At 62.4% G+C, this 93055-nt stretch carries 84 protein-coding genes, 1 tRNA gene, 1 pseudogene and 2 riboswitches; of the genes and pseudogenes, 54 read left to right on the top strand and 32 right to left on the bottom strand.

All coding sequences use genetic code 11. From position 1 onward, the window contains the following. A riboswitch (glycine riboswitch) is annotated at window positions 1-95 on the top strand. This riboswitch is flagged as partial in the annotation. Then, a riboswitch (glycine riboswitch) is annotated at window positions 96-200 on the top strand. A 55-nt stretch (window positions 201-255) separates the two neighbouring features. From gcvT to V6M50_RS04730, 10 genes are all read left to right on the top strand, one after another. Beyond that, on the top strand, window positions 256-1392 hold the full coding sequence (gene gcvT / locus V6M50_RS04685) for a glycine cleavage system aminomethyltransferase GcvT (protein WP_332817389.1): 1137 nt from the start codon (window positions 256-258) through the stop codon (window positions 1390-1392). 3 nt (window positions 1393-1395) lie between these two features. Next, window positions 1396-1767, top strand: coding sequence for a glycine cleavage system protein GcvH (gene gcvH / locus V6M50_RS04690; protein WP_332817390.1), 372 nt, complete (start codon window positions 1396-1398; stop codon window positions 1765-1767). A 208-nt stretch (window positions 1768-1975) separates the two neighbouring features. After that, complete coding sequence (locus V6M50_RS04695) at window positions 1976-2797, top strand: hypothetical protein (protein ID WP_332817391.1); 822 nt, start codon at window positions 1976-1978, stop codon at window positions 2795-2797. Between the two features lie 3 nt (window positions 2798-2800). Beyond that, window positions 2801-4159, top strand: a complete 1359-nt coding sequence (gene gcvPA / locus V6M50_RS04700; protein ID WP_332817392.1) for an aminomethyl-transferring glycine dehydrogenase subunit GcvPA — start codon at window positions 2801-2803, stop codon at window positions 4157-4159. 32 nt (window positions 4160-4191) lie between these two features. After that, window positions 4192-5700, top strand: coding sequence for an aminomethyl-transferring glycine dehydrogenase subunit GcvPB (gene gcvPB, locus V6M50_RS04705; RefSeq protein WP_332817470.1), 1509 nt, complete (start codon window positions 4192-4194; stop codon window positions 5698-5700). Beyond that, window positions 5700-6050 carry a hypothetical protein gene (locus V6M50_RS04710; RefSeq protein WP_332817393.1) on the top strand — a complete coding sequence of 117 codons (351 nt, stop codon included), beginning with the start codon at window positions 5700-5702 and terminating at the stop codon, window positions 6048-6050. Before gcvPB ends, V6M50_RS04710 begins: the two co-directional genes overlap by 1 nt. A gap of 21 nt (window positions 6051-6071) precedes the next feature. After that, window positions 6072-6521: an ABA4-like family protein gene (locus V6M50_RS04715; RefSeq protein ID WP_332817394.1), complete on the top strand. Its 450-nt coding sequence runs from the start codon at window positions 6072-6074 to the stop codon at window positions 6519-6521. Then, window positions 6521-7150 carry a DUF938 domain-containing protein gene (locus V6M50_RS04720; protein WP_332817395.1) on the top strand — a complete coding sequence of 210 codons (630 nt, stop codon included), beginning with the start codon at window positions 6521-6523 and terminating at the stop codon, window positions 7148-7150. The genes V6M50_RS04715 and V6M50_RS04720 overlap by 1 nt, the downstream gene beginning before the upstream one ends. A 101-nt stretch (window positions 7151-7251) precedes the next feature. Continuing rightward, a complete protein-coding gene (locus V6M50_RS04725; protein WP_332817396.1) occupies window positions 7252-8811 on the top strand; it encodes a fatty acid--CoA ligase in 1560 nt (519 codons plus the stop codon). An 87-nt stretch (window positions 8812-8898) separates the two neighbouring features. Continuing rightward, window positions 8899-11004, top strand: a complete 2106-nt coding sequence (locus V6M50_RS04730) for a putative bifunctional diguanylate cyclase/phosphodiesterase (protein WP_332817397.1) — start codon at window positions 8899-8901, stop codon at window positions 11002-11004. Between the two features lie 18 nt (window positions 11005-11022). On the opposite strand, the gene V6M50_RS04735 is transcribed toward V6M50_RS04730, so the two are convergent. The 3 genes from V6M50_RS04735 to V6M50_RS04745 all read right to left on the bottom strand — a co-directional run bounded on the left by V6M50_RS04735 (window position 11023) and on the right by V6M50_RS04745 (window position 12999). Then, window positions 11023-11298, bottom strand: a complete 276-nt coding sequence (locus V6M50_RS04735) for a hypothetical protein (RefSeq protein WP_332817398.1) — start codon at window positions 11296-11298, stop codon at window positions 11023-11025. Between the two features lie 121 nt (window positions 11299-11419). Beyond that, entirely contained in the window at window positions 11420-12058 is a 639-nt protein-coding gene (locus tag V6M50_RS04740; protein WP_332817399.1) for a glutathione S-transferase family protein, read from the bottom strand. Then, complete coding sequence (locus V6M50_RS04745; protein ID WP_332817400.1) at window positions 12055-12999, bottom strand: DMT family transporter; 945 nt, start codon at window positions 12997-12999, stop codon at window positions 12055-12057. The genes V6M50_RS04740 and V6M50_RS04745 overlap by 4 nt, the downstream gene beginning before the upstream one ends. Before the next feature lie 92 nt (window positions 13000-13091). Between V6M50_RS04745 and V6M50_RS04750 the strand changes: the two genes are divergently transcribed. Together V6M50_RS04750 and V6M50_RS04755 are read left to right on the top strand one after the other, a co-directional pair. Next, window positions 13092-13167: transfer RNA gene (locus V6M50_RS04750), tRNA-Trp, on the top strand. 219 nt (window positions 13168-13386) lie between these two features. Further along, window positions 13387-14682 carry a tyrosine-type recombinase/integrase gene (locus V6M50_RS04755; RefSeq protein ID WP_332817401.1) on the top strand — a complete coding sequence of 432 codons (1296 nt, stop codon included), beginning with the start codon at window positions 13387-13389 and terminating at the stop codon, window positions 14680-14682. A gap of 40 nt (window positions 14683-14722) precedes the next feature. Here V6M50_RS04755 and V6M50_RS04760 read toward each other — a convergent pair whose 3' ends face one another. After that, on the bottom strand, window positions 14723-15319 hold the full coding sequence (locus V6M50_RS04760; protein WP_332817402.1) for a TetR/AcrR family transcriptional regulator: 597 nt from the start codon (window positions 15317-15319) through the stop codon (window positions 14723-14725). Window positions 15320-15573: 254 nt separating this feature from the next. Between V6M50_RS04760 and V6M50_RS04765 the strand changes: the two genes are divergently transcribed. The 3 genes from V6M50_RS04765 (at window position 15574) to V6M50_RS04775 (ending at window position 17865) form a co-directional block, all read left to right on the top strand. After that, window positions 15574-16710: an alpha/beta fold hydrolase gene (locus V6M50_RS04765; RefSeq protein WP_332817403.1), complete on the top strand. Its 1137-nt coding sequence runs from the start codon at window positions 15574-15576 to the stop codon at window positions 16708-16710. Between the two features lie 120 nt (window positions 16711-16830). After that, on the top strand, window positions 16831-17037 hold the full coding sequence (locus V6M50_RS04770; RefSeq protein WP_332817404.1) for a hypothetical protein: 207 nt from the start codon (window positions 16831-16833) through the stop codon (window positions 17035-17037). Window positions 17038-17052: 15 nt separating this feature from the next. Further along, on the top strand, window positions 17053-17865 hold the full coding sequence (locus V6M50_RS04775) for an SDR family NAD(P)-dependent oxidoreductase (RefSeq protein ID WP_332817405.1): 813 nt from the start codon (window positions 17053-17055) through the stop codon (window positions 17863-17865). Between the two features lie 285 nt (window positions 17866-18150). Here V6M50_RS04775 and V6M50_RS04780 read toward each other — a convergent pair whose 3' ends face one another. Next, a complete protein-coding gene (locus tag V6M50_RS04780) occupies window positions 18151-19269 on the bottom strand; it encodes a PAS domain S-box protein (protein WP_332817406.1) in 1119 nt (372 codons plus the stop codon). A 934-nt stretch (window positions 19270-20203) separates the two neighbouring features. Then, complete coding sequence (locus V6M50_RS04785) at window positions 20204-20428, bottom strand: hypothetical protein (protein ID WP_332817407.1); 225 nt, start codon at window positions 20426-20428, stop codon at window positions 20204-20206. Between the two features lie 8 nt (window positions 20429-20436). Between V6M50_RS04785 and V6M50_RS04790 the strand changes: the two genes are divergently transcribed. Continuing rightward, complete coding sequence (locus tag V6M50_RS04790) at window positions 20437-20640, top strand: hypothetical protein (protein WP_332817408.1); 204 nt, start codon at window positions 20437-20439, stop codon at window positions 20638-20640. Between the two features lie 198 nt (window positions 20641-20838). On the opposite strand, the gene V6M50_RS04795 is transcribed toward V6M50_RS04790, so the two are convergent. Both V6M50_RS04795 and V6M50_RS04800 read right to left on the bottom strand, forming a co-directional pair. Then, window positions 20839-21471 (bottom strand): TetR/AcrR family transcriptional regulator, encoded by a 633-nt coding sequence (locus V6M50_RS04795; protein WP_332817409.1) that lies wholly within the window; start codon window positions 21469-21471, stop codon window positions 20839-20841. Beyond that, the gene (locus V6M50_RS04800; RefSeq protein ID WP_332817410.1) at window positions 21468-21983 is read right to left on the bottom strand and encodes an Rrf2 family transcriptional regulator; all 516 of its coding nucleotides are present in this window, start codon (window positions 21981-21983) and stop codon (window positions 21468-21470) included. The genes V6M50_RS04795 and V6M50_RS04800 overlap by 4 nt, the downstream gene beginning before the upstream one ends. A 20-nt stretch (window positions 21984-22003) precedes the next feature. On the opposite strand from V6M50_RS04800, the gene V6M50_RS04805 reads away from it, so the two are divergent. The 3 genes from V6M50_RS04805 (at window position 22004) to hmpA (ending at window position 24089) form a co-directional block, all read left to right on the top strand. Then, on the top strand, window positions 22004-22498 hold the full coding sequence (locus V6M50_RS04805) for a group III truncated hemoglobin (protein ID WP_332817411.1): 495 nt from the start codon (window positions 22004-22006) through the stop codon (window positions 22496-22498). Window positions 22499-22571: 73 nt separating this feature from the next. After that, window positions 22572-22853, top strand: coding sequence for a DUF1971 domain-containing protein (locus V6M50_RS04810; RefSeq protein ID WP_332817412.1), 282 nt, complete (start codon window positions 22572-22574; stop codon window positions 22851-22853). 21 nt (window positions 22854-22874) lie between these two features. Further along, the gene (hmpA, locus tag V6M50_RS04815; RefSeq protein WP_332817413.1) at window positions 22875-24089 is read left to right on the top strand and encodes an NO-inducible flavohemoprotein; all 1215 of its coding nucleotides are present in this window, start codon (window positions 22875-22877) and stop codon (window positions 24087-24089) included. Window positions 24090-24464: 375 nt separating this feature from the next. On the opposite strand, the gene V6M50_RS04820 is transcribed toward hmpA, so the two are convergent. Both V6M50_RS04820 and V6M50_RS04825 read right to left on the bottom strand, forming a co-directional pair. Further along, window positions 24465-25667 (bottom strand): MFS transporter, encoded by a 1203-nt coding sequence (locus V6M50_RS04820; RefSeq protein WP_332817414.1) that lies wholly within the window; start codon window positions 25665-25667, stop codon window positions 24465-24467. 72 nt (window positions 25668-25739) lie between these two features. Further along, window positions 25740-26846, bottom strand: a complete 1107-nt coding sequence (locus tag V6M50_RS04825; protein WP_332817415.1) for an epoxide hydrolase family protein — start codon at window positions 26844-26846, stop codon at window positions 25740-25742. A gap of 154 nt (window positions 26847-27000) precedes the next feature. Between V6M50_RS04825 and V6M50_RS04830 the strand changes: the two genes are divergently transcribed. Then, a complete protein-coding gene (locus tag V6M50_RS04830) occupies window positions 27001-27504 on the top strand; it encodes a CGNR zinc finger domain-containing protein (RefSeq protein WP_332817416.1) in 504 nt (167 codons plus the stop codon). Window positions 27505-27852: 348 nt separating this feature from the next. Continuing rightward, a complete protein-coding gene (locus V6M50_RS04835; RefSeq protein ID WP_332817417.1) occupies window positions 27853-29838 on the top strand; it encodes a serine hydrolase domain-containing protein in 1986 nt (661 codons plus the stop codon). Window positions 29839-30122: 284 nt separating this feature from the next. Here V6M50_RS04835 and V6M50_RS04840 read toward each other — a convergent pair whose 3' ends face one another. The 4 genes from V6M50_RS04840 to V6M50_RS04855 all read right to left on the bottom strand — a co-directional run bounded on the left by V6M50_RS04840 (window position 30123) and on the right by V6M50_RS04855 (window position 36489). Beyond that, the gene (locus tag V6M50_RS04840; protein WP_332817418.1) at window positions 30123-31832 is read right to left on the bottom strand and encodes an N-acyl-D-amino-acid deacylase family protein; all 1710 of its coding nucleotides are present in this window, start codon (window positions 31830-31832) and stop codon (window positions 30123-30125) included. Window positions 31833-32142: 310 nt separating this feature from the next. Further along, window positions 32143-34374: a TonB-dependent receptor gene (locus V6M50_RS04845; protein ID WP_332817419.1), complete on the bottom strand. Its 2232-nt coding sequence runs from the start codon at window positions 34372-34374 to the stop codon at window positions 32143-32145. Window positions 34375-34727: 353 nt separating this feature from the next. Beyond that, entirely contained in the window at window positions 34728-35702 is a 975-nt protein-coding gene (locus tag V6M50_RS04850; RefSeq protein WP_332817420.1) for a 2-hydroxyacid dehydrogenase, read from the bottom strand. A gap of 4 nt (window positions 35703-35706) precedes the next feature. Continuing rightward, on the bottom strand, window positions 35707-36489 hold the full coding sequence (locus V6M50_RS04855; protein WP_332817421.1) for a class II aldolase/adducin family protein: 783 nt from the start codon (window positions 36487-36489) through the stop codon (window positions 35707-35709). A 527-nt stretch (window positions 36490-37016) separates the two neighbouring features. Between V6M50_RS04855 and V6M50_RS04860 the strand changes: the two genes are divergently transcribed. Continuing rightward, window positions 37017-37859, top strand: coding sequence for an aspartate/glutamate racemase family protein (locus V6M50_RS04860; RefSeq protein ID WP_332817422.1), 843 nt, complete (start codon window positions 37017-37019; stop codon window positions 37857-37859). A 295-nt stretch (window positions 37860-38154) separates the two neighbouring features. Continuing rightward, window positions 38155-40419 carry a TonB-dependent receptor gene (locus V6M50_RS04865; RefSeq protein ID WP_332817423.1) on the top strand — a complete coding sequence of 755 codons (2265 nt, stop codon included), beginning with the start codon at window positions 38155-38157 and terminating at the stop codon, window positions 40417-40419. Between the two features lie 126 nt (window positions 40420-40545). On the opposite strand, the gene V6M50_RS04870 is transcribed toward V6M50_RS04865, so the two are convergent. The 3 genes from V6M50_RS04870 to V6M50_RS04880 form a co-directional block, all read right to left on the bottom strand. Beyond that, window positions 40546-42645 (bottom strand): molybdopterin-dependent oxidoreductase, encoded by a 2100-nt coding sequence (locus tag V6M50_RS04870; protein ID WP_332817424.1) that lies wholly within the window; start codon window positions 42643-42645, stop codon window positions 40546-40548. Between the two features lie 4 nt (window positions 42646-42649). Then, the gene (locus V6M50_RS04875; protein ID WP_332817425.1) at window positions 42650-43618 is read right to left on the bottom strand and encodes an NmrA family NAD(P)-binding protein; all 969 of its coding nucleotides are present in this window, start codon (window positions 43616-43618) and stop codon (window positions 42650-42652) included. Between the two features lie 227 nt (window positions 43619-43845). Then, on the bottom strand, window positions 43846-44475 hold the full coding sequence (locus tag V6M50_RS04880) for a V4R domain-containing protein (RefSeq protein WP_332817426.1): 630 nt from the start codon (window positions 44473-44475) through the stop codon (window positions 43846-43848). Between V6M50_RS04880 and V6M50_RS04885 the strand changes: the two genes are divergently transcribed. The 5 genes from V6M50_RS04885 (at window position 44475) to V6M50_RS04905 (ending at window position 49881) form a co-directional block, all read left to right on the top strand. Beyond that, on the top strand, window positions 44475-45707 hold the full coding sequence (locus V6M50_RS04885) for a thiolase family protein (protein WP_332817427.1): 1233 nt from the start codon (window positions 44475-44477) through the stop codon (window positions 45705-45707). The two genes, V6M50_RS04880 and V6M50_RS04885, sit on opposite strands and share 1 nt — an antisense overlap. Continuing rightward, window positions 45704-46318, top strand: coding sequence for a Zn-ribbon domain-containing OB-fold protein (locus V6M50_RS04890; RefSeq protein ID WP_332817428.1), 615 nt, complete (start codon window positions 45704-45706; stop codon window positions 46316-46318). The genes V6M50_RS04885 and V6M50_RS04890 overlap by 4 nt, the downstream gene beginning before the upstream one ends. Then, window positions 46315-47913, top strand: coding sequence for an ATP-dependent acyl-CoA ligase (locus tag V6M50_RS04895; RefSeq protein ID WP_332817429.1), 1599 nt, complete (start codon window positions 46315-46317; stop codon window positions 47911-47913). Before V6M50_RS04890 ends, V6M50_RS04895 begins: the two co-directional genes overlap by 4 nt. Before the next feature lie 49 nt (window positions 47914-47962). Further along, entirely contained in the window at window positions 47963-48916 is a 954-nt protein-coding gene (locus tag V6M50_RS04900) for a zinc-dependent alcohol dehydrogenase family protein (RefSeq protein WP_332817430.1), read from the top strand. A gap of 125 nt (window positions 48917-49041) precedes the next feature. Next, window positions 49042-49881, top strand: coding sequence for an alpha/beta fold hydrolase (locus tag V6M50_RS04905; protein WP_332817431.1), 840 nt, complete (start codon window positions 49042-49044; stop codon window positions 49879-49881). An 18-nt stretch (window positions 49882-49899) separates the two neighbouring features. Here the strand turns inward: V6M50_RS04905 and V6M50_RS04910 are convergent, their stop codons facing one another. Further along, window positions 49900-51030: a flavin-dependent monooxygenase gene (locus tag V6M50_RS04910; RefSeq protein WP_332817432.1), complete on the bottom strand. Its 1131-nt coding sequence runs from the start codon at window positions 51028-51030 to the stop codon at window positions 49900-49902. A 241-nt stretch (window positions 51031-51271) separates the two neighbouring features. Between V6M50_RS04910 and V6M50_RS04915 the strand changes: the two genes are divergently transcribed. The 7 genes from V6M50_RS04915 (at window position 51272) to V6M50_RS04945 (ending at window position 59397) form a co-directional block, all read left to right on the top strand. Continuing rightward, window positions 51272-52531: an aromatic ring-hydroxylating oxygenase subunit alpha gene (locus V6M50_RS04915; RefSeq protein ID WP_332817433.1), complete on the top strand. Its 1260-nt coding sequence runs from the start codon at window positions 51272-51274 to the stop codon at window positions 52529-52531. A gap of 2 nt (window positions 52532-52533) precedes the next feature. Then, on the top strand, window positions 52534-53016 hold the full coding sequence (locus V6M50_RS04920; RefSeq protein WP_332817434.1) for an aromatic-ring-hydroxylating dioxygenase subunit beta: 483 nt from the start codon (window positions 52534-52536) through the stop codon (window positions 53014-53016). A 56-nt stretch (window positions 53017-53072) separates the two neighbouring features. Continuing rightward, entirely contained in the window at window positions 53073-54299 is a 1227-nt protein-coding gene (locus tag V6M50_RS04925) for an amidohydrolase family protein (protein WP_332817435.1), read from the top strand. A gap of 97 nt (window positions 54300-54396) precedes the next feature. Then, on the top strand, window positions 54397-55992 hold the full coding sequence (locus tag V6M50_RS04930; RefSeq protein WP_332817436.1) for a fatty acyl-CoA synthetase: 1596 nt from the start codon (window positions 54397-54399) through the stop codon (window positions 55990-55992). Window positions 55993-56045: 53 nt separating this feature from the next. Further along, window positions 56046-57134: an NAD/NADP octopine/nopaline dehydrogenase family protein gene (locus V6M50_RS04935; RefSeq protein WP_332817437.1), complete on the top strand. Its 1089-nt coding sequence runs from the start codon at window positions 56046-56048 to the stop codon at window positions 57132-57134. Continuing rightward, window positions 57131-58126: a 3-hydroxyacyl-CoA dehydrogenase NAD-binding domain-containing protein gene (locus tag V6M50_RS04940; protein ID WP_332817438.1), complete on the top strand. Its 996-nt coding sequence runs from the start codon at window positions 57131-57133 to the stop codon at window positions 58124-58126. The genes V6M50_RS04935 and V6M50_RS04940 overlap by 4 nt, the downstream gene beginning before the upstream one ends. Continuing rightward, a complete protein-coding gene (locus V6M50_RS04945) occupies window positions 58123-59397 on the top strand; it encodes an MFS transporter (RefSeq protein WP_332817439.1) in 1275 nt (424 codons plus the stop codon). Before V6M50_RS04940 ends, V6M50_RS04945 begins: the two co-directional genes overlap by 4 nt. On the opposite strand, the gene V6M50_RS04950 is transcribed toward V6M50_RS04945, so the two are convergent. Together V6M50_RS04950 and V6M50_RS04955 are read right to left on the bottom strand one after the other, a co-directional pair. Next, window positions 59378-60313, bottom strand: coding sequence for an AraC family transcriptional regulator (locus V6M50_RS04950; protein WP_332817440.1), 936 nt, complete (start codon window positions 60311-60313; stop codon window positions 59378-59380). The genes V6M50_RS04945 and V6M50_RS04950 overlap by 20 nt on opposite strands. A gap of 128 nt (window positions 60314-60441) precedes the next feature. Further along, the gene (locus V6M50_RS04955; RefSeq protein WP_332817441.1) at window positions 60442-61704 is read right to left on the bottom strand and encodes an AraC family transcriptional regulator; all 1263 of its coding nucleotides are present in this window, start codon (window positions 61702-61704) and stop codon (window positions 60442-60444) included. A gap of 158 nt (window positions 61705-61862) precedes the next feature. Between V6M50_RS04955 and V6M50_RS04960 the strand changes: the two genes are divergently transcribed. From V6M50_RS04960 to V6M50_RS05025, 14 genes are all read left to right on the top strand, one after another. Beyond that, a complete protein-coding gene (locus V6M50_RS04960; RefSeq protein ID WP_332817442.1) occupies window positions 61863-62969 on the top strand; it encodes an acyl-CoA dehydrogenase family protein in 1107 nt (368 codons plus the stop codon). A gap of 33 nt (window positions 62970-63002) precedes the next feature. Then, window positions 63003-63377, top strand: a complete 375-nt coding sequence (locus tag V6M50_RS04965; protein ID WP_332817443.1) for a hypothetical protein — start codon at window positions 63003-63005, stop codon at window positions 63375-63377. Continuing rightward, window positions 63370-63885, top strand: coding sequence for a nuclear transport factor 2 family protein (locus tag V6M50_RS04970; RefSeq protein ID WP_332817444.1), 516 nt, complete (start codon window positions 63370-63372; stop codon window positions 63883-63885). Before V6M50_RS04965 ends, V6M50_RS04970 begins: the two co-directional genes overlap by 8 nt. Further along, window positions 63882-65021: an amidase gene (locus V6M50_RS04975; protein ID WP_332817445.1), complete on the top strand. Its 1140-nt coding sequence runs from the start codon at window positions 63882-63884 to the stop codon at window positions 65019-65021. The genes V6M50_RS04970 and V6M50_RS04975 overlap by 4 nt, the downstream gene beginning before the upstream one ends. Beyond that, a complete protein-coding gene (locus tag V6M50_RS04980) occupies window positions 65014-66306 on the top strand; it encodes an aromatic ring-hydroxylating oxygenase subunit alpha (protein ID WP_332817446.1) in 1293 nt (430 codons plus the stop codon). Before V6M50_RS04975 ends, V6M50_RS04980 begins: the two co-directional genes overlap by 8 nt. Beyond that, window positions 66303-66803 (top strand): aromatic-ring-hydroxylating dioxygenase subunit beta, encoded by a 501-nt coding sequence (locus V6M50_RS04985; RefSeq protein WP_332817447.1) that lies wholly within the window; start codon window positions 66303-66305, stop codon window positions 66801-66803. Before V6M50_RS04980 ends, V6M50_RS04985 begins: the two co-directional genes overlap by 4 nt. Beyond that, window positions 66800-67552, top strand: coding sequence for an SDR family oxidoreductase (locus V6M50_RS04990; RefSeq protein WP_332817448.1), 753 nt, complete (start codon window positions 66800-66802; stop codon window positions 67550-67552). Before V6M50_RS04985 ends, V6M50_RS04990 begins: the two co-directional genes overlap by 4 nt. 92 nt (window positions 67553-67644) lie before the next feature. Beyond that, window positions 67645-68442, top strand: a complete 798-nt coding sequence (locus V6M50_RS04995) for an SDR family oxidoreductase (RefSeq protein ID WP_332817471.1) — start codon at window positions 67645-67647, stop codon at window positions 68440-68442. A 14-nt stretch (window positions 68443-68456) separates the two neighbouring features. Continuing rightward, window positions 68457-69503, top strand: coding sequence for a nitrilase-related carbon-nitrogen hydrolase (locus tag V6M50_RS05000; protein WP_332817449.1), 1047 nt, complete (start codon window positions 68457-68459; stop codon window positions 69501-69503). Between the two features lie 79 nt (window positions 69504-69582). Continuing rightward, window positions 69583-70386: a 2-keto-4-pentenoate hydratase gene (locus tag V6M50_RS05005; RefSeq protein WP_332817450.1), complete on the top strand. Its 804-nt coding sequence runs from the start codon at window positions 69583-69585 to the stop codon at window positions 70384-70386. Continuing rightward, the gene (locus V6M50_RS05010; RefSeq protein WP_332817451.1) at window positions 70383-71321 is read left to right on the top strand and encodes an acetaldehyde dehydrogenase (acetylating); all 939 of its coding nucleotides are present in this window, start codon (window positions 70383-70385) and stop codon (window positions 71319-71321) included. Before V6M50_RS05005 ends, V6M50_RS05010 begins: the two co-directional genes overlap by 4 nt. After that, window positions 71318-72352, top strand: coding sequence for a 4-hydroxy-2-oxovalerate aldolase (gene dmpG, locus V6M50_RS05015; RefSeq protein ID WP_332817452.1), 1035 nt, complete (start codon window positions 71318-71320; stop codon window positions 72350-72352). Before V6M50_RS05010 ends, dmpG begins: the two co-directional genes overlap by 4 nt. Beyond that, entirely contained in the window at window positions 72349-73074 is a 726-nt protein-coding gene (locus V6M50_RS05020; protein ID WP_332817453.1) for an SDR family oxidoreductase, read from the top strand. The genes dmpG and V6M50_RS05020 overlap by 4 nt, the downstream gene beginning before the upstream one ends. Before the next feature lie 15 nt (window positions 73075-73089). After that, window positions 73090-73605 carry a flavin reductase family protein gene (locus V6M50_RS05025; RefSeq protein WP_332817454.1) on the top strand — a complete coding sequence of 172 codons (516 nt, stop codon included), beginning with the start codon at window positions 73090-73092 and terminating at the stop codon, window positions 73603-73605. Between the two features lie 21 nt (window positions 73606-73626). Here the strand turns inward: V6M50_RS05025 and V6M50_RS05030 are convergent, their stop codons facing one another. The 4 genes from V6M50_RS05030 to V6M50_RS05045 all read right to left on the bottom strand — a co-directional run bounded on the left by V6M50_RS05030 (window position 73627) and on the right by V6M50_RS05045 (window position 79079). Further along, on the bottom strand, window positions 73627-74901 hold the full coding sequence (locus tag V6M50_RS05030; protein ID WP_332817455.1) for a styrene monooxygenase/indole monooxygenase family protein: 1275 nt from the start codon (window positions 74899-74901) through the stop codon (window positions 73627-73629). 111 nt (window positions 74902-75012) lie between these two features. Continuing rightward, entirely contained in the window at window positions 75013-75990 is a 978-nt protein-coding gene (locus tag V6M50_RS05035) for an NAD(P)-dependent oxidoreductase (RefSeq protein ID WP_332817456.1), read from the bottom strand. 9 nt (window positions 75991-75999) lie between these two features. Next, window positions 76000-76767, bottom strand: a complete 768-nt coding sequence (locus tag V6M50_RS05040) for a class II aldolase/adducin family protein (RefSeq protein ID WP_332817457.1) — start codon at window positions 76765-76767, stop codon at window positions 76000-76002. A 17-nt stretch (window positions 76768-76784) separates the two neighbouring features. Next, window positions 76785-79079, bottom strand: a complete 2295-nt coding sequence (locus V6M50_RS05045) for a TonB-dependent receptor (RefSeq protein ID WP_332817458.1) — start codon at window positions 79077-79079, stop codon at window positions 76785-76787. A gap of 301 nt (window positions 79080-79380) precedes the next feature. Between V6M50_RS05045 and V6M50_RS05050 the strand changes: the two genes are divergently transcribed. The 3 genes from V6M50_RS05050 (at window position 79381) to V6M50_RS05060 (ending at window position 84024) form a co-directional block, all read left to right on the top strand. Then, a complete protein-coding gene (locus V6M50_RS05050) occupies window positions 79381-80232 on the top strand; it encodes a VOC family protein (RefSeq protein WP_332817459.1) in 852 nt (283 codons plus the stop codon). 13 nt (window positions 80233-80245) lie between these two features. Further along, complete coding sequence (locus tag V6M50_RS05055; protein WP_332817460.1) at window positions 80246-81478, top strand: dienelactone hydrolase family protein; 1233 nt, start codon at window positions 80246-80248, stop codon at window positions 81476-81478. Window positions 81479-81900: 422 nt separating this feature from the next. Beyond that, window positions 81901-84024, top strand: a complete 2124-nt coding sequence (locus V6M50_RS05060) for a TonB-dependent receptor (RefSeq protein WP_332817461.1) — start codon at window positions 81901-81903, stop codon at window positions 84022-84024. A gap of 92 nt (window positions 84025-84116) precedes the next feature. Here the strand turns inward: V6M50_RS05060 and V6M50_RS05065 are convergent, their stop codons facing one another. After that, on the bottom strand, window positions 84117-85322 hold the full coding sequence (locus V6M50_RS05065) for an aromatic amino acid transaminase (RefSeq protein WP_332817462.1): 1206 nt from the start codon (window positions 85320-85322) through the stop codon (window positions 84117-84119). A gap of 182 nt (window positions 85323-85504) precedes the next feature. Further along, a complete protein-coding gene (locus V6M50_RS05070; RefSeq protein ID WP_332817463.1) occupies window positions 85505-86503 on the bottom strand; it encodes an AraC family transcriptional regulator in 999 nt (332 codons plus the stop codon). Between the two features lie 331 nt (window positions 86504-86834). Here V6M50_RS05070 and V6M50_RS05075 point away from each other — a divergent pair, with 331 nt between their 5' ends. Further along, window positions 86835-89150, top strand: coding sequence for a TonB-dependent receptor (locus V6M50_RS05075; RefSeq protein WP_332817464.1), 2316 nt, complete (start codon window positions 86835-86837; stop codon window positions 89148-89150). Between the two features lie 38 nt (window positions 89151-89188). Next, complete coding sequence (locus V6M50_RS05080) at window positions 89189-90478, top strand: MFS transporter (protein ID WP_332817465.1); 1290 nt, start codon at window positions 89189-89191, stop codon at window positions 90476-90478. Here the strand turns inward: V6M50_RS05080 and V6M50_RS20325 are convergent. The 6 genes and pseudogenes from V6M50_RS20325 to V6M50_RS05100 all read right to left on the bottom strand — a co-directional run bounded on the left by V6M50_RS20325 (window position 90396) and on the right by V6M50_RS05100 (window position 92896). Beyond that, on the bottom strand, window positions 90396-90737 hold the full coding sequence (locus V6M50_RS20325) for an SbtR family transcriptional regulator (RefSeq protein WP_443030485.1): 342 nt from the start codon (window positions 90735-90737) through the stop codon (window positions 90396-90398). The genes V6M50_RS05080 and V6M50_RS20325 overlap by 83 nt on opposite strands. Further along, a pseudogene (locus tag V6M50_RS20330) lies at window positions 90733-90865 on the bottom strand (transaldolase); the annotation flags it as partial. The pseudogene V6M50_RS20330 and the gene V6M50_RS20325, both read right to left, overlap by 5 nt. 182 nt (window positions 90866-91047) lie before the next feature. Next, entirely contained in the window at window positions 91048-91680 is a 633-nt protein-coding gene (locus tag V6M50_RS05085; RefSeq protein WP_332817466.1) for a methyltransferase, read from the bottom strand. 96 nt (window positions 91681-91776) lie between these two features. Continuing rightward, a complete protein-coding gene (locus V6M50_RS05090; protein ID WP_332817467.1) occupies window positions 91777-91974 on the bottom strand; it encodes a nuclear transport factor 2 family protein in 198 nt (65 codons plus the stop codon). 121 nt (window positions 91975-92095) lie between these two features. After that, window positions 92096-92221 carry a nuclear transport factor 2 family protein gene (locus tag V6M50_RS05095; protein WP_332817468.1) on the bottom strand — a complete coding sequence of 42 codons (126 nt, stop codon included), beginning with the start codon at window positions 92219-92221 and terminating at the stop codon, window positions 92096-92098. Window positions 92222-92296: 75 nt separating this feature from the next. Further along, a complete protein-coding gene (locus V6M50_RS05100) occupies window positions 92297-92896 on the bottom strand; it encodes an NADPH-dependent F420 reductase (RefSeq protein ID WP_332817469.1) in 600 nt (199 codons plus the stop codon). Window positions 92897-93055: the final 159 nt, after the last annotated feature.

The raw sequence follows: 93055 nt of genomic DNA on the forward strand, positions 1-93055 counted from the left end.
GCGCGGGAGAGCGTGAGGGCAGGGCAACCGGCGCCTCACCACCGAAGGAGCAACCGCCCCGGAAACTCTCAGGTCAGCAGGACCGCGCAGGCTGGAACGGACACTCTGGAAAGCGTTCCGGCCAACACCGGAACCACCGAAGGGGTAACTCCATCATAGATGGAGGAAAACTCTCAGGTTCCCGTGACAGAGGGGGCATGGCGACAAGGCGCGGCGATGGGCCGCGCAAACGCTATGCAACCGCGGGAGACTGGCATGACCGACACGGAATTTACAGGCGACGAAGCGGCCATCGAGACCGCGACGCTGCCGCTCGACGCCTGGCACCGCGCGCGCGGCGGCCGGATGGTCGAGTTCGCGGGCTATTGGATGCCGATCCAGTATGAAGGCATCATGGCCGAACATCTGTGGGTCCGCGAAAACGCCGGCCTGTTCGACGTCAGCCATATGGGGCAGTTGGCTCTGTCGGGCGACAAGGTCGCCGAAGCGCTCGAAACGCTCGTTCCCGGCGATATTTCGGCGCTGAAACCCGGGCGGATGCGCTATTCGCTGCTGCTTGACGAAGATGGCGGCATCCTCGACGACCTGATGATCACCAACGAAGGCGACCAGTTCGGCATCGTCGTCAACGGCGCGGTGAAGTGGGAAGATATTGGCCATTTGCGCGAGAATCTCCCCGACGACATCACGCTCAACCATAATGAAGATTATGGCCTGCTCGCGCTGCAGGGGCCGAAGGCGGTCGACGCGTTGGCGCGGCTGGTGCCCGAAGCCGTGGGCCTTGTCTTCATGCAGGCGACCGCGGCGACTTGGCAGGGCCACGCCATCGGTCTCAGCCGCTCGGGCTATACCGGCGAGGACGGGTTCGAGATTTCGCTGCCGAACGAAGCGCTGACCGCCTTTGCCGATGCGCTCTGCGCCATGGACGAAGTGAAGCCGATCGGCCTTGGTGCGCGCGATTCGCTGCGGCTCGAGGCAGGCCTGCCGCTCTACGGCCACGACCTGACCCCCGCGATCGATCCCGCCGAAGCCGACCTTGGCTTTGCCGTCAGCAAGCGCCGCCGCGAGGAGGAGAATTTCCCCGGCGCGGCGCGCATCCTCGGCCATCTTGAGGACGGTCCGCCACGCAAGCGCGTGGGCCTGCTTGTCGACGGCAAGTTGCCTGTCCGCGAAGGCGCCAAGCTGTTTGACGGCGAGGACGAGATCGGCGTCGTGACCTCGGGCGGTTTCGCCCCCAGCGTCGGCGCGCCGATCGCGATGGGCTATGTCCCGACGGGCCTGTCGGCGCCCGGTACCGCGATTGCCGCCGAGGTGCGCGGCAAGCTGGTGCATTGCACCGTCGCCGCGATGCCCTTTGTTCCGCATAATTATGTCAGAAAAGCAGGAGGTTGACTGATGCCGCGTTACTACACCGAAGAGCATGAGTGGATCGATGTCGACGGCGACGTCGCGACGGTCGGCATCACCGATTTCGCGCAGGGCCAGCTCGGCGACATCGTCTTCGTCGAGGTTCCCGATACCGGCGCCGAACTCAGCCAGGGCGGCGACGCTGCGGTGGTCGAATCGGTGAAGGCGGCGAGCGACGTCTATGCCCCCGTCGACGGCATTGTGACCGAGGGCAATGGGCAGCTCGAAGAAGATCCGGCGCTCGTCAATTCGGACCCCGAAGGCGAAGGCTGGTTCTTCCGCATGACGCTGGGCGACAAAAGCCAGCTCGAAGGCCTGATGGATGCGAAGGCATATAAAGCTTTCTGCGACGCGCTTTGACCCATTTCCCCCTCTCCTTCAGGGGAGGGGTAGCGAGACTTGCGAGCTTGCTCGCTAGTCGCAGCGGGGTGGGACCATCGGCCCAGCTGTATGCCGCGAAACCCCACCCCAACCCAGTGGCAGGGTCGATCATGCCCCCGGCATGATCTAAACTGTCCGGGGGACAGTTTACCCGCCACTCCTGAAGGGGAGGGGTTTTGGAGATAAAGTGACGACCGTCGACGCCGCCCTTGCCAACTGCCGCCTGATGGTGGCGACGCCCATCTATGAAGGGGCGCAGGGCACCTATGTCCGTGCGGCGCTCGACCTGGCGCTGCGCGCGCAGGCGATCGGCATGCCGGTGCGTTTCGAATTCATCCTTTACCAGCCGTCGATCACGCGCGCGCGCAACATGCTCACCGCCATGTTCCTCGCGAGCGACTGCACCCACCTGTTGTTCGTCGATGCCGACATCGACTTCTCGCCCGGCGATGTTTTTTCGCTGGTCGAGGTCATGGAGGCGCATCCCGAATGCGCGGTCCTCGGCGGTGCCTATCCGCGGCGGATGATCAACTGGCGCAATGTCGCGCGCGCGGTCGAGATGGGGCTGGCGAAGGATAATCCGGCCGATCTCGCGCGTTTCTCGGGCGATTTTGCGCTGCATTTCCTCCACGCCGACCAAAGCTTCAAGATGACCGACCTTGTCGAGCTGACGCGCCTCGGCACCGCGATGATGCTGATCCGCCGCGACGTGCTCGAAGGCATGCGAACCGCGATGCCCGACCTTGTTTTCCGCCCCGATCCGGCCGAGCGGCAGGCGCATGGCGTCGGTGATCTCGAACCCGCTTTCTTCTGTCCGCTGATCGATCCCGAAACGCAGGCGCTGCTGTCGGACGACTATGCCTTCTGCCAGCGCGTCCGCGACGCAGGTTACCGCATCTGGCTCGCGCCCTGGATCCGCACGACGCACGCCGGCCCTGCGGTCTTCGCCGGCGCCTTGGCCGACACCGCACAGCTTTTTTCCGCAAAACCAGATTCTTCTCCGGAGTAGTTCATGCGTTATCTCCCCCTTACGTCCGATGATCGCGCCGCGATGCTCGCCACGATCGGTGCATCGTCGATCGACGATCTGTTCGTCGACGTGCCTGCCGAGGCACAGCTCGACGGCCCGATTGCCGGCCTGCCGATGCACGCCAGCGAGCTGGCCGTCGAACGCCATATGGCAGCCCTGTCACGCCAGAATCGCGCCGCGGGCGACGGTCCTTTCTTCCTCGGCGCGGGCGCCTATCGCCATCATGTGCCGGCGAGTGTCGATCATCTGATCCAGCGTGGCGAATTTCTGACCGCCTACACGCCGTACCAGCCCGAGATCGCGCAAGGCACGCTGCAGATGCTGTTCGAATTCCAGTCGCAGGTTGCGCGGCTGCTCGGCACCGACGTCGCCAATGCGTCGATGTACGACGGTTCGACCGCATGCTGGGAAGCGATCGTGATGGCGCGGCGTATCACCAAGCGCGCGAAGGCGCTGCTCTCGACCGGGCTTCATCCGCATTACCGCAGCGTCGCACGCACGATGGCGAAATATACCGGCGACCTGCTCGTTGACGGCGATCCCAGCCTCGAAGCCGGGACCGACTGGGCGGCGCTCGCGTCGGCGATCGACAAGGATACAAGCTGCGTCGTCGTGCAGTATCCCGACATTCTCGGCCGCATCGACGATATGGCCGCGCTGGCGGCGGCATGCCAGGCGGCGGGCGCGCTACTGATCGCGGTGGTCACCGAGCCGGTGGCGCTGGGCCTGATCAAGGCGCCCGGCGAGATGGGCGCCGACATCGTGGTGGGCGAGGGCCAATCGATCGGCGTTGGGCTGCAGTTTGGCGGGCCGTACGTCGGCCTCTTCGCCTGCAAGACCAAATATGTCCGCCAGATGCCGGGGCGCCTGTGCGGCGAAACGGTCGATGCCAACGGCAAGCGCGGCTTCGTTCTGACCCTGTCGACGCGCGAACAGCATATTCGCCGCGAAAAGGCGACGAGCAATATTTGCACCAATTCAGGTCTTTGTGCGCTGGCTTTCAGTATTCATATGACTTTGCTGGGAGAGGCTGGCCTGCGCCAGCTTGCGGCGATCAACCATGCCCGCGCCAAGGCAGCGGCTGCCGAATTGGCGAAGATCCCCGGCGTTTCGGTGCTCAACAATAGCTATTTCAACGAATTCACCTTGCTGCTGCCGACCGAGGCGCGGCCGGTAATTCACAAGCTCGCCGAACGCGACATATTGGGCGGGGTCTCGCTCGGCCGCCTTTATCCGGACAACGCGGGGCTTGCGAACGGCCTCGTTGTCGCCGTCACCGAAACCGTCACCGAAGCGGATATTTCCGCCTTCGCTGCTGCCCTGAAGGAGGTGCTGGCATGACCGCGCTCAACCCCGCCGGCTGGCGCCCCGAAATGAACGTTGCGGGCGGCGTCGATGACACCACCACTTTCACCGGAAATCGTGCGCTGATGCTCGAGGAGGCGCTGATCTTCGAGATCGGCTCGACCGAAACCACGGGTGTCGATTTCGACGAAGCGGTGCCCGCCGGCGACTTCGGCGCGCTCGCGCGCTCGGCGCCGATTGGCTTGCCGGGCCTCAGCGAATCCGAAACGGTGCGCCACTACACGCGCCTCTCGCGCCAGAATTACGCGATCGATCTCGGCCTCTTCCCGCTCGGCAGTTGCACGATGAAGCACAACCCGCGCCTCAACGAAAAGGTCGCGCGGATGCCCGGCTTCGCCGACGCACACCCGTTGCAGCCGCAGGAAACGGTGCAGGGCGCCTATGCGGTGATCCACGAGCTCGCCGAATGGCTCATCACGCTGACCGGCATGCACAGCGTCGCAATGTCGCCCAAGGCGGGCGCGCACGGCGAGCTTTGCGGCATCCTGTGCATCAAGGCGGCGCTTGAGGCGCGCGGCGAGGACCGCCGCGTAATTCTTGTCCCCGAAAGCGCGCACGGCACCAACCCCGCGACCGCGGCGTTCGCGGGCTTCACCGTCGAGGATATTCCCGCAACCGAGGCGGGCCGCGTCAACCTTGCGGCGCTCAAGGCGCGGCTCGGCCCCGACGTCGCCGGGGTGATGATCACCAATCCCAACACCTGCGGCCTGTTCGAGCGCGAGATGAAGGCGATTTCGGACGCGGTCCACGCGGTGGGTGGTTATGTCTATTGCGACGGCGCCAATTTCAACGCGATCGTCGGCCGCGTGCGCCCCGGCGATCTTGGCGTCGACGCGATGCACATCAACCTCCACAAGACCTTCTCGACCCCGCACGGCGGCGGCGGCCCCGGCTCGGGCCCGGTTGTGTTGTCGGCGGCGCTCGCGCCCTTCGCTCCCTTGCCCTTCGTCACCAAGCAGGCCGACGGCTTCCGTCTGATCGAGGAAGAAAACGCGGGCGAGGATCATCCGCAGACCTTTGGCCGCATGACCGCTTTCCACGGCCAGATGGGCATGTTCACCCGCGCGCTGACCTATATCCTCAGCCACGGCGCCGACGGGCTGAAGCAGGTCGCCGAGGACGCGGTGCTCAACGCGAACTATGTGCTGCGCAGCCTGGAGGGCGTGCTCGATGCGCCCTTCGCCGCGTCGGGCCCGTGCATGCACGAAGCGCTGTTCAGCGACAAGGGCCTCGCCGAGGGCTTCTCGACGCTCGACATCGCCAAGGGGCTGATCGACGAAGGCTATCACCCGATGACGGTCTATTTTCCGCTCGTTGTCCACGGCGCGATGCTCGTCGAGCCGACCGAGACCGAGAGCAAGGCGGCGCTCGACCAGTTCATCGGGGCGCTGCGCAGCATCGCGCTTCGCGCGAAGAACGGCGATCCGGCGCTCAAGTCGGCGCCGCATTTCGCGCCGCGTGCGCGGCTCGACGAGACGCTCGCGGCGCGCAAACCCGTGCTCGCCTGGGAGGGGTGATGGTCGAACCGGCGCCCGGCCCCGAGACGCCTGCCGCGCGCCCGCGCGGGCCGGGGTGCTTGGTGGTCGGCGCGGCCTTTGCCGTCACGCTGATCATCGGCTGGCTCCTTGCCATCACGGCGTACGGTCTTGTCGTCGAGCAATGGGAATGGATCCGCGTCCGGCGCGAGTTCAGCTATGACTGGGCCTTTCTTTACGCGCCGCTCTTTGCCATCGGCTGCGGCATGGCCGTCGCCTTCTGGGCATCGCGGCGCGCCTCGGCCGCACGCCTGACGCTGCTGATCGTCGTTGCCGGCGTGATCGCGCTTGTCGGTGGGGTGGCGCTGCTGGGGCTGGGCGGATTGATTTGATGCGATCGGGGAGGGGATGACATGAGCTGGAACAATTTGTTTCTGCTGGCCAATTACTGGGCGCTCGCAGGGTGGATCGCGCTCGCCTTCCTGCCGCGGAATCCTAAAATCCTTGCGTTCATCCTTTATGCGGGCGTAGCGCTGCTCTGCCTCGCCTACACAATCATGATTATCGGTTTCCTGACCGGCAGCATCGATGCGGGTGGTCCCGGTGGCGGCGATTTCACGACGCTCGCGGGGGTGATGAAGCTGTTCGATACGCCGGGCGGGGCGACGCTTGGCTGGACGCATTATCTTGCCTTCGACCTGTTCGTCGGCCTGTGGATCGCGCGCGACGCCGACAACAAAGGGTTCGGCCGCTTCGTGCAAGTCCCCTTCCTGTTCCTGACGCTGATGGTCGGGCCGGTCGGCCTGCTCGCCTGGCTGATCGTCCGCGAACGCCGTGCGCGGGCGCAGGCCAAGGGCAAGTGATGCCGCAGCCGTGGATGCCGGGCGACGGTGCCGCCGCCGCCAAGCGCCACGCCCCAGCGACGCTGCGCAATCGCGACGCGATCGCCGCGGTTCTTGCCGACTGGCTGCCCGGTTCCGGAGCGGTGCTGGAGGTCGCGAGCGGATCGGGTGAGCATGTCGTCCACTTTGCCGCCGCCTTTCCGCAGCTTCACTGGCTGCCCAGCGATCCCGACCCCGCCGGCCTGACCTCGGTCGCAGCATATCGCGCCGAAGCCGGGTTGCCCAATATCGCCCCGCCGCGCGCGCTCGACGCGGCAGGCGAATGGCCGGTTGAGCGCGTCGACGCGATCCTCTGCATCAACATGGTCCATATCAGCCCGTGGGAGGCGGCGCTGGGCCTGTTCGCGGGCGCGGCGCGGTTGCTCGCCCCCGGCGCGCCGCTGATCCTTTATGGCCCCTATATCGAACCCGATGTGCCCACGGCCGACAGCAATCTCGCGTTCGACGCCAGCCTGCGCGCGCGCAATCCCGCGTGGGGCCTGCGCGACACCGATGCGGTCAAGGAGGCGGCCGTCGGTGCCGGATTGGCCTTTGCCGAACGCCGCGCGATGCCGGCGAACAATCTGATGCTGCTGTTCCGCCGCACCTGACGGACCTGACAGGGTCGTCGATCGGCGCTTTACGTCGCGCCGGCAGCCGCTAGCCTCGCCGCAATTGCACGAAATAGATGCGATTCGAGGAGAGAGAGCCGATGGGCCGCGATGTTTCGGAGCTTTTCACATTCGACGAATTCCTGACCCACTGGGCGGCCGAGCGTCCCGACCGGGTCGCGATGCGCGAGGAAGATCGCGTTTACACCTATGCAAGTCTCGACGACCATACGGCGCGGGCGGCTTCGGCCTTGCTCGCGGCGGGGCTGACGAAGGGCGACCGCATCGCGTGGATCGGCAAGAACAGCGACCTTTATTTCACCCTCTTTTATGGCGCGGCGCGCGCGGGGATCGTGATGGCGCCGATAGGCTGGCGTTTGTCGCCTGCCGAATGGGCCTTCGTCGTCAACGACACGCAGGCGAAAATGGTGTTTGCCGGGCCGGGTTTCGAAACGCTGGCCGACCAGCTTTCCGGAAAATTGCAGCACGATCCGGCGATCGTCACCGCGGCCGAAGCATGCGCGGTGATCGATGCGGCGACGCGCACGCCGTTTGAGCCGTCGGGCGCCAATGACGCGGTGCTCCAGCTCTATACCTCGGGCACGACGGGCAATCCCAAGGGCGCGGTGCTCTCGAACCACAATCTGTTCGCGCTGCGCAAACATTCGAGCAGCCTCGATCTGCCCTATACCAAATGGGAGGACGACGAAGCGGTGCTGGTCGCGATGCCCTGCGCGCATATCGGCGGTACCGGGCTCGGCATCATGGCGCTTGCCGCGGGGCTCCCGGGCGTCGTCCTTGCCGAATTCAACCCCGATGGTGTGTTCGACGCAGTCGAGCAGCATGGCGTGACGCGTTTCTTCATGGTGCCCGCGGCGCTCCAGATGCTGCTCATGCACCCGCGCTGCGCCAGCGTCGATTACAGCCGGCTCAAATATATCCTCTATGGCGCCGCGCCGATCCCGCTCGAACTGCTGCGCCAGTGCATCAAGGTCTTCGGCGCCCAGTTCATCCAAGCCTATGGCATGACCGAAACCACCGGCACCATTTCGATGCTGCCGCCCGAGGATCATGATCCCGAGGGCAACGCGCGGATGCGTTCGGCGGGCAAGCCGCTGCCAGGGGTCGAAATCCGCGTCGTCGATGCCGAGGGCGCCGCGCTGCCGCAGGGCGAGGTGGGGGAGGTCATGACCCGTTCGTCGAACAATATGCTCGGTTACTGGAACCTGCCCGATGCGACCGCGCGGACGATGACCGACGACGGCTGGATCCGTACCGGCGATGCGGGCTATCTCGACGAGGACGGCTATCTTTATATCCACGACCGGATGAAGGACATGATCATCACCGGCGGCGAGAATGTCTATCCGGCCGAGGTCGAAAGCGCGATCTTCGGCCATCCCGCGGTGCAGGAAGTGGCGGTGTTCGGCATTCCCGACGAGAAATGGGGCGAGACGGTGAAGGCCGTATGCGTGGCCAAACCGGGCATGACGGTCGAGGAAGCCGACATCATCGCCTGGGCGCGCGACCGCATCGCCGCCTTCAAATGTCCGCGCAGTATCGACGTGATCGACGCGCTGCCGCGCAACGCGAGCGGCAAGATCCTGCGCAAGGACCTGCGCGCGCCCTATTGGGAGGGCTATGAGCGGATGGTGAACTGAGGGTGTTGTGCCTCTTTGGGACGTCATCCTGCCCCGGGATCAGGCAATTTAACCAAGCCTTAAGCGCAAGATAATAGGTGGTTTCAGATGCTCGCAATGTCGTGGGGGCAAGAGCATCTGGGGCCATCAATGATCAACGTCGCGCTGTGCATTGCTGTCGAGCATAACCCCTGGCTGGTGCTGCTCGCTGTATTCATCTGTTGCTGCGGGGCGTTCGCCATCGTTCACATGTTCGAACGCGCGCAGCAGACCTTGGGCCTGCAACGTGTCGGCTGGGTATTTCTGACCGCGGTCGGGGCGGGGGCGACCATCTGGTGCACCCACTTCGTGGCGATGCTCGCCTATGAGGCGCGGGTTCCCGTCACACTCGATCCGGTGCTGACGATCGCATCGTTGATCATCGCCATCGTCGGCACCTGCCTTGGATTTGCGGTAGCGCTCTATCGGCGCCATGTGGCTTTCCACATTCTGGGCGGCATCATTGTCGGCGCGGCAATTTCCGCCATGCACTACAGCGGCATGGCGGCTTATCGCGTCGACGGCATCATCGAATGGCGCTGGCCCTACGTGTTCGCGTCGCTTGTCTGCGCTGCGCTATTCTCGGGCGCCGCGCTCGGCATATTGGGGGCAGGGCATAAGATCAAACATCGCCGGGTCATCGGCGCCACATTGCTCGTTGTCGCCATCGCGACCCTGCATTTCGTCGCCATGACAGCGCTCAGGATTACTCCGCTCGCGCTCAGCGAGACCCCGCTCGACATGACTGAGCTCTATGCGCTCGGCCTGGCAACTTCGCTGGTCGGGCTGGTGGTGATCGCCGCTGGCTTGTCTGCTGCGTTTATCGACAGCCAGACGCGGTCGGATGCGATGGAGCAGCTGCATCACATGGCGATGAACGATGCGCTGACCGGGCTGCCCAACCGCATAAGCTTTCAGCGCGAACTGGACCGCCAGCTTGAGGTCGCGCGCGCAACCCGCACCGAACTGGCCGTGATTGCGCTCGACCTCGATCGTTTCAAGGAAGTCAACGACGTCCATGGTCACAAGGCCGGCGACGATGTGCTTGTCGCATTTGCGCGGCGGATGCGACAGGAAGTGGGCGAGCAGGGATTCGTCGGCAGGCTGGGCGGCGACGAGTTTGTCGCGCTGCGGCGCTATAGCGAACGCGACGAGCTTGCGACGCTGGTCGCGCGGCTCGACGCGGTCCTGAAAGCGCCGCTGCGCCTTGGCACCTTCGAGGCGCATCTGAGCGCCAGCATCGGCGTCGCAATCTATCCCGAAAGCGCGACGACGCCCGAAGCGCTTACCAATAACGCAGACCTTGCCATGTACCGGGCCAAGAGCCTGCGCACCTTTGGTCCTTGCTATTATGATCCCGAACAGGATGACGCCGTCCGCGACCGGCGCGAACTGGCGAACGATCTGCGCCACGCGATCGATACCGATCAGCTGGAAGTCCATTATCAGGTGCAGGCTTCGGTGGTTACCGGCGAAGTGACGGGATATGAGGCGCTGTTGCGCTGGTCCCATCCCAAGCGCGGCGATGTTCTGCCCGAAGTGTTCGTCGCGATCGCCGAGGAAAATGGGCTGATCCTGCTGCTTGGCGAATGGGTGCTGCGCCGGGCATGCGCCGATGCCGTCGGCTGGGATCATCAAACCAAGGTCGCGGTCAACGTGTCGCCGATGCAGCTGGCCCATGCCGGCCTGCCGCAATTATTCCATCAGGTGATGCTCGATACCGGATTGCCGCCGCGCCGCCTCGAAATCGAGCTCACCGAAACCGCCATCATGGCGGACCGCGACCGCGCGCTCCATGTGCTGCGCCAGATCAAGGCACTGGGCGTCGGTGTGGCGCTTGACGATTTCGGCACCGGCTATTCGTCGCTGGAGACGTTGCGGGCCTTTCCGTTCGACAAGATCAAGATCGACCGGATCTTTGCGTCCGAACTGGAAACCTCGGCCGAAGCGACCGCGATCGTCCGCGCGGTGCTGGCGCTCGGCAAGAGCCTTTCGATCCCGGTGCTGGCCGAGGGTATCGAGACCGATCAGCAGCTGGAGGTTTTGCAACGCGAAGGTTGCGACGAGGCGCAAGGCTATCTGCTCGGCTATCCGGCGATCGGCCCGGTGTCGGGGCAATCGCCGTTCGGCGCCGGGGCGCCCCCCGCCATGCCGCTGCGCCTACAATCGGTCTAGCGGCGGCTTCCTCGCGTTTCAGTCGTCGTCGTCATCGTCGCGCGACCAACGGCGGTCGTCGTCGCGAGAACGCCGCCTGTCGTCGCCGCGATAGCCGCGCCGGCCGTCGCGATAGACGCTGCGCCGTTCGTAGCGCTGGCAGTAGCCATCCTCGCAATAGCGATCGACGATCCGTTCGCGCGTGACGCCATTGTTCGAAGAACTGTTGGAACTGGTGTTCGACGACTGATTGGCCGCGTGCGCGGTGGCCGTGGTCAGCAGTGCGGCGGTGGCAAGCAGAATATATCGGGTCATCGCTGTTTCTCCAAAGCCGTGAGGTGGACATTCTCGTCCCTCGAAGCGAGATGCAGGATGAATGCGGCGTCTGTCACACGCCGTTTCGCCGCTGCGCTGGGGCGGCTCGTCGTAACGGTGGTCAGGTAACGGGTAATATCTGCCGTTCGCGCGCCTGTATGAACCCGTCGCGCGCCGTACAACGCCCCAGCCACGCCTGCGTCGCATCGCCCATCGCATCGCTCGCGCCGAGCGTCGAGGCGAGGAACGCCGCATAGCCGATCACGATATCGGCAATCGTAAACCGCCCCGCGACGAGCCATTCGCGCCCGTCACCCAGTGCCGCCTCGATGCTCCTCGCCCGGCCGCCGAAGAAGGCTTTGTAATCCTCGACTGCTTGGCGCAACCGCCGTTCCTCGGGTTCGACACGCGTGTAGCGGATCATGATCGCGAGCGGGAAGGTCAGCGTCGCGTCGCTGCGGTGCAGCCAGTTGCGGGCATCCCAATAATCGGCCTCGTCGCGGCGCACCTCAAGCGGGGTGCCCTCGGCGATCCGTTCGCAGATCGCGGCCGATTCGGTCATCAGCCGCCCGTCCTCGACCCAGCCGGGCACCGTCATCAGCGGGTTCACCGCGCGATATTCGGGGGCAAAGGCGCGCGGCGGGAAGGGCAGGACGCGTAGGTCGACGTCGATCCCCGCCTCTTCGACCGCCCACAGGCAGCGCAGCGAACGGGCGTCGGGGCAGTGGTAGAGGATCGGCCGGGGGTCGCTATCTGTCATGCCGTGATGTCCTTCGTGCGCTCGATATGCAGGCGATGCTCGCGCCAGGCGATGAAGAGGCCGCTGGCGATGATCAATGGCGCGCCGATCCATGTCGTGTCGGCGGGCAGGGTGCCGAAGAACCACCAGCCGCAAGCGATCGACCAGAGCAGCGCCGAATAATCCATCGGGATGACGACGGCCACCGGGGCGAGCCGAAGCGCGCCTGTAAGCGACATCTGCACCACCGCGCCCGAAAAGCCGAGCCCGAGTAGCAAAAGCCATTCATAATCGTCGTGCGGGGTGATGACGAAGGGCAGGGCGATTCCCAGCGGGAGCATCGACAGCAGGCTGAACCAGAAGACGATCGTCGTCGCATTTTCGGTGCGGCCAAGGTCGCGGACGGCAATGGTGATGAGCGCGGTCATGATCGCCCCCGAAAGCGCGATCAGCGTTCCGATGCCATGTTCGCCGCTGAACCCGCCGGTGAAATTGGCCGCGGGGTTGAGCACGGCGAGCACCCCCAGGAAGCCGACGATCACCGCGCTCCACCGCTGCCACCCCGTCGGTTCGCGCAGCAACAGCGCGGCAAAGATCACCGCGAAGATCGGCACCGACAGGTTGATCGTCGTTGCCTCGGCCATCGGCAGGAAGATCATGCCGCCGAAATTGCACGCCATGCCAACAAGGCCCATCATCGCCCGGCGCGCATGGGCGCCGAGCCGGTGGGTTTTCAGCGAACGGGCGCCGCCGTGCGACAGCGCCCAGGCAAAAACGATGGGGATCACCAGCGCCTGCCGCCAGAACAGGCTTTCGAGGATATGGATGCCCGATTCCGCGATCAGCTTTACCAGCACGAACATCAGCGACAGGCTGGCCATCGCGAGCAGCCGCAGTGCAATTCCGCCGAGGTAATTTTGCGGGGCTGCCGCGGAAGGGGCTGGGGAAGCGGCGGAGGTCATGCGAAATTGCGCATATCAGCCCGGCCGGCCCGCGCAACCCGTCATCCCTCTTGCCCCGTCTCCTCAATCCGGCTAGTGGCGCACTCCGGCCTAGGGGTATAGCTCAGTTGGTAGAGCATCGGTCTCCAAAACCGAGGGTCGTAGGTTCGAGTCCTACTGCCCCTGCCAGGCCGGCGTCCCAGAGGGTCCCAGACGGACCCAGGACGTTCCCCGAAAACCAAGGAAAACAGCGGGTTACAGATGATCGATGTCCCAGGACGTCCGATGTGCCCCCCTTGCAGCCCGGCGCCGTTTTTGACACTTTGTTGGTAGGAAAATCGTTCCTACCAACAAATTTCGCGCATCCGGATTCGAACCGGGATCGGTGCGCGGGGAAGTCGAAAAACCATGCTCACCAACGTCGCGCTGAAAGCGCTGAAGCCTGCCGCGAAACCCTATAAGAAAGCCGATGGCGGCGGCCTCTTCATACTCGTCGAAACCAATGGATCGAAACTTTGGCGTCTCGCCTATCGCTACCAGGGCAAACAGAGGCTGCTCTCGGGCGGCCGCTTCCCGCAGGTCTCGCTGGTAGCGGCCCGAGCGTGGCGCGAGACGACAAAGCACCAACTGGCGCTCGGCTTGGATCCGGCCCGGGAACGGCAAATGGAAGCGGCCACAGCTTCAGCTGAAATCGGGAACAGCTTCGAAGAGGTCGCCCGCGAATGGCTTGCCGCACGGATGCTTTCCTGGGTTCCGAAATATGCCTCGCATATCGTGAGGCGCCTCGAAGGCGATGTCTTTCCCGCGGTCGGTCACCTCGACATCGGCGAAATCACTCCGCGCGAGATGCTCGATATCTTCCGTACGATCCAGGCGCGCGGCTCGCTCGAGATGGCGCACCGGATCAAGAATTATTGCAGCGAGGTCTTCCGCTACGCGATCCCTGACGGGCGCTGCGACAGCGATCCCTGCCGCGACCTCAGTCCGGCGATGGCGAAGAAGAAGCCCGTCCGGCACCGGTCCAAGATCGCCGCCAAGGACCTCCCCGACTTCTACGTGAAATTCAACGCCGACACCGGCGAGCGCCTCAGCCACCTCGCGCTGCGCTGGACGATGATGACGATGGTGCGCACATCGGAAACCCGGTTCGCGGAGTTTGACGAATTCGAGGGGTTGGACGGGGACGACCCCTTGTGGCGGCTCTCGCCCGAGCGGATGAAGGTGCGTTCCGAGCATCTCGTCCCGTTGCCGCGGCAGGCAGTCAGTCTCTTTCATGAGATCCGCGAGCTCAACGTCTATCGCGCGGCGGGGAATATGCGGCTCGGTCGCTACCTTTTTCCCGTTCCCATCGCGAAGACGCTGGTGATCAGCGAAAACCGGATGCTCGATATCATGTACCGCATGGGCTTTCGCGGGAAGGCGACTGTCCATGGCTTCCGTTCGCTTGCGAGCACCGTGCTCAACGAAAGCGGCTTGTTCGAGCCTGACTGGATCGAAATGCAGCTCGCGCACCAGCCGCAAGGCGTGCGCGGTGTCTATAATTCAGCGCGCTATCTCGCGCATCGCCGGCCAATGATGCGGTGGTGGGCTGACTATCTTGAAAGCGCCGAAGCGAAGGGAATGGCTGAACACGAGTCGAGTTGCCAAATTCGACCGGAATCGGCTTCGACCCGTTTCGCGACTGGATCACATATGCGTCTATAGAGCGAGCATCTTTGGCGGTTGCACCTTATGGTGAAGGGCATCACACCAATCCGGGTCGCCCTTCGGGGGCGGCCCACCTCTGGAGACTGATCTCCGCCAGCGCCTCGAATACAGCCGGCGAGCGTTCCAGGCGGGCGATCGTTCGCGCGCCTTCGAGGGCGGCTACTAATGCGGCTGCGGCAGAGGATGCGCGTGCGGGGGCGAAACCACACGTCATGAAATGCTCCGCTACGATCTCGGTCGAATCGGCAAATCCGCGCGCCACCCGTTCGGTCAGCTCCGCGTCGAGTGCAGGCAATTCGTTTGCGAGATTTTGCATGAGACATCCATATTGGAAATCAGAGGCGATCATCTCGGCGGCGAATGTGTCGCAAATCTGCTGAACGAATCTAAGAGCATCCCCTGTCGTATCCGCCGAGATATTGCGCAATACGGCCATTCTGCTCGCAACATATCGGTCGATTGCTTCTTCCGCGAGCTGCGTCTTGCCGCGCGGAAAGTGAAAGTAGAACGAACCTTTGGGCGCGCCGCTTTCTGCGAGGATCTGTGTCAATCCGGTCGCAGTGTAGCCTTGGATACGAAACAGTCGTTCGGCGGCGGCGATCGCGCGGGCGCGGGCATCAGTCTTACGTGGCATGCCGTCACCTTACCATATTTCGATTGACGCGACTATGGCGATCGACATACTATGGTGATCGCCATAGAAGGAGTCCGACGATGCCCCTCGACCCAACCAAGTCCTTAGCGTCTCGACGAGCCATCTTGGCAACGGGCGCCGCCGGCCTGCTCGTGGCTTCACTTCGACCGGGACGCGCAAATCTCCGAGGAGGAATTGATTTGACCACATCGTCATATGGCCGGGGAACGCTTCCGAAGGGGGTTCGCTCGCGCATGATCCATGGGGTCAACGGCCTCGACGTCCATATTCTCGAAGCCGGTTACGAACGCCCCGGCCGGCCGCTCGCGCTGCTTTTGCACGGCTTTCCGGATCTGGCATATGGCTGGCGGCACCTGATCCCTATTCTGGCCGACGCCGGATACCATGTCGTGGCTCCCGACCAGCGGGGTTATGGCCGCACCACCGGTTGGGTGAACGGCTATGACGCCCCTCTGGAGTCCTTCAGCCTTCTGACTATGACGCGCGACGCCATCGGGCTGGTTTCGGCCTTGGGGCATCGGCATACGGCGATGCTCGTTGGCCACGACTTCGGCTCACCCGTGGCAGCCTATTGTGCGCTGGCTCGGCCTGACGTCTTTCCGTCGGTGGTGCTGATGAGCGCACCATTCCCCGGTCCGCCGGCGTTACCGTTCAACACCGCGGAAAGCGAAGCATCGTTGATGCAGCCGAACGCTGAATACAAAAAACTAGCAGCCGCGCTGGCGGCGCTCGATCCGCCCCGAAAGCATTACCTGCAATATTTAAGCACGCGAGAGGCGAACGGCGACATGTGGCACCCCTCTCAAGGCTTGCACCAGTTTCTTCGTGCATTTTTTCACGTGAAGAGCGCAGACTGGTCGGGCAACAAGCCGCACCCATTGAAGGCGCGAACCGCCATGGAACTTGCACAGATGCCCACCTACTACATCATGGATCACGGCAAGACGATGGCCGAGACCGTCGCTCCCTTCGAGCCTTCCGCCGCCGAAGTTCAGGGCCGCGAATGGCTCACCGAGCCGGAGCTTGGAGTGTATACGGAGGAGTATGGCCGCACCGGGTTTCAAGGCGGACTGCAGGCATATCGCGTCCATGCCGATCCTCACCTAAATGCTGAGTTGCGTCTGTTTTCGGGCAAGACGATCGATGTCCCGTCGCTCTTCATCGGCGGCAAGAGCGATTGGGCCACCTATTCGGCTCCGGGTGCGATCGATCTCATGAAGGCGAAGGCGACGACGAGGATGGCTGGCATCGAGCTGATCGATGGCGCCGGCCACTGGATCCAACAGGAGCAGCCGGTCGGTCTCAGCAGGCTCCTCATAGCCTTCGTTAAAGAGGTGCGAAGGTCGGATCCAAGCAGTGGGGTGCCATAAAAGTCTAACACACTCAGCGGTTGCATGCATCCATATCGTCGCGTTCAGCTGTCCGGCTGGATTGTTTCCGCACCACCGATGTGCGGGATTTCGTACTCATCGCCTGACTTTGGCCGCCCCATGTTCGGGGTCTCGGCGGACCTCACGTCCGCCAAAACCCGAGACGGCGAAACAAGGATTGCACAATATGACCAGATTGAATGGAAAGACCGCCGTCATCACCGGCGGCGCTACCGGCATCGGCCTGCTGCTGCAAAGCGCTTCATCGAGGAAGGCGCCTTTGTCTTCATCTTCGGCCGCCGGCATGTCAAACTGGACGACCAGTAAGCGAGAGAGAACAGCATGATCATCGATCTGACCGGCCGCAAGGCCATAGTTACCGGTTCCACCGCCGGCATCGGCCGCGCCACAGCGGAAGGACTGGCACGCACCGGCGCCGCTGTCGTCGTCAATGGCCGCACCGACGCCCGCGTCGAGGATGCCGTGCGACAGATTCGCCAGACAGTGCCCAAAGCCAACATCACTGGCGTCGCCGCGGACATGGCGACGGCCGAAGGCGTAGCGGCGCTGATCGCCGCGGCGCCTGACGCTGACATCCTCGTCAACAACGTCGGGACCGCTCATATCCGCGAGTATCACGGCGTCGACGATATCGCCGCCATTCCCGACGAGGACTGGCTGGGTCTGTTTCAGCTCAACGTTATGAGCGGGGTGCGCGCGACGCGGCACTATCTGCCCCGAATGGCAGGCCGGGGCTGGGGCCGCGTCGTGTTCGTCAGCAGCGAATCGGCAGTCAACATTCCCAAGGAGATGCTCGACTACGGCATGACCAAGACCGCGCAGCTCGCGGTATCGCGCGGGTTCGCGGAGGCCGTGGCGGGCACCGGCGTGACGGTCAACGCCGTCCTGCCCGGTCCGACCCGCTCCGAGATCCTCGGTGACTTCATGGCGAAACAGGCGGAGGCGCAAGGCATGACGCAGGATGAGGCCGAACGCGGCTTCCTCACGGCGATGCGCCCGACCAGCCTGCTCGGCCGCTTCGCGACGACCGACGAGGTCGCCAACATGATCGTCTACGCTTGTTCAGAACAGGCATCGGCGACGAGCGGCGCGGCTTTGCGGGTGGACGGCGGTGTGGTGCGCTTCGTCGGCTGATCGACCGGCACCACGCCGCGGCGACGAATTATCACAACACAGCAAACGTCAGCTCCCGCTGAAAACCAACGCTTATTTGTTGTCCCGCCAGATCCCTGTGTTTGTCTTTGACGAAGTGGCTAGTACTGAAACCGTGTCGGCATCGAACGTCGGCTTTTGCACCTCTCCAACAAAGGGCGGCCGGTCAGGGGGACGGCGATGCGGTTGAGCGCCCGGAGAGATCAGCCGAATCTATGTGATAAGTTTATCGGGTTATGCGGGCGGGGCGTACGATCGACGCCTGACTCAGATTTTCAGCACTGCGCGTGGAACAACAATCGACACGATTAATCCGTTCGGCCGCCAATCGCGGTCGACCGACGCTTTGAGCGTCGCTGCGATTCCTTTTTCGAGGCGCGTGCCGAACCCTTCGGCTTCCGGCCGGGTTTCGCCCCCGCTGGCAGTTGGCTGGGGGCCGCCGCTCTCCTCCCAGCGAAGAAGGATGTCGCTGCCGCCGCTCTCGACGCGAACCGCAAGCCGGCCTTCGGGCACGGACAGCGAGCCGTATTTTGCGGCATTTGTCGCAAGTTCGTGCAGCAGCAGTGCGATATGCGTGACGGATCGCCCGCCGAGAAGAAGTTCGGGCCCGTCGACGGTGATCCGATTGTCGGCTGAATAGGGGGCGATAATGGCATCGATCAGCGTCAGAAGATCGGTTTGCGGCGCCTCCATTGCGTCGCTTGGGTCCGTCATCGTCAACTCGTGCGCGCGCGCCAGTGCTTGTAACCGGGCCTGGATCATTTCAACGACATCATCCAGGCTTCCGGCCGATCGCGAACTGATCGTGACGATCGCATTGGCGAGAGCGAACAGGTTTTTCACCCGGTGCCGCATTTCTCCCATCAGAAGCCGTTGTTGCTCCTGGGCCATCCGCCGTTCGGTGATGTCGCGCGCGATTTTCGAGGCGCCGACGATGTTTCCCTGGGCATTGTGGATCGGTGAAACGGTCAGGGAAATGTCGACAAGCTCGCCATCCTTTCGCAAGCGCTGGGTCTCGAAAGGCAGAATGCGCCGGCCGCGCTGAATCTCGGCGAGAATGCGCGGTTCTTCGTCCAATCGGTCCTGCGGAATCAAAATCGTGATGGATTTTCCGATAATCTCTTCGGGCGCGTAGCCGAAAAGTCGGGTTGCTCCCTCGTTCCAGCTTTGGATGCTGCCATGCAGATCCTTGCTGATGATCGCATCGCCGGAACCGTCGATGATCGCAGCAAGCCATGCGTGCGGATCGGGGGCATCGTCCCGCCCGAAGCCGGCGGTGCTTGCCCCCAAAAGTCGGGGCGGCGGTACGACGGAAAGCGCCTCGAACAGCGAATGCGAGCGGGCGGAATTCAATCCCGCCGGGGCGCCGCCGTTGGTATCCGCCATAAGCGCTCCTTGAAAATAGTTGGGGCGTATCATATCGCCTTTGGCCGACGATGCGCGTTTCCGGCGCACATGACAAGTCGCTGTGAAGCCGATTGGTCCCCCTGGCGATAGCATGGCATAGCCAAACAGCGGGCGCCGAGATGAGCGAAGTCATCATGATCGAAGGACCTTGGCAGACCAGAGCCGAGCGATTTGCCGCGAGGCATTGGCGCTCTTGTTCGTCGGGACTGTCAGCCGCGCGCATCGTATCACGGGCCAGCGCAATCAGGACTGTATCCGGATAGAATTGGAACTCCCGGCCTGCTATCACATTGTGATTATCATCTGCCGCGGACAGCGACCCCGATTTGGCAGATTGCCTCGTTGCATCGCTGCACGAGGCCGGAAAGGCTCCGCCCCACCACGGCGGAGCCTTTTTGGGACCGTTTGCAACACAGGATAAGAACCTCCAGTCGATTTACGTATGATCAGCATCCACGAGGAAACTTCCTGCCTCCCCCCGTTGTGAGAACGAAGGACAAATAATGAAGCGGGACGAATCAGACTCCATGTACTTGGCACGGCAGGCGGCCAAGTTCAGGGCAACCGGAGATTATCAACGCGCTGCCGCGTGGGATGCGATTTGCTCGAGAAGCGTTCGGCTTCTCCGCCGACCGAGACACTCGAATATGCTTCCGCTCGCCGACGCATCTTTCGAACTGTTGCCGCGCAGTTAGCGTATTAGGACCGGATCCGAGACTATCATATTGACCTTCGGACCTTGTATTATGTCTATTTTTTGCGACGTGCCCTCTGTAAGGCGGAATTCGATCGCGCACCCCGCTTCTCGCAACGACCATCCTGATGGCCGCAATCGGCCAAACTTGCTCTAATCTTGGGTGTTCCACTTGATTGACTGCACCCAAAAGCGCATGCCGTGGCCAGACTTAGCTACTTAGTCGCAGATCGCATTGTCGACACTTGGATTGGTATCGCTGCCGATTGGCCGACAGAACAGCACTTTCTCGTCAGGGCCTATCCCGAGAAAAATCTTCAAGCGTTCTGAAAAACCCTTGTCTGCATCGATCGGCAATTCGTGCAAATCGAGCGGCGCCGAAAATCTGCCATCGGACGGCGAGAGCCTGAGGTCATCGTCGATTTTCGGTGCCGGATTGCCCAATCGGCAATATGGTCGATGACGGACTGGGCAAGCGCCAGGCTGCATCAACATATCTCAAAACTCTGGCCTCGATAGGATTGCTTGAAGAGCGCAAGGTGGGGCGGGAAGCCCTGTTCTTCAATCTGGCGCTACTTACTCTCCTGATGAGTGACGACAGCTACACAACAGTGTTCTCTGGCCGACGCGTCCCCGAGAATTCGGGCCGTTATTGAGAGTTGGAGTCTCGGCTGATTAATGCGTGGAAAGAGCGATGAACGGTATGTAAAGCGCAGACATTGTGCGAGGGGAGGGCGCTGGTCGAGCGTGGAGCGCGACGACCATACGGGCCCGCTCTACATCCACGAATGCCGCCGATGTAAGTCGTGCCTCCGCGGTAAGTTCAATCTCTACCAACAAACCTCTCGTCGCCGTCAGCGATCAACGGCCCAGCCTCGGCAGAATGTTTCGACGGCCAGTTCGATGTCGGAGATTGTCTGGACATCGCGTTGTTGCGAACAGACATTCATGATCGCAAACTGATACGAGCCGGCTTGGCAGAGCGCCGCGAATTGCCGTGCGGCAGCCAGCGGCTCGCCGCGTCGCAGTTCGCCCTTATCCATTGCTCGCGCCAGATAAATAGCGAGGCGCGCCATTCCGCGGCGCGGTCCACGCTCGTAGAAAAGCTCGGCAAGGTGAGGAAAGCGCCTGGCCTCCCCGATGACGAGGCGGTGCAGGTTCAAGATGGGCTCGGACAGGAGCGTTGCCATCAACACTTTGCCGAAACGCCTCAATACCAGCACAATATCCTCGTCCTCCGGAAGCTCGACCGAGAGCGCCTGCCCGTGGCGCTCGATGACATCATCCACCACTGCGGCGAACAGCGCCTCCTTCGAAGGGAAATAGCTCCAAAGCGTCGTCTTGGACCCGCCTACGACGGCCGCGATCGACGACATCGTTGTCTCGCCATAGCCATTGGCAAAAAAGGCCTCGGCCGCTGCTGCCACGAAAATATGCCGGCGTTTGCTGCCGGCAGCATCGAGGACTTCCGGTATGTCGATTTTCATCGACCGACTCGATCAGCGGCAGAGGGACGTACTACTGTCAAAGGTCCAGCCTTGTTGGCGAAGCCGCTGGTGGCGTTGGCAGCGAGCGGATCATCGCGCCGGTCGAAAAGTGCGAGCATCGCTGAGCGGCTCGCGACGAGGTCAGCCAGGGAATAGCCGTCGAGGACCTCCAGAAACGCCGACAGCGCCTTGTTGAGCGCCCCGGTCAGTCCGCAAGCCGGGGCGATGATGCAGCTGTCGCAATCGACCAGATCGAACCCGTCCTCGGTATGCCGGATCACCTCCCCGACAATAATTTCACTCGCGGGCCGCGCAAGGCGAATGCCGCCGAACCGGCCACGAACGCTCGAAAGATATCCGGCATTCACCAAGTCGTTGACGACCTTCATCAAGTGATTCTGCGAGATGCTGTGCGCGCGAGCGATGCTGGCGATCGAGCAGAGATCGTCAGGTCGCACCGCCAGGAATAGCAGCACGCGCATCGCATAATCCGAATAGCGCGTCAGACGCACGGGACCTCCCTGCAGCCGCTATGCAGGAGCGGCTAAAAATACATGTATTATCATTGCATGTTTTGGGTAACGGCGATAGATGCATTTCTAGTGCATGTTTATGGAGCCGACTCGTGACGACCGTTTTGACAGGTTTGGAAAGCGCGCTGGACCGGTTGATTCCGCAATTTTACGAAAGGATTTGCGCCGACGCGATACTTGGCCCGATCTTCACCGACGCCGTGGCGGACTGGCCCGCTCATCATGCCCAGCTCATCGATTTCTGGTCGTCGGTCATGCTCACAACCGGGCGCTACAAAGGCAATCCGGTCGCGGTTCACGCGCGGCATCGCGATCGCATTACTCCCGCGATGTTCGACCGATGGCTCGCCATCTGGGAGCAGGCGACCGAGGAAATGATGCCGCCGGCTGACGCCCGTGCGTTGCAGGCGAAGGCAGCGCGCATCGCCGAAAGCCTCAAGCTGGCGCTCTTTTTCAAGCTTCCTCCCCACCAATCCGAGGCCTCGAACAAATGACAGGAGCTTTTTGAATGCACGCTGCACCCATGCCATCCCGCGCATATCGCAGAGATTTGGTCGACGGCGAGTCATGAGCGATCGGCCGTACAAGGTGACGCCCGTCTTCGATGAGGTGACACTCCCCAAAGCGCTTCGCGCCGCGCACAATACCAAAGCAGGCGTGTGGGGCGTGATCCGGGTTCTCGACGGAGCCCTGCATTATTTCGTGGGGGGCAAAGCTGAGAAGGGGCTGCTTCTCACCCCGGACCGTCCGGGTCTGATTGAACCGGAGCAAGTGCATCGGGTCGAACCGCATGGATCGATGCGGATGCAGGTCGAATTCTACGACCATCTCCCCATCCTTCCCGACTGACCTTCATCAAAGGAAATTGAAATGACCAATCCGTTAAGTGCGGAAACCATCGCGCTCGTCAAAGCCAGCGTCCCGGCGCTCTCGGAACATGGGGCTGCCATCACGGCGCGGATGTATGAGCGGCTTTTCGAGGATGACCATATCCGCGGTCTCTTCAATCAAGCCAATCAGGGTGAGGGCGGGGCGCAGGTGCACGCCCTTGCCGCCGCCATCCTCGGCTATGCGCAGAATATCGAGAATCTCGGGGCACTCGCGCCGGTGGTCGAGAGGATCGCGCAGAAGCATATCGGCTATCATATTCTGCCCGAGCATTATCCCTACGTCGCAGCCGCACTACTCGGTGCGATCGGCGACGTGCTGGGAGAGGCGGCGACTCCCGACCTCCTGGCAGCATGGGGCGAGGCCTATTGGTTCCTCGCCAACATCCTGCAGGCGCGCGAAGCGCGCATTCGCGGCGGCATCGAACAGACTCCTGGCGGATGGCATGGCTGGCGCCGTTTTCGCGTCGCGCAGAAGATCCAGGAAAGCGCCGTCATCACCTCCTTCATCCTATGCCCGATCGATCGGGGTCTCGTTGTGCCGCACAAGCCTGGTCAATATCTGACCTTGCGGCTTCCCGTCCCCGGTCAGCCCGAACTGAAGCGCAACTATTCCATCAGTTGTGCTCCCAACGCGGATTATTATCGCATCTCGGTAAAACGCGAAGCCGATGGTCAGGGCGGCTCGCGCTTCCTCCATGACGCGGTCCAGGTCGGCGCCGTGCTCGAGGTCACGCCGCCCGCCGGCGATTTCTTCCTGCCGGACGATCCGCGGCGGCCCGTCGTCCTGCTTTCAGGCGGCGTCGGTCTCACGCCTATGGTCAGCATGATCGAGACGATCGCCGAGCGCCATCCCGACCTTGAGACATTCTACGTCCATGGCACGCTGAGCAGCGCGACCCACGCGATGGACGAACATATCCGCGCTCTAGCGCGCCGCCATGGCCGGATTGCAGTGACGACCTTTTACAACGAACCGCAGGCGGTCGATCGCGCGGGCGAGACTTTCGACCATGCCGGGATCATCTCGACCGACTGGCTGCAGCGCAATCTGCCGTTCGATCGCGCCGATTTCTATCTCTGCGGTCCCAAGCCCTTCCTGCGCGCCTTCGTCAGCGAGCTCTCGCTTGCCGGCGTGGAGGCTGACCGGATCCACTATGAATTCTTCGGCCCCGCAGACGAGTTGCTGGCCGCTTGAATTTAGGCTGATAAGAAACCGCTGTATCGATAACCGGCTCGGGGCGAAATTCTGGCCGCATGCCCCAAGCTTTGCATTTGCCGACAGTTGGAGAGACCGGTGTCGCGATCGGTACGGCCTCCCGTCCTGCGTCTTGATGAACTCGTCGCCATCCTCCTAGGACGGAGGACAGGCTGCCGGGAGGACGATGTCCCGCCGAAATGTGCTTGTGTCCGTGGCGCAAGAAAACTCTCCCGCCAAGATGCGGCAGGTGCGCACCACGCCGCTGGTGGAGGCTATGCCTTCAGCGACATCAGTTCGCAAGCTTGCGGGTCAATCTTCTGATGGCTCCGACAAGCAGAAGAGCGAACGTGAACCAGATGCTCGCATCCTGCATCATCCGGGGGTGCGGACAAGCGCCAGCGCAGCCGGTTGGTCGGACTTAAGGCGGCGCTGTGCTGTCCACGCTGCAAGTCCGAGAGCGGCCATCAGGGCCATGAGCAGATAGACCAGCGATCCGACCTCATCGTACAGGGCTCCGCCGAGGAGTGTCGCGCATCCCATGACCAGCCCGGAAGAAAAAGCCGCGTTCACCTGCTGCGCAGCCGAGGCACTCCCCCGCGGCGTCATACGATCGATGAGCTGCAGCGCCGCGATGAATGGCGCCGAAAGCGTAAGAGCGTGCAAGGCTTGCAAAAGCCAGAGTGCCCAAAGCGGTGGCGCCATCGCGAGGAGGAGCCAGCGCACAATCGACGCGGCCGCGGCCACCATCAGCATTCGCTCCGGTCCGATTTTTCGGCGCCATGGTTCACCAAACCAGAGAAACGCGACCTCGCACGCTACCCCCAGTCCCCACAGCAACCCGATCGTTCCGCTACCGACCCCTTGTGCGCGCGAGATCAGCGTCGAGAAGCTAAAGTAAAAGGCATTCGCGCCCTGAATGAGTCCGGCGGCGAGGATTATCAACATCAGGCGTCGATCGGAAAATAAAGCCCGAAACGCCGCCGTGCGTTCGCGCAACCCGGGAGCGTCACCTTCATGCACCGCGTCGGCCGGGAGGAGCAGGCGTACTGCCACAGCCGAGAGTAGCGCCGCGGCCGCGGAACCTATGACAGCGATTGCCGCTCCATATGGGACGAGCAACAATCCAACTCCGACATTCCCGGCGACATAGGCGGCCGAGCCGATGCCGCGTGGAACCGCGTAGGTAAACCGCTCGCCAGCGGCGCGTCGCAATACGACGACATCGATGAGAGGCGAAACGCCGCTGATAGACGTCGCGGCAACGAACCAGAGGAAGGCGACGACAGGAACGCTGGACGCGGGCAGGAGGAGTGTGAACGCTGCGGCAGCTGTAAGAAGAAGCAGGAGGATCGGCGTCCGCCGCTCTCGAAAGCCATCGGCCCACAACGCGATCAGCGGACCGGTGACGATGCGACCCAGCATAGGCAGGGCCAGCACGACACCAATCTGCATGCCGTCGAGACCGTTCGAACGAAACCATGTCGGCATGTAGGGCGTAGCGATGCCGGTCCCGAGATACACCGCCGCATAGACCGCGCCATAGCGGATCGACCCTCCATGAGTTGAAACAGGCACAGCTTTTCTCCCGACCTGCCTCAGCTGCGAGCCGTGATCGATAATTTCACGACGGGGTCGCCGCCCGTGGGCTCATGCGCGCCGCGAGAGAAGACGCAGCTCCTCCGCGTATAGTTCGGGTGCCTCCCACGCGGGAAAGTGACCGCCCTTCGGCATAACCGTGTAACGCTGGACGTTGTACAGACGCTCGGCGAGTTCACGCGGCGCGAGAGCAAGGTCGCACGGCCACATCGCGACGCCCGTAGGTGCGCGCACGAAGTCTTCGGCTTTTAGCGCCGGGCGAAGCCTTGCCGCCTCATAATAATAGCGGATCGAGGACCCGATGGTATTCGTCATCCAGTAGATCATAATGGTGTCGATCAGGGTTTCGCGCGGCCAGACCGACAGGACATCGCCATCGCAGTCCGACCATGTGCGGTATTTCTCGAGTATCCATGAGGCGAGTCCGACCGGACTATCTGCGAGCGCGAACGCGAGGGTCTGCGGACGCGAGCTTTGGATAGCTTGGTAGCCGCCCTCGTCGCGTTGCCACCGCGCCAGTCGCACGTCATAGGCCAACTCCTCCGCGGTTCGGGGTTCATTGCCCGAAGCGCGGGGTTTGGGCGCAACGGCTGAAATGTGAGCGGCGAGCACACGATCGGGGTGCTGCAGCGCAATTCTGGTGGCCGTGCCTGACCCGATATCGGTCCCGGCTGCGACAAATTGATCATAGCCAAGAAGGGTCATCAATTTGGAGAAAAGATGGACCGGCTCCAACTCGTAGGGCTTGGTGGGGCGATCCGAGAAGCCAAAGCCCGGCATCGTCGGGATCACGACGTCGAAAGCCGGGGAGCCGGATGTGAGCAGGGGCGCCAGTCGCTGATATTCGGCGAAGCTCGATGGCCAGCCGTTCATGAGCAGCAGCGGGATCGATTCCGGGACGCCAGAACGGTAATGCAGGAAGTGCATGCCATGCCCATCGATGGCCGCGTGATAGTGAGGAAGTTTGTTGAGGAGCTTGACGCGTGCGGCCCAATCATAATGATCTCGCCAATAGCGAACGAATTGCTCAAGGAAACGACGCTCGGTCCCCATCGACCAATCCTCGGTAACAGCGTCGGCCCAGCGCGTGTTATCGAGCCTGCGCTGCAGGTTTTCCACCATCGCTGCATCGAAAGGAATCTGGAAGGGAGTGACCACGGATATTTCCTTTGAAAAGCCGGCTCTGCCGAGCGGGGATGTAGCCACGGCGGCCAGGAGCTGCCTCCGGTTCATTAGCATCGGCATCGGCCCTTGTTTTTCGATTCTTAGTAACCAGCTAACTTATATTGACGGTAACATCAAGAGGTGACGAGTGCCCGAACATCGTGAGGGGACGCCCGAGTGGCTCAGCGACCTGGAATCTTTCCTTTGGTGGGATTTCGATGAGCCGGAACTGTGGCGCAACTGGACTGCGAAGCGCGGCTGGACCGCAGCACAAACCAGCTTTGAAGAGGCCTTGAGCCTTCAGAAGATGCTGCGGGACCTTGAACGTGTGAATAACGGCATGGAGGCTGCGCCGACGCAGGTCGAGCGGCTCAATCAGGCCATCGAGGCGCATGCACTGCGCCCAGATGTTTCAAACGGCGGCGAGGTGACGATCCGCCCGTCCGGTGCCGACGACCCCGTCGGACATGTCTTGGCCCTCGTCGTACGTGCGATGCACGACGGCGTCTGGAAGCGCTTTAAATTGTGCAGGGACGAAGTCTGCCGGGCCTCCTATTTCGATGCGACGAAAAACGGCGCCAAGACCTGGTGCTCGATGGAGACCTGCGGTAGCCGGAACAAGATGCGCCGTTTCCGTGCAAAGGGCGCGTAAGCGCTGTCGCAAGATTTGACACGTATTCGCCGAGGCGGCCATGACGTGGTGGCGATCGACCGATGGTCGCCGAACAGACCTCCAGCGTGACAGTCACCGATCGAACGATGGATGCGTAGTAGCTCGTAACTCTCTTCGCGCGCACGCAACGCCTTCAACAGCGCGCCGCGCGTCGGCGACACAGTTGCCAGCTCCATAGTCCCGTCCGTTGACCGAATTATCTAATCAAGATATTAATGTCTTGTTCGGATTATATTTCTCCATACGGCAGCGGCAAAGGCTGGAGAGGGGGCAACAATCAAGGCAAGGGGAAACGCTATGGGGATACGCTCATGGATCGCGACAGCGATGGCGGTATTTATCGCAGTAACCGCAGGGATCGCATGGGCGCAGGCTCCCTCGCTTAAACCTGATCCCGATGCGCCGCCTGCCTCGACGGGGCTGGTGGCAGCGGCGCCTCCGGCCATCGCCGGCGGCCATGACCTGAACACGGAAGACGTCGATGCTTGGCTTGATGGCTACATGCCCTATGCCTTGCGTAGCGGGGATATCGCCGGCGCTGTTGTCACCGTCGTAAAGGACGGACGCGTCATTGCGGCCAAGGGCTATGGTTATGCCGATGTTGTCCAGCGTAGGCCGGTGGATCCCGCGAGAACCTTGTTCCGGCCGGGCTCGGTTTCCAAATTGATGACCTGGACTGCCGTGATGCAGCTCGTCGGCGCGGGAAAGATCGATCTCGACGCCGACGTCAACAAATATCTGGACTTCCAAATCCCGCCGCGCGGCGGAAGGCCAGTGACCATGCGCCAGATTATGACGCATACTGCGGGATTCGAAGAGACGGTGAAGGACCTCATCGCATATAATCCCAAGAGTGCAATGCCGCTCGGGCAATATCTCAAGCGTTGGGTGCCGCGCCGCATCTTCGATCCCGGTACGACCCCCGCTTATTCGAACTGGGCGACGACGGTCGCGGGATATGTCGTCGAGCGCGTGTCCGGCGAGACTTTCGAGAATTATGTCGAAAAGCATATCTTTATACCGCTCGACATGCGCACAGCGAGCTTTCGCCAGCCTCTCCCGGCCGCATTGGTCCCGCTCGTCGCAACAGGTTATCCTCGGGCGTCGGCGCCCGCCAAGGGCTTCGAATTCGTCATTCCGGCGCCTGCCGGAGGGCTCTCGGCTTCGGGCCTAGACATGGCCAAGTTCATGGCCGCGCATCTCAAGGGCGGCAAAGGCGTGCTCGAGCCCGCCAGCGCCGGCATGATGCATAATAGTCCGTTGAACCGGGTCGATCCGATGTCGTTGATCCCGCCGCTCAATCGCATGGAGCTCGGTTTCTTCGAGACCGGGGTCAACGGCCGGGACGTCATCGGCCACCTCGGCGACACCGAAAATTTCCACACGTCGCTATACCTGTTCATGAAGGAAGGCGTCGGTTTTTACGTCTCGTTCAACAGCGCGGGACGCGAGGGCGGAGCGCGTGTCCTGCGCCGGCAGTTGCTGCAAGATTTCGCCGACCGGTATTTTCCCGCGACGGACCGCGATGGACAGGTCGACGCCGTCACCGCCGCCCGGCATGCAAAGGCGATGGTCGGACTGTGGATCAGCAGCCGCCGTAGTGAATCAAGCTTTCTCGGCGTCCTCAACCTGTTCGGTCAGACACGCATTTCGATCGACGCGAAGGGCGGCCTTGTTGTCGATTCCCTCAAAGGTCCCGGCGGCGCGGTGCGACAGTGGGACGAGATCTCGCCCTTTGTCTGGCGCGCCCGCTACGGGTCCGAGCGGTTGGCCGCGAAAGTCGTGGACGGGCAAGTTGTGCGATGGAGTTCGGACGGCTTTTCACCCTTCATGATGTTCGATCGCGTCCCGGCATCGATTTCGTCAGCCTGGCTGCTGCCGGCAATCTGCTTCAGCCTGAGCGTGCTTGTCCTAACGTTCCTCTACTGGCCGGCGACGTGGTTCATTCGCCGCCGCTACGCGTCGCCACTCAAGGTCGGCGGGGCCGCGCTCAACGCCTATCGGGCGACCCGCATCATGTCGCTTTTGGTTCTGATCGTGGCCAGTGGATGGGCCTGGTTCATCGTCTCGGCATTCAGCGACCTCGATAGGCTGAGCAGCAACTCGGACTGGATATTGTGGCTGCTGCAGATTGCGGGCGCGATCATTTTCGTCGGCGCCGTTGGCATTGCGGGATGGAATGCATGGCTGACGTGGCGCGGCGGACGGCGCTGGGCGGCCAGAATTTGGAGCATCCTCATCTTCTTGTCCGCCAGCGTCGCGCTCTATACTGCCGCTGAATTCGGGCTGCTCTCAATGACGGTGAATTACTGATGGCGCGCCGTCTAATCGAGGCCGGGACCCTTCGGGGGGCGGAACTGTTTCGGATTCAATCACCCGATCGGTAGCTCGTGAGGGTAATGGCGTCGCCGCCCCCGGTCATTTGGCGCCGGTGCCCGGCTGCCACACACGCCGCGGCTGTGGGGCAAGGCAGCTCGCGCCACCGCCATCGTCCCGCTGTTTACGCGATGTCGGCCGGTCTGGCGGCCAGCGGCGGCATTTTGGAACTTGACCACAGACCGTGGTTCTAACGAGCGACCGTCAGCGCTTCCAAATCGCTATTTGGACCACTCCCAATCGCGCGCGTTAGCTCGGCAGCCGCCCGACGTTGCCGCACGACCGCGGACAATTCGCCCGGTGCCCGCTCCTGTCGGTTTCCCGTCGCGCAAGGCAAAATCACCGTTCACAAGCACATCGATCACGCCGGTCGATAATACCGCCGACTGCTCATAGGTCGCGTGATCCTGGATCGTGGCAGGGTTGAACACCACGATGTCAGCAAAATGCCCCTTCTTGAGACGCCCTCGGTCGCGGAGAGCGAGGTTGTCCGCAGGCAGACTGGTGAGTCGCCGAACCGCGTCGGCCAGGGTGATGTCTTTCGTGTCACGAACATAGTGACCTAGAAGGCGCGCGAAATTGCCGTAGGCACGAGGGTGATTTTTGGCGAGCAGGAACGCGCCCTCCGGCGCGGGAGCCGCTTCATCGGAGCCGAAGCTCATCCACGGCTGACGAATGGCTTTGCGGACATTGTCCTCGCTCATTAGAAAATAGGCCACACCGACGCGCGTCCCGTCTTCGACAACGAGGTCCATGGCCGTTTCTTCCGGGCTCTTGCCGCGCATCTTCGCCACTTCCGCAAGCGTCTTTCCCGTGAGCGGCTTGAGCGCGGGGTTTTTGAAGGCGAGCAGGAGCATCCCGTCCGGGCCAGCACCGGCATAAAGATTCTCCCACGTCTCGGGATGCGGGTTCTCCATTTCGGTTTTAACCCGGGCTCGTATGGCCGGATCCGTGAGCCGCGCGATCCACGCCTGGGTTCCGCCCGCTTGCACCCAGGACGGCATCGCCGCATCGAGCCCGGTCGCGCCAGCTGTATAGGTGTACATGTTCGCACTGATACGCGTCCCGCTCTCCCGCGCCGCGTTGATCATCCCGATGACCGCATCGATCTTTCCCCAATTGTCGCGCCCGGCCTGCTTGAAATGATAGATTTCGGCAGGGGCGCCCGACGCTTTGGCAATCTCTATGGTTTCGCGCACCGCCTCTTCCAGACGGTCGCCTTCGCTGCGCATGTGCACCGTATATATCCCGCCGCATTGGGCTGATACCTTTGCCAGCGCGATGAGCTCGGGTGTTTTGGCAAAGGTCGCAGGGGTATAGATCAACGCGTCCGTCAGCCCGAGCGCGCCCTGTTCCATGGCTTCCCGCGTCAGTTTCTGCATCTCGACGAGCTGCTCCGGCGTTGGCTGGACGTCGTTCGATCCGAGAACATATTGGCGTATCGTGCTGGCACCGACGAACGTCGCGACATTGGGAGCGATCTTACGCTGCCCGAGCTTGTCGAGATATTCGCCCAGCGTCGTCCAGTCGATCGGGATATGAACATCGCCTTGTTGATCGAGGAATTCACGCTTCATGGCAGGACTGAGAGGACCCATCGAAATCTCGCCCATCACCTCCAGTGTGACGCCCTGTGTTAAGTCCGACAGCGCGCGGCCGTCGACCAGCAAGCTCTCTTCAGGGTGCGCCAGCATGTTGATGAAACCCGGCGAAACGGCCTTGTCGCGAGCATCGATCTCGCTCGTACCAGTGCCGGACACATGCGGCCCGATCGCTACGATCCTGTCCCCCCTGACTGCAACGTCGCCAACATAGGGCCTGCCGCCCGACCCGTCGTAAATCGTCCCGCCACGGATGACGATATCATATTGCGCTGGAGCCGCTGCACCGAGAAGACCAAGTGCCAGAAGCGGCAATACCAGTTTTTTCATTTCGCGGTCTCCGTTGTGAATAAGGGGGGCTCTTGATTAAAGCTGCAATGGGTGTGCATTGGCTCGACGGGGACCTCCGCGACTTGGCTCGTCGCGGCGGGAGGCAGGCGGACACAAAATTCGCGCACCCAGGCTCGCACAAATGTGTCACCCGATATTCGCCGACGCACCGCTCGTCTTTCCAGTCGCGCAGCCCAAAGGCGGTCTTGGCAGGACCAAATGCGGTCGTGTCGCCCGGAAACAACAGGCAGAGCGAAGAAGGCGCGAGGTCTTGGGGCTCCGACATAGAATCGCATCATCGTGTTCAACGTCAGAATTCGGCACCAAGCGTGATGCCGATGGTCCGCGGTCGGATGACCCCAACGCCAACGGCGTCGTTCGGATAGCCGCCGGCTGGCGCTGCACTTGTCCGGCCTGCGGCATTCGTCAGGTTCTTCACATAGGCTTCAAACGAGAACCGCCCGATATCAACGCCCGCGCGAAGGTCGACGACATTGTAGGAGGGCAGCATCATCTGGTGCCCATATGTTGCGAAATAGGCGGGATTATAATTGCCCGACTGCTTGCCCAGAAGCCGGATCGAGCCTCCGACATAGGCACTGGCGTCCCCTCCCAGCGTCCATTGATAGTCGGCATTCATATTGGCGCTCCATTTCGGCGAGAACGGCAATGCGTCGCCGTCGCGTCCGCCGACCAGCTGCGGGTCGGTAGGCGCGGTAAGACGAGCATCGGTATAAGCGCCGTTCACAGAGACCACAAAGCCCCGCGCGGGACGCAAGGTCGCGGTAAACTCGAGGCCGTCGCTGCGTGCGGATCCGCCATTGGTATTTACGCCGAAATTGTTGATCACTGCGAGCAACTGGACGTCGGTCCAGTCGATATGGAACGCCGCGATGTCGATGGTAAAGCTGCGATCGGCGGTCTCGCCCTTGAAGCCCGCCTCATAGCTGATCAATGAGTCCGAATCGTAGGAGGCAGGCGTTCCTACCGGCGCCGATGGCGGAATGATATTGGGGCCACCCGGTCGGAAGCCCTTGGCGATGCGCGCATACAAGCTCGCGGACGAGCTAAACTTGTACTGCGGCGCGACCGACCAGGTGAACACGCTCTCGTTCGACTTGCCCGACAGCGCAGGCGGGGCCAATTGCCCCCCGCCGCCCTGATCTGCGGTCTGCTTGTTATAGCTGTAGCGTCCACCGAACGTCAGGTCGAACTGTTTACCCAGATGAAGCGTGCCATTTGCGAAGCCGGCAATTTCTTCGTATCGCGAGCGCAGGAAAATGTCGGCGAGCAGCGGAAAGCCAGCGGTCGGCGTCAGCGTACCCACATCAAACGCATCCAGCCGCTGTAGAATCGCGCCCTTCTCGTTCGTGTAATAGCCGCCGACCAGCCAGTCGAGCACGCCCTTGCCGTTCGACGACAGCCGCAGTTCCTGGGTAAACTTCGTGAGGTTCGTCTGTTGCGTTAGACCAAGGTCAACCACTGGGCCGGTTACGGGATCGTAGAGGCCTAATAGGCTACCATATTCGAGGGTGTAATCGTCGAGCAACCCTTCCTTCAGCGTGCTGTAACTGGTCGATGAAACGAGGTCGGCAAAACCCAGCTCGCCCGAGACCGTACCATTATAGAGCCGATAGCGGATATTGGTTTCGACCGGCACAAATTGCGACTGGGTTTCCCTCCCATATAAGGTTCGCAGCGTCAGGGGGTCGCTTTCGACCACATTGCCAGCCCCGGTGTTCAGGTCCTGCAGTATGGCGGTGAGCCGAACCGAGAATGTGTCGCTCGGTTTGAGCATCGCCGAGACGCGGCCGCCATAGCTTTTTGAATCATTGATATTGCTGGCCACGTCCGAGCCACCCGTACCAATCGAGTCGATATAGCCGGTGTAACTGCGATAGAATCCGGACCCCCGGATGGCGACCTTGTCGGAGACTGGCAGATTGAGCACCGCCGAACCCATATAGGACAAGTCGCCGCCATCGACGGCCTCGACGCTGCCGCGCGCGCGGGCGACGATACGCGTGGCGTCCGGCTCGGCGGTCACGAACTTGATCACGCCACCCAGCGAGCTCGCGCCGTAGAGCGTGCCTTGGGGTCCGCGAAGCACCTCCAGACGAGCAACGTCGAACGTGTCGAACTCGCCCGCAAGGATCGCCCCGTTGACCTGTCCGCTCGACGAACCGAACGGTGTCTCGTCGACATAGGTGGCGACCGTGGCTGCGACACCGCCAGTGTTGATGCCGCGCAGCACCAGCCGCGCTTCACCCGGATTGCTCTGCGACAATTGCAGGCCCGGAATCAACTTCGCATAGTCCTGAAAACTTGTGGCCTGATTGCGCTCGAGCGTCGCGCCACTGACCACCGAAACCGACTGCGGCACGTCGATCAGTGTCTGCCGGAATTTCTGTGCCGTGACGATAATGTCGCTGTTGTCGCTGCCCCTGTCGACCATCGCGGGCTTATCGACCGTCGTGGTCTCGTCGCTGGGGCCGCCCGCCGACTGTCCCCAAGCGAGCGAAGGCATGAGCAGTGCCGTCATGCTGCAGGCAAGCGATAAAGTGATCCGCAACCTATTCATCGTCAGTTCCCCCCATTTTATCCGTCTGGTGATGTGGCTCAATCAGGACCTAATTATCATATTAGATAATATTCGTCTCATATAGAAAATTGTCAACTTTATTCGCTCGGTACTTGAGTGATCGACATCGAGCGAGATTTCCGGGCGCAGGGGCGTCAACAAGATGCAAAGCGGTGGGCTTGAAGACGCGCGTCCGAGGCCAGCCGGCATATGCAGAACTCGCGGCTGTTCCGAATTGCGAAACAGCGCGAGCCACGCCTATTGCCCGATTGTAGCGGGCGCACATGGCGGTCGGCCCTTTTGCCCGATCCTGATCAGGCGACACTTTCCCGCAGCAAATCCTTGCGGCGTACGTCGTCGTCGCCCAGGAAGATGCTGACACGTTCGATCGACAAACGGATCATGGCGTGAAGGGTGTCGATTGTCACACCTGCCGCATGCGGGGTCAGGATCACATTCGGGACATCGGCCCAGCGAGCAGCGGGTGTGGGTTCGGTCTCAAATACGTCGAGCGCGGCGCCGCCCAAGCGCCCCGCCTTCAATGCGTCAATCAGCGCCGTTTCGTCGATTACTGAGCCGCGGGAGACATTGACCAAAATTCCATCGGATCCCAGAGTATCGATGACGGTCCTGTCGACCAGCCCTTTCGAGGAATCGTCGGCGCGGCAACAGACGACCAGCAACCGCACCCCTGATGCCAGGTCGTGAAGGCTCGCCGCACGGGGAAGGCCGGTACCCGGGTGGGCTCGCGGTCCCCACCAGCGCACGTCCATCCCGAGTGCCGCAAGGCGGTCGGCGACGGCCCGACCGACGGATCCCAGGCCGACGATGCCTGCGGGCGCGTTCCGCATCGAATGACGTTGCGGCAACCGGTTCGAGGCCAGCCAGCCGCCGCCGCGTATCATTCGATCGTCCGCCGCAATGCCGCGCCAAGCGGCGATCGACAGCCCCAAAGCATGATCGGCGACATCGTCGGCATTGGCGCCCACTGCCGCGAGCACGGCGATGCCGCGCGCGTTGCAATGCGCGACGTCGACCCCGTCGAAACCAGACCCGACGCAGACGATGAGACCCAATCGGGAAAGGCGTTCGACCAGCGCGGGCTCGACCTTATTCTCGCCCGCGGTCACGATCACGCCTATCTGAGAACCTTTGGCTTTCAGGAAGGCATCGGCGTCGCCAACGTCCCATAGGCAATGCACCTCGTGCGCGGCACCGAGGGCCGGTAGGATGGGCCGCATATTTTCGTGGATCAGCAGCACGTCGCTGCCGTGCGTCGTCAACGTCATGCCATTAATCCTTGTAGGACGGGTCTATGCGGTCCAGCTTGCGGACCATCGCGTCGAAGACCAACCGTTCGACTGACGACATGTCATTCGCGGGTGCGTCCTTTACGGTTTTCCGCAGGGCTGATTTGTGGGCATTGCGTATGTCGGCTGGAATTTCGATCAGCGCCCCGCCGCCCGACTGCGCGGCCAATTGAATTTCGCAGGCGCGCTGCAGCGTCAATATCGCGCTGAACGCAGCCGCCACCGAAGAGCCACAGGCAAGCAGCCCATGGTTGCGCAGGATCATGTGGTTTTTAACACCCAGATTCTCGACCAAGCGGACTTTTTCCCCTTCGGTCACCACCGAGCCTTCGAAGTCATGGTAGGCGAGATGGTCGAAGAGCATCGCCGAATAGAAGCTCGTCGGGATCAATCCGTTCTGTTGCTGCGCGACGCCCATGCCGGCGGTCGTATGGGTATGGATCACGCAGTGCGCGTCGTCCCGCGCATCGTGGATCGCGCTGTGGATGGTGAAACCGGCCTGGTTCACCGGCCATTCGCTCTTGCCGACGACATGGCCGTCGATATCGATCCGCACAAGGTCGGACGCGCAGACCTCTTCATACAGGAGCCCGAACGGATTGATCAGGAAATGCTTTTCCGGTCCCGGCAGGCGAAGCGAAATATGGGTGAAGATATATTCGTCCCAGCCCAGCAGGGCGACGATACGATAGAAGGCGGCAAGGTCGGTGCGAAGCTGCCGTTCGCTCTCGCTTGTCGCCCGCGCGATATGCGTTGTGCTGGCCATGTCAATCTCCCTGAGAAGGCGAGGCGCGCCGAGCTCCTGCGCCATGGCCTCCTCATAAGAGGCGCGCGGCCCGGTTTCGGACCGGGAGGCGCAAGAGGTTCCGTCTCACCGCAAGATAGTCGCGCTCGCGTCCGGCGCCGCCCGCCGCCGCCAGGTGGCCGGTACGGGGAGGAGCTCGAAGCGGCAGGCCTTGGCCCCCGAGATGCCGCGCACCGGCAGCGAAGAAGGCCAGGACTTCGAGATCGACCGCGTTCTGGGCAAGCGAGCGCGGTGATGCTGCGGCCGGTCCGGCGCGAAAGTCCGCTCGGATGCATTCCATATAAAGTGCATTCGCTACGGGGGCAGCACATGTGCTTGCTGCTGTCATTCTTCGTCTCCGACGGAAGCAGGGGCCGTAGGGTGCGATAAGCGCCATCAATAGCAGCAACCTGGTCCGCCGCTGGAAGTGGAGCGCTGGCTTCCTTGGGCGGGCTGCCGCGCGTAAGTCGAAGACGCCGAACCCGCCAAGGCATGTAAGGATTTACGACATGACGACCGCTCTTTATCCGTCCCGCAGAAAGCTTCTTTGCTTTGGAGCCGGAGTGATCGCGGCAATGCCCTTTTTGGCGGCACAAGCAGGTGCGGTTCCGCGAGCCGCGATACGTACCCTTGGGTTGATCGTGCCGCCGGCAGGCGACATCCTCCCTCCAGAACCTCAGCAAATGTACCCGGAGGGGTTTCGTTTCATTTCGAAAGGTTTGGGCCTCGAGCGGCTTACTGTACAAGGCTATTCGTCGGTAATTGATCGTGTCGCCGAACTTTCATCGGGCCTGGCGGCGGAGGGTGCCGAGGCGATCGTGCTGATGGGGACATCATTGAGCTTCTTCCGCGGGGCGGCCTTCGACGCGGAGTTGATCGCGACGATGCAAAAGGCCTCTGGTCGGCCCGCGATCACGATGAGCCGCGCGGTTGTCGAAGCTCTTCGCGAAGTTGGCGCGCGTCGATTAGCTGTCGGAACCGCTTATGTCGACGAAGTGAACGCCAAACTCGTAGCCTATATGACCGAAAGCGGGTTCGAGGTGCAGGGCCTGCGTTCATTGCAGCTTGGCGATGTTGCAAGCGTTCTCAAGGCCCAGCCGCAAGATGTCATGAATGTCGGCCTGGAAGCTGCTGCCGCTTCGCCGTCGGCCGATGCGCTCTTTATCTCCTGTGGCGGCCTGCGCACTTTGAATTTGCTGGCACGGCTCGAGAAAGCCACAAAACTTCCGGTGGTTTCAAGCGCTACGGCCGGGGCGTGGGGCGGGGTAAGGCTCGTGGGTCACAGTGGAAATGTGGAAGGCTATGGTTGCCAACTTTCCGAGGCGGACCGGTGCGGGATCGATGGCGCTTAGCAGGATGTCCTCGATGCGACGCCTGCATCGAAATCTGAGGATGTTGATAGAGCAGCCCGCTTGCGCGAGGGCCGGGTCTTTTTCCTGTTAGAACGCGGGCAGGGCCGATCCGCCAGCGCAAGAGGTGTGAGGCGGTTGGGCATTCCCCGATCCCCTGCGCTCCGCATGAAGCGGGTTCACTGCATGGGCAGCTTCCCGCTGTGATTCTGTCAGGAAAGAGGTTCTGGCGGCAGCCGGACTTCGAAAAGTCGAAGGCCGGAAGAGGACAGCTGCAACGATAATAAAGGGTGTGACCATGAAAGCGATATCGATCCTGCTAACGAGTGCGGGAGCTGCAACTCTCTGCCCGGGTCCGGTCCAAGCCCAGGAGGCGCCTCTGGACAGCGGAGAAATCGTCGTTACCGCGCAAAAGCGGTCGGAAAATATAAACGATGTCGGTATTTCGATCACCGCGCTTTCCGGTGAGGCGATGGCGACCCAGAACATCACCCAGGTTTCGGATTTCGTAAAGGTCGTCCCCGGGCTGAACTATACCCGCAGCAACTATGGTACGCCCATATTCACGATCCGCGGCATCGGTTTCAATGAAACGAGCCTCAGCGCGGCGCCGACGGTGACGCTATATCTGGACGAGGTTCCACTTCCAGTCCCGGCGATGTCATCCGGGGTCATGCTCGATCTCGAGCGGGTCGAAGTGCTCAAGGGGCCGCAGGGAACGCTGTTTGGGCAAAATTCCACCGGCGGCGCGATCAATTTCATCGCGAACAAGCCGACACGCGAGCTCGAGGCGGGGTTCAGCCTGACAGTAGGACGCTACGATCAAGTCGATACTGAAGCCTATGTCAGCGGGCCCATCGCCGACACCCTTCTCGCGCGGGTGGCCGTGCGAAAGGAATATTCGGGGCCATGGCAGAAGAGCAATTCTCGCGACGATCGGCTGGGCAAGGTCGATCGCGTCAGCGGCCGTCTGCTCCTGCAATGGCAACCGATCGAGACGCTTCGTCTCAACTTCAATGTCAATGGCTGGCAGGACCGGTCGGACACGCAGGCAGGCCAGTTCCTCACCGTCATCAACCCGTCACCCAGTGTGCCCGCAGTCCTGCGCGAAACGCCCCCGTCTCCCGAACGACCGCGGGCCGCCGATTGGGATCCGGACGGGGATTTTTTCACGCATGACGATTTCTATCAGCTTTCGTTGCGCGCTGATTATGACATCGCCGACGAAATTACGCTGACGTCGATCAGCGCGCATCAAAGGCTCGATCGCCGCAACCGGACCGACACCGAGGGGTCGCCCTTCCAGGCGTTCACCGTTTTGAACGCCGGGTCGGCAGAGACGTTTTCGCAGGAACTCCGCCTCGCGGGTCGCCTCGGCCAGGACATCCGCTGGGTGCTGGGCGGCAACTATCAACGCGACAGCATAAACGACACGACGCAGCCGCAGACGAGAACATCGAGCTTCCCTTTTCCGGGGGTGGAGGCCCGCAGCGCCAACAAAATCCGCACCTATGCGGCATTCGGCAACATAGACTGGGAAGTGGTTCCCGATGTCACGGTGCAGGCAGGTGCTCGATATTCGGACCAGCATCGCGCCTATGAAGGATGCACCTATGACCTGGGCGATGGGGGCGTGAGTGCAGTTTTCGGATCGATCGCATCGGCCCGGCGCGGCGAGACCGTGACCATTGCCCCCGGGTCATGTGTAACGCTGGGCCCCGATTTCCTGCCCGCCGTCTACCGCGACAATTTGAACGAAGACAATCTGTCCTGGCGGCTTGGCGTGAACTGGAAGCTCGACGCGTCCGCTTTGCTCTATGCGAACGTCAGTCGCGGGTATAAAAATGGCAGCTTCGTGACCAGCGGCGCTACCTTTTCCGGGCAGCTTTTTCCCGCGACGCAGGAATCCGTCCTCGCTTATGAAGCGGGCTTCAAACTCGGCCTGTTCGACCGGGCGGTCCAACTCAACGGCGCCGGATTCTTTTATGAATATGATGACAAACAGGTTCGCGGACGGGTGCTCGATCCCACCTTCGGCTTGCAGAATCGCCTGATCAACCTCCCTCGCTCCAGAGTACAGGGCGGAGAACTGCAACTCGTCGTCGCGCCGGTTCCTGCCCTTCGATTCAATCTTGCTGCCTCCTATGTCGATTCGAAAATCCTCGGCTCATTCAACAACATCAGCGCGCTGGGACGGGAAAAGGACCTTGGCGGCGAGAACTTTCCGCTCACCCCCAAATGGCAGCTGAACGGCGACGTCCAATATGATATCGAGGTCGGAAAGGCGACGCTGCTCTATTTCGGCGTTGGCGCGACCTACCAGAGCCAGACGAACGCGGCGCTCGGGCAAGAAGCCTTGCTTCGCATGAAATCCTACGCTCTGGTCGATTTGCGGGCGGGCGTGCGAGACATCGACGACAGGTGGCGGATCAGCGGATTCGTGCGCAATCTTGCGAACACTTACTATTATACGAATGTGGTGTTGCCGGGCCCCGATACGGCGGCGCGCTATGCTGGACGCGGTCGCTCCTATGGGGTCACATTGGCGTATCAATATCGCTGATATTCGAACGGGCAGGTCACCCCGTCCTGCCAAGTTGCCGACATGCAGGTCCGGGCACCGGTGCAATCCGGTGTTCGGACCGAGGCGAGCGGTCCTTTTTAACGGGGAGCCGCTCGGGAGGCGGGCCTAGTCGGTGTCGCGGCGAAAAACCTGAACGGGAATGCCCTGCACGACCGATCCGGCCGACGGCACGTCGATCATCTGCTCATCGACAAGCAGGTTGAAATTTTCGCCCGGCAGAGCCGCCGCGACGCCGAGGCGCATACCCTCGTCCCGGTGGCCCCACCCATGCGGCAGGCAGACGACACCCGGCATGATCTCTTCGCTTGCCTGCACTGCGATCACCATCTCGCCGGTTTCCGATCGGAGGCGAATTTCTTCTCCCTCGCAAACCCCGCGCGTGGCCATGTCGCGGGGGTGCATCTGCAGATAGTGATCGGGCCGCCGCGCCATGAGCCGCGGACTGTTGTGCATCCAGCTGTTGTTCGATCGCGCGCTTCGCCGACCGATCAGCAACAAGGAGTCGCCGGCATCCCGCTCGGCCCGCAGACGTTCGAGATCCTTCAATATGATGGTCGGAGCAACGTTGATGCGGCCGTTGGCGGTCAAAAGACGCTCTGGCAAAGACGGGGTCAGAGGGCCGAGGTCGATGCCGTCCGGCTCGGCCAGAAGCGCCTCGAACGTGAGGCCGGGATGCCAGCCAGAAGCAAGTTCCTCGGCCAGCACATCCTCGGGAGACCGTCGCACGGGCGGCGTCGATCCTGAAAGCGCGGCAAGTCTTCGCGTAAGCTCGTCGAGAATCTGCCAGTCGGGTAGCACGTTCCCGCTGGGCTCGAACACCGGCGGAGAGTAATTCGCAAAGTTGCGCACGGCGAAAGTGGCCGAGAATGTCGGATAGTGGCCACGCTCGAGCGGAGAGGTTGAGGGCAGAAAGATATGGGCGTGGCGGGCGGTCTCGTTCAGGTAAATGTCGATCGACACAAGACATTCGAGAGAGCTGAGGGCCCTGTTCACCTTTGCGGTGTTAGCCAGCGACGAGGCCGGGTTACCGGCAAAGACGATCAGCGCGCGCAACTGGCCGGGCCCGGGCGCGAGGATCTCATCGGCGAGGGCTGCGACCGGAAGGGCTCCGCCAATCCCGGGGAGTCGGCCGACACGGCTGTGCTGGCGGGGCCACGCCGCTGCCAACTCCGGACGCAGGAGGCGCGCGACCGCAGGTTTCGCAAGCAAGGTCCCGCCGATTCGATCCAGGTTGCCGGTGAGCAGGTTGAGGAGTTGAATAGCCCAGTGCGCCAAGGTGCCGAACTTCTGAACGGAAATGCCAATGCGGCCATAACAGGCGGCCGTGGCGGACCGGGCGAAATCCGTCGCGAGCGCCACAATGACATCGCGCCCGACGCCTGTGATTTTCGCGGCCCGTTCGGGCGTGAACGGCACAATCGCTGCCTCCACGTCGTCCAATCCGTCGATGAGTTTCGACAGGTGCCCGGGCTTGACCAGCTTGTCGCGAAAAAGCACGTGGATCATTGCCAGAAGCAACTCGGCGTCGGTTCCCGGAACAATGAAATGATGCGCGTCCGCCATCTTCGCGGTTTCGGTCTTGCGCGGATCGATGACGATGAAGCGTCCGCCGCGCGCCCGAAGCGCGCGCGCATGACGGGCAAAGCCCGGCGCCGTCATGAGACTGCCGTTTGAGACCAGCGGATTCGCACCCAGCATCAACAGAAAATCCGTCCGTTCCAGATCAGGAACGGGGTGCATGAACTGATGCCCGTACATCAGCAGGGAGACGAGCATGTTCGGAAAAATGTCGATCGACGCCGAGGAATAGACCTGCCGCGTACCCAGTTCCGCGAGCAACGGCCTGAAGTGCGATGCCGAACCGATATTGTGGGCCGAGGGGTTGCCGCTGTAGATACCAACGGCATCGCGGCCGCGCTTGCGCCGGATTGCATCGAGCCGTTCGGCGGCAAGATCAAGCGCGGCGTCCCACGTAACCGGTTCCCAGTTCCGGCCTGTCCTGATCATGGGTTCGCGTATGCGGTCGGGGTCGCCGTGCAGGTCCTGCAGCGCAACGCCCTTTGGACAGATATGACCCCGGCTATGGCGATCATTTGGATTGCCCGCGATCGACACGATGCGGGTATCTTCGGTCTCGATCAGAAGGCCGCAGGCTGCCTCGCAAAGCGGGCAGACCTGGTGGCGAATAGTCCGACTGGGGGACACGGCACTATGCCGCCCGCGGAAAGAAACGGTCGCGATGTTCGGTGAGCCAGTTGGCCAACGTCGTCGGCTTTCGCCCGATAATCATTTCCACGACATCCGACCGGCGCCATGTGACCTCGTTCGCGCGCTCATACTCGAACACGTCGACCATATAGTCAGGCGCCCGCTCATGCCCCATCACCGTCCGGTAACGATCGCCAAGCTCGCGCAGAAACCGCTCCTTTGAACCGTCGTATCCGATTGTCACCCCGAAAATCTGCGTCATCAGGGCTGCGACCTCGGAAAAGCGCAGCACATCGTGTCCGTTGTCAAGATGATAGATCTGGCCGATATGCCGGTGATTGTCGGTAAGCAGGAGGCACGCCGCCACGGCGCCTACGTCGCGCGGATCGATGAAGGCATTCAGGCGGTCTACCGGGACGATCAATTCATGCTGCTCGCGCAGCATCTGCGCCGGCGTCGCCAGGAAATTGTCCATCATATAGGCAGCGCAATTGATGTAGGTCATGGGCAGGCCGGATTGGCTCAGGATGGTTTTGGCGAGCAGGTGCTGCGTCGCAGGGCCGTGCGGCCTGAAATCCCTGATGCTCGCCGGTACGCGATCAAGCGTCATCCCGGGGGGATCGCCCAGCAGACGGACGACGTGCGAAACGGATCTCGCCGCGATCGCGGCACGGGCGAAGATGGGCATCGCGCGTTCTTCGTCGAGAAAATTGGGCGTCACGAGAAAAACACCATCCGAACCATCGAGTGCCGCCGTCATCGATGACTCGTCGAGAAAATTGGCGACCATGATCTGGGCATCGGGGAAAGCGCCTTCGAGTTCCGCCCCCTTTTTTGGCGAGCTGGATATCAGGCGGAGCTTCACAGCGGGCGCGTGCGCCCTCACATGTCGCGCCAACGGACCACCCAGGCGCCCGCTGGCGCCGAAAATCGTGATCAATCCGGGTTTTGGCTTGCGGTTGTCTGGCACGGCATACTCCTATGCGGTCAAGCAAGGGAAAGCTGACGGCGCGCGCGGCCTTCCGCTAGCCGTTGATCGCAGCAACTATTGCCTCAGCGCCATAAGTCTGGATGCCGCTTGTCGGTCAGGCGACGCTTTGTTCCAGCAAGTCTTGGCGACGTCTCCGGTTGTTTCCCGGAAAGATGGCTGCCCGCTCGATCGATAGGCGGATCATGGCATGGAGCGGCCCGTCGCTGCTAGGTGGCCGGTACGGGAACGAGTTCGAAGCGGCAGGCCTTGGCTCCCGCGGCGGCGCAGCACCGCTCATGCGCGACCATGCCCCGCCCGAAAGCGATCGATGCCGCCGCCTGCAGCATCCCGGCGACCGGGGCGCAGACGCCATGGCCTGCATCGCCGAACCCCGCCGCGAATGGGCTGTTCTCGACGGTGATGGCGATCGCCTCGCCGCTTCGATCGACGCTCCAGCTGCCCCAGCCGAGCTGCGGCGCGCCGGCGGCGACGAGGGCGAGTACATCGGGGTCGCCCGCGTGCCGGGACTGATGATAACGGCGGGCGGATCGTCCGCCGAAGCGGGCGACCGCGTATTGAAAAGCAGCAAACGCCGCTGGCCGGTCGGCCGGCGCCAAACCGTGAAACAGCCCCATGAGGGCATCGGCGCGGATCAGCACATAGCGCGCCGGGCCGTCGGTTATCGTCCCGGCGTCGCTATCCCATGCCAGGCGGTCCTTGAACAGATCCACGGCGATGTCCTTCCCATCCTGCAATGCCTTGCGGCAGGATAGGGCGAGCGGGCGCGGCCGTTTGCCGCTCACCGCACTGCCGGTCTTGATAGCGCAAGAAGCGGCGTCGCAATGCGGTTCGCACATTGGCTTGTACCCCGCGCCATTGCTACGCGAGCCGCACCGGAGCGCCTCTCAGCCGGCTGGAGCAACTCGTGCCGCATCCCGACTACCGCGATATTGTGCTGACCACACCGGTGTCCGTTCCCTATGAACGGCACTCGCAGCGCCCGGCGCACTGGTGGCTGGGTCGGGCGCTGCGCGATCTGATCGTTGGCGCCGGTCTCGACAAGGGTGCAATCGACGGGCTCGCCGCGGCGTCATTTTCGCTCGCTCCCGACCCCGTGGTGGCGCTGACCCGCCAGTTCGGGCTCCAGACCCGCTGGCTCGAATCGGTCCCGCTGGGCGGCGCGTCGGGGATCGTCATGCTGCGCCGCGCGGCGCGCGCGGTCGAGGCGGGCGATGCGACCATCATCGCCTGCATCGCGGGCGGAACCCATCGCCCCGGGCTTCTTCGGGAAGTGGTCCGCGATTTCAGCACCGCGTCGCAGGACGCCGTCTACCCCTATGCAAGCGGCGGTCCCAACGGCAATTTCGCGCTGATCACCGACCATTATATGCGGCGGACGGGCGCGCAGCGCAGCGATTTTGGCAAGCTGTGCGTCGCACAGCGCGACAACGCACTTCGCTTCCCCCACGCGCTGATGAAGACCCCGCTCGACCTTGCGGCGTATCTTGCAGCGCCTTCGGTCGCGCCGCCGCTCGGCCTATATGATTGCGTCATGCCATGCGCGGGGGCAGAGGCGTTTTTGGTCATGCACGCGGATACCGCGCGCGCCGCGGGTCTGCCCGCCGCGCATCTGGTCGCCGCCTTCGAGCGCCACAATGGCTTTCCCGATGACCCCGTCCAGGACCGCCTCGGCATCGCGCACGACGCCGAAGCGCTGTGGGCGGCGGCGGGGGTCGCGCCCGCTGATGTCGATTTCGTCCAGACCTATGACGACTATCCGGTAATATCGATGCTGCAGTTCGAGGCGCTCGGCCTGTGCGGGCGCGGGGAAGCCCCCGAATTCGTCCGCCATCACGACCTGCGGATAGGCGGATCCCTCCCGCATAACACGTCAGGCGGCCAGCTTTCGGTCGGGCAGGCGGATGCTGGCGGCGGCAGCCTCGGGCTGGTCGAGGCGATCCGGCAACTGACCTTCTCGGCGCTCGGAGGGCAGGTTCGCGGCGCCCGTGCGGGGCTGGTCAGCGGCTTCGGCATGATCGCGTACGACCGGGGGCTCAGCACCGCCGCCGCTGTGCTGGCCAGCACATGACGGCGCCGGGCCTGCTCCCGCCCGCCGCCCGCAGCAGGGCGGCGCTGCGCCTAGCTGTCGCGGCGCTCGAGGAAGAGTTTTCGCTTCCAGTCTGTCGAGGCTGCGGCCTTATGTCCTATCCACCCGCTGATATCTGCAGCGGCTGCCTCGGCGACGATCTGGACTGGCAGCGCGTGGACCCAGGCGGCGAGATCGTCGCGGCGACGGCGATCGAGCGGCCGATCGAGACCTATTTCCGCATGAACGCCCCGCTGCGCCTGGGGCTCATCCGGCTTGCACCGGGCGCGATGCTGTTTGCCTTTCTCGCGCCGGATATCGCGCCGCACGGCAGGACAAGGGTCGCGTTGCGGCTGAACGCGGCGGGATCGGCGGTTCTCGTCGCCGGAGCCGATGCGGCGCTCCCGCTTCCCGGTTTGTCGGCTCGCCGCGGGACGGCGTGTTTTCTGGCGAGCCCCGACCCGGCGGCCGCCGCCGACCGGCTCGCGTCGGCGCTCGCGAATGATAGCATAGCGCATCACATGGAGGCCGGCGCCGGTACATGGGTTCTCGCGGCGCAGATCGGTGGCCGATGGCATTCCGTCACGATCGGCCCAGAGGCGGTGGCCGCGTGACGAGCCCGTCGATCCTCGCCGCCCAATTCGCGCCCGCCGACCGGAGTTTACCGCAGTTGCTGCAGCGGCGGGCCGGCGCCAGTGACAGGCTTCTGCTCGTGTGCGAGGAGGCGGCATGGACCGCGGCCGAGACTGCCGACCAAGCCGCCCGCTTCGCGCATCGCCTTGCCGCCGCGGGGGTTGGACGAGGCGACCGGGTGGCGATGATATGCGGCAACCGGATCGAATTTTTTCAGGTCTTTCTGGGGTGCGCCTGGCTCGGTGCCATCGCGGTGCCGATCAACACCGCCTCGCGCGGTTTTCAGCTCCAGCATATTCTCGATACGGCAGCGCCGCGCCTGATCGTCGTAGAGACCGACGGCCTCGCGGCACTGGACACGGTGGATCTCGCCGCCGTCGGCATTGGCGGGGTGATGGTTATTGGTGCCTGCGAGACCGCCACCGTCGCGGGGCGGCCCGCCGAGCCTCTTTGCGCCGGCGACGAGGCCATCGTGCCCGCCACGCTCGCCGCCGGGGATCCGCTCGCCATCCTGTTCACATCGGGCACGACCGGCCTGTCGAAAGGGGTGATCTGTCCGCATGGTCAGTTTTTCTGGTACGGCATCTATTGCGGCATCGCGCTCCAGATCAGGGCGGCGGACGTGCTGCATACGACGCTGCCGCTGTTTCACATCAACGCGCTGTGCGGTTTCATGCAGGCGCTGATCCATGATGCGACGCTGGTCGTCGAGCCGCGGTTTTCGGTGTCGCGATATTGGCAAGGCGTGCGCGCGTCGGGCGCCACCGTCGTTTCTTTGCTGGGGGCCATGGTCCCGATGCTCCTGTCCCGCCCCCCATCGCCCGACGAACGCGATCACCGCGTTCGGCTGGCCTCGGGACCGGGCGTACCGGAGAAGCTCCATGCTGAATTTCTGCACCGCACGGGCATCGCGCTGTCCGAAGGCTATGCAAGTACCGAAAGCAATGTCGTCATCGCATCGTTGCCGACCGACCCCAGGCCGGGGACGATGGGCTTTCTGCTCGAGGATTTCGACGCGCTCGTCGCCGATAGCGACGATCAACCGCTTCCCGACGGGCAGGCGGGCGAACTGCTGCTGCGCGCCCGCGAACCCTTTGCCATGGCGCTCGGCTATTATGGCATGCCCGACGAGACGGTGAAGGCCTGGCGCAACCTCTGGCTGCACACCGGCGACCGCGTGATTCGCGAGGCCGACGGCTGCTTTCGTTTCGTCGACAGGTTGAAGGATGTCATCCGGCGGCGCGGCGAGAATATCTCGTCCTTTGAGGTCGAGCAGGTCTTGATCCGCCATCCTGCGGTGACTCTCGCAGCGGTCTTTCCGGTCGCATCGGAGCTTGCCGGCGACGAGGTAATGGCGGCGATCGTTCCCGCCGCGGGAGAGGCGCTGAGCGCAGAGGCGCTCGTGCGCTTCTGCGCTGAGCATATGCCCTATTTCTGTGTCCCGCGCTTCATCGACTTCGTGTCCGACCTTCCCCGCACCGACAACCGAAAGGTGCAGAAATACAGGTTGCGCGAGCGCGGCGTCACCGCCTCGACGTGGGACCGCGAGCGCGCCGGAATTATCGTTAGACGATAGGAAGATTATGCGACAAATCATTGAAATAGAATGCATCGGTGACGCCGATGTGCTTGAATTCGTAGACCGCCCCGATTGCCCGCCGCCCGCGGCGCAGGAGGTGCTGGTCGACGTGCGGGCGATCGGCGTAAACCGGGCCGACGTTGCCTTCCGGTCGGGACATTATCTGGTGCAGCCCAGCCCGCCGTGCGGATTGGGGATCGAGGGCGCCGGGGTGGTGCGGGCGGTCGGTGCGGGTGTCACCCGTTTTACCGCCGGGCAGCGGGTCTGCATCCTCCCCGGCTTTCTGCAAGGCGGAGCCTATGCGACCTATGCGACCGCGGGCCTGTTCCCGGCCGCGAGCCTGATCGAAACGCCCGGCGGGCTCGACGACCGGCAAGCGGCCGCGCTGTGGGTGTCGGCGCTCACCGCCTGGGGCGCGCTGGTCGAGTTGGCCCGCCTCGCTCCCGGAGATTTTGCGCTCATCTCGGCCGCGTCGAGCAGTGTCGGCCTCGCGGCGATCGAGGTCGCGCGGGCCGTCGGCGCCATTCCCATCGCGACGACGCGCAATCCGGCCAAGGTGGCCGAGCTGTTGGCCGCAGGGGCAACCGAGGTCGTCGTTGGCGATCATTCGGCAGTCGCCGGACCGATAAGCGACATCACCGGCCCTGCGGGGCTTCGCATTGCCTTCGATCCCATCGCCGGCCGCTTCGCCGAAGCGTTAGTGCCGTGCATGGGCGAGGAGGGGATCATCTTCATCTACGGGGGCCTGTCCGACGAGCCCACCCGGTTCGACCGGCGCGCGATGATTGCAAAGGGCATCAGCCTGACCGGATATATGCTGGGACAAGTCCTGCGGCGGCCTGAGCGGCTGGAACGCGGGCGCGGTTTCGTGCTCGATCATCTGGAAAAGGGGACCCTGACGCCGCGTATCGACCGAAGCTTCCCGCTGGCCTCCGCCGCCGAGGCGCATCGCTACATGGAATCGAACGCGCAGTTGGGGAAGATCGTCCTCACGGTCTGAAACCGCGCTGGTCGGCGCGAGCGGTGCATTTGGTTGCGCTGGGCGCAAACCCGCTTCCTTCCGCGATCTATCCCGGGCAGCGAAATAGGCCGACTAGGGACCAAATCCTGGAACTGGAGAGCATTGTGACCGAAATAACATCGATTCCCGTTGGAAAATATTTCACCAGCCGCGAGGGGCACCGTCTTCATTATCATGAGGCAGGAACCCCCGTCGCAGGCAAGCCCAGCGTGCTGATGCTCCACGGCAGCGGTCCGGGGGCGAGCGGCTACACGAATTTCAAGGGCAATTTCCCGGTCTTTGCGGATCATGGCTATCATGTCATCGTGCCCGACTATCTTGGCTATGGGCTGTCGTCGAAGCCGGCCGATTTCCAATATAAGGTCGATGCGCAAGTCGAGCTGCTGCGCGAACTGGTCTCGCATACCGGTGCGCAGACGCTGGCGATCGTCGGCAATTCGCTGGGCGGCTGGTTCGCTATTCACCACGCCATCCACTATCCGGCCGAGGTTGCGAAGCTGATCGTCATGGCGCCGGGCGGGCTCGAATCGCCCGAAAAATTTGTCCCCGAGATGGAAGGGCTGCGCGAACTCTTCCGTATCCCGACCGAGCGCGACTTCAGCATCGCGTCGATGCGGAACCTGTTCAATCTCTTCATGAACGAACGGGCCGACATCTCCGACACGGTCCTGTCCGAACGCCTCGAGATCGCGCGGCAGCAGCCGGTTGAAGTCTATACGACGATGGGCGGGACCGTCACCACGCCGCGCCTGGGCGAACTTGTAGCGCCGATGCTGGCGCTGTGGGGCTATCGCGACAAGTTCATTCCCTATCGCCACGCACAGATATTGCTCGACCATGTGCCCGACGTGCACCTCATCACCTCGAACCGCGCGGGCCACTGGTTCATGATCGAGGAACCGGAACTCTTCAACCAGGCCTGCCTCAAATTTCTGGACCGCTAGGCGCCAGCTCGCGCGGGGTCAGATGAAACCGGGCGGCGCAGGGCCGCCGAGGAGAAGCTGCCCCGCCTGTTCGTAAACGGCGGGCGACAGGAAGGCGTGCTGGCCCACCACCAGAGCATCGCGCAAATGCCGCGACACATTTTTGCGCGCGGCGGCATCATCGGGGTCGGTGGCCGCAAGCGCGGCGTGGCACGCCGCGATCGCAGCCTCGGCCGCGCTCTTTGCGGCCATGCGCAGCAGTCCTTGATCCCGCGCCGGAACCGGCTGGCCGCTTTGCACATGTGCCCAGACATGCTCGGTCTGACGGTAGATCAGCGCGCGCGCCGCGAGCAGTCTCGCGGTCGCTGCCGCGAGCGATGCCGCGCTGCGTTCGCTTGCCGGTGCCGCGCCCGCTTCGTTCAGCGCTCCCAGTGCGCAACCGACGCCGACGATCGCATGGTTGAGGGCCGAGAAGGGAATGACGGGAAAATGATAAATGGGCTCGGTCCGTGTTGTCCCACCGCCGCGCACGAAGGACCAGTCCGCCTCGATCGCGACATCCGTCAACACCAGGTCGTAGCTGCCGGTGCCGGCAAGCCCGAGGACTTTCCAGTCCGCGATCAACTGCGCTTGGGCACGCGGGAAAATGATCACGCGCGGCTTGGCCGACTGGCCTTCGTCATCGATGACGATCCCCGCGCCAAGCCAGTCCGCCCCCGAGCATCCGCTCGCGAATTTCCAGCGCCCGCTGAGGATGAGCTTGTCGCCTTGCCGTCGCACCGGCTGGACCGGGAACAGGCCGGCCGCAAAGGCGACGTCGGGGCCATCGGCATAAAATTGTTCGAACCGGTGCGGCGGCAGGCCGGCGAGATAGACGACGGCGCCGGCAAAGCTGGCGACCCAGCCGACCGAGCCGTCGGCCGCCGATAGGCTTTCGACCAGCCGCAGAAAGTCGGCTGGACTGCGCTCGTCGCCCCCTAGCGCGCGCGGGGCGAGCGCGCGATAGAGGCCGAGATCCTTCATCGACGCCGCAATATCGTCGGGCAGGCGGCAAAGCGCCTCAATTTCGTCCCGGCGCATGCGGAGCGTCGCAAGAAATGCCTCAAGCGCCCCGGTCCCGGTCTCCTGCCAGACCTTGACATGTGCATCGATGATTGCGGCGAGCATCATATTCTCTCTTCCAACAAGCCCGCACCAAGAAAAGACGATCGGAGGCCGGCCTGCATCGCAATGAGGGAAGCCATTGTTTCAGTACCGCAAGCAAATGCACGGGGTGTGACGGCGCTTTGGGCTGATCCGGGACAGCAGGGCTGCCGAGATGATTGCGCTCTGCGTCCATATCTTGCCGCATGACGATAGGACGCCGGGATTTTCCTGCCTAGCCAGAGCGGAAGCAGGCCGGGAGCAGGACATGAGTGCGACGATGGAAAATGTTGCGGCGGCAGACCGCCAATGGCCCAATGCGGGCGGCACGGCGGTGCCCTACAGCGTGTTCACCGATCAGGCGGTGTTCGACCGCGAACAGGAGCGGATCTTTCGTGGCCGTACCTGGTCCTTCCTCGGCCTCAGCGCCGAAATTCCCGAAGCGGGGGATTTCAAATCAACCTACATCGGCGATACGCCCGTCGTTCTCGTGCGCGAAAAGAACGGGCAAGCCGCGGCCTGGGTGAACCGCTGCATCCATCGCGGCGCGAAAGTGTGTCGGCACAATCGCGGCAAGGTGCGAAACTTCACCTGCGTCTATCACCAGTGGCAATATGGCCTGGACGGTAAACTGCTCGGCGTTCCCTTCCGCAAGGGGCTAAAAGGCATGAGCGGAATGCCCGACGGCTTTGACATGGGGGAGCACCGCCTGCCGCCGATCCGGGTCGAAAACCATGGCGCGCTGATCTTCGGCACCTTTCGCGACGATACGCCGCCGCTGGCAGAATATCTCGGTCCCGACATGCTGCCGTGGCTCGACCGCGTGTTCCACAAGCCCGTCATATTCCTCGGCACGCTGCGCCAGCGGATGAAATCCAACTGGAAGCTCTATTTCGAGAATGTGAAAGACCCCTATCACGGGCACCTTCTCCACCTCTTCCACAACAGCTTCAACATCGGTCGGCCGAACATGGACGTGGCGAGCGCGCTCGATGAGCGCACCGGTCTGCATTCGGCGATCGTCGCGGTCAAAACCGAAAAGAGCGATGATACGTCGATCTATCAGGAAAACCGGGTCACGACATTCCGCGACGATGCCAAATTGCAGGATCCCGAAGTCATCCGGATGCGCGAGGAATTCGAGCTTCCGGTGACCAACCAGATCCAGTCGATCTTTCCGTCGCTGGTCGTGCAGCAGATTCACAACTCGCTGGCGGCCCGCCAGATCATCCCCAAGTCGCCGGGCGAGTTCGAACTCGTCTTCCACCTCTTCGGCTACGAGGATGACGATGAGGAATTGCGCGACATGCGATTGCTCCAGGCCAATCTGATCGGGCCAGCGGGCTATATTTCGATGGAGGATGGCGAGGCGACGGAACTTGTCCAAGCCGCCGTTTCGCCAGTGGGGACCGATGCCTCCTCGATGATGTTGATGGGCGAGGGCGCGCCCGAAGGCCACAAGTCGCTGATCACCGAAGAGTTGCTGCGGGCTTTCTGGCGCGGTTATCGCGGCATCATGGAGGATTGACAGTGTCGCTTGCACCGCGCCTTCACGATCGCCTCCTGGTCGAGGAATTTCACGCCGACTATGTCGCCTGTCTCAACGAGCTGCGCCTAGAAGAATGGCCCGACTTCTTTGTCGAGAATGGTCAATATGGGCTGTGGGCCCGCGAAAACTGGGACGCGGGCCTACCCGCACCGATGTTTCTGTGCCGCAACCGGCGGCAGATGAAGGACCGGGTCACGGCCTATCGCGAAGCCAATATCTATCCCGATCACTGGAACCGCCATTTGATCAGCGCGACGCGAATCGTCGAATCTTCGGAAGACGCCATTGTCGCGGCGAGCAACTATGCGGTGCTCCAGACTCGGCAGGACGGCGAAAGTTTCGTTTATCAAGCTGGTCGCTGCTACGATCGCTTTCAGCGCGAGATCGACCGGTTGCTGCTGCGCGAACGCACGATCGTCTATGACACGCTGGCCGTCCGAACGCTCTTCGTGCTGCCTGTCTAGGTGGTTCCAACGTCGGGTCGCAAGGCGATCCGCGGTTCATTGAAAGACCTGAAGAGTTGGCCCAGTTGCTTCTCCACAATATGCGCATATTCGACGGTCGTTCCGAGGAACTGATCGAGGGGCAGGCGCTGCTGATCGAGGATGAGGTCATCCGCGACATCGGCGATATAGGCTCGATGCCGCAGAATGCCGACCGGATGGACCTGCAGGGACAGACGCTCCTGCCCGGGTTCATCGACGCGCATTTTCACGCTTATGGTTTCGAACTTGACCTGGGCGCGATCGACCGCGTCTCGCCCGTGCGCCGCGGGCTTCATGCAAAGCGTATTTTGGAAGCAGCGCTGCGGCGTGGTTTCACGACGGTTCGCGACGCCGCGGGCGGCGATATCGACCTCGCATTGGCATTGAAATCGGGGCTGATCGACGGCCCCCGGTTTTTCTACCCCGGGCTGGCGCTCAGTCAGACCGGCGGTCATGGCGATTTTCGTTCGCCCGAACATCATGAGGCCTGCACCTGTCATCGAAGCAGCGCGCTGGCCATGCTGGTTGACGGCGCGGACGAGATGCGCCGGGCGGTGCGCGACCAGCTTCGCAAGGGTGCCAGCCAGATCAAATTGTTCGTCTCCGGCGGTGTCCTCTCGCCCGTCGACCCGATCTGGATGAACCAGTTCAACGACGAGGAGATCCGCGTAGCGGTCGAGGAGGCGGCCTCGAAAAGAGCCTATGTCATGGCGCATTGTCACACTAACGAGGCTGCGCTGCGTTGCATCCGGGCTGGCGTGCGGTCGATCGAACATGCGACGTTGATGGAAGCGGACGGCGTGCGCGCGCTTGTCGAGCATGACGCCTTTGCCGTGCCGACCTTCGCGATCGGCGAAGGAATGCGTATCCATGCCGAAGCGGCAGGTATGCCCGCTGTGATGATCGCCAAGGCCCGCGAACTCGGCGATGCCGCATATGCCTCGCTCGACCTGCTCCGCCAGGCCAAGGCGAGGATCGGGTTCGGGACCGATGTGCTTGGGCCGGTCATGGCGATGCAGTCCCATGAATTCACCCTGCGCACGCGCGTCTGCACGCCGTTGGAAGTCCTGAGGCAAGCTACCTCGGTCAACGCCGCGCTGCTTCGGATGGACGGGCGGCTGGGCACGGTCGCGCCGGGCGCGTTCGCCGATCTGGTCGCAGTGCATGGCAACCCCCTCAAAGATATTTCGGTGCTCGAACAGCATGACCGCATGGGACTGATCGTTCGCGACGGAAAAATCGTCAGCTATCGCCCGCACTAGCCATCTTGTGCAGGCCCTCTTCGACCGATGCATATTTCATCAAGCGGGTTCGCCAGGCGGATAGTCAGCAGTCGCCGCCGCGACTATCGATGATGCCATGACAAAGAATGGAGAGGCATCGCTCCCGCCATCGGCCGACACGGTCGGCGCAGCCTTGGCGCGTGCGGCGCGAAAATATCGCGATCGGCCGGCGCTTTTTTTCGAAACCCGGACATGGACGTTCGACGAGCTCGACCGGGGCGCCAGCAATGTCGGCCGGGCACTCCTCGCCGCCGGCCTCCGCCCGGGCGACCGCGTCGCCGCCTTTGGCCGCAATTCCGACGCCTATCTGCTTGCCTGGCTTGGCTGCTGCCGCGCGGGTCTCGTGCATGTGCCGGTCAATTTCGGCCTGTCGGGGGACGAACTATCCTATATCATCGAACAGGCCGGTGCCCGCGCGGCGCTCTGCGATGCTGCAGGGATGGATGCCCTCGCGCAGCTCTCCGCCGCGGCCGGGCTCGACCTGATCGGCAGCTTTACCGGAGGGAGCAGCTTCGACATTCTGGCGGCGGCGCGCGACGGAGTGGGGATGCCTCCGCAGGTGTCGATCGATGGCGGCGACCTCGCGCAGATTCAATATACCTCCGGCACGACGTCGGCGCCCAAGGGTGCGATGATGATCAACCGGGCGGTGCTCGCCGAATATGCGTCCTGCATTCACGACCTCGATTATGACGAGAGCGACCGCTGCCTCGCGGCGCTTCCGCTGTATCACACGGCGCAGATGCATGCTTTCACCATGCCCCAGCTGATCGCCGGGGCGACAACTTGGCTGATCGATGCGCCGGCGCCGGGGGTCGTGCTGCGCATGATCGAGGAGCACCGTATCACGTCCTTCTTCGCGCCGCCGACGGTCTGGATCAGCCTCTTGCGCGATCCGGCGTTCGAGCGGCACGATCTCGGCTCGCTCACCAAGCTCTATTATGGGGCGTCGATCATGCCCGGCCCGGTGCTCGCCGAGATACGCGAACGACTGCCCAATGCGGGTCCCTATAATGTCTATGGCCAAAGCGAGATCGGACCGGTCGCGACCGTGCTGACGCCCGCAGAACATCGCGACCGCCCGACCTCGGCCGGGCGGCCCGTGCTGCACGTCGAAACCCGCATCGTCGATGCCGACATGCGCGACGTCGCGGCTGGAGAGCGCGGCGAGATCGTCCATCGTTCGCCGCAATTGCTCATAGGCTATTGGGAAAAGCCCGAAGAGACCGAAGCCGTATTCCAGGGCGGCTGGTTTCATTCGGGCGATGTGGGCGTGATGGACGATGCGGGGTATATCTATATCGTCGACCGTGTGCGCGACGTGATCAACACGGGCGGCGTTCTCGTCGCGGGACGCGAGGTCGAGGATGCGCTGTTCACCCATCCCGCCGTGCAGGAAGTGGCCGTTATCGGTCTGCCTGACCCCAAGTGGATCGAAGCGGTGACGGCGGTTGTGGTGCTACGCGCGGGCATGGAGGTCGATCCGGGCACCCTGATCGATCATGCTCGCGGGGGGCTCGCGGCCCATAAGGTGCCAAAGCGGGTCCTGTTCGTCGACGAGCTTCCCCGCAATGCATCGGGCAAGGTCTTGAAGCGCGAACTGCGCGCGCAATTCACCGCGGATTCGGACGCGCAATGCAGCCCTGACGAAAAGGCTGCGCCCGCAAGCTAGCGCCGGCAGGGGGGGCCGCATAGGCTGGCCCCCGTCAGCGGATTGGAGAGCTTGTGGAAATTGCAGTCATTGGTGGTGGTCATGGAGCCTATGCCGCCGCAGCCGACCTGTCCGAGGCAGGTCACGATATCCGATTGTGGCGCCGCGATGCGGCAGCGCTGGGGCCGCTGCTCGAGACGCGCGCACTTCAGCTCAAGGACGGTCGCGGCGATCGATCGATCGGCCTGCAGCTGGTCACGACCGATCTTGGCGAAGCGGTGCGCGGCGCCCGGGTGGTGTTGGTCCCGCTGCCTGCGACCGCGCACGAAAATCTGGCCGTGCACCTCGCGCCGCTGCTCGAAGACGGCCAGATCTTGCTGCTCACGCCCGGCTGTCTTGGCAGCCTGATTTTTGCGCGCGCGCTTCGCGATGCAGGAAACGACGCGAATATCATTATCGCCGAAACCCCCACCTTGCCCTGGCTGGCGCGCAAGCATGGACCAGCGACCGTCTCCATCACGACGCGGACGACCATCCTCCCGACCGGCGTGTTCCCGGCGAGCGCGACCGAGGCCGCCATGCCGGTGATCCGGCAGGTTCTGCCCGAGGCGGTGCCCGCCCAGGATGTCCTCGATGTCGCGCTGCTAAACGGCGGGCCGATGATCCATCCTCCGCTGATCCTGATGAATGCGGGCCCAATCGAGCATTGCGATCGCTGGGATATTCACAAGGAAGGAACGCAGCCTTCCACGCGCGCCGTGCAGGATGCGCTTGATGCCGAGCGGATCGCTGCCAGGGAAGCGCTGGGGTATGAAGAACCACATTGGCGGCTGGCCGATCATTATGGCGTCGGCGGCAAGACGTCGATGTACGGCGATCTGGCGCATGATCGTCTGACGGCGAGCGGCGACTGGTCGGAGAAACTCGACCTGCAGGATCATCGTTATATGCGCGAGGATATCCAGCTCGGACTGGTTCTGATCGCATCGCTTGGCGCGGCCGCGGGGGTCGCCATGCCGGTCGCAGATGGTCTGCTCGCGCTCGCCGGGGCAGTCGTGGGCGAGGATATACGGGCACAGGGCCGCACGACGGACAGGCTGGGCATCGGCGCTCTTGGCGCCGCCGATTTGCGGTCGCTTGTCCGCGAGGGATATCGCCGGTGACGCTGCCGCAGATCGCAGTGGTCGGCCCGGGCCGCATCAACCGCGGAATTGCGCAGGCCTTTCTATGGGCGGGCCATCCCGTCGCGGTGGTCGATTTAAAGCCGCGCACCGGCGATGAGGCTGTGCGCGTCGAGGCGGTGGTGCGCGACGAAATCTCCCAGGGGTTCGGAGTGCTGGCGCGCCTCGGGCGGATTGGGGATGCGGATGCCCAGGCGGCCACGGCCCGACTGACCTTTTGTGGCGCAGGCGATGCTGAGGGGGCCCTTGCCGTCTCGTCGCTGATTATCGAGGGCGTCCCCGAAAATCTGGTCGCCAAGGAAGAGGTGCTGCGAACGATCGCCAAACTGGCCCCCGACGCGATTATCGCGTCGGCCACCTCGACGATCATGGCCGATGATCTTGCAGCCTTCGTCGATCGGCCCGAACGCTTTCTCAATGCGCATTTCCTCAACCCGGCCTGGTTGATTCCGCTCGTAGAGGTCAGTCCGGGATCGAGAACATCTCCCGCGACGCTCGAACGCACTGAAGCGCTGCTTCGCGGGGCCGGCAAGACGCCGGTCCGCTGCGCAGCTTCGCCAGGCTTCATCGTCCCGCGGGTCCAGATGTTGGCGGGGGGCGAAGCCATCCGGCTGTTGCAGGAAGGCGTGGCGAGCGCCGCGGATATCGATCAGGCGCTGCGAATAGGTTTTGCGCTTCGTTTTGCCATTCTGGGCTTTCTGGAATTTTCTGACTGGGGCGGGCTCGATATTGCACAAGCCGCGGGGGACTATCTGGCCGATCATCTTCACGGCGAACATTATCGCGCGCCGCCGATCGTCGCCGAAAAGCTCGCGCGGGGCGAAACGGGCATGTACGCGGGCCGCGGCTTTTTCGAATATGAGAACCGCGATCTCACCGCCTATCGGCAGGGCGTGATGGAACGCCTTCTCGATCTCGTTGACCATATGGGCTTGTTCCCGAAGGCAAATTGCGCGCAAGGGCCAACCGCTTGAGCGGCAACTGGGCCAGTTTCGCACGCGAAAGCAAAGCGGGCGGATGGCGGGCGCTGATATGCGCCGCAGTCGGTTACGGCCTCGGCGTCAGCGTTCTGCCCTACTACACGCTCGGAGCATTTGTTCGTCCGCTCGAAGCAAGTTTCGGATGGTCGCGCGCGGAAGTTCAGGGTTGCATGGTCTCCGTCATCGCCGGTACCTTGCTCGCGGCTTCGATATGGGGCTGGCTCACCGATCGATATGGTGTGCGCAAGGTGGGGATTGTTTCCCAAATCGGGCTGGCGGCGACCTTGCTGCTGCTTGGGCTGAACCCCGGCCACCTCTGGTACTGGTATGGCGGCTGGTTCGTCATGACGGTGCTTGGGCTTGGCACCAGCCCGGTCACCTGGACGCGCAGCGTCGTGACCTGGTTTAACGAGGGGCGGGGCTTCGCGCTTGCGATCGCGCTTTGCGGTAGCGGGGTATCGTCGGTCATCATGCCGACCGCGGCGGCGTTCGCCATCGAACATATCGGTTGGCGGCTGGCCTATGCGATGCTCGCAGGATCGGTCCTCCTGATCGCGCTGCCTGTCACGATCTGGGTGCTCCCGCGCGATGACCCAAGCGAGCGCACCGCATCTTCCACGCGAACCGAAATTCTCGAAGGCCTGACCGTTGTCGAGGCAATGAAAGGCGTGCGTTTCTGGATGCTCACCCTTTCGCTGATGATGGTCGGCTTTGCGGTTTCGGGCCTGATCCCGAACATCGTGCCGATGATGATCGGGCGGGGGATTGAGGCGACCACCGCCGCCACGCTCATGGGCGTTCTCGGCATGTCGATCATCGCGGGGCGGCTGGTAACCGGCGCCGCGCTCGATCGCTTCTGGGCGCCGCTGGTCGCCCTCGTCCTTCTTCCCTTGCCCGCCATGGCCTGTCTGGTTCTCGAAACAGGGATCAGCGACTATCTGGCTGCTGCGGCCTGCATCGCCCTGATCGGGATCGCGACCGGCGCCGAGTTCGATCTCGCGCCCTATATGGTGACCCGCTATTTCGGGACGCGGAGCTATAGCCAGATATATGCCCTGCAATGGATCGCTTTTACCGTGGCGGCGGGAGCCGCGCCGTTGCTATACGGCTATCTCTACGATCTGTCCGGCAGCTATTCGGTTCCGCTTTATGTGAGCGCCGCGCTTTTCCTGCTGGCGCCATTCGTTTTGTTGGGATTGGGGCGCTACCCTGTGTTCGGTCGTGTCGGCGCTGCCGAGACTCCGCTCAGCCCCGCCGCAGCGTGACCGACGGCGGCTCGCCAAAACGGGCCTTATATTCACTCGAAAAGCGGCTGAGGTGGAAGAAGCCCACCGCTGTCGCAACGTCGGTGACCGACGTACCGGTGCGCGCCGCGCTGCGCAGGGCCTCGCGCGCGACATCGAGGCGCAGCTTCTTGAGATAGGCCATGGGTGTCGTATCGCGCCACCGGCGGAAACCGTAGAATAACGACCGCGTGCTGACGCCTGTCACCCGCGCGAGATCTTCGATCGTAACATCTTCGCGCAAACGCTCGCGCAGATATTCCTCCGCCTTGCGCACATAATAGGGGGCGACCATCGATGTCGCACGCCGCAGAAGTTCGGAATAATTGTTCGGGAAACATTGCAGCGCGGCGAGATGGACGAGCCGTTCAAACTGCCGTCCAAGGCGCCATGTTCCAAAAACGCTTGCGCCGTCGGCATCGCGACGGAGCAGGTCGACCAGCGCGGAAACGGGGCGCGACGCCTCGGCGCTCACCGCGATGGAGGCAAAGCGGATCGGATCATTGATCTCGATATCGAGTTCTTCGGACAAAGTCTGTTCAAGCGCGTTGCGATCCATGCGGATCATGACCTGTTCGCAAAGGCCATTCCACAAGACCTTGAGCGCCCCGAACGGATTGACGACCGATGCTTCGCCTTCGCTGACGACGGTGACTTCGTCGCCCATGGTCAGTTCGCAGCGGCCCGAAAGGATGAGTTTCAGATAATAATAATCGAACTCGTCGGGCTGATCGACGCGAAATTCCCGGTCGCAGCGGAGCTGGACAAAATCGACCTGGCTGCTTCCCATCTTGACGCTGCGATGGGCGAGCTCGACGTCGGACGCGCCCATCGCGATCCGCAAACGGAAACCCTTCATCGTTTCGTCGAAATAGTCGCGGCAACGATCATAGCTCACGATGGAATGAACGGACTCTCCATCGTCCCAATGGTCGCGGCTGATCTCCTCAAAGCCATCCATGGCAGACAATATGGGCGTCCCGGCGGGGAGAGTCACGCCTTCAATCTTTTCTGTCAGTGCCGGCATCAGTGCGCCCGCCGCATCGTTGCGGACGGGCTTTCGCCGAACCGCTGCTTATAGTCCCGCGAGAAGCGGCTGAGATGATCGTAGCCGATGTTCATCGCGATATGCGTCACCCGCTCGCCATGGCTCTGGGCGTTTCGCAGTTCGTCATGGGCAACGGTGAGGCGCAGATTGCGAAGAAAGCTCATGGGGGTCGTTCCGCGCCATCGCCGGAAACCATAATAGAGCGATCGGGAACTCACGCCCGAGACGGCGACCAGATCCTCGATCCCGATCGGTTCGCGCAGGTTGGAGCGGATATAATCTTCGGCGCGCCGCACATAATAAGGCGCCACCGCCGACTTCGGAGCAAGCAGCTCTGCGCTGTAATTGTGCGTCAGATAGCCCAGGCACGCCATGAGCAGGCTGCGTTCAAGCGATTGCGCCAGCCGCCACTGCTCGACTTGATCCAGAAGGCTGACGTCCTGCCAGATGGAAAGGACGAGCGAGCGAAGGGCCAGGCCGGCGCGGCTGTCCTGGACCCGGTTTTCGAACCGGATCGGGGCGCGGCAGTCGCGCTCGAGTTCCGAGGAAAGCACTTGGGTCAGCGCCTGCCGGTCGACGCGAATCATCAATTGCCGGCAACCGCCGATCCACTTTTTCCGCGCATCCTCGCCCGAGTTGAGCGCGAAGGCCTGGCCCGGCTCGGCATAACCTTTGAAAGTCCCGATTTCGATTTCGCAAACTCCGCTGATGGGAAGCTGGAAATAATAATGGGAGGCCTCGCCGGTCTTTTCGGTGCGAAACTCCTGTCCGCAGGTCAGTTCGACCAGATCGAGCTGCACATGATCGAGCGACAGGCCCCAGTGCCGGAGCGTCACGGGGGAGGTTTTGCGGGTCGGGCAAAGCATGTGCCGGCTCGTCTCGCTTACATAGTGCATGCCCTCGGCCAGGTCCGACGTCTCGAACGTCGTGCGACCTTGGAGAAGCGCAATATTGTCTTGAGCTTGCATTTGCATTTGCAGTGATCCCAGTTTGTTTCGGACGGCGTTCCCCGGTGCGTCGCTTTTTTTGCATGATGACGCGGGCGGCGGGAAAGCCATTCTCCCGGGCCGCACCGATTTGACGCAGGCCGCAGTTGAATCCTGCTCTTGCGACGAGAATCGCGCGATTGAAGCCAAAATGCAACATTCTGCGGCTTGGCAGGGTTTGCCGGAACATCTCGGTTCCGGAAAGGTCGCCGCACGCCATTGGCGATGCTGGCACTCACCGGACAGCCCTTGCACGGGGCGGGTAGTGGCCTTCTTTCAGCCTGACCTAAAAGCTTTCCTGCAGCGCCTGCGACAATGCGCCGCGCATCCAGATTTCGCAAAAAGCCAAGGGTTATAGCGCAGTGAAAAGAACAGACAGGATTCAGCCCGGACCGCGAGTTGAGCTTGATACATTGCTCGGCATCATTCGCGAACGGCGCGGCGATATCGAGGCGCAGCGACGGGTGCCGCGCGACCTCGTGCAGGGGCTGCGCGATGCCGGCATCTATCGCGCCGCGGTGCCCAAGAGCCTCGGCGGAGACGGCGCCCCCCTGGGCGATGTATTCCGCCTGATCGAGCGCATTTCCGAGGCCGATGCCTCGGTCGGATGGGTCGCGAGTTTTGCGCCGCAGGGCGCCAATTATTTCGGCGCGCTGCCTGCTCACCGCCTCAAGGAAATCTATGCGAATGGGCCCGACGTTGTCGGAGCGGGCGGTCTTTTCCCCCTTCAGCCGGCGGAGCGGGTGAACGGACGCCTCCGCGTCAACGGCCGCTGGAAATTCGGCAGCGGGTCGACCGGAGCCGACTGGATCTCCGTCGGGATCGTCATTCCCGGTGACGACGGCAAGGGACCGCCGCCGCCGCGGCTTATCGTCCTGCCGGCGGAGAAGGTCGAGATCGTCGAAAACTGGGAGGTCGTTGGCCTCAACGGCACGGGCAGTCACGACCTCGTCGTGAAAGATGTTGTCGTGGACGAGGATTGGTCGTTCATCCGCGGCGGGCCGGTCTTGCTCGACGAACCCATTTGTCACTTCCCGGCGATGTCGCTCGCGGCACTATCTTTCGCGGTTGTAGGGCTGGGCGCCGCGCGCGCGTCGCTCAATGCGATCTGCGAGCTAGCGGCGGGCAAGATGTCGATCACCGGGGCGCCGCGTTTGGGAGATCGTGTCTACGCCCAGACGGGAATCGCAAAAGCCGAGGTTCAGCTTCAGGCGGCGCGCGCGTTCCTTTATGATCAGGTCGATCTCGCCTGGAGCCGCGTCGCGGCAGGGGATCAGGTCGATATCGAAGCCCGCGCGATGCTCCGTCTCGCCGCCAATCACGCCTCGCGAGCTGCGGTCGACGTCACCGAAACCTGTTTCTCGCTCGCCGGAACCACGGCGATTTTCCTCGACAATCCGATGCAGCGTTTCCTGCGCGATGCGCTGGTGGTCAATCAGCACGCCTTCCTGGGCGACGGGCATTTCGAAAGCGCCGGCCGGGTCCTGCTCGGAATGCAGCCCGCACCAGGTTTTCCCTGATTTTCCCGATTTTGCCCAACATGGAGATATTGCATGTCCACGCCTTCCAATCCGCCTATCCGCGTCCTGTTCTGCATCGGGATCAGCCAGAGCTTTTTCGATCTTCCGGTCGATCGGATTCCCGAAGTCTTTACCGCTTTCAAGACCGCGTTCGGCAACCTGGAGCAACGCTTCGGTATCACCGTGCTCGGCACGCTCGACGATGACCGGGTGCAGGTCGGCCAGTCTTCGGCCGGATGGCCGTTCACCTCCTATATCATGGCAGACGTCCCCGATCTCGACACGGTGGTGAAGGTTTGCGACCAGCTGCGCACCACGCCGGTGGGGGACGGCCTGCTGTGGCGCTACGCGCGCATCGATACCCGAATCGGCCGGCCGGTGTTCCCCGAGGAAGGCGCCAGTGCCTGACGCAGCGCATGCCCTCCGACTTGCTGGCCTGGAGGCCGAAGCGGCCGTCCGGCGCCTCGCGGCCCGCTACATGGCCTTGTGCGACGAGCCGCCGACGGCGGCGCCCGGACCGGGTTTCGAAGATTTGTTCACCGCTGATCTTGTCTGGGAGGGCGTGGGGCCGAAGGCGAGCGGAGAATTCGCGCGGGTCGAGGGGCGGGACAAGTTACTCGCCTGGTTCGATTCGCTTCGCGACCCGCCCAAATATGCTTTGAATGTTCATTTTCTGACCTCCGAAGCGATCGTGGTGGAAGACGATGAAGACGATGCGGCGACCGGAAACTGGGTGATGTTTCAGGTCGCGGCGCGCCGATCGGGTGAGGGCGAACTGCGCGCGGCCCGCATTACCATGCATTGCCGCCGGGATGCCGGCATATGGCGGATCGCCCATTTCCAGACTGAAAGCCTGCTGCGCTTCGATGCCGGGGCGGCGCAGACGGCGTCGCTGCTGGAAGGTCTGAAGGCATGACGACTTTCGTCGAACGGCTGGATATCGGCGGCGATGGGCTCCGCGTTGCGATCAAGGACGTCATCGACATTGCCGGCGTCCCCACCCGCTGCGGCTCGGCGGCACTCGCGGACGCACCGCGTGCCCCCGCCCATGCGGTCGTCGTCGATCGCCTGCTCGATGCCGGATGTCGCATCGTCGGCAAGGTGGTGCTGCACGAGCTGGCCTTCGGCGTGACCGGGATCAACAACGGGAGTGGAACGCCGATCAACCCCGCGTATCCAGACTATATTCCCGGTGGCTCCTCGAGTGGGTCGGCGGTTGCCGTGGCGGCCGGCGAGGCCGATATCGCGCTTGGAACCGATACCGGCGGGTCTATCCGCGTTCCCGCGACTTGTTGCGGTATCATCGGCATCAAGCCGAGCTTTGGCTTGTTGGACCGAACAGGGGCCTCGCCCGCCGAAACGTCACTGGATTGTATCGGCCCCTTTGCCCGTAAAATGGCCGACATAGAATTTGCGATGAAGGCCCTGGCTCCCGATTTCGTTTCCGAAGGCCCAGCCGATTGGCGTGTCGGCCGGCTTGCCGTGACGGCAGATCCCGCGATCGATGGCGCCATCGATGCCGCGCTTGCGCTTTCGGGGTTAGAGGTCGCGTTGGCAGGGGCGCCGGGCATGGCGGCGGCGTTCGATGCCGGACTGGCCATCATCAACCGCGAGACCTTCATGGCCTTTGGCCATTTGCTTCCGTCGGGCCTGATCGGCGAAGACGTTGCCGAGCGCCTGACGGCGGCCGCACGCACCACGGACGGGCAGGTGGAGGCGGCGGAGCTGGTCCGCACCCGTTTCCAGGCCGAGATCGATGCGTTGCTCGACCGGTTCGATGTGCTCGCACTACCAACACTTCCTACCTTCCCGCCGCGCCTAGAGGGCGCTGGAGCGGACCTGTCGGCGGTGTCGTTGACGGCACTTGTCCGTCCTTTCAACCTTTCGGGCCATCCGGCGCTGAGCCTGCCGGTCCGCGCGGCCGAGGGCCTGCCCGCGGGGCTTCAGCTCGTTGCCCGGCGGGGACGCGACGCCTTGTTATGTGCCGTTGGCACGCATCTGGAACGGGCGATTGCGTCGGCCCGCTCCGAAGGAGAGACAAATTATGCTTGATACCTCGCTGGAGCAGGCGTCGGTGCCCAACGCCAGGCCGCTGGAAGACATGTTCGACGGAGAGCGCTTTCATTCGGATCTCTATACCGATCCCGGGATTTTCGATCTGGAGATCGAACGCATCTACCACCGCACATGGATATGGGTCGCGCACGAAAGCGAAATTCCCAATGCGGGGGACTTCAAGACCACGCATGTCGGCCGCACGCCAGTAATCGTTACGCGCGGCAAGGACGGCGCGGTGCATGTTCTTCTCAATCGCTGCCGACATCGCGGCGCCACCGTTTGCGACCGCAACCAGGGCAACGCCCGCGCCTTCACCTGTCCCTACCATGCGTGGAGCTATGGCCTCGACGGCCGCTTGATCGGCGTGCCTTTCGAGGAGGGCTACAAAGGCATATTGGACAAGAAGAATTATCCGCTCGTCTCGCTGAAGGTCGGGCTGTACTGCGGGCTGGTCTTCGCGTCGATGAACGAAGACATCGAACCGCTCGAGGATTTCCTGGGCGATGCGAAACCCTGGATCGATCTGTTCTTGCGCCAGGGGGGCGGCTTTCCGGTCAAGGTCGCGGGCGCCCACAAATTCCGCTTCACCGGCAACTGGAAGATCCAGCTCGAAAACACGACCGACGGATATCACTTCCCCTTCGTGCATCGCACGTTCGTCGACTCGTTGCCGCAGGAAATGGCGAAGGGCTTCACCGCCTTCATGCGCGAGGAGGGGCCGTTCGTTCGCGCGCTCGGCAATGGACACAGCGTTGCGGTTTTCTTTCCCGACCAGGTCGATCTCTCGCAGGATGACGATAAACCGATACCGCCACAGTTCGAGGAACTCGCCGCCCAATTGTCGAGGGATTATCCGCCCGAGCGGGTCCGATGGATCATTCGCGCGATCAACGGTGTTGGCTTCAACCTTAACCTGTTTCCGAACATCGGCCTCTCGGCGGCCTTCCTGCGCGAACTGAAGCCGCTGGCGGTCGACCGGACCGAAATCCGCCACATGGCGCTGGTGATGGACGGCGGGCCGGAAGAGGCGAACCGCGCACGTCTGCGCATCCATGAAAAATTCCAGGGGGCCGGCGGCTTTGGCAGCCCCGACGACATGGCAGCGTGGGAACGTGTGCAGATCGGCGCCGGCGCGCGGCGCGACGATGTGTGGATCATGCTCAATCGCGGCCTCAATCGCGAGGCGCGGGACGGCGAAGGTCATTTGCAGGCGCATGTCACCGACGAGACGGGGATGCGCGAAGGATATGCGATGTGGAAGAGGATGATGGTCCAGTGACATTTTCTCCCTTTGACCCAAACCGGCTCGACGAGCTCGCCCTGGCGCGCGCCTTCATCGACCATGAGGCCGATCTGCTCGACCGGCTCGCCTATGAGGAATGGCTGCAATTATGGGACGCGAGCGGTCACTATATCCTGCCGATCGATCGGGACACGGACGATTATGCGGACCGACTCAATCATATCTATGACGATGCGTCGATGCGCGAACAGCGGGTCGTGCGGCTGCTGAGCGGCCATGCGCCCTCGGCCACGCCGATCATGCGCACGGTCCGCACCGTCGGTCGCGTCCGCTTGCTGGATTCCGATACGAAAACGCTGATCGTCGCCTCGTCGCTCTTGATCATCAGTTTCAAGCGCCAGGTGCAGACCCTGATCGCGGCCGATGTCAGGCACCGACTGAGGCGCGACGGCGATGGGCTGAAGATCGCCGAAAAACATGTTTTGTTGATCAATTCCGACGAGCCCCTTGCCGAGATGAGCTTTCTACCGTGAACGCGGCAGGACACGCCGATGTCGCGCTGGTTACCGGCGCGGCGCGCGGGCTCGGCGCTGCGATCGCGCGAGCCTTGCATCGCGATGGGATGCGTATTTTGGTGGCGGACGTCGCGATCGACGCCGCCGTGGATATCGCCGCTGAGCTCGATCCCTCGGGCGCGACTGCGCGGCCCCTCCTTCTCGATGTGCGGGACAAGCAGGGCTTTGTCGACGCTTTGGCTGCAGCGGCGGATTGGAAGGGCATCGACGTGCTCGTCAACAATGCGGCGCTCGCCTTTACAACCCCGGCGATGGAAATCGGCGGCGATGAATTCGATGCGGTGATGGCGGTTAATCTGCGCGGACCATTTTATGCCTCGCAGGTGATCGGCGCGCATCTGCGCGGCAAAGGATATGGGCGTATCGTCAACATCGCCTCGCAAGCGGGCCAGATGGGAGGCACGGTGACCGGCGGACACTATGCGGCATCGAAAGCCGGTTTGATCGGCCTGACCAAATATTTCGCGCGGGAATTTTCGGGAACCGGGGTGACGGTCAATGCCGTGTCGCCCGGTCCCATCGACCTGCCGACCGTGCGGGCGGGGGTCCCGGCGGAAAAACTCGCCGCATTGGAAGCGTCGATGCCCGTTCGCCGATTGGGCGAGGCGCAGGAAATCGCCGATGCGGTGGCGCTGCTTGCGTCGCGCCGCATGGGCTATGTCACCGGCGCGACCTGGGATCTGAATGGCGGCACCTTGATGCGGTGAAGCGAGGTTTGCGCACCCGGTCAAGGCACTGCGCCCTGTGCATTGAAATGACCGGCGGGGTTGCGATGATGGCTTAGCAGCGAGGCGGAATGATGCAGGGAATAGCGGACAAGACAATCATCGTGTCGGGCGCCGGGGCGAGCATTGGCGCCCAGATCGCGAAGGTTTTCGCGGCCCATGGCGCGGCTGTGGTGATCGCCGATATCGACCGCGATGCGGCGATGGCGATCGCTGCAGAGCTTGGCGAGCCTGCCCATGCGGTCGCGACCGACCTGTCGTCCGATGACGATATCCGGATGTGCGTCGATGCCGCCATCGACCGGTTCGGCCGGATCGATTTCGTCGTCAATGCCGCCGCCCTCTATCAGGATGAAGGCGCTGCGAGCGACAGGTCGTGCTGGACCCGAAGTTTCGACGTAAATGTCATCGGTCCGGCGATGCTCGTGCTCGCCGCCCGGCCGCACCTTGCCGCCACGAAGGGCGCGGTGGTCAACATCGGCAGCATCAGCGCCGGCGTGGCTCAGGCAGGGCGCTGGACCTATCCGGCAAGCAAGGCGGCGCTGGCGCAGGCCACCCGCAGCATGGCGCTCGATCTTTCGCACGACGGCATCCGGGTCAACAGCGTGTCGCCGGGGTGGACTTGGTCGGCGGGCATGGAAAAGCTCGGCCTGACGCGCGAGGCTGTCGATCGGGTCGCGGCGCCCTTTCATTTTCCGGGGCGGGCCGGCGACCGTAGCGAGGTGGCTGAGGCCGTCCTCTTCCTGTGCTCCGACCACGCCCGGTTCATCAGCGGCGCGGACCTGCCTGTCGATGGCGGCTACCGCGCGATGGGGCCTGAAGGGCGGGCGTCCGCCTTCGCTGCATTGATGGAAGCGATACCGGCACGATGACCATTGCCCCCTATATGGCCGTTGGTCTGATACCTGTGGTCCGCGGCGTTCATGCGCGGGAAGAAATTTCCACCAATCTCGATCCGCTCGAGGATTTGTTCGCCTTCGGTTGCCAGATGGCCGGGCTCGACATGCCGGTGCGGCTGGTCGCGATCCCGGAGGGCGCGCTGCAAGGGTTCAGCGACGAAGCCGAAGATCTCGATCACCGTGATTATGCCCGCGATGTCGCGATCGATATTCCCGGCCCGGAAACCGACCGCATCGCAAGCTGGGCGCGGCGGTTCGGTGTCTATGTGATCGCGCAAGCCAAGGCCCGGCATCCCGAAATCCCCGATCGCTATTTCAATATCGGATTCGTGATTGATCCCGATGGCGCCATCATCCTGCAGCATCACAAGCTGACGCCGCTCTATCCGATCGAACATTCGATGACGCCGCACGACATATTCGACTGGTGGATCGAACGCTATGGTCGCTCGCTGGATGCCTTCTGGCCGGTCGTCGACACGCCGATCGGGCGGATCGGCATCATGATGGCGAATGAGGCCTCCTACCCTGAAAATGCCCGTGCGCTGGCCCTCAACGGCTGCGAAATTGCGTATCGCAGCGCCTTCCCGCATGCCGGCACGACAAGCGGCATGGGTGAAATCCAGAACCGTGCGCGCGCGCTCGACAACAATATGTATGTGCTCGCGCCGAACTGCGCCGCTTATTATCCGGCGGTGACCGCCCCGATGCCGATCGATGCCTTCGGCGGACGCTCGATGATGGTCGATCATCGCGGATCCGTTATCGGTCAGGTGCCCCACGGAGGCGTCGCCACGACGGTGTCGGCTATCGTCGACATCGCGGCGCTGCGCCATCACCGCCTGTCCTCGCCCTGGACGAACTGGGTCAAGGATTTGCGAACAGAGCTTTACCAGATCGCTTATGAGCAGCCGATCTATCCGAAGAACCTCTACGCTGACCGCGCGCCGTTCAACCATCATGACTATGCGGAGCAGGTCACCCGGCGCCAGATCGATTTGATGCGCGCACGCGGCATATGGAAAGATATCTGATCGATCGATTGCGCCGCCCTTTCAGCGGCTGCACTCCTGAGATAGCCGCTTTAGTGGGTGCGGATCATGGATGACCTCCTTGCTGGAGAAGATCGTGACCGGAAATTTTGATTCTATCGCCGAACAATTGCGGGCTGCTTATCGCGGAGGTCCCATCGCTCCCTTGGTGGATACGCTCGATGCGGTCGATGCCGCCGGTGCCTATGCCATTCAGGACCTCAACACCCGGCATTGGGTTGGCCAGGGAAGGCGGATCGTCGGCCGGAAAGTCGGCCTGACCGCCAAAAGCGTTCAGCAGCAGCTTGGCGTCGACCAGCCCGATTACGGCATTCTGTTCGCCGATATGGACGTGCCCGACGGCGGCTTTCTCAGCCCCTCCCGGACCCTTCAATCCAAAGCGGAAGTCGAGGTGGCGCTGGTGCTGGAGCGCGACATAGACGATCCGCGTGCGGCGGCAAACGATGTCGCGCGGGCGGTGGCCTATGCGATCCCGGCGCTTGAAATCGTCGACAGCCGGATCGCGGATTGGAAGATACGCTTCGCCGACACGGTCGCGGACAATGGATCTTCGGCCTTTTTCGTCCTGGGGCGCGAGCCGCGTAGCTTGTCGGGGCTGGACCTTTGGTCGTGCGGCGGCGTGCTGGAGTTCAACGGCGAGATTCGCTCGACCGGCGTCGGAGCAGCCTGTCTCGGGGGGCCGCTCCATGCGGCGGCATGGCTCGCCCGTACGCTGGCAGGATTGGGCGACGGGCTGAAGGCCGGTGACGTGGTGCTGACCGGGGCAATCGCTCCGATGGTGTCGCTGACGCCGGGCGACGTCGTTCGAGGAACGATCGGCGGTCTTGGCAGCGTTGGATTCACCTTCGGGGACGAGGAGTCATGACGGTCAAGGTGGCGATTATCGGATCGGGCAATATCGGTACCGATCTCATGATAAAGATCATGCGCCTCTCCAAAACTCTGGAGATGGGCGCGTTCGTGGGCATCGACCCCGACAGCGACGGACTGAAGCGCGCCGAACGGATGGGCGTATCGATAACGGCAGCCGGAATTGAGGGTCTCGTCGCGATGCCGGAATTTGCGGATATCGAGATCATATTCGACGCGACATCGGCGGGCGCGCACGCGCGGCACAGCGAACTGATGCTGGCGCATGGCAAACGGGTCATCGACCTGACGCCCGCCGCGATCGGACCCTACACCATACCGCCCGTCAACGGCGAGGCGCACCTCGACGCCCCGAATGTAAACATGGTGACATGTGGCGGGCAGGCAACCATCCCGATCGTCGCTGCGATCAACCGCGTTTCAAAGGTTCACTACGGAGAGATCGTGGCGTCGATTGCCTCGAAATCGGCTGGTCCCGGCACGCGCGCCAATATCGACGAATTTACGGAGACGACCAGCCGCGCGATTGTCGAGGTCGGCGGCGCCGCGCATGGCAAGGCCATCATCATTCTCAATCCCGCCGAGCCACCGCTCATCATGCGCGATACGGTCTATTGCCTGTGCGACGACGCGGATCGCGAGGCGATCGCGCGGTCGGTCGATGCGATGGTTGCTGAAGTTCAATCCTATGTCCCGGGTTACCGGCTGAAGCAGGCGGTGCAGTTCGAAAGTATCGGCGGCAACGCCCCCCTGCGCATTCCGGAGTTGGACGGAAGTTTCACAGGCTTGAAGGTCACGGTCTTTCTCGAGGTCGAAGGCGCGGCGCACTATCTGCCGGCCTATGCGGGCAATCTCGATATCATGACGTCCGCCGCGCTTCGTACCGCGGAGCGTATCGCGCAACGAATGGAGCAGGGGGTCGCAGCATGACGTTCGATCCGGCAGCGACCAAGCTTTATATTCAGGATGTAACCCTTCGCGACGGCATGCACGCCATCCGGCACCAATATGGTCTCGACCATGTCCGGGCGATCGCCCGGGCGCTCGACGCGGCCAAGGTGGACGCGATCGAGGTCGCCCATGGCGATGGCCTTCGTGGGTCCAGCTTCAATTATGGCTTTGGCGCCCACACCGATTGGGACTGGATCGGCGCGGTCGCCGAAGTGCTTGAGCACAGCATACTGACGACGCTGCTGCTGCCCGGCATTGGTACGGTCCACGATCTGAAGCACGCCTATGAAATGGGCGTGCGGTCGGTACGCATTGCGACCCATTGCACCGAAGCCGATGTTGCAAAACAGCATATCGAAGCGGCGCGCGGCCTCGGCATGGACGTATCGGGCTTCCTGATGATGAGCCATATGGCCGAACCCGAACCGCTCGCCCAGCAGGCCCAATTGATGGAAAGCTATGGGGCGCATTGCGTCTATGTGACCGACAGCGGCGGCGCGATGAACATGGACCAATATGCTGCACGGTTGCAGGCCTATGATAAGGTTCTGAAGCCCGAAACGCAGCGCGGCGTCCATGCGCATCACAATCTCAGCCTCGGCGTCGCGAATTCGATTGTCGCGGTTCAGAACGGCGCGATCCGGGTCGATGCCAGTCTTGCCGGCATGGGGGCGGGGGCGGGAAATGCGCCGCTGGAGGTGTTCGTGGCTACGGCCGATGCGATGGGATGGGACCATGGCTGCGATCTTTTCGCGTTGATGGATGCGGCGGAGGACTTGGTTCGGCCGCTGCAGGATCGCCCGGTCCGGGTCGATCGCGAAACTCTGAGCCTCGGTTATGCGGGCGTTTATTCCTCATTTTTGCGACATGCGGAAAAAGCCGCGACCGACTACGGCCTCGATACGCGCACCATTTTGATCGAACTCGGCCGACGCAAGATGGTCGGCGGTCAGGAAGACATGATCGTCGACGTCGCGCTCGATCTCGCGAACCAAAAGGACGCGAATTGACCCGCGTTGCGCTCGTTACGGGGGCGTCGCGCGGCATCGGCCGGGCGATCGCGCTTCGCCTGGCGGCCGACGGATTTCATGTCGCGGTCAATTATGTGCAGGACGAAGCGGCTGCAGCCACGCTGGTGGAAGAAATCGGACGAGGCGGTGGAACCGCTACGTCTTTCCGCGCCGACATCGCCGATCTTGACGCCAACCGCCGCCTTTTCGACGCCGTCACGGCCCGTTTCGGCGGACTCGATGTGTTGGTGAACAATGCCGGCATCGCGGAACTCGGGTCCTTCGATGCGATCGGGGCGGACGCTTATGACCGGCTGTTCGGTATCACCCGCGGTACCTATTTCGCGATGCAGAACGGCATGCGCCGACTTCGCGATGACGGCAGGATCGTCAATCTCTCGACCGGGCTGACGCGAAACTGGGCGCCGTTGGCCGCCGCCTATGCGGGGTCGAAGGCGGCGATCGAGCAATTTACTCGTTCGCTGTCGAAGGAGGCAGGCACCCGTGGAATCACCGTAAACGCCGTCCTTCCAGGCGTCACGCGCACGGACATTCTGGATTGGGCGACGGCCGAACAACTGGAGGCCGCGCGGTTGCAGACGAGCTTCGGCCGATTGGGCGAGCCGCAAGATATCGCCGACGTCGTTGCCTTTTTGGCCAGCGAACCGGCGCGCTGGATTACGGGCCAGCTGATCGTCGCCAATGGCGGCAGCACGGCCTGAGCATGGAAGCCTGTCATGAAAACAAGCGCCGATAACAACACAGACCCCGCCATGTTCCGCCGGGTGTTGGGTCATTATCCGACGGGGGTGTGCCTCATCACCGCGATCGGCGAAGACGGCCGTCCCCTCGGTCTGGTCGTTGGTTCCTTTACATCGGCTTCGCTGGATCCGCCGCTCGTTGCCTTTTTTCCCGATCGGCGCTCGCTGAGTTGGCAGAAAATCGCCGCAGCCGGACGCTTTTGCGTCAACGTTCTGGCCGAGCATCAGGAGCATCTATGCCGGCGGTTCACCGCCCCGGTCGCGGACCGCTTCGAAGGCGCTGCCTACCGACTGTCACAAAGCGGCCTGCCTATTCTCGACGACGTCGTCGCGTGGATCGAATGCGATCTTCACTCGGTGCATGATGCGGGCGATCATTTTGTCGCCCTCGGCCAAGTCCGCTCGCTCGACGTCGAGCATCCGCGCCCGCCGCTCCTCTTTTTCAAGGGCGGCTACGGGCAGTTCGCGGCTTCTTCGTCGGTCATTTCGTAGGAGACCAATCGCGGGTCTGGCCTATCGACCACCCCGTGTCGCGCTCTGCTGCTGATCTTTGACTTGGGCGATCATCGCTTGCGCATCCTCGCCGCTCTCGATCCATGGGAAGAAATTGCGCGGCGTCATCACATTTCCTCCGAGGATGCCGTCGGCGATGCGCGGGTCGCCTGCCGCAGCCTGAAGCAAGGCGGCGAGGCCCGGCGTGTCGCTTTCCAGGAACATGTTGTTGAAGCGGTAGGCGTGGCGCCCGCGGCTTTCCCAATATCGTTCCCACATATCCGCCGCCCATGCCGCGTCGAACGGCATGATGTTGCGAGCGATGATTTCGTCGGCGAGATGGCGTGCGTGATGGCTGGCGTTGTTGCCGCCATGTCCGCCGATCGGATCGAAGGTGATGGCACTGTCGCCCACGGGTACGACCAGCGCACCCGAGGGCAGGCGGCCGTAGCCGGCGCGCACCGTCGGCGGAAAGGCACCGACCAGCCATCCGAGGTCGTCGCCCTCGACGTAGCGCATGGCGCCGACATTCTCCTCGTCCCACGGGGCATGTTCGCGCACCAGGGCGCGCAGCGTCTCGACGACCTCCGGTCCCGATGCCAGGTTTCCGAAACGGTCGAGGGGGCCGCCGGGGATCGCCTCGACGATGAACGACCAGGATGGCCCCGCCGTTTTGTGGGTAAAGGGAACCCAGAAAATCTCGCCCGAGGGGAGCTTGGAATATTTCACGCCGGTCATCCCCGAGCGGCTTTCCCAGCCCGTCACATGCGTCACGATACCCATCGCCAGCCGCCTTGCAGGCTGCTCATACAGGCTGCGGGCGGCGTCGCGCGGGACGACGCGGCCCAGCTCGCCCTTGCCGACGGCGAGCACGGTCAAATCGGACTGCGCGGCAATCCGCTCGGCGGCTGCGATGTCGACCGCCTCGATCACGATCCGTCCGCCCAGATCCTCCAGATCGTTCATCCATCGGTGAAATTTCATGCGCTGATCGACCGCGCCGCCCGGTCGCGGCGTTCGCGCGACGAGCGACATCAGATTGCCGTCGGGCAGGGGCATCTCCACATGCATGCCCTGGCCTTTGTGCATCGTGTTCGACCAGTGATCGATGCCGATATCGCGCTCGATCTGCAGGCTCTCGTCGAAGAGATAGGCCGTCCCGGTCGGGCGTGATTGATGCAGCCATTCGTCGGCCGTCTTGTCGGAGTAGAGTGTCACGTCGTAATCGCGTCGGATCAGGGCGTGAGCCAATATCAGGCCGGCCTGGCCCGAGCCGATAATCGAGATCCGTCGCATGGGACATCCTTTTTCCGTTGATTGGCAACCTATCTCACGCTCCCCCATGGAAACTCTAGACAACGGGCGTCAGAGTTGTGCGCTGAGTGCCAAATTGGGCGGCGCTTGTGATCAGCCGCGACGACCGAGCCACGCCTTCTCGATATGCCTGTTGCGCGCCGAGGCGGGCATCTCCCACCGGCTCAGCGCGAGGGCGTTATCTATCGCGGCTGCCGGAATCGCGGCGAAGCTCTCAACCGTATGACCAATGGCGTGCGGGGTCAGGATCGCGTTGGAAAGGGCGCGAAGCGGGCTGCCGTTTGGCAGCGGCTCCGTCTCGAAAACGTCGAGTGCCGCCATGGATAGCCGACCGTCGGCGAGGCGTCCGGCGAGGGCCGCCTCGTCGACGATTCCCCCGCGCGCGATATTGACCAGGACCGCGCCCTTTTTCATCCGGTCCAGCGCCGCAGCATCGATGATGCCTCGGCTGTCCTCGTTCAAACTGGCGAGCAGGATCAGGGCGTCGCTCCGCTCCAGCAGGGCGGCGAGAGAAACGAAATGCACCCGTTCGTCTGTACCGGTATCGCCCCGGCGATGGACAATCAGATCGGCGCCCCATCCCTGCAGCCTTGTAATCATCGCTTTTGCGATATTGCCATATCCCAGAAGGCCGACGGTCTTGCCCTTCAACATGCGGGGCGGCGTGCGCCGCCGGCCTTGCGCGCGCAGTTCGGCTTGCGCGCCGGGCAAGTCATAAAGCGCCGCGAGCAGGAGGAGGATGGCGGCCTCTGCCATGCTTTCCTGGTTTTCCGGCACGGCGCCGTTCACGACCAGGATGCCGCGCGAGCTGGCTGCGGCTTCGTCGATCCACTCATAGCCGATCGTCGGCGATACGATGCCGAGCAACATGGGCGCTCTCTGGAGTTGCGGTGGCCCGCACGGGAGGCCGTAACACACCAATATTTCAACGTCGGTCCAGCACGTCGGCGCGATGCAGTCCAGACTTTCGCCGTAGAATCGGCTGATGCTCCACCCCTCCGCCGACAGCGCTGTAGCGATTGGATCGAGCAATATTTCGCTTCCGGGCGATCCGGCGACAATGGCCTTCATGCTGGCGCCTCAATCCCTGAAATTCGGCGCAATACGCTCGGCAAGGCGCAGCATCGCCGTCCATTCGCGCTCTCCGATGACACCGGAGGCCACCGTCTCCTGCGTCGATCGGATCGCCTCGGCCGAAACCAGTCGCAAGGTCGATCCGGCGGAAAGGGCATGAATCTGTGCCCGGCAAGCCAACTCGAGGGTCAGCATCAGGCTCAGCGCTTCACCGGTCGACCGGCCGGCCGTCAGCAAGCCGTGATTGTTAAGGATCATCACATGCCGTGCGCCCAGATCTGCGATCAGGCGCTCCTGCTCGTTCAGATGAACGGAGATCCCCTCGAAATCATGATAGGCCAGATCTCCGATCAGCGCTGCCGCCTGCAGGCTCATTGGTAGCAGCCCCTGCGCCTGCGCCGAAACGGCGATGCCCGCGGGCGTATGCGTATGGAGCACGCAATGGACGTCGTGCCGCGCAGCATGGATTGCCCCATGGATCACGAAAGCAGCCGGGTTGATGCCGAAGCCGGTGGCGTCGGCGAGGATATTGCCCTCCACGTCGACCTTGACGAGGCATGACGCGGTAATTTCATCGTGCATCACGCCAAAAGGATTGACTAGAAATGCGTTATCCTCGTCCGGTACCCGCACCGAAATATGGGTATATATCCGGTCCTGAAGACCATAGTGGGCGACGACCCGGTAGCAGGCGGCCAATTCCATGCGGGCTTGTCGTTCCGCGGCCGAAATGACCGCGGTGCCGACCGCTTCGGAAGTATCTACCTGACGCATGACCGCCTCTCCCGTTGTCAGAATTTGAGCGTCAGTTCGACGCCTCCTTCGCGGCCCCGGTTGACCGCGATGAAGTTGATGAAGCCTCCGATACGTGTGGCGATGCTCTTGCGGATCGTGTTGGTGAGATTGCGGCCATAGAGTTTGACTGACCAGGTGACACCGCTGGTCTCGCGTTCATAGCCGAGCGACGTGTCAAGGAAGCCGCCCGCTTCGACATGGCCCGCCGGATCGTTGGTCACGAGCAATTCGGTCTCGTCGATCAACCGGTATCTTGCCCCGACGCTGACTTCGCCGCCGGCGGCGGCAAAGCTGTAGTCCGCGCTCGTCGTTACCGTGAACTGCGGTGCGCGGCGCAATTTGAGGGCGGAGTTATCGGTGACGCCTAGGCCGGAGATGTTGCCGACGAAATTGCGATATTTGGCGTCCAGATATCCGAAAGACGCCGTGGCCGTCAGGCCTGAGGTCGGGACCGCCGTGGCCTCGATCTCGATGCCCTGGATTCGGGCAGCGGAGGCGTTGGTGATCGTCGTGCCGAAATAGGGCGGCACGGTCGTCGCGCGGCTGACCTCTTCCTGCTTGTCGTTATAATCATTCCGGAAGGCCGCGACATTCAGGCGCAATGTCCGATCGAGCAACTCGGTCTTGAGCCCGATTTCATAGGAGTCGACCGTTTCGGGATTGTAGGGACCCACTGTGGAAATATCGGGCGCCCGGCCGCTGTAACCGCCAGCGTTATAGCCCCGGGTGAAGGACGCATAGGCCAGCGTGTCGGGCGAGAACTGATATTTCAGCGCGACACGCGGTGTGAATTTTGACCAGCTCGCGCTCGTCTGTATCGACTGGGGCACTAGCGCGCCCTGCGCCGGACCCACGACGGACCCGTCGGGGTTGAGCAGTTCGTAGAGAATATTCTTTCGGTCGTGCGTATAACGGCCGCCGAGCGTCAGGGTCAGATCATCGATGAATTCGACGTCGAGTTGCGCAAACGCGGCATAGGATTTGGCGACGTGATCGATATTCGTCATGCCGGTGATGGGCGCGCTGGGAAAGAACTGGCTGTAAACGCCAATGAGGCCCGGAACGCCGCGGATATAACCAAGGTCCTGGATGCGCGAGAGCCGCGAGTCATAATGGCCGCGATAATAGAAGCCGCCGGCAACGAAATTCACCCGGTCGCCGATGGTCCCCTCGAGCCGGAGTTCCTGGCTGAATTGCTGGAAATTATCCTCTGGACGCTGCGTCTGGAAGATCAGCAATTCGGTTGCATCGAAATCGGTGACGATATTCTCCTGTGATTTCCGCCACCCCGTTACGGATACCAGCTTGATGTCGTCCGACACGTCGAGGCGGGCATTCAGCGTGATAGCGTCGAGGTCGTTATGCGCGATGCCAGAACCGTTAATGCGGCTGCCCTTCGTATCGAGCGGCGGGCAAAAGCCGAAGACGCGGCACGGCGTTTCGCCCTGAACGACGACCGCCGGGGTTGTGGGCAGAGTCGTCGGTCCGGCCTGATAAATTGCCAGAACCGGCGTCGATTCACTCCGATCCTTGACATGATCGTAGGTCAGCAGCGCCTCGAAAGAGGTGCTTGGGGTGAAGAGCAGCGTTCCAGACGCACTCCAATAACGCCGGTCGCCATCGCGGCGGCCAGGAAAGACGACATTGCGAAACCCGTCCACATGTTCATAGAAAAAGGCCGCCTTGCCCGCTAGCACATCCTCGACGATCGGGAAATTCACCACCGCGCGTAATTCGCGGCGATCGAAGGTCCCGAGCGTCCCGGCGATCCGGGCGCCGAACTGGCCGGTGGGGCGGGTGCGGATGGCATTGATCGCTCCGCCCGTCGTATTCTTCCCGAACAAAGTTCCCTGGGGACCGCGCAGCACTTCGACCCGCTCGAGGTCAAAGGTCTGGAGCAGGCCGCCCTGGGCTGTGCCCGAGAAGATGCCGTCGATGACGACGCCAATGGGCGGTTCGATGGTTTTCTCATTCTCCGCATATTGAATGCCCCGGATAGCGAAGGAAATGATCGAGGAGCCGCCGGGGGTGGGTTCACCGATGATGACGTTGGGGATCGATCCGCTGAGATCGGAGATGTCGCTCGATGCATAGCGATCAAATGTGCTGGCCGTAACCGCGGAGACCGCGAGCGGGACTTTCTGCAAATTTTCCTCACGTTTTTGCGCCGTGACGACAATCTCTTCGAGACCGCCCTGCGTGCCGGTTTCCGCTTCCTGTGCCGTGGCTGCCTGACTCCAGGCCAGACACAGCGCGAGTGCGCCTAACGGGTGTGTCGAATGATATCGCATGTCCCTGTTTTCCCCATCGTTGTTATCCGCTCATGCTGGCAGAGTGACGAACAGCGGCTACGCGATTCCTGCAAATCTTTGGCTGTGCCTGCCAAATTATCGACATTTTCCGCGGTCTTTGCAGGGGGCGACGCGGGGCCGGGCCGTTTTCGGTGCCGGGAGCCCGACGCCGCCGGGTCCGCGTTTCGCGAAACGTGCCGGATGCTGCACGCGGGGCAAAGCTGCTGCGCGGAAGAGATAGCTGGACGACAACTTTAAGCGTCTCATCGGCCGCTATAAAAAAGGTTATGGAGTTTTACAGATGGCATTGCGACTGGCATATTGCGGATTGGGACTGTCTGACGTTGATGCCTGGTCCCGGTTCGGCATCGGCGCGCTGGGTATGATGGCCGATGACCGTGGCGATCTGCGCCGGTTGCGCATCGATGACCGCGCCTGGCGGTTCGCGCTTCATCCGGGGAGCGAGGATGATATCCGTTATGCCGGATTCGAATGCGAGGATCTTGCCGAACTCGCGAGCCGGCGCGACACGCTGGTGGCTGCCGGTATTATCTGTACCGACCTCGAAGAGGCGGAGCGGGCGGAGCGCCAGATCGAAGCGGGATTTCGCCTCTGCGATCCCGACGGCCTGCGCATCGAACTGGTGGTCGGCCACGAAGCGGCTGCCGCGCAGTTTCACTCGGATTTGACACAAGGCTTCTGCACGGGCGACCAAGGGCTTGGCCATATCGTGCTGACAATCGTCGATCTTGACCGCGGAATCCAATTCTATGAAAAGCTGGGATTCGCGCTCAGTGATTTCATCACCGTGCCGATGGGGCCCGCGTCGCTTCGCATCGCCTTCATGCATTGCAACGCCCGACATCACAGCCTTGCGATTGCGGCGCTCCCCGGCGGAAAGCGCCTGAATCACATCATGGTGGAAGTGGAGCAGGTCGACGAAGTGCTGCTCGGCCATCGGCGCTGTGTCGAACAGGGGTATACGACAGGCGGGATTGGCCGCCACCCCAACGATCAGATGCTGTCTTTCTATGTCCAGACGCCGGCAGGCTTCGATGTCGAATATGGCTGGGGAGGACGCGAAATTCACGGCGAATGGGACGTTGCCGAATATGATCATATCAGCATCTGGGGACACGAGCGGGCGGCCTGAGGTGGAGCGGAAAATGATCAGAGAAGAACGGGTCTCCATCGCATCGCACGACGGCGCGGCCTTGGGCGGCTTTCTGACGGTGCCCGAAGAGGGAAGGGGGCCGGGGATTCTCCTTCTCCAGGAAATATTCGGCGTAAACGAGGCGATGCGCGCCGCGGCCAGGCTGTTTGCCGAAGAGGGGTATTGCGTACTCGTGCCCGATCTCTTCTGGCGCATGCAACCCGGTGTCGAGCTTGGCTACGACGCAGAGGACAGCGCTCGCGCCTATGCCTTCTATCAGGATCTCGATCGGGATATGGCGATGCGTGATATCGGTGCCGCGCTCGCCGATCTACGCGCTCGGCCGGAATGCGACGGACAGGCGGCGATTGTTGGGTTTTGCCTCGGCGGAACGCTTGCGCTGCGCGCGGGCACGGAACTGGCACCCGACGCGGTCGTGGCATTCTATCCCGTGGCCGTACTGGATTATCCGGTTGGCGCGATCAGGCCCCGATGCCCGACGCAGATTCATCTCGGGGGCGCAGATCCCATGTGCCCGCCAGAGGTCGCGGAGCAGATCACCGAGCGTTTTAATGGCGACCCGCTCGTCAAGATCTATTCCTACGCCGGGGCCGGGCATGCTTTCTTCAACCCCTTCCGCGAAGAGCATGACCGCTTGGCGAGCGAGCATGCACTGACCCATGCGCTGGAGCTGCTTCGTCCCTTGATGGGGCCGCACTATGATCTGGTCGCGATGTGGGAACGTCATGCCTATTTCGAATTCGGGCTGCGCGACGCCGATCAGACGATCGAAACGATGGTCGATGTGCCCTATGTCAACCATGTCCCGGCGATGACGGGAGGCACGGGTCGCGAGGAATTACGGCATTTCTACAAAAATTATTTCGTCGATGTACATCCCGAGGATTATTCCGCCACCTCTATCTCGCGTACAGTGGGAGTGAACCGGATCGTCGACGAAATGCTGATTTCCTTCACGCACGACCGTTTGATGGATTATGTCCTGCCCGGCATCCAGCCGACCGGACGAAAACTCACCATCGCGGTTTGCGGCGTCGTGACTTTCCGGGGACCCAAGCTGCGGCACGAACATCTTTATTATGACAGCGCGTCGCTCCTGGTACAGGCAGGCATCCTCGACCCGGCGCGATATCCGGTCACCGGAGCGGAGCAGGCGAGAAAGGTCATTGACCCTCATGGCCTCCCGTCCAACGGACTGATGACAAGCTGGATACCGGCGGGTTGAGACCTTCGTTTCATACGGGCTGCCGGCGCGAGCGCTGTGACGCGTGCGGGGCCGATAGCTAGGCCTCGCCGCGGCGGATTTTCGGGCGACACGACATTCTCGGGATGCTTGCGGTCACCGTACATCGCTTGCAGCGGCATTGTAGTCGATCGTACTCGGGCGTGTTCCAACCATCACGATCGGAATGGCGATCCCCGAAGGTCACGGAGATCTTGAGGATCCCGGGGCCGCAATAAACAGGGAGCCATCCAGTCGCGGGATTACTTGCGACATGGAAGGGGTACGCAATGGAAAGTCGCTCTAGAAGCACGCGCTATAAACTTCGTCTAACAGCGGCCATAACTGCGCTTGCCTGGACGGCGGGAGGCGGATTTTCGGCGCATGCCCAGAGCGCGCCCGATGAAGCCGAAAAGCCGGGACCGATGACAGAGATCATCGTGACGGCACAAAAGCGCGAGGAATCGGCGCAACGAGTCCCGATTACGATCCAGGCGCTAAGCGGCAACCAGCTCAAGCAGATGGGCCTTAACAACACGAACGATCTGACGCTCGCCGTTCCGGGTTTCCAGGTCAGCTCGTCGGCATCCAACCAGCTCTACTATTTGCGCGGTGTCGGATCGCAGCAGGTCGGCACCGGCGCGTCTCCCGCAGTCGCGACCTTCGTCGACGGCGTCTATATGCCTTTTGCCACCGCTGCGCTGCAGGGATTCAACAACGTTGCGAGCATTGAGGTCGACAAAGGTCCGCAAGGCACGCTTTTCGGCAGAAATTCGACTGGCGGCGTTGTCCAGATCAACACCAAGGACCCCGAACAGGAATTTGGCGGCGACATCAGCGTCGGTTATGGAAGCTATAACCACCCAGTCGGTTCGGTCTATCTGAACGGCGGGATCGCCGATGGCGTGGCGGCCAGCATCGCGCTCCTGGCGGATGACCAGATGGACGGCTTTGGCAAGAGCCAGGCGACCGGGAGGGATGCGTTCAAGCGAAGCATCTATTCGATCCGCACGAAATGGCTGTTCAACCTGTCCGATACGACCCAATTCCGTTTCGGCGCGAATTATGATCGGGTCAAAGGCGATGCGGGCGGGGCGATCCGCCCGGCAAAGGGCGTGGGCCTGTGGAACCAGGTCACCAACACCCAGCAGGTGATTCCCGGATTCTACGATACAAACCAGAATACCAACGCGTTCCACACCAACCGATCGTTTACGGTCAGCGGTAAGCTGACCAGCGATTTCGATTGGGCTCAATTCATGAGTATCACGGCCTATCAGGGATACCGCAACAGCACGAATGTCGACTTTGACGGGGCGCCGGAAACCTTCCTGCCGGTGGTGGTGGAGAGTAAAGAGCGCGTGTTCACGCAGGAACTGCAATTGTCATCACCCAGCGATTCCGCGCTGGTCTGGACCGTTGGCGCCTTTTTCCTGAAACAAGACGGACGCACCTTTCCGTTTCAGTTCGGCTCGCCCTTTGCAACGGTCGCGCTTCCGTTCGGCATCCCGCTTGGCGATACCTATGAACTCTATTCAAAGACATCGACGACCTCGATCGCCGGATATGCGCAGGCCACAGCAACGATCTTCGACGATACCCATCTGACGGGCGGTTTTCGGTATACGCGTGACGAGAAGACCATCGAGGGATATGGCCAGATATCGGGGCCGGTGGCACCCGCGCCGTTCATTCTTCCTCCCACGGTCGGCCACCAGAAGGCGACGTTCAGCAAACCGACTTTCCGTATCGCGCTGGACCATGATTTTACGAAGCACGTAAAAGTCTATGCGTCTTTCAATCGCGGCTTCCAGTCGGGCGGCTTCAACAGCAACAATGCCTCGGGCTACTCGCCTGCGGCCAACCCGCCGCTGGACCCGGAAAATATCGACGCTTATGAAGTCGGTCTAAAAAGCGAGTTGTTCGACCGTCGTTTGCGCCTGAACGTTGCGGGCTTCTGGTACGACTACTCCAATCTCCAACAGCAGATCTATGTGAACGGTACGCTGCGTACGCTCAATGCCGGCGCCGCACGGATAAAGGGCCTCGACTTCGAACTGGTCTATCAGCCGACGTCCGACCTGGTCATCGGGTTGGTCGGCGAAGTGCTGGATGCCAAATTCACCGACTATGTGAATGCGCCCGGCTATACCTATCCCCAGGGCTTTGGCGTCGGGCCATTGGTGCCAACTCCGGTTCCGAATGCAAAAGGCAATTATCTCCTCTTCGCACCGAAATATACGGGCACGCTTTATGCCAATCATACGCTGGACACCGATATCGGCACATTCACAACCAGCGCGAACATGGCGTATAATGACGGCTATTATGCGGACCCCGGCAATCTGTACAAGGAACCGCCCTTTCTTGTCGTCAATATGAGCGAGGAATGGTCGCCCGACGACAGGTTCAGTGTCCAGCTTTGGGTCCGAAATCTGTTCGACCGCAAATATGATCAGAGCGTCGCCGCGGTCGGCACGGTAGGTTTCGTCGGAAACACGCCGGGCGCGCCGCGAGAGATCGGTTTTACGGCGCGCTATAAATTCTGACGCCGCGTGCGCCGAGCGCATCGACGGGGCGATCTTAGGATCGCCCCGTCTTTCTTGTCGACGTGGATGAACTCGCCAGCGGGCGGCCGGGATCAGCCGATTGTGCTGACGGTCTTCAATGCCTCCACAAAACGCGGAACGTCGCGCAGCGACAGACCGGCGAGGTTCACGCGTCCCGATCCCGCCATGAAAATGGCATGGTCGCGTCGCAGCGCTTCGATCTGCGCCGGTGTGAGCGACAGTTGCGAGAACATGCCTTTCTGCTCACCGAGTTTGACGAGGGCGGGTTCGCGCGCGATCGCGGAGCGGACGGCGCTCAGGCGATTCCGCATCGTGGCAAGTTCGACATGCCATTGGTCGATCAGATCCTCATTCCCGAGGATTTCGTGAACGACCGCGGCGCCGTGATCAGGCGGCATCGACCAGATCATCCGGCCGAGCAGGAACATCGTCGATGCGACAGCCTGGTTCTTGGCTGGTGATCCGGTGCGGACGAACAGGGCGCCGACCCGTTCGCGATAAAGGCCGAAATTCTTGCTACAGGAATAGGCGAGCAGCAGTTGGGGCACCGAGGCCAGCGCACGTAGCACTTCGAGGTCCGCGTCCAGACCGTCGCCCAGGCCGTGGTAGGCGAGGTCGATGAACGGAATGAGGCCGCGGCGGATGATGACTTCGGCAAGTTTTTGCCATTGCTCGGCGCTGGGGTCCGCTCCGCTCGGGTTGTGACAACATCCATGGAGCAGGACGATATCGCCTGGGAGCGCCGTTTCGAGCTTTTCGAGCAGATCGTCGAGCAGCAGTTGCTGGCTGACGGGATCGAAATGCCGGTAGCTGAGCGTCTGGAGACCTGCTGCTTGGCTGAGCGGGACGTGGACGGGCCAGCTTGGTTCGCCGATCCATATCCGCGCATGGGGCGAGGATGCGTTGATCAGTTCGGCGGCCAGCCGGATCGCGCCGGTTCCGCCCGGTGTTTGCATCGCAACCAGGTCATCGCCGCCCCCGCGTTGGAAGAGGAGGCTTTTCAGGCTGGCGAGATAGGCTCCGTTGCCCTCGACGCCGATGTAGGCTTTTGTCGACTGGGCTTCGACGAGCCGGGCTTCGGCCGCCTTGACTGCTCCGAGGATCGGCGTCTTTCCCTGCTCGTCACGATAGACGCCGACGCCCAGATCGATCTTGGTTGGGCGCGGGTCCGCCTGGAACGCCGCGATGATCGACAGCAAGGGGTCGGCCGGTTGAACGGAGAGCCCGTCAAAGAAATTCTCGGTCCCGACGATGTCGGGAACTTCGGTCATTGTCATAATGTGCCTCTCCGCAATCTGTTGGCTGGACACGATCGTGGGATCGGGTCCAGGTCGCCAGATCGGCGATCAGCAGCGAGGGCGCTGATGGGAGAGTGCAAAGGCGGACAACGGGATGCAATATTCGCCCGTGACGTGCCGCAGGCTGCGGGCGAACTTGCCGAGGCCAGGGCGAACCGGGATCAGTTTTGACGCAATGTGTCCGACGGCCGCTCCCCGAACCGCGCCTTATAATCGCACGAGAAATGGTTGAGATGGTGATAGCCGACGCGAAGCGCGATGTTGGTGACACTGGTTTCGCCAGCGAGCGATGCCTGCATGAGTTCGGCGCGTGCGCGCTCCAGACGCGCCGCCTTTAAATAGCCCATCGGGGTCGTCTGGCGCCAACGGCGAAAGCCATAGTAGAGCGACCGGCTGCTCGCCCCCGCCGCCGCGACAATATCGTCGATCGAAATCTCTTCGCCCAGATGGCCGTGAATGAAGCTTTCTGCGTTGCGGATATAGAAAGGCGCAATCTCGTCGTGCGTATGATCGAGGTCGCCGGAGTAATTGTTGGGAACGGACATCAACATCGAGGCGAGCAGGGCATTTTCAAGGTGCGAAACGACCCGCGCATGAGGGGGTGTCGTCGCTGCATCGAGATCCATCCACAGGAGCTGCACCGACCGGATGAATTGATCGCTGGGCGACCCCTGATGCGGTCGCAAATCGAACTCCAGCGGTTCGCGCAACGGTCGCGCCAACTCCTTGGCCAGAAATGCCTCGAGGCGATCTTGCGGCACGGTCAGGATAATCTGTGAATAGGGGCCGATGAAGCGCTTTCGAATATTCTCCACTGGATTGGTTGCGAACAGGTGGCCGGGCAGGGCAACCTGCTTCCTACCTTCCACGCGATATTCGGATACGCCTTCGAGTGGGATCTTGAAGGTATAGAAGCCCAACTGCTCCACCTGAATGACTTCGAAGCTGGAGCCGCAGTCGATCTGGACCATGTCGATCATGACTTGCCCCAGCCGCAGGCGTTTGTGGGAAAGCTGGAATCGTTCCACCTTTCCGGGAGAAAGCAGTTCGTTCCCAAAGGACGCGCGCCTGACATATTGATGGCCTTCAAAAGCACTCAACGTGTGAAAGTCATGCGGCTGATTCCGCGCGAGGATGATCGCTCCGTACTGCATGGTCATGACGTCCTGTGATTGAGTGCAATGCCTATTATCATGTTGTCGCCGTTTCCACCGGCGTCTGTGATGAGATGCTGGGGAACGGGTCGAATTTTAGGTGGTCCTTCCCGCGTCGGTCAAGGTCGCCATACCGACCGCATTCGGCGAAAGATGCTGATAAAGTCAGAGAAAGCCGCGGGTTTCCTCGTTCATGGTCCAACCGGATATTCGCCAAGCTGCATCGAAAATTGCGCTGGACCTTCAACCCTTGCGAAGCTGGGGAAGTGCGTACGGGCAATCCACCCCTAGTCATCGCGCTGTAACGATGCATCAACGAAAAAATTGGGGGACGGCCATGAATTACGGCATCTTGTCGCGCACCGCTCTTGCGGCGCTCTTGGGTTCGACAGCGCTGACCACGAGCGTCTATGCCCAGTCCACGCAGGACGAGGCAGGACGTGACGAGATCATCGTGACCGCGACGAAGCGCGATACGACGCTTCAGGAAGTGCCGATGAGCATTTCCGCGGTCTCTGGCGCGGCACTGGAAAAGAACGGCATCTCCGATTTCCAGAGTCTGGCCGCTTCGGTCCCGTCGCTTTCGTTTCGCTCTGCGGGGCCTGGTCGCCAGAAATTGACGCTCCGCGGCCTTTCGTCATCGGCGGGCGTCGCGCCGACGGTCAGTTTCTATATCGACGACATGCCGGTGTCGTCGGTTTCCTCCGCGGCCACTTCGGCCAGCCAGCAGAGCATCCTGGACCCCAATCTCTACGACCTCGACCATGTTGAAATCCTGCGCGGGCCGCAGGGCACTCTCTACGGTTCGAGTTCGATGGGCGGGACCGTCCGCCTGATTACGAAACAACCAAACCTCAGGGAATTCCAAGGAAAACTCCTGATCGATGGATCGACAACGCGCTATGGAGGCGAGAATTTTGCGTTGAACGGCGCGCTCAATATACCGATCGTGCAGGATGTCATGGCCCTGCGGCTCGTCGGCACCTATTCGCGCAACGATGGTTATATCGACAAGCTCGTCGGCGATTTTCCGGTTCAGACGTTCCTGACCCAGCCCGGCGATACAAAGGGCAATCCCGTTCCACCGATCGTTGCCCGCGAGGCGGCGGGCCCGGTGCAGCGGATCGAGAATGTCAACAGCGACGAAACACTGGCGCTGCGCGGCGCCCTTCGGATTCAGTCGTCCGACGGACGCTTTTCCATCCAGCCCTATATCTTCTATCAGAAGATCAAACAGGACGGCGCGGCATCGTTCGATTCCGTTCCCGGCGAACTGGATCAGCGTCGGCGCTATGACGTGTCCGAACCCTATCGCGACCGTTTTATCTTGGCCTCAGGGACGATCGGCTATGATTTCGACTGGGCCAAATTGACGTCGGCTTCGTCCTACATCGATCGCAAGACCACGGGAACCGAGGATGTCAGCGACGCGATCACTTATCTTCTGGGCGCCGATGTCGGCGCGCCCTGGATTTCGCCCAATGCAACACGCCTGCGCGATTTCACGCAGGAAATTCGCCTGACGTCGGCCGACGACAAGCCGCTCACCTGGCTTCTCGGCTATTATTACAAACATGCCAAAAGCGCCGGCGGCTATCGCGTCGATGCGCCCGCCGGCGTCCTGCCGCCAGGGTTCGAAATCGCCGACGTCGATCTGGCGTCCCTGTTCACCGAGCATGCGGTGTTTGGAGAGATCGCGTACAAGCCGGTCGATCGGCTGACCGTCAGCGTCGGCGCACGCTATTTCGAAAACAGGTTCGTCCTCGACAATTCGGCGATCGGCCAGGCGTTTGGAAACCCCTTCGGGCCGGCCGCAGTGGTTCACAACACGACAAAGCAAAATGGCGTAAACCCGAAGTTCCTGATTTCCTACGAAGCGTTCGACGACGGCCAGTTATATGTCACGGCCGCAAAGGGGTCGCGGCCCGGCGGGGTCAACATCGCCGTGCCAGCGGATCGTTGCGCCACCGACCTGGGTGCCATCGGGCGGACGGACGCGCCCGATTCCTACGGCGGTGACCGGCTTTGGAGCTATGAAGGCGGTGTCAAGACGCGTCTTGGACGATCCGCGACATTGAATGTCGCGGCCTTCTATATCGACTGGACCCGGGTCCAGCAGTCGATCGCGCTGCCGCAATGTGGTTTCAGCTATGTCGACAACGCCGGATCCGCGCGATCGGTCGGGTTCGAGGCGCAGTTTGATGTAACTCCCGTCGATGGTATGCGGCTGAGTGGCGGTGTCGGCTATGCCGACGCTCAGATCACCAGGGCGGCGCCGGGCACGGGTCTCGTCAAGGGGCAACAATTGCTCGATGCGCCGAAGTGGACGATCAATTTGCAGGGCGAATATAGCATCCCTGTCGGATCGGGCGAGTTGTCGTTGAGCTCGGCGTGGAGCTCGGTTGACAAGAGCCTCGACATTTTCAACGGCAGCAGCGTGTTCGATCCGCCGAAACCGGCCTATAACATCGTCGATTTCCGCGCGACTTACAGCTTCGATCACTGGGCCCTCTCTTTATATGTCAAAAATGCCTTCGACGAGCGGGCGATCTATAATCGCACGGCGACGATCGTGCAGAATATCCCGGTGTTTCGACGCGTCACGACCAATCGGCCACGCACGTTCGGCGTCAGCCTGAGCGCTGATTTCTAGATGATGCCTTGCCTCCACTTGGCACTGCGCGAGCGGCGATGACGGTCAAGCCGCCGATCGGCAGGGCGCATAGCCTCGCCTATGCGCTGGGCGGAGTGGGAACTGGGATCATCAACTCGGTTCCCACCCTTCTGCTGCTATTTTTCGCGACCGAGATCCTGCACATCACGCCCGCGACCGCGGCGCTGATCATTCTGGTCCCCAAGCTCTGGATCGTCCTGTGGGAGCCTTTCGTCGGCAACTGGTCGGACCGCGCGGTCTCGCGCTGGGGACGGCGACGTCCGTTCATGCTGGTCGGCGCGCTGGTGCTGACGAGTGGCTTCGTCCTGCTGTTCGCTCCGCCTTCTTTTGCGGCGGACCATGCTGTCGGATGGACTTCGGCAGCCTATTTTTTGTTGATGAGCGGGTTTTCGCTCTATTTCGTACCCTATGTCGCGATTCCTGCCGATGTCGAGGCGGAGTCCCGAACGCGGCTTGTGTCGTGGCGCATGACCTGTGCCATGCTTGGCGCGCTAGTGAGCGCGACGATGGCGCCCGTCATCGTTTCAGCGGGCGGCGGCGGGGAAGGAGGCTATCGCTTGATGGCCTATCTGGTCGCGCCGGTTTGCCTTGTCGCCATGCTCTTTCCGCTGCTTTTGCCCGCGGCGGACCGAAGCGTCGCCACGACGTCCGGCGCCGGCCTTTGGGTCCAGATCTGTCGGGCGGCGGGTGATCGGCCGTTCCGGACACTGACGATCGTTCAGACGATGCAGGTCGCGGCGGTCGGCGCGATGTCAGCGGGCATGCCCTATTTGATCATCAATCATTTGCATCGACCGAGCGCTGACGTCGGGCTCGCCTTTTGCATACAGCTGATTCCAGCGGTATTTGCGGTTCCAATATTCGTCGCTGTCAGCAGGCGCATCGGCAAGGTGTACTCACAGATGCTGGCTTCGGCCCTCTTTGCACTTGGATCGGGCCTTGTTGCCTATCTGATCCTGCTCGGCGTCTCGTGGAGCTTCATCGTCGCGGCGATGCCGTTAATCGGATTAGGATTTGGCGGGATGCAGGGTCAAAGTTTTGCGATCTCGGCCGATTTCATCCATGCAGCGAACAGCGAACATGAAGGAGGCGCCAGTTTCACGGGCGTCTGGACGGCTGCCGAGAAGGTGGGGCTCGCTTTGGGGCCGGCGATGACCGGGGTTATGCTGGCGGCTCTCGGTCCCGATATCATCTTGTGGCAGATATGGGGGCCATCGCTCATCATCATGGCATCGCTTCATGGATTGTGGACAATTCGAAGTGACAATTCGAAGAGAAAATTCGAAGACCTGGCAACGACATCCTAGGCGCGCGCTTGCGGCGTAGTTCCGCCACCGTTGCTTGGGCGTTAGTCAGGATGGCGCACACGATGATCTGAATGAGATGATCGGCCCGTGGCGCGAATGAGGGCTGGTCGACCGCCCAGCCGAGCGCCGACATAAGCGCGAACGCGTCATCGCCATTCATATCGGTGCGCGCTGAACCTTCTGCCTGCGCGCGGTGCAGTAGTCGCGCGCTTGCTGAGTGCACCGCTGCGCATGAAGCATTCGTGGAAGCCCTCGTCATAGGCGTCGCCGTGGTCCATCGCCTTCTCGAAGATCGTCGGGTTTGGAGGTCACGCCGGTGGCGCTGTCCTCGTAGACGAGCGTCCGGAGGCCGCCTTCCTCGAGGAACGTACGGTCGACAAAATCAAGCTAGACGGCCTAGCCGCATTCCCGGAGTTGTTTTGGCGGGTTCGTCTTGGTGCCGGGCTGCTTGAGAACGCTACTCACTTGTTTATCTCCATCAGCTCGTGGGCGGGTCTACGGCTATTGTTGATTGTGAACGCGCGAACCACACCATCGCTCGATCGCAGCGAACTTGCCATCGCCACCGGTCAGGGCCTCACAAACCGGTAGGCGAAGCGATCGGTCTCGCCTTTGATTGAAGGATCGAACACCCTGGCCGAGTGGAGATCGTCTTTGTTCGCGAGCAAGTTGCTCTCCGCGTCCAGGACAAAGCCGGCGTCCTCCACTTCCTTGCGAACGAACGCGGGGTCGATCCGATGCAACGATTGGGTGTCGCTCGTGCCTGCTCCTGCGGCGGCGGCGTGGTCGACGATGACGTAAGACCCACCTGGCTTGAGCCGTTCGTAGACGGCTCGGTTGAAGTCAGCGGCCGTGGCGCCCTTAGCTTGTATCAGCCTAGTGTGGAGATCGTGGTAGAACAGGTGTAACCATAAGACATCCGCTGGATGCGTGGCGTCCGGCAACGCCATCAGGTCCGCCGAGACGGGTCTGACGTTTTCTCGGCCCGGCTCGTTCGCGAGCGTCAGAATTTGGCCGACCTGATCATCCTTCAACTCGGCGATCTCGGTCGGCACGAAGCTGTAGACGCGTCCTGCGGGACCCACGAGGTCAGAGAAAAGACGCGTCCATTCGCCGTCGCCTGGATACACGTCGATGACGGTGGAGCCCTTATCTGCCCGCGCGAGTAGGATCAGCGCGGATAATGTGGATTGGTCGTACATGGGGCTTCCTTTGCGGTTCGGCGTTCGACAAGTGCTCGCCGTGCTGGACGGCGGTCAGCGGCTCGATCACCGCTGACCGCTAGCCAGATGTTGACCTTACGAGGCTCGTTGTGCGGCTTCGGTGTCGAGGGGCGTGGGGCTCGCGTCACTCTCTGCGGCCCGCGCCAGTGCCTGCGTATCGACATATTCCCGGATATTCGCCAGCCTGCCGTCTTGGACCGTGATGGCGAATATCCAGTCGTCCTCGAATGGCTTGCCAGTTGCCTTTACTTTTCCCTTGGCGAAACCGGCCACGAATACCCTGTCTCCCTGCGCCACGAATTCCCGTGGCTCCGAAAGCAACATCCATGGTTTCGGACTCCGTTTTCAACAGGTCCGTCAGCCCTTCATGTCCCCGGTGGGTTCCTGCCAAGGGTCAATTCTCGCCAGGGATGATCCACTCGATGTCGTCGGCAACCAGCGCCAGCATAGCGTCCCGGTCACCGCCAAACGCCGCGGCAAAGAAAGCCTTGACGATCTCGATGTTCTTTTCGGTGCTCATTGCATTTCTCCATTCTTCAGACTGGATCCCGCTCGATCCGATCTGACCATCGTGTTCCTGCCAAGGCCCCGTTCCTCAGTCAAACTTGGTGAGGTCCTTGAAGATCAGCGGACCCCAGACGTTTCCACGTGCTTGGACGACGAGGCCGCCTTCCGAGAGGCCGCCGAGTTTGATCGGCGCGAAGCCGAGCTTCTCGGCGAGCGTCGTGATCTCGGCCACCGCATCTTCGTCATCGCTCGCGAGGAACACGACGCGCTTGCCGCCATGGACGGCCGGATCTTCATCGAGGACGCCGGCGATCAGGTGGTTGAAGCCCTTGACCAGCTTTGCGCCGGAGAAGGCCTGCTGAATGAACTTGGAAGACGGCAGTCCGTCGAGGTCCTCGGGGGGCACGCCATAGGCATTGGTCACATCGATGATCGTCTTGCCTTCCCAGCTGGGCAGCGCTGTGGCGACATCGGGGTGGGCCTCGAAACGGACCGCGAGGAAGATGACATCCGCCTTGACTGCATCGGCAAGCGTCTTGGGAAGGATCCCGGGGCCGATCGCGGCCGCATCGGATGCGAAGCTTTCCGGGTCACGCGTGGTGGCGACGGACACTTCGATGCCATTGCGCGCGAACGCCTTGGCTAGGGCTTGGCCAACACTGCCAAAGCCGATAATTGCATAGCTCACAGATAATTCCTTTTGTTAAGCGGCTAAACGCCATCAGTCCCGATTTTGACCGACAATGTTCCAGAAAACCGAGCTTCCGTTGCCGAGCCCGGCGGGGCGTTCCGATGGAACGCCTCGCCGGGCGTAGCGGGATCAGATCTGGGCCAGGCCGCCGTCGAC

The organism is Sphingopyxis sp., from assembly GCF_036675685.1.
Taxonomy (GTDB): Bacteria; Pseudomonadota; Alphaproteobacteria; order Sphingomonadales; family Sphingomonadaceae; genus Sphingopyxis.

What these genes read in the sequence shown, in the direction of transcription:
- gcvT (WP_332817389.1), top strand. Translation starts at nt 256, where the DNA reads ATGACCGACACGGAATTTACAGGCGACGAAGCGGCCATCGAGACCGCG.
- gcvH (WP_332817390.1), top strand. Translation starts at nt 1,396, where the DNA reads ATGCCGCGTTACTACACCGAAGAGCATGAGTGGATCGATGTCGACGGC.
- gcvPA (WP_332817392.1), top strand. Translation starts at nt 2,801, where the DNA reads ATGCGTTATCTCCCCCTTACGTCCGATGATCGCGCCGCGATGCTCGCC.
- gcvPB (WP_332817470.1), top strand. Translation starts at nt 4,192, where the DNA reads ATGAACGTTGCGGGCGGCGTCGATGACACCACCACTTTCACCGGAAAT.
- V6M50_RS04710 (WP_332817393.1), top strand. Translation starts at nt 5,700, where the DNA reads ATGGTCGAACCGGCGCCCGGCCCCGAGACGCCTGCCGCGCGCCCGCGC.
- V6M50_RS04715 (WP_332817394.1), top strand. Translation starts at nt 6,072, where the DNA reads ATGAGCTGGAACAATTTGTTTCTGCTGGCCAATTACTGGGCGCTCGCA.
- V6M50_RS04720 (WP_332817395.1), top strand. Translation starts at nt 6,521, where the DNA reads ATGCCGCAGCCGTGGATGCCGGGCGACGGTGCCGCCGCCGCCAAGCGC.
- V6M50_RS04725 (WP_332817396.1), top strand. Translation starts at nt 7,252, where the DNA reads ATGGGCCGCGATGTTTCGGAGCTTTTCACATTCGACGAATTCCTGACC.
- V6M50_RS04730 (WP_332817397.1), top strand. Translation starts at nt 8,899, where the DNA reads ATGCTCGCAATGTCGTGGGGGCAAGAGCATCTGGGGCCATCAATGATC.
- V6M50_RS04735 (WP_332817398.1), bottom strand. Translation starts at nt 11,298, where the DNA reads ATGACCCGATATATTCTGCTTGCCACCGCCGCACTGCTGACCACGGCC.
- V6M50_RS04740 (WP_332817399.1), bottom strand. Translation starts at nt 12,058, where the DNA reads ATGACAGATAGCGACCCCCGGCCGATCCTCTACCACTGCCCCGACGCC.
- V6M50_RS04745 (WP_332817400.1), bottom strand. Translation starts at nt 12,999, where the DNA reads ATGACCTCCGCCGCTTCCCCAGCCCCTTCCGCGGCAGCCCCGCAAAAT.
- V6M50_RS04755 (WP_332817401.1), top strand. Translation starts at nt 13,387, where the DNA reads ATGCTCACCAACGTCGCGCTGAAAGCGCTGAAGCCTGCCGCGAAACCC.
- V6M50_RS04760 (WP_332817402.1), bottom strand. Translation starts at nt 15,319, where the DNA reads ATGCCACGTAAGACTGATGCCCGCGCCCGCGCGATCGCCGCCGCCGAA.
- V6M50_RS04765 (WP_332817403.1), top strand. Translation starts at nt 15,574, where the DNA reads ATGATCCATGGGGTCAACGGCCTCGACGTCCATATTCTCGAAGCCGGT.
- V6M50_RS04770 (WP_332817404.1), top strand. Translation starts at nt 16,831, where the DNA reads ATGTTCGGGGTCTCGGCGGACCTCACGTCCGCCAAAACCCGAGACGGC.
- V6M50_RS04775 (WP_332817405.1), top strand. Translation starts at nt 17,053, where the DNA reads ATGATCATCGATCTGACCGGCCGCAAGGCCATAGTTACCGGTTCCACC.
- V6M50_RS04780 (WP_332817406.1), bottom strand. Translation starts at nt 19,269, where the DNA reads ATGGCGGATACCAACGGCGGCGCCCCGGCGGGATTGAATTCCGCCCGC.
- V6M50_RS04790 (WP_332817408.1), top strand. Translation starts at nt 20,437, where the DNA reads ATGGTCGATGACGGACTGGGCAAGCGCCAGGCTGCATCAACATATCTC.
- V6M50_RS04795 (WP_332817409.1), bottom strand. Translation starts at nt 21,471, where the DNA reads ATGAAAATCGACATACCGGAAGTCCTCGATGCTGCCGGCAGCAAACGC.
- V6M50_RS04805 (WP_332817411.1), top strand. Translation starts at nt 22,004, where the DNA reads ATGCAGGAGCGGCTAAAAATACATGTATTATCATTGCATGTTTTGGGT.
- V6M50_RS04810 (WP_332817412.1), top strand. Translation starts at nt 22,572, where the DNA reads ATGAGCGATCGGCCGTACAAGGTGACGCCCGTCTTCGATGAGGTGACA.
- hmpA (WP_332817413.1), top strand. Translation starts at nt 22,875, where the DNA reads ATGACCAATCCGTTAAGTGCGGAAACCATCGCGCTCGTCAAAGCCAGC.
- V6M50_RS04835 (WP_332817417.1), top strand. Translation starts at nt 27,853, where the DNA reads ATGGCGGTATTTATCGCAGTAACCGCAGGGATCGCATGGGCGCAGGCT.
- V6M50_RS04840 (WP_332817418.1), bottom strand. Translation starts at nt 31,832, where the DNA reads ATGAAAAAACTGGTATTGCCGCTTCTGGCACTTGGTCTTCTCGGTGCA.
- V6M50_RS04845 (WP_332817419.1), bottom strand. Translation starts at nt 34,374, where the DNA reads ATGACGGCACTGCTCATGCCTTCGCTCGCTTGGGGACAGTCGGCGGGC.
- V6M50_RS04850 (WP_332817420.1), bottom strand. Translation starts at nt 35,702, where the DNA reads ATGACGTTGACGACGCACGGCAGCGACGTGCTGCTGATCCACGAAAAT.
- V6M50_RS04855 (WP_332817421.1), bottom strand. Translation starts at nt 36,489, where the DNA reads ATGGCCAGCACAACGCATATCGCGCGGGCGACAAGCGAGAGCGAACGG.
- V6M50_RS04860 (WP_332817422.1), top strand. Translation starts at nt 37,017, where the DNA reads ATGACGACCGCTCTTTATCCGTCCCGCAGAAAGCTTCTTTGCTTTGGA.
- V6M50_RS04865 (WP_332817423.1), top strand. Translation starts at nt 38,155, where the DNA reads ATGAAAGCGATATCGATCCTGCTAACGAGTGCGGGAGCTGCAACTCTC.
- V6M50_RS04880 (WP_332817426.1), bottom strand. Translation starts at nt 44,475, where the DNA reads ATGTGCGAACCGCATTGCGACGCCGCTTCTTGCGCTATCAAGACCGGC.
- V6M50_RS04890 (WP_332817428.1), top strand. Translation starts at nt 45,704, where the DNA reads ATGACGGCGCCGGGCCTGCTCCCGCCCGCCGCCCGCAGCAGGGCGGCG.
- V6M50_RS04910 (WP_332817432.1), bottom strand. Translation starts at nt 51,030, where the DNA reads ATGATGCTCGCCGCAATCATCGATGCACATGTCAAGGTCTGGCAGGAG.
- V6M50_RS04915 (WP_332817433.1), top strand. Translation starts at nt 51,272, where the DNA reads ATGAGTGCGACGATGGAAAATGTTGCGGCGGCAGACCGCCAATGGCCC.
- V6M50_RS04930 (WP_332817436.1), top strand. Translation starts at nt 54,397, where the DNA reads ATGACAAAGAATGGAGAGGCATCGCTCCCGCCATCGGCCGACACGGTC.
- V6M50_RS04965 (WP_332817443.1), top strand. Translation starts at nt 63,003, where the DNA reads ATGTCCACGCCTTCCAATCCGCCTATCCGCGTCCTGTTCTGCATCGGG.
- V6M50_RS04975 (WP_332817445.1), top strand. Translation starts at nt 63,882, where the DNA reads ATGACGACTTTCGTCGAACGGCTGGATATCGGCGGCGATGGGCTCCGC.
- V6M50_RS04980 (WP_332817446.1), top strand. Translation starts at nt 65,014, where the DNA reads ATGCTTGATACCTCGCTGGAGCAGGCGTCGGTGCCCAACGCCAGGCCG.
- V6M50_RS04995 (WP_332817471.1), top strand. Translation starts at nt 67,645, where the DNA reads ATGCAGGGAATAGCGGACAAGACAATCATCGTGTCGGGCGCCGGGGCG.
- V6M50_RS05000 (WP_332817449.1), top strand. Translation starts at nt 68,457, where the DNA reads ATGGCCGTTGGTCTGATACCTGTGGTCCGCGGCGTTCATGCGCGGGAA.
- V6M50_RS05010 (WP_332817451.1), top strand. Translation starts at nt 70,383, where the DNA reads ATGACGGTCAAGGTGGCGATTATCGGATCGGGCAATATCGGTACCGAT.
- dmpG (WP_332817452.1), top strand. Translation starts at nt 71,318, where the DNA reads ATGACGTTCGATCCGGCAGCGACCAAGCTTTATATTCAGGATGTAACC.
- V6M50_RS05025 (WP_332817454.1), top strand. Translation starts at nt 73,090, where the DNA reads ATGAAAACAAGCGCCGATAACAACACAGACCCCGCCATGTTCCGCCGG.
- V6M50_RS05030 (WP_332817455.1), bottom strand. Translation starts at nt 74,901, where the DNA reads ATGCGACGGATCTCGATTATCGGCTCGGGCCAGGCCGGCCTGATATTG.
- V6M50_RS05035 (WP_332817456.1), bottom strand. Translation starts at nt 75,990, where the DNA reads ATGAAGGCCATTGTCGCCGGATCGCCCGGAAGCGAAATATTGCTCGAT.
- V6M50_RS05040 (WP_332817457.1), bottom strand. Translation starts at nt 76,767, where the DNA reads ATGCGTCAGGTAGATACTTCCGAAGCGGTCGGCACCGCGGTCATTTCG.
- V6M50_RS05045 (WP_332817458.1), bottom strand. Translation starts at nt 79,079, where the DNA reads ATGCGATATCATTCGACACACCCGTTAGGCGCACTCGCGCTGTGTCTG.
- V6M50_RS05050 (WP_332817459.1), top strand. Translation starts at nt 79,381, where the DNA reads ATGGCATTGCGACTGGCATATTGCGGATTGGGACTGTCTGACGTTGAT.
- V6M50_RS05055 (WP_332817460.1), top strand. Translation starts at nt 80,246, where the DNA reads ATGATCAGAGAAGAACGGGTCTCCATCGCATCGCACGACGGCGCGGCC.
- V6M50_RS05060 (WP_332817461.1), top strand. Translation starts at nt 81,901, where the DNA reads ATGACAGAGATCATCGTGACGGCACAAAAGCGCGAGGAATCGGCGCAA.
- V6M50_RS05065 (WP_332817462.1), bottom strand. Translation starts at nt 85,322, where the DNA reads ATGACAATGACCGAAGTTCCCGACATCGTCGGGACCGAGAATTTCTTT.
- V6M50_RS05070 (WP_332817463.1), bottom strand. Translation starts at nt 86,503, where the DNA reads ATGACCATGCAGTACGGAGCGATCATCCTCGCGCGGAATCAGCCGCAT.
- V6M50_RS05075 (WP_332817464.1), top strand. Translation starts at nt 86,835, where the DNA reads ATGAATTACGGCATCTTGTCGCGCACCGCTCTTGCGGCGCTCTTGGGT.
- V6M50_RS05080 (WP_332817465.1), top strand. Translation starts at nt 89,189, where the DNA reads ATGACGGTCAAGCCGCCGATCGGCAGGGCGCATAGCCTCGCCTATGCG.
- V6M50_RS20325 (WP_443030485.1), bottom strand. Translation starts at nt 90,737, where the DNA reads ATGACGAGGGCTTCCACGAATGCTTCATGCGCAGCGGTGCACTCAGCA.
- V6M50_RS05085 (WP_332817466.1), bottom strand. Translation starts at nt 91,680, where the DNA reads ATGTACGACCAATCCACATTATCCGCGCTGATCCTACTCGCGCGGGCA.
- V6M50_RS05095 (WP_332817468.1), bottom strand. Translation starts at nt 92,221, where the DNA reads ATGAGCACCGAAAAGAACATCGAGATCGTCAAGGCTTTCTTTGCCGCG.